General features: G+C 58.7%; 100 protein-coding genes and 9 pseudogenes (2 of these 109 cut by a window edge). 48 read left to right on the top strand and 61 right to left on the bottom strand.

What is annotated here, in order from left to right:
* Positions 1-221, bottom strand: partial view of a winged helix-turn-helix domain-containing protein gene (locus BLU74_RS11700; protein ID WP_049934367.1) — the 5' portion only. The gene continues 172 nt to the left of window position 1, outside the view; 221 of the gene's 393 nt are visible here — the first part of the coding sequence; the start codon lies at positions 219-221; its stop codon lies beyond the left edge, outside the window.
* Between the two features lie 113 nt (positions 222-334).
* Between BLU74_RS11700 and BLU74_RS11695 the strand changes: the two genes are divergently transcribed.
* Positions 335-1,003 (top strand): DUF7509 family protein, encoded by a 669-nt coding sequence (locus BLU74_RS11695; RefSeq protein WP_089767454.1) that lies wholly within the window; start codon positions 335-337, stop codon positions 1,001-1,003.
* 159 nt (positions 1,004-1,162) lie between these two features.
* Entirely contained in the window at positions 1,163-1,351 is a 189-nt protein-coding gene (locus BLU74_RS11690) for a hypothetical protein (protein ID WP_089767453.1), read from the top strand.
* 115 nt (positions 1,352-1,466) lie between these two features.
* Here BLU74_RS11690 and BLU74_RS11685 read toward each other — a convergent pair whose 3' ends face one another.
* The 5 genes from BLU74_RS11685 to uraD form a co-directional block, all read right to left on the bottom strand.
* Entirely contained in the window at positions 1,467-1,886 is a 420-nt protein-coding gene (locus tag BLU74_RS11685; protein ID WP_089767452.1) for a DUF3830 family protein, read from the bottom strand.
* A gap of 70 nt (positions 1,887-1,956) precedes the next feature.
* Positions 1,957-3,261 (bottom strand): Zn-dependent hydrolase, encoded by a 1,305-nt coding sequence (locus BLU74_RS11680; RefSeq protein WP_089767451.1) that lies wholly within the window; start codon positions 3,259-3,261, stop codon positions 1,957-1,959.
* A 141-nt stretch (positions 3,262-3,402) separates the two neighbouring features.
* The gene (gene uraH, locus BLU74_RS11675; RefSeq protein WP_089767450.1) at positions 3,403-3,753 is read right to left on the bottom strand and encodes a hydroxyisourate hydrolase; all 351 of its coding nucleotides are present in this window, start codon (positions 3,751-3,753) and stop codon (positions 3,403-3,405) included.
* Positions 3,750-4,712, bottom strand: coding sequence for a factor-independent urate hydroxylase (gene pucL / locus BLU74_RS11670; RefSeq protein WP_245705786.1), 963 nt, complete (start codon positions 4,710-4,712; stop codon positions 3,750-3,752). Before pucL ends, uraH begins: the two co-directional genes overlap by 4 nt.
* Before the next feature lie 166 nt (positions 4,713-4,878).
* Positions 4,879-5,379, bottom strand: a complete 501-nt coding sequence (uraD, locus tag BLU74_RS11665) for a 2-oxo-4-hydroxy-4-carboxy-5-ureidoimidazoline decarboxylase (protein ID WP_089767481.1) — start codon at positions 5,377-5,379, stop codon at positions 4,879-4,881.
* A gap of 335 nt (positions 5,380-5,714) precedes the next feature.
* On the opposite strand from uraD, the gene BLU74_RS11660 reads away from it, so the two are divergent.
* The 4 genes from BLU74_RS11660 to BLU74_RS11650 all read left to right on the top strand — a co-directional run bounded on the left by BLU74_RS11660 (position 5,715) and on the right by BLU74_RS11650 (position 10,245).
* The gene (locus BLU74_RS11660) at positions 5,715-7,133 is read left to right on the top strand and encodes a uracil-xanthine permease family protein (protein ID WP_089767449.1); all 1,419 of its coding nucleotides are present in this window, start codon (positions 5,715-5,717) and stop codon (positions 7,131-7,133) included.
* 135 nt (positions 7,134-7,268) lie between these two features.
* Positions 7,269-7,412, top strand: a complete 144-nt coding sequence (locus tag BLU74_RS18965; protein ID WP_175454629.1) for a hypothetical protein — start codon at positions 7,269-7,271, stop codon at positions 7,410-7,412.
* Positions 7,409-8,782 (top strand): dihydroorotase, encoded by a 1,374-nt coding sequence (locus BLU74_RS11655; RefSeq protein WP_089767448.1) that lies wholly within the window; start codon positions 7,409-7,411, stop codon positions 8,780-8,782. Before BLU74_RS18965 ends, BLU74_RS11655 begins: the two co-directional genes overlap by 4 nt.
* A gap of 128 nt (positions 8,783-8,910) precedes the next feature.
* On the top strand, positions 8,911-10,245 hold the full coding sequence (locus BLU74_RS11650; RefSeq protein WP_089767447.1) for a 5'-deoxyadenosine deaminase: 1,335 nt from the start codon (positions 8,911-8,913) through the stop codon (positions 10,243-10,245).
* Positions 10,246-10,287: 42 nt separating this feature from the next.
* Here BLU74_RS11650 and BLU74_RS11645 read toward each other — a convergent pair whose 3' ends face one another.
* Positions 10,288-11,700: an amidohydrolase gene (locus BLU74_RS11645; protein ID WP_089767446.1), complete on the bottom strand. Its 1,413-nt coding sequence runs from the start codon at positions 11,698-11,700 to the stop codon at positions 10,288-10,290.
* A gap of 320 nt (positions 11,701-12,020) precedes the next feature.
* Between BLU74_RS11645 and BLU74_RS11640 the strand changes: the two genes are divergently transcribed.
* From BLU74_RS11640 to BLU74_RS11600, 9 genes are all read left to right on the top strand, one after another.
* The gene (locus BLU74_RS11640; protein WP_089767445.1) at positions 12,021-13,670 is read left to right on the top strand and encodes an ABC transporter ATP-binding protein; all 1,650 of its coding nucleotides are present in this window, start codon (positions 12,021-12,023) and stop codon (positions 13,668-13,670) included.
* A complete protein-coding gene (locus BLU74_RS11635) occupies positions 13,670-14,776 on the top strand; it encodes an ABC transporter permease (RefSeq protein ID WP_089767444.1) in 1,107 nt (368 codons plus the stop codon). The genes BLU74_RS11640 and BLU74_RS11635 overlap by 1 nt, the downstream gene beginning before the upstream one ends.
* A complete protein-coding gene (locus BLU74_RS11630; RefSeq protein ID WP_089767443.1) occupies positions 14,776-15,774 on the top strand; it encodes an ABC transporter permease in 999 nt (332 codons plus the stop codon). Before BLU74_RS11635 ends, BLU74_RS11630 begins: the two co-directional genes overlap by 1 nt.
* A 262-nt stretch (positions 15,775-16,036) precedes the next feature.
* Positions 16,037-17,185: a BMP family ABC transporter substrate-binding protein gene (locus BLU74_RS11625; protein WP_394327872.1), complete on the top strand. Its 1,149-nt coding sequence runs from the start codon at positions 16,037-16,039 to the stop codon at positions 17,183-17,185.
* A gap of 123 nt (positions 17,186-17,308) precedes the next feature.
* Complete coding sequence (locus BLU74_RS11620) at positions 17,309-17,704, top strand: RidA family protein (protein ID WP_089767480.1); 396 nt, start codon at positions 17,309-17,311, stop codon at positions 17,702-17,704.
* A 56-nt stretch (positions 17,705-17,760) separates the two neighbouring features.
* Positions 17,761-19,128: an aromatic ring-hydroxylating oxygenase subunit alpha gene (locus BLU74_RS11615; protein WP_089767441.1), complete on the top strand. Its 1,368-nt coding sequence runs from the start codon at positions 17,761-17,763 to the stop codon at positions 19,126-19,128.
* Entirely contained in the window at positions 19,125-19,682 is a 558-nt protein-coding gene (locus tag BLU74_RS18960) for an aromatic-ring-hydroxylating dioxygenase subunit beta (protein ID WP_175454628.1), read from the top strand. The genes BLU74_RS11615 and BLU74_RS18960 overlap by 4 nt, the downstream gene beginning before the upstream one ends.
* 2 nt (positions 19,683-19,684) lie before the next feature.
* Positions 19,685-20,188, top strand: coding sequence for a hypothetical protein (locus BLU74_RS11605; RefSeq protein WP_089767439.1), 504 nt, complete (start codon positions 19,685-19,687; stop codon positions 20,186-20,188).
* A 2-nt stretch (positions 20,189-20,190) separates the two neighbouring features.
* A complete protein-coding gene (locus BLU74_RS11600; protein WP_089767438.1) occupies positions 20,191-21,441 on the top strand; it encodes a 5'-deoxyadenosine deaminase in 1,251 nt (416 codons plus the stop codon).
* Positions 21,442-21,523: 82 nt separating this feature from the next.
* Here BLU74_RS11600 and BLU74_RS11595 read toward each other — a convergent pair whose 3' ends face one another.
* From BLU74_RS11595 to BLU74_RS11580, 4 genes are all read right to left on the bottom strand, one after another.
* Positions 21,524-21,952: a cupin domain-containing protein gene (locus BLU74_RS11595; protein WP_089767437.1), complete on the bottom strand. Its 429-nt coding sequence runs from the start codon at positions 21,950-21,952 to the stop codon at positions 21,524-21,526.
* Positions 21,953-22,031: 79 nt separating this feature from the next.
* On the bottom strand, positions 22,032-23,726 hold the full coding sequence (locus BLU74_RS11590) for an adenine deaminase C-terminal domain-containing protein (RefSeq protein WP_089767436.1): 1,695 nt from the start codon (positions 23,724-23,726) through the stop codon (positions 22,032-22,034).
* A complete protein-coding gene (locus BLU74_RS11585) occupies positions 23,719-26,178 on the bottom strand; it encodes a xanthine dehydrogenase family protein molybdopterin-binding subunit (RefSeq protein ID WP_089767435.1) in 2,460 nt (819 codons plus the stop codon). The genes BLU74_RS11590 and BLU74_RS11585 overlap by 8 nt, the downstream gene beginning before the upstream one ends.
* Complete coding sequence (locus tag BLU74_RS11580) at positions 26,175-26,717, bottom strand: (2Fe-2S)-binding protein (protein ID WP_089767434.1); 543 nt, start codon at positions 26,715-26,717, stop codon at positions 26,175-26,177. Before BLU74_RS11580 ends, BLU74_RS11585 begins: the two co-directional genes overlap by 4 nt.
* Positions 26,718-27,134: 417 nt before the next feature.
* On the opposite strand from BLU74_RS11580, the gene BLU74_RS11575 reads away from it, so the two are divergent.
* From BLU74_RS11575 to BLU74_RS11565, 3 genes are all read left to right on the top strand, one after another.
* Positions 27,135-28,148 (top strand): DUF8073 domain-containing protein, encoded by a 1,014-nt coding sequence (locus BLU74_RS11575; protein ID WP_089767433.1) that lies wholly within the window; start codon positions 27,135-27,137, stop codon positions 28,146-28,148.
* A 125-nt stretch (positions 28,149-28,273) separates the two neighbouring features.
* Entirely contained in the window at positions 28,274-29,143 is an 870-nt protein-coding gene (locus tag BLU74_RS11570; RefSeq protein ID WP_089767432.1) for an FAD binding domain-containing protein, read from the top strand.
* 254 nt (positions 29,144-29,397) lie between these two features.
* Entirely contained in the window at positions 29,398-31,548 is a 2,151-nt protein-coding gene (locus tag BLU74_RS11565; RefSeq protein WP_089767431.1) for a type B DNA-directed DNA polymerase, read from the top strand.
* 616 nt (positions 31,549-32,164) lie between these two features.
* On the opposite strand, the gene BLU74_RS11560 is transcribed toward BLU74_RS11565, so the two are convergent.
* Positions 32,165-33,454 carry an orc1/cdc6 family replication initiation protein gene (locus tag BLU74_RS11560; RefSeq protein ID WP_175454632.1) on the bottom strand — a complete coding sequence of 430 codons (1,290 nt, stop codon included), beginning with the start codon at positions 33,452-33,454 and terminating at the stop codon, positions 32,165-32,167.
* Between the two features lie 666 nt (positions 33,455-34,120).
* On the opposite strand from BLU74_RS11560, the gene BLU74_RS11555 reads away from it, so the two are divergent.
* Together BLU74_RS11555 and BLU74_RS11550 are read left to right on the top strand one after the other, a co-directional pair.
* A complete protein-coding gene (locus tag BLU74_RS11555) occupies positions 34,121-35,350 on the top strand; it encodes an RNA-guided endonuclease InsQ/TnpB family protein (RefSeq protein ID WP_089767429.1) in 1,230 nt (409 codons plus the stop codon).
* Between the two features lie 526 nt (positions 35,351-35,876).
* Positions 35,877-37,196, top strand: a pseudogene (locus BLU74_RS11550) (RNA-guided endonuclease InsQ/TnpB family protein).
* 110 nt (positions 37,197-37,306) lie between these two features.
* Here the strand turns inward: BLU74_RS11550 and BLU74_RS11545 are convergent.
* Together BLU74_RS11545 and BLU74_RS19335 are read right to left on the bottom strand one after the other, a co-directional pair.
* On the bottom strand, positions 37,307-37,630 hold the full coding sequence (locus BLU74_RS11545) for a DUF6788 family protein (RefSeq protein ID WP_089767428.1): 324 nt from the start codon (positions 37,628-37,630) through the stop codon (positions 37,307-37,309).
* A 590-nt stretch (positions 37,631-38,220) separates the two neighbouring features.
* Positions 38,221-38,481, bottom strand: a pseudogene (locus BLU74_RS19335) (RNA-guided endonuclease TnpB family protein); the annotation flags it as partial.
* 40 nt (positions 38,482-38,521) lie between these two features.
* Between BLU74_RS19335 and BLU74_RS11535 the strand changes: the two are divergent.
* Entirely contained in the window at positions 38,522-39,142 is a 621-nt protein-coding gene (locus BLU74_RS11535) for a hypothetical protein (RefSeq protein WP_139175749.1), read from the top strand.
* A gap of 391 nt (positions 39,143-39,533) precedes the next feature.
* Here the strand turns inward: BLU74_RS11535 and BLU74_RS11530 are convergent, their stop codons facing one another.
* On the bottom strand, positions 39,534-40,409 hold the full coding sequence (locus tag BLU74_RS11530; protein WP_089767426.1) for a DUF8172 family protein: 876 nt from the start codon (positions 40,407-40,409) through the stop codon (positions 39,534-39,536).
* Between the two features lie 176 nt (positions 40,410-40,585).
* Here BLU74_RS11530 and BLU74_RS18510 point away from each other — a divergent pair, with 176 nt between their 5' ends.
* Complete coding sequence (locus BLU74_RS18510; RefSeq protein WP_139175747.1) at positions 40,586-40,915, top strand: hypothetical protein; 330 nt, start codon at positions 40,586-40,588, stop codon at positions 40,913-40,915.
* 50 nt (positions 40,916-40,965) lie between these two features.
* Here BLU74_RS18510 and BLU74_RS11520 read toward each other — a convergent pair whose 3' ends face one another.
* The 3 genes from BLU74_RS11520 to BLU74_RS11510 form a co-directional block, all read right to left on the bottom strand.
* On the bottom strand, positions 40,966-41,373 hold the full coding sequence (locus tag BLU74_RS11520; protein WP_089767424.1) for a MarR family transcriptional regulator: 408 nt from the start codon (positions 41,371-41,373) through the stop codon (positions 40,966-40,968).
* Between the two features lie 147 nt (positions 41,374-41,520).
* Positions 41,521-42,837 carry an RNA-guided endonuclease InsQ/TnpB family protein gene (locus BLU74_RS11515; RefSeq protein ID WP_089767423.1) on the bottom strand — a complete coding sequence of 439 codons (1,317 nt, stop codon included), beginning with the start codon at positions 42,835-42,837 and terminating at the stop codon, positions 41,521-41,523.
* Positions 42,838-42,999: 162 nt separating this feature from the next.
* Positions 43,000-43,800, bottom strand: a complete 801-nt coding sequence (locus BLU74_RS11510) for a DUF8170 family protein (protein ID WP_089767422.1) — start codon at positions 43,798-43,800, stop codon at positions 43,000-43,002.
* Positions 43,801-43,915: 115 nt separating this feature from the next.
* Here BLU74_RS11510 and BLU74_RS11505 point away from each other — a divergent pair, with 115 nt between their 5' ends.
* Both BLU74_RS11505 and BLU74_RS11500 read left to right on the top strand, forming a co-directional pair.
* Entirely contained in the window at positions 43,916-44,404 is a 489-nt protein-coding gene (locus tag BLU74_RS11505; RefSeq protein WP_089767421.1) for a winged helix-turn-helix domain-containing protein, read from the top strand.
* A gap of 437 nt (positions 44,405-44,841) precedes the next feature.
* Positions 44,842-46,503: a transcriptional regulator gene (locus BLU74_RS11500; RefSeq protein WP_089767420.1), complete on the top strand. Its 1,662-nt coding sequence runs from the start codon at positions 44,842-44,844 to the stop codon at positions 46,501-46,503.
* A gap of 54 nt (positions 46,504-46,557) precedes the next feature.
* On the opposite strand, the pseudogene BLU74_RS19590 reads toward BLU74_RS11500, so the two are convergent.
* Positions 46,558-46,683 (bottom strand): annotated as a pseudogene (locus BLU74_RS19590) (hypothetical protein); the annotation flags it as partial.
* A 238-nt stretch (positions 46,684-46,921) separates the two neighbouring features.
* Positions 46,922-47,206, bottom strand: coding sequence for a hypothetical protein (locus BLU74_RS18500; protein ID WP_139175745.1), 285 nt, complete (start codon positions 47,204-47,206; stop codon positions 46,922-46,924).
* Between the two features lie 86 nt (positions 47,207-47,292).
* Between BLU74_RS18500 and BLU74_RS19330 the strand changes: the two are divergent.
* Positions 47,293-47,530, top strand: a pseudogene (locus BLU74_RS19330) (IS6 family transposase); the annotation flags it as partial.
* A 26-nt stretch (positions 47,531-47,556) separates the two neighbouring features.
* Here BLU74_RS19330 and lpdA read toward each other — a convergent pair.
* Genes lpdA through gcvT form a run of 5 tightly spaced genes read right to left on the bottom strand, consistent with a single transcriptional unit; the run spans position 47,557 to position 53,304 of the window.
* Positions 47,557-48,966, bottom strand: a complete 1,410-nt coding sequence (gene lpdA, locus BLU74_RS11495; RefSeq protein WP_089767419.1) for a dihydrolipoyl dehydrogenase — start codon at positions 48,964-48,966, stop codon at positions 47,557-47,559.
* The gene (gcvPB, locus tag BLU74_RS11490) at positions 48,959-50,404 is read right to left on the bottom strand and encodes an aminomethyl-transferring glycine dehydrogenase subunit GcvPB (protein ID WP_089767418.1); all 1,446 of its coding nucleotides are present in this window, start codon (positions 50,402-50,404) and stop codon (positions 48,959-48,961) included. The genes lpdA and gcvPB overlap by 8 nt, the downstream gene beginning before the upstream one ends.
* Positions 50,401-51,768 (bottom strand): aminomethyl-transferring glycine dehydrogenase subunit GcvPA, encoded by a 1,368-nt coding sequence (gene gcvPA / locus BLU74_RS11485; RefSeq protein ID WP_089767417.1) that lies wholly within the window; start codon positions 51,766-51,768, stop codon positions 50,401-50,403. The genes gcvPB and gcvPA overlap by 4 nt, the downstream gene beginning before the upstream one ends.
* 5 nt (positions 51,769-51,773) lie before the next feature.
* Positions 51,774-52,148: a glycine cleavage system protein GcvH gene (gene gcvH, locus BLU74_RS11480; protein ID WP_089767416.1), complete on the bottom strand. Its 375-nt coding sequence runs from the start codon at positions 52,146-52,148 to the stop codon at positions 51,774-51,776.
* A 58-nt stretch (positions 52,149-52,206) separates the two neighbouring features.
* The gene (gene gcvT, locus BLU74_RS11475) at positions 52,207-53,304 is read right to left on the bottom strand and encodes a glycine cleavage system aminomethyltransferase GcvT (RefSeq protein WP_089767479.1); all 1,098 of its coding nucleotides are present in this window, start codon (positions 53,302-53,304) and stop codon (positions 52,207-52,209) included.
* Between the two features lie 465 nt (positions 53,305-53,769).
* Here gcvT and BLU74_RS11470 point away from each other — a divergent pair, with 465 nt between their 5' ends.
* Positions 53,770-54,516, top strand: coding sequence for an IclR family transcriptional regulator (locus BLU74_RS11470; protein ID WP_089767415.1), 747 nt, complete (start codon positions 53,770-53,772; stop codon positions 54,514-54,516).
* Positions 54,517-54,591: 75 nt separating this feature from the next.
* On the opposite strand, the gene BLU74_RS11465 is transcribed toward BLU74_RS11470, so the two are convergent.
* A complete protein-coding gene (locus BLU74_RS11465) occupies positions 54,592-55,275 on the bottom strand; it encodes a trimeric intracellular cation channel family protein (RefSeq protein WP_245705785.1) in 684 nt (227 codons plus the stop codon).
* A 171-nt stretch (positions 55,276-55,446) separates the two neighbouring features.
* Positions 55,447-55,680 (bottom strand): helix-turn-helix domain-containing protein, encoded by a 234-nt coding sequence (locus tag BLU74_RS11460; RefSeq protein WP_175454627.1) that lies wholly within the window; start codon positions 55,678-55,680, stop codon positions 55,447-55,449.
* Between the two features lie 658 nt (positions 55,681-56,338).
* Here BLU74_RS11460 and BLU74_RS11455 point away from each other — a divergent pair.
* Positions 56,339-57,136, top strand: a complete 798-nt coding sequence (locus BLU74_RS11455) for an IclR family transcriptional regulator (RefSeq protein ID WP_089767477.1) — start codon at positions 56,339-56,341, stop codon at positions 57,134-57,136.
* A 40-nt stretch (positions 57,137-57,176) separates the two neighbouring features.
* On the opposite strand, the gene BLU74_RS11450 is transcribed toward BLU74_RS11455, so the two are convergent.
* Both BLU74_RS11450 and BLU74_RS11445 read right to left on the bottom strand, forming a co-directional pair.
* Positions 57,177-58,367: an ABC transporter ATP-binding protein gene (locus BLU74_RS11450; RefSeq protein WP_089767413.1), complete on the bottom strand. Its 1,191-nt coding sequence runs from the start codon at positions 58,365-58,367 to the stop codon at positions 57,177-57,179.
* Positions 58,364-59,506: an ABC transporter ATP-binding protein gene (locus tag BLU74_RS11445; RefSeq protein WP_089767412.1), complete on the bottom strand. Its 1,143-nt coding sequence runs from the start codon at positions 59,504-59,506 to the stop codon at positions 58,364-58,366. The genes BLU74_RS11450 and BLU74_RS11445 overlap by 4 nt, the downstream gene beginning before the upstream one ends.
* 197 nt (positions 59,507-59,703) lie before the next feature.
* Between BLU74_RS11445 and BLU74_RS11440 the strand changes: the two genes are divergently transcribed.
* Positions 59,704-61,077, top strand: a complete 1,374-nt coding sequence (locus tag BLU74_RS11440) for a substrate-binding domain-containing protein (RefSeq protein ID WP_089767411.1) — start codon at positions 59,704-59,706, stop codon at positions 61,075-61,077.
* Between the two features lie 39 nt (positions 61,078-61,116).
* Positions 61,117-61,989, top strand: a complete 873-nt coding sequence (locus BLU74_RS11435; protein ID WP_089767410.1) for an ABC transporter permease — start codon at positions 61,117-61,119, stop codon at positions 61,987-61,989.
* Positions 61,990-62,041: 52 nt separating this feature from the next.
* Here the strand turns inward: BLU74_RS11435 and BLU74_RS11430 are convergent, their stop codons facing one another.
* From BLU74_RS11430 to BLU74_RS11410, 5 genes are all read right to left on the bottom strand, one after another.
* Positions 62,042-63,796 carry a TCP-1/cpn60 chaperonin family protein gene (locus BLU74_RS11430; RefSeq protein WP_089767409.1) on the bottom strand — a complete coding sequence of 585 codons (1,755 nt, stop codon included), beginning with the start codon at positions 63,794-63,796 and terminating at the stop codon, positions 62,042-62,044.
* A gap of 370 nt (positions 63,797-64,166) precedes the next feature.
* Positions 64,167-66,248, bottom strand: coding sequence for a hydantoinase/oxoprolinase family protein (locus BLU74_RS11425; RefSeq protein WP_089767408.1), 2,082 nt, complete (start codon positions 66,246-66,248; stop codon positions 64,167-64,169).
* A gap of 122 nt (positions 66,249-66,370) precedes the next feature.
* Positions 66,371-67,234 (bottom strand): ABC transporter permease, encoded by an 864-nt coding sequence (locus tag BLU74_RS11420; protein WP_089767407.1) that lies wholly within the window; start codon positions 67,232-67,234, stop codon positions 66,371-66,373.
* Positions 67,235-67,403: 169 nt separating this feature from the next.
* The gene (locus BLU74_RS11415; protein ID WP_089767406.1) at positions 67,404-68,576 is read right to left on the bottom strand and encodes a metal-dependent hydrolase family protein; all 1,173 of its coding nucleotides are present in this window, start codon (positions 68,574-68,576) and stop codon (positions 67,404-67,406) included.
* Between the two features lie 290 nt (positions 68,577-68,866).
* Positions 68,867-70,648, bottom strand: a complete 1,782-nt coding sequence (locus tag BLU74_RS11410) for a hydantoinase B/oxoprolinase family protein (RefSeq protein ID WP_089767405.1) — start codon at positions 70,646-70,648, stop codon at positions 68,867-68,869.
* A gap of 827 nt (positions 70,649-71,475) precedes the next feature.
* On the opposite strand from BLU74_RS11410, the gene BLU74_RS11405 reads away from it, so the two are divergent.
* The 4 genes and pseudogenes from BLU74_RS11405 (at position 71,476) to rdfA (ending at position 73,227) form a co-directional block, all read left to right on the top strand.
* Complete coding sequence (locus BLU74_RS11405) at positions 71,476-71,919, top strand: NAD(P)/FAD-dependent oxidoreductase (RefSeq protein ID WP_217635365.1); 444 nt, start codon at positions 71,476-71,478, stop codon at positions 71,917-71,919.
* A 10-nt stretch (positions 71,920-71,929) separates the two neighbouring features.
* Positions 71,930-72,358, top strand: a pseudogene (locus BLU74_RS11400) (IS630 family transposase); the annotation flags it as partial.
* A 40-nt stretch (positions 72,359-72,398) separates the two neighbouring features.
* A pseudogene (locus BLU74_RS18495) lies at positions 72,399-72,485 on the top strand (IS6 family transposase); the annotation flags it as partial.
* A gap of 121 nt (positions 72,486-72,606) precedes the next feature.
* The gene (gene rdfA, locus BLU74_RS18490; protein WP_139175743.1) at positions 72,607-73,227 is read left to right on the top strand and encodes a rod-determining factor RdfA; all 621 of its coding nucleotides are present in this window, start codon (positions 72,607-72,609) and stop codon (positions 73,225-73,227) included.
* Between the two features lie 197 nt (positions 73,228-73,424).
* On the opposite strand, the pseudogene BLU74_RS18485 reads toward rdfA, so the two are convergent.
* The 4 genes and pseudogenes from BLU74_RS18485 to BLU74_RS18955 form a co-directional block, all read right to left on the bottom strand.
* Positions 73,425-73,602, bottom strand: a pseudogene (locus tag BLU74_RS18485) (IS5/IS1182 family transposase); the annotation flags it as partial.
* Positions 73,602-73,859, bottom strand: a pseudogene (locus BLU74_RS11395) (PadR family transcriptional regulator); the annotation flags it as partial. The pseudogenes BLU74_RS18485 and BLU74_RS11395, both read right to left, overlap by 1 nt.
* An 84-nt stretch (positions 73,860-73,943) precedes the next feature.
* Positions 73,944-74,762 carry a hypothetical protein gene (locus tag BLU74_RS11390; RefSeq protein WP_089767404.1) on the bottom strand — a complete coding sequence of 273 codons (819 nt, stop codon included), beginning with the start codon at positions 74,760-74,762 and terminating at the stop codon, positions 73,944-73,946.
* Between the two features lie 323 nt (positions 74,763-75,085).
* Positions 75,086-75,229, bottom strand: coding sequence for a hypothetical protein (locus BLU74_RS18955; RefSeq protein WP_175454626.1), 144 nt, complete (start codon positions 75,227-75,229; stop codon positions 75,086-75,088).
* 38 nt (positions 75,230-75,267) lie between these two features.
* On the opposite strand from BLU74_RS18955, the gene BLU74_RS11385 reads away from it, so the two are divergent.
* Positions 75,268-76,584 (top strand): RNA-guided endonuclease InsQ/TnpB family protein, encoded by a 1,317-nt coding sequence (locus BLU74_RS11385; RefSeq protein WP_175454625.1) that lies wholly within the window; start codon positions 75,268-75,270, stop codon positions 76,582-76,584.
* 63 nt (positions 76,585-76,647) lie between these two features.
* On the opposite strand, the gene BLU74_RS11380 is transcribed toward BLU74_RS11385, so the two are convergent.
* The 3 genes from BLU74_RS11380 to BLU74_RS11370 all read right to left on the bottom strand — a co-directional run bounded on the left by BLU74_RS11380 (position 76,648) and on the right by BLU74_RS11370 (position 78,970).
* Positions 76,648-77,478 carry a type IV toxin-antitoxin system AbiEi family antitoxin domain-containing protein gene (locus BLU74_RS11380; protein WP_089767403.1) on the bottom strand — a complete coding sequence of 277 codons (831 nt, stop codon included), beginning with the start codon at positions 77,476-77,478 and terminating at the stop codon, positions 76,648-76,650.
* 124 nt (positions 77,479-77,602) lie between these two features.
* Positions 77,603-78,535, bottom strand: a complete 933-nt coding sequence (locus BLU74_RS11375; protein WP_089767402.1) for an ArdC-like ssDNA-binding domain-containing protein — start codon at positions 78,533-78,535, stop codon at positions 77,603-77,605.
* Between the two features lie 87 nt (positions 78,536-78,622).
* Positions 78,623-78,970: a DUF8013 domain-containing protein gene (locus BLU74_RS11370; RefSeq protein ID WP_089767401.1), complete on the bottom strand. Its 348-nt coding sequence runs from the start codon at positions 78,968-78,970 to the stop codon at positions 78,623-78,625.
* Positions 78,971-79,753: 783 nt separating this feature from the next.
* Here BLU74_RS11370 and BLU74_RS11360 point away from each other — a divergent pair.
* Positions 79,754-80,473 carry a hypothetical protein gene (locus BLU74_RS11360; protein WP_139175741.1) on the top strand — a complete coding sequence of 240 codons (720 nt, stop codon included), beginning with the start codon at positions 79,754-79,756 and terminating at the stop codon, positions 80,471-80,473.
* Between the two features lie 316 nt (positions 80,474-80,789).
* Here BLU74_RS11360 and BLU74_RS11355 read toward each other — a convergent pair whose 3' ends face one another.
* Entirely contained in the window at positions 80,790-81,251 is a 462-nt protein-coding gene (locus BLU74_RS11355; protein WP_089767399.1) for a DUF3592 domain-containing protein, read from the bottom strand.
* Between the two features lie 1,718 nt (positions 81,252-82,969).
* On the opposite strand from BLU74_RS11355, the gene BLU74_RS11350 reads away from it, so the two are divergent.
* The gene (locus tag BLU74_RS11350) at positions 82,970-83,614 is read left to right on the top strand and encodes a response regulator (protein ID WP_089767398.1); all 645 of its coding nucleotides are present in this window, start codon (positions 82,970-82,972) and stop codon (positions 83,612-83,614) included.
* Between the two features lie 70 nt (positions 83,615-83,684).
* On the opposite strand, the gene BLU74_RS11345 is transcribed toward BLU74_RS11350, so the two are convergent.
* A complete protein-coding gene (locus BLU74_RS11345; RefSeq protein ID WP_089767397.1) occupies positions 83,685-84,413 on the bottom strand; it encodes a DUF6498-containing protein in 729 nt (242 codons plus the stop codon).
* 141 nt (positions 84,414-84,554) lie between these two features.
* On the opposite strand from BLU74_RS11345, the gene BLU74_RS11340 reads away from it, so the two are divergent.
* Positions 84,555-86,390 carry a DUF2339 domain-containing protein gene (locus tag BLU74_RS11340; protein ID WP_089767396.1) on the top strand — a complete coding sequence of 612 codons (1,836 nt, stop codon included), beginning with the start codon at positions 84,555-84,557 and terminating at the stop codon, positions 86,388-86,390.
* 1,216 nt (positions 86,391-87,606) lie between these two features.
* On the opposite strand, the gene BLU74_RS11330 is transcribed toward BLU74_RS11340, so the two are convergent.
* The gene (locus BLU74_RS11330; protein ID WP_089767394.1) at positions 87,607-88,008 is read right to left on the bottom strand and encodes a DUF5684 domain-containing protein; all 402 of its coding nucleotides are present in this window, start codon (positions 88,006-88,008) and stop codon (positions 87,607-87,609) included.
* 767 nt (positions 88,009-88,775) lie between these two features.
* Here BLU74_RS11330 and BLU74_RS11320 point away from each other — a divergent pair.
* Complete coding sequence (locus BLU74_RS11320) at positions 88,776-89,090, top strand: hypothetical protein (protein WP_089767392.1); 315 nt, start codon at positions 88,776-88,778, stop codon at positions 89,088-89,090.
* Positions 89,091-89,170: 80 nt separating this feature from the next.
* Here BLU74_RS11320 and BLU74_RS11315 read toward each other — a convergent pair whose 3' ends face one another.
* Together BLU74_RS11315 and BLU74_RS11310 are read right to left on the bottom strand one after the other, a co-directional pair.
* Positions 89,171-89,500: a hypothetical protein gene (locus BLU74_RS11315; RefSeq protein WP_139175739.1), complete on the bottom strand. Its 330-nt coding sequence runs from the start codon at positions 89,498-89,500 to the stop codon at positions 89,171-89,173.
* 73 nt (positions 89,501-89,573) lie between these two features.
* Positions 89,574-89,867: a DUF8011 family protein gene (locus BLU74_RS11310; protein ID WP_089767390.1), complete on the bottom strand. Its 294-nt coding sequence runs from the start codon at positions 89,865-89,867 to the stop codon at positions 89,574-89,576.
* A 305-nt stretch (positions 89,868-90,172) separates the two neighbouring features.
* Between BLU74_RS11310 and BLU74_RS11305 the strand changes: the two genes are divergently transcribed.
* A complete protein-coding gene (locus BLU74_RS11305) occupies positions 90,173-90,934 on the top strand; it encodes a DUF7847 domain-containing protein (RefSeq protein ID WP_245705784.1) in 762 nt (253 codons plus the stop codon).
* An 879-nt stretch (positions 90,935-91,813) separates the two neighbouring features.
* Here the strand turns inward: BLU74_RS11305 and BLU74_RS11300 are convergent.
* From BLU74_RS11300 to BLU74_RS11275, 7 genes are all read right to left on the bottom strand, one after another.
* Positions 91,814-92,719: a DUF7847 domain-containing protein gene (locus BLU74_RS11300; protein ID WP_245705783.1), complete on the bottom strand. Its 906-nt coding sequence runs from the start codon at positions 92,717-92,719 to the stop codon at positions 91,814-91,816.
* A complete protein-coding gene (locus BLU74_RS11295; RefSeq protein ID WP_089767389.1) occupies positions 92,716-93,168 on the bottom strand; it encodes an ArsR/SmtB family transcription factor in 453 nt (150 codons plus the stop codon). Before BLU74_RS11295 ends, BLU74_RS11300 begins: the two co-directional genes overlap by 4 nt.
* Before the next feature lie 86 nt (positions 93,169-93,254).
* Complete coding sequence (locus tag BLU74_RS11290; RefSeq protein ID WP_089767388.1) at positions 93,255-94,064, bottom strand: DUF7847 domain-containing protein; 810 nt, start codon at positions 94,062-94,064, stop codon at positions 93,255-93,257.
* A 168-nt stretch (positions 94,065-94,232) separates the two neighbouring features.
* The gene (locus BLU74_RS19495) at positions 94,233-94,355 is read right to left on the bottom strand and encodes a hypothetical protein (protein ID WP_281241846.1); all 123 of its coding nucleotides are present in this window, start codon (positions 94,353-94,355) and stop codon (positions 94,233-94,235) included.
* 77 nt (positions 94,356-94,432) lie between these two features.
* Positions 94,433-94,606, bottom strand: a complete 174-nt coding sequence (locus BLU74_RS18950; RefSeq protein WP_175454624.1) for a DUF7987 family protein — start codon at positions 94,604-94,606, stop codon at positions 94,433-94,435.
* Between the two features lie 362 nt (positions 94,607-94,968).
* Positions 94,969-95,232, bottom strand: a complete 264-nt coding sequence (locus tag BLU74_RS11280; protein ID WP_089767386.1) for a hypothetical protein — start codon at positions 95,230-95,232, stop codon at positions 94,969-94,971.
* Between the two features lie 474 nt (positions 95,233-95,706).
* Positions 95,707-96,300, bottom strand: a complete 594-nt coding sequence (locus tag BLU74_RS11275) for a hypothetical protein (RefSeq protein WP_089767385.1) — start codon at positions 96,298-96,300, stop codon at positions 95,707-95,709.
* Between the two features lie 958 nt (positions 96,301-97,258).
* Between BLU74_RS11275 and BLU74_RS11265 the strand changes: the two genes are divergently transcribed.
* The gene (locus tag BLU74_RS11265) at positions 97,259-97,510 is read left to right on the top strand and encodes a hypothetical protein (RefSeq protein ID WP_089767473.1); all 252 of its coding nucleotides are present in this window, start codon (positions 97,259-97,261) and stop codon (positions 97,508-97,510) included.
* Positions 97,511-97,623: 113 nt separating this feature from the next.
* On the opposite strand, the gene BLU74_RS11260 is transcribed toward BLU74_RS11265, so the two are convergent.
* On the bottom strand, positions 97,624-97,893 hold the full coding sequence (locus BLU74_RS11260) for a hypothetical protein (protein WP_245705782.1): 270 nt from the start codon (positions 97,891-97,893) through the stop codon (positions 97,624-97,626).
* Between the two features lie 379 nt (positions 97,894-98,272).
* Here BLU74_RS11260 and BLU74_RS11255 point away from each other — a divergent pair, with 379 nt between their 5' ends.
* On the top strand, positions 98,273-99,238 hold the full coding sequence (locus tag BLU74_RS11255) for a CPBP family intramembrane glutamic endopeptidase (protein ID WP_139175736.1): 966 nt from the start codon (positions 98,273-98,275) through the stop codon (positions 99,236-99,238).
* A gap of 339 nt (positions 99,239-99,577) precedes the next feature.
* Here BLU74_RS11255 and BLU74_RS11250 read toward each other — a convergent pair whose 3' ends face one another.
* Positions 99,578-100,501: a glycosyltransferase gene (locus tag BLU74_RS11250; protein ID WP_089767381.1), complete on the bottom strand. Its 924-nt coding sequence runs from the start codon at positions 100,499-100,501 to the stop codon at positions 99,578-99,580.
* A gap of 42 nt (positions 100,502-100,543) precedes the next feature.
* On the opposite strand from BLU74_RS11250, the gene BLU74_RS19325 reads away from it, so the two are divergent.
* Both BLU74_RS19325 and BLU74_RS11240 read left to right on the top strand, forming a co-directional pair.
* Positions 100,544-100,783, top strand: coding sequence for an ArsR/SmtB family transcription factor (locus BLU74_RS19325; RefSeq protein ID WP_245705781.1), 240 nt, complete (start codon positions 100,544-100,546; stop codon positions 100,781-100,783).
* Between the two features lie 184 nt (positions 100,784-100,967).
* Complete coding sequence (locus BLU74_RS11240; RefSeq protein WP_089767380.1) at positions 100,968-101,285, top strand: DUF7521 family protein; 318 nt, start codon at positions 100,968-100,970, stop codon at positions 101,283-101,285.
* A 44-nt stretch (positions 101,286-101,329) separates the two neighbouring features.
* Here BLU74_RS11240 and BLU74_RS11235 read toward each other — a convergent pair whose 3' ends face one another.
* The gene (locus BLU74_RS11235) at positions 101,330-102,238 is read right to left on the bottom strand and encodes a CPBP family intramembrane glutamic endopeptidase (protein WP_089767379.1); all 909 of its coding nucleotides are present in this window, start codon (positions 102,236-102,238) and stop codon (positions 101,330-101,332) included.
* A gap of 413 nt (positions 102,239-102,651) precedes the next feature.
* On the opposite strand from BLU74_RS11235, the gene BLU74_RS11230 reads away from it, so the two are divergent.
* Positions 102,652-103,911, top strand: coding sequence for a DUF6498-containing protein (locus BLU74_RS11230; protein ID WP_089767378.1), 1,260 nt, complete (start codon positions 102,652-102,654; stop codon positions 103,909-103,911).
* Between the two features lie 130 nt (positions 103,912-104,041).
* Here the strand turns inward: BLU74_RS11230 and BLU74_RS18945 are convergent, their stop codons facing one another.
* Positions 104,042-104,215, bottom strand: coding sequence for a hypothetical protein (locus BLU74_RS18945; protein WP_175454623.1), 174 nt, complete (start codon positions 104,213-104,215; stop codon positions 104,042-104,044).
* Positions 104,216-104,422: 207 nt separating this feature from the next.
* Here BLU74_RS18945 and BLU74_RS11225 point away from each other — a divergent pair, with 207 nt between their 5' ends.
* Positions 104,423-104,629, top strand: coding sequence for a hypothetical protein (locus tag BLU74_RS11225; protein ID WP_089767377.1), 207 nt, complete (start codon positions 104,423-104,425; stop codon positions 104,627-104,629).
* 152 nt (positions 104,630-104,781) lie between these two features.
* On the opposite strand, the gene BLU74_RS11220 is transcribed toward BLU74_RS11225, so the two are convergent.
* Positions 104,782-105,339 carry a hypothetical protein gene (locus BLU74_RS11220; RefSeq protein ID WP_089767376.1) on the bottom strand — a complete coding sequence of 186 codons (558 nt, stop codon included), beginning with the start codon at positions 105,337-105,339 and terminating at the stop codon, positions 104,782-104,784.
* A gap of 240 nt (positions 105,340-105,579) precedes the next feature.
* On the opposite strand from BLU74_RS11220, the gene BLU74_RS11215 reads away from it, so the two are divergent.
* Positions 105,580-106,821, top strand: coding sequence for an RNA-guided endonuclease InsQ/TnpB family protein (locus tag BLU74_RS11215; RefSeq protein WP_089767375.1), 1,242 nt, complete (start codon positions 105,580-105,582; stop codon positions 106,819-106,821).
* Here the strand turns inward: BLU74_RS11215 and BLU74_RS11210 are convergent.
* Together BLU74_RS11210 and BLU74_RS11205 are read right to left on the bottom strand one after the other, a co-directional pair.
* Positions 106,793-109,168 (bottom strand): response regulator, encoded by a 2,376-nt coding sequence (locus BLU74_RS11210; RefSeq protein ID WP_089767374.1) that lies wholly within the window; start codon positions 109,166-109,168, stop codon positions 106,793-106,795. The genes BLU74_RS11215 and BLU74_RS11210 overlap by 29 nt on opposite strands.
* Positions 109,169-109,171: 3 nt before the next feature.
* Positions 109,172-113,644, bottom strand: coding sequence for a PAS domain S-box protein (locus tag BLU74_RS11205; RefSeq protein ID WP_089767373.1), 4,473 nt, complete (start codon positions 113,642-113,644; stop codon positions 109,172-109,174).
* A 430-nt stretch (positions 113,645-114,074) separates the two neighbouring features.
* Between BLU74_RS11205 and BLU74_RS19585 the strand changes: the two genes are divergently transcribed.
* Both BLU74_RS19585 and BLU74_RS19490 read left to right on the top strand, forming a co-directional pair.
* The gene (locus BLU74_RS19585) at positions 114,075-114,476 is read left to right on the top strand and encodes a DUF8048 family protein (protein ID WP_089767472.1); all 402 of its coding nucleotides are present in this window, start codon (positions 114,075-114,077) and stop codon (positions 114,474-114,476) included.
* Between the two features lie 132 nt (positions 114,477-114,608).
* Positions 114,609-114,779, top strand: a pseudogene (locus BLU74_RS19490) (type II toxin-antitoxin system PemK/MazF family toxin); the annotation flags it as partial.
* A gap of 275 nt (positions 114,780-115,054) precedes the next feature.
* Here BLU74_RS19490 and BLU74_RS11190 read toward each other — a convergent pair.
* Positions 115,055-115,343, bottom strand: partial view of a transposase gene (locus BLU74_RS11190; protein WP_089767372.1) — the end only. 1,295 nt of this gene lie beyond the right edge of the window; only the last 289 of its 1,584 coding nucleotides appear in the window; its start codon lies beyond the right edge, outside the window; it ends in the stop codon at positions 115,055-115,057.

Raw genomic sequence — 115,343 nt, 5'->3', positions numbered from 1 at the left:
TGGTAGTGGAAATTGTGGGATTCGACATCGACCGCGGCCTTGAGATCGGCAGCACTCAGTTCCTCGTTGGCGACGAGCGTGCGAAGGATCCGAAACCGCGTCGGGTGGCCGATCGCCTGTTGCATCGCGAGGTACTCCTCGAGCGTCAGTCCGCTCTCTTCGGGAAGCGGCGGGTCCGGCTGACGAACCTCCTCTGTTGGCTGGCGATCGGTTTCGGACATTTAGGGGGTGCCTCGAGTCCTACGTTGGGACACCACGTACTTAGTCGTTCTCGACTAGAATATTACTGAAAACACCGAGATTTATATATTACCGTTCCGAATCGACGAGTCGAATGCGGCAACGGATTATCGACAATCTCCCCCGTGCCGCCGGTGATTCGGAAGCGCTCGCCCCAGTCCGGCGGGAACAGTTTCTCGTCTATCTGATGGGCCCATACCGAACGTTCGATGTCGACGCGTTGCTGCCGACGGACGCCGATGTGGAAACCGATGCCCCATCATTTGCGACGTGGGACGAGAGCAGCGGCGAGTACGCCGAAGACGAGGTCTTGCGGCTCCTGCAGGAGACGCGGGACTGCCTCCGCGACCGCGGGTTTAATGCCTTTCTCGCAATCGACGTCGGGATTCCGCTCGACGAGATGGATGCCGCCACACAGAGTATCGCCTTTGCGCAAGCGAGTAATGTAACGATCTTCATCGCTCCACAGGTCGGCGACAACCTCGGTGTCGGGATCGAGATCGGGAGCGTCCTCGATGATATTCTGTCGACAGCTGGAATGCAGGGGCCGGCGGCCGATGCAACGCCACCAACGCGTACGCGACGGGTTATGGTCGCAACCGAACCATCGGTTCGAAGTGCGATGCTTGGCGCCGTCCACGCGCGCTGGGACGCCAGTGTCCGGACGTTCACCGATGCCGCGGACTGCTGTGGGCTCTGCGCACAGTTCTGTACCCACATTCAGAACGAGGAGCTCTATGGCTCGCTCGACCGTCTGGACTGATCGGACTCGCGGCCACCCCGGGACGACCTCTTCGGCAGAGCTGCTGCGAGAGTCACCCGAGAGCGATACTCATTGTACCTCGGAACCTGTCCGAAAGCTCGTGAATGATATCGATGGGGATGAAGCATCGGTGAGCGCGTAGCTCCAGCACGTTGAGCAATGTCCGAAGAGAAAACGCGGATCGAGTTCGACGCTCCGACGTCTCTCGTCGACCGCGTCGATACCGTCGCTGAGGTCCTCGATATTCCACGAACCCAGCTTCTCATCGACGCTCTAGAGAACAAACTCGACGAGCTCGCAGCCGAGGAAACGTTCCGCCGGCGGTACCGTTGCGACCGAGCGCGATAGCTACATTCGACGCTTCTACGTGGTCGCTCGTGACTGACCGACAGATCGGCGTCAAGGTGGAACCGAGGGCCACTGACCTGAACTTCAGAGTGAGTCCGACGCCGACCGGGATCGTTCAGTCGGCGAGTCTGAGCGTCGCGTCCAGCACCCCTTCCCGGAGGGTACGTTCCTCGATTTCGACGAGTCGCTCGCGGGGCGTCTCGAGCGTGGCGAAGTGGTTGCCGGCGAGTTCACCGGCCGGGCTCTTGAAACACGTCGGCCCACAGGGAACAAGGACCTCCTGTTCGTTGCGGTACCCCGGATACAGCAACAGGTCACCGTACGACGGATAGACGGTGTGGTTCTCCCGCGGGAGTTCCGGGAGATCGATCTCGTCGATGTTGATCCAGGTGGCGTGGCCGCTCCATCTGACGTGCATCAGTTCGGTATGGAGGGGGGTGAATTCTCTCACAGCGGCGACCGACGCGGGGGCGGCGTCCGGGAGGAACGACGCCGAGAGCACCTCGTCGTCGACGACGAGTTCGAGGTCGCTCACCGCTCACCTCCCGTTCGGCGGTCGATCTGCGGGTCGATTCGGCGCTGCTTATTCGGGTACTGAAGTGGATTCATTGCGTGTGTTCGTGTTTCGTTCGTCTGTTCGCGTCGCCGGCGCCGTCGGTCGCCAGCGTGTACAACGCCGTCGTGAGAACGTCGGTCGCGACGGCGCAGTCGATCCAGTAGGTCCGTTCGAGCGGGTTATGCGAGTGACCGCCCTCCGAGGGGGCGAACAACAGGCCCGCGTCGGTGACGGTCGCGACCTGCATCGTGTCGTGGCCCGCCCCGGAGTGGACGTCTGCGGTCTCCACTCCCAGCGTGCTTCCGGCCCCGTGGACCGCATCCCGGCAGACCGAAGCCATCTCCACCGGCTGGATCTCGTAGGGACGGGCGAGGGTGGTCTCCACCCCGCGGTCCGCTTCGAGCGCGTCAAGCGTTTCGGCCGCCCGGTCGACGAGCCGTTGGATCACTGCCCCGTCGACATCCCGAACGTCCACGCTGAACTCGACTGTCCCCGGAATCACGTTGACGACCCCCGGGTCGACAGAGAGCTCGCCGACAGTCGCAACTGCGGTTCCGTCCGCCCCCGCTTCAGCCTGCGCCGCTCGCTCCATTTCTAAAACGAACTCGCTGGCGGCCGCGAGTGCGTCGGTCCGCTCGGACATCTTCGTCGAGCCGGAGTGCTCGGCCGTCCCCTCGATCGTTCCGCGGAGCCTGCTGGTCCCGGTGATCGTCGTCACGACGCCGAGGGGAACACCCATCTGTTCGAGCCGCTCGCTCTGTTCGACGTGGAGTTCCAGCCACGCGTGCAGGTCGCTCGCGTCGAATCGGCTGTCGCCGTGGAAACCGATGGTACGCAACACCTCCCCGAGCGTCTGGGTCCCGTCTGAGAGTTCGAGTGCCGCCTCGACGTCAAGCTGGCCGGCCGCCACCGACGATCCGAGGACGCCATCGGCGAACCGCGTCCCCTCCTCGCCGGTGAAGCTGACGACCTGGATCGCGCGCGGCGGGCTCACGTCGGCGTCCTGCATCGCGCGGACCGCTTCGAGACCCGCATAGACGCCGAGCGGGCCGTCGAAGATCCCGCCCTCGGGAACGGAGTCAAGGTGGCTTCCGACACCCACGGGAGCGGCGTCGGGATCACATCCCTCGGGGGCCCACGTCCCGACGATGTTCCCGACGGCGTCGACGTCGACCGAGAGGTCGGCGAAGATCATCCGCTCGACGAGGTGCTCGCGGGCGCGCTGATTTGGCTTCGTACCCGGTAGCACCGTCCGCCCCTGCCCGTCCTCGGTCGGCACCGCGCCGAACTGTGCGTTGCGTTCGATGTCGCGCCGGAGCCGCTCGCAGTCGACGGGGAACCGCCGCCCGTTCATCGGTGAACCTCGGAGACGGACTGTAGCCCTGCAGTCCGGTCCATTTCGATTCGTCCGTTTCCCTGTGGTGGGACTGCGGGCCGCCCATCTCCACCTAGCGTGTGAGCGTCGTCCGCCAGGCTGACCGTTCGAAGCACCCGTTCAACTCCCGCGGTAGGTCGTGTACCCGCCGGGCGACAGCAGCAACGGAACGTGGTAGTGCTCGTCGGGGTCATCGATGACGAAGCGGACCGGGACCGACTCCAGGAACGTCGACTCCGACCCGCGCTCCCGGTAGTACGCGCCGACCTCGAAGACCAGTTCGTACGGCCCGGCGGCCATCTCGTCCTCGTCGAGCAGCGGGTCGTCGAGCCGCCCGTCGTCGTTTGTCGTTCCCCGAGCGATCGTCTCCGGTTCGCCCTCCGACGGGAGCCGTTCGAGTGTCACCGTGACACCTTCGGCGGGCCCCTCACGGCTCGTGTCGAGGACGTGTGTCGTCAGCGCCGCGCTCATTCGACATCCTCCCCTTTGAGATCGTTTCGATCCATCGAGAACTGCTGGAAGCCAGTGGGCCGGGGGGGTTCGCGCAGGACCTTCGCATCGCCCTCTAGGTCGTCGCGAACCTTCAGCCAGGTCCGGTTGTTGGCCTCGAAGCTAACCGATTCGAGCTGCGGGAACCGCTCCAGCGTCCGCTCGCCGATCCGGTAGATCAGGTCCTGGATCGAGTTCACGTCGAACCAGTCGAAGACCACCTGGGCGATGTCGCGCACCTGTTCGGCCGGAACGTACCGTTCGGGGTCCTCTCCCAGCGCGTCTTCGGAATCGGCATAGGTCCAGAAGATGTCCAGCGCGACGTAGAGCGTCCGGTTCTCGCGTTCGGGCAGCGTCGTGTACTCGTCTTGGACGTAGCCGACGAACGAGTTGTCCTTCACCTTCACGAGTTCGATTCCGGTCACGCCGCTCGTGTGCTCCTTGATCACGGGGTCGTCGTCGCCGCGGTCGAGAGCGACCTCGCCGAAGCCAGACTCCGAGTCGGCGACGCGGAACACCAACTTGCTGGACTCGAACCCGTCCTCGCCCGGCACCGGGCGCTCTTCGAAGGGGAGTTCCTCGGCCGAAACGCGGATCGAATCCATCTGGGAGTACTGCTCTAAGAACCGCGCGCCGACAAAATAGAGGAACCCTTCGAGGGTGGCCCCGTCGTACTCGCCGAGCTGGTGGTGGATGAAGTTCTTCATCGTGTCCGTCGGCACCACCATACTGTTGTCGCCCTCGCTGAACGACGGCAGGAAGGCCTCGCCCTCAACTTGGACGCGCACTTCGGCGCCGAAGATGGTGTTGTCACGCCCCGTGAACTGTGATTCGGGGATCGTCCGCACCCCCTCCAGGGGCGTCCCGAACGTGCGGTAGACCGCGACCTGTTCCTTACCGTAGTTCATCGTCCGCCCGTCGGTCTCCGATACGTCCGTCATCGGGGACGACCCCTCCGACGGCGGTGGAATTCAGTATGTTTCATCGTCACTCTTACTCCGATAGACTGAATAAAATATCTTATCATCGGCTCAAAATGTGGACGAACGTCTGACTACACTTCGAAAGTCGAAACACGTGTGTTTTGACTTTCTACTCGGTGGACAGCTACGATACCAGTTCCTCCAGCCTGAGTCGGGCGATCTCGTGGACCTGGTCCAGTGCGGTCCGGAACTCCTCGGCCTCGCTGTTCTCGATGCGCCGTTCCATCGCCGCCTGGATCGCGTCCGGAGACGCGCCCCGCACCGCCATTATGAACGGAAACCCGAAGCGTTCGCGGTAGGTCTCGTTCAGACGCTGGAAGGCCTCATACTGTTCTCGGGACAGTTCATCGAGCCCCGCGGACGCCTGCTCTTCCTCGGACGCGTCGGTCATCTCCGTCCCCTCGGCAAGATCGGGATGCGCCCGCAGCAGGTCGAGCTTTCGTTCCCGCGACGCGTCCTCGACGGCCCGTGACATACGGTCGTGGAGGTCCTCAATTGACGCGAACGGCCGGTCGGATCGGGCCCGCTCGGCCACCCACGGCGAGGACTCGTATATGCCACCCAAAATCGCCACGAACTTCTCTCCATCCGCGTTGTTCAACTCTTCGAGGGTGAGGCTGTCCATCTCGTCGGCGTGGTCCGGATAGCCGACACTTAACGGCTCGCATCGCATATACTGTCTGACGAACCGTGCCCTGGAGTTCACGCTGGGCACGGGTACGAGGAGAACGTGACCGTCCGCAAGCGGTTGCTCGGACCCACCCTTCGAAAGCGTGTGTAGCGTGTGTGTCAATGTGGCAAACGAGAAGATTGATGTATGACTCTAAAAATAAGAAAATAATAGTCTTCCGGGTTGATATTCCATTATTGATTTCTAATTCCCCGGATCGAAAAACGAAAAAGAGAATATTATGTATATAAAGAAAGATATTAAATAACTGAATTCTGCCACGTCTGGCTATGGCTCAACCGGAGGCTAGCGAGACCAGTTCGGTCGTGCTGTACGACATCGAGGACAGACCGCCGCTCGGGGAGGCGATCCCACTCGGCATCCAACACGTGTTAGCGATGTTCTTGGGCAACGTCGCCCCACCGCTGATCCTCGCCGGAGCAGTCGGCTCAGTAACCGGAGAAACGACGTTCCTGGTCCAGATGGCGCTGATGGTCGCCGGGGTCGCGACGCTCGTACAGGCATTCCCACTTGGACCTGTCGGCGCGCGGCTGCCGATCGTGATGGGGACGAGCTTCGCGTTCCTGGGGCCGCTGATCGGCATCGGTAATCAGTTCGGGATCGCAGCAGTGTTCGGGGCCGCGCTCGTGGCCGCTCCGGTGGAGATGGTGATGGGCCTCTCGCTGGATCGCTTCCGCGAGTACTTCCCGCCGCTCGTCACCGGGATCGTCGTGATGCTGATCGGACTCACGCTCATTCCCACCGGGATGAACTACGCGGCCGGCGCCTCCGCGGGCCCGTCGGCAGCCGGGTACGGTTCGTTCACGAACCTCGGTCTCGCCGGTCTCGTGTTGATCGTCACTGTCGGACTGAATCAGTTCTTCGAGGGCTTTCTGCGGATCATCAGCGTCTTCGTCGGAATCGTCGTCGGCTACCTCGCCGCGTTCGCACTCGGCGTCGTGGACCTGTCGGCGGTCGCCTCGGCCGGCTGGGTGACCGTTCCCGTCCCGCTGAAGTACGGGCTCGCCTTCGAGCCGAGCGCGATTCTCACCGTGGCGTTTCTTTACCTCATAACCGGGATGGAGACCATCGGCGATATCTCCGGGACCGTCTCCGCGACGGGCCGGGACGCCACCCAGACGGAGATGCGCGGCGGGCTCATCGCCGACGGCGTGATGAGCGCGTTCGGCGCCGTGTTCAACGCGCTCCCCAACACGTCGTTCTCCCAGAACGTCGGACTGGTCAACTTTACCGGCGTCGCCAGCCGGTACGTCGCCGGGATCGGCGGCGCGTTCCTCGTCATCCTAGGGTTGATTCCGAAGGTCGGCGCAGTCGTCTCGGCGATGCCGGACGCGGTGCTGGGCGGCGGCGCGCTGGTCCTGTTCGCGATGATCTTCTCCTCGGGCGCGCGGATCGTCGCCCAGAACGTCACGCTGGATCACCGCAACTCGACGATCCTCGCCCTCTCGATGGCGCTCGGCCTCGGCGTCGCGTTTCGCCCCGAGGTACTCCAACAGTTCCCGGCAGAGGTCCAGACACTGTTCGGCTCCGCACTCGTGACCGGCGGATTCACCGCGCTCCTGCTTAACATCGCGATCCCCGGCGGCGGCGTCGGCACCGGTCCCACCGAGTACACCGACGGCCTCGCACCCGAGACGCCCACCAACCTCGAAGAGGACCTGCCGGAGTCGGCCTCCGCGGACGACTGACCGGTTAGCTCCGGCTTCGGATCCCCGATCTGATCGTCCGCTGCATTCTGCGGTCTGTCAACGAGCACACGCCACACGGCGACACAAGTGTGTCTGCTCGAAAGTATAAGTCCGCTGGAGGCGATCACCCAGGGTATGCGCTCCTCGCTCCGCACCGCAGTCGACGCTCGTCTTCAGGAACCGAGTCCCGATACGTTCCCGGCAGCAGCCCATTACCCGCCGGCGACTGCCGGCCAGCGGACCGCGACGGCGTCCCGCACCAGGGCCCTCCGCCGATGACTATCGACACGCTCGTCGCCAGCGGAACGGTCGTGACTGTCGATGCGGTGTTCGAGGCAGCCGTCGCGATCGACGACGGGACAATCGTGGGTGTCGGCGACGAGACGGCACTGCCGGCCGCGGACCGTCGAATCGACGCCGACGGGAACCTCGTCCTCCCTGGCGTCGTCGACCCACACACCCACATTGCGGGCTACAACTCCATCGACTCCTACGAGAGCGGGACCGCGGCGGCCGCGGCCGGCGGCGTCACGACCCTTCTCACGTTCGCGTGGCAGGGCTGGGACGACGGCGAGTGGACAGACGGCACGCTCAGGGAAGCCGTCGAGCGCCACCGACGCGACGCTGCCCCGCTGATCGATTGTGGCGTCCACCCCGTCATCACCCAGGAGTCGCGGACTGTCCTCGAAGAGCTCCCGGGCCTCGTCGAGGGCGGCATCACCTCGTTCAAGATGTTTACGACCGACGACATCCGCCTGTCGAACGGTTTCATCGGCGAAGTCTTCCGCGAACTCGGGGATCTCGGCGCCGTCGGAATGGTTCACACCGAGGACTACTCGGTGTGTGAACGCCGCGGCGAGGCAGTCCGTGCGGCCCCCGACGGGGCATCAACCGCAGCGTACCCCCGATCGCGGCCCGACTACGCCGAGGCGATGGCCGCGGACTCGATCGCCCGGCTCGCCGTCACGGCCGACGCGAAGTACTACGGCGTTCATACGACCTCCGAGGCGGCCGCCGACGCGATCGCGGCCGTCCGGACCGACGGCTCGAACGTCAGAGCCGAGACGTGTACCCACTACACCGTGTTCGACGAGTCACTCTACGAACGCTGCGGCAACGCCGCGATTATGTCGCCCCCGTTACGGACGCCGAGCGACGTCGACGCGCTGTTCGAGGAACTGCGCGACGGCGTGCTCTCGGTGGTTTCGACTGACCACGTCCCGCTCCCCGAGTCGCGAAAGACGGACGGCCCGTGGTGGGAGAGCGCCTTCGGCGTCAACAGCCTGCAAGTCAGCCTCCCCGTGTTCCACGACGAGGCGGTGCGAAACCGCGGCCTCTCGTACCCGGCGCTGGTCCGACTTCTGTGTACCGCTCCCGCACGGACGTTCGGCCTCCCGAGGAAGGGTCGAATCGAGCCCGGCGCCGACGCCGACCTCATCGTGTTCGACCCCGAAGAGACCCATACCATCTCCGCCGATCGGCTGCATTCGAACGCGGACTACTCGATCTACGACGGCCGCGAGGTCACCGGACGGGTGAAGCGGACGTTCGTCCGTGGCGAACTCATCGCTGCCGACGACGACATCGTGGGAGACCCGGGTCACGGACGGTTCCTCGACCGTTCAATCCCGGACTGGGACGAACAGTGACCGTGCTTATGCCCCACTGATAGACGCCACGGTTGCACTGTCGCGTGAGCGTCGAAACTTGCGCCGTGTGTCCGCACATATGGCGGCGCAAGTATTTTCCTCCGGTAGCCGCCCACCTCCTTGGGGATATGCTACTCAAAGGGACCGTCGTCGCGGACTCGCGCACCGTCATCGAAGACGGTGCCGTGGTCGTCGACGGCTCACGAATCGCGGCCGTCGGTCGCCGGGCCGATCTCGCGGAGCAGTACCCGGACCGACGGACGGACGCCTACGATCTGCTGCTCCCGGGGTTCGTTGGCGGTCACGTCCACTCGGTCCAGAGTCTCGGGCGAGGGATCGCCGACGACACCGAACTGCTGGACTGGCTGTTCGACTACGTCCTCCCGATGGAGGCCAGCCTCTCCGCCGAGGAGATGGCGGTTGCAGCCAAACTCGGCTATCTGGAACTGATCGAGAGCGGGACGACCACCTGCATCGACCACCTGTCGGTCGCCCACGCCGACCGCGCATTCGAGGCCGCCGGGGAACTCGGTATCCGCGGCGTTCTCGGGAAAGTGCTGATGGATCAGCGGTCGCCCGAGGGTCTCGAAGAGGAAGCCGACGCGGCGCTCGCGGAGTCCGAGCGGCTGATCGACGCCTATCACGGCGCGTTCGACGACCGCATCCGCTACGCGGTCACCCCGCGCTTCGCCGTCTCCTGTACGGAGGCGTGCCTCCGCGGGGCCCGCGACCTGGCCGACGCGCACGACGGCGTCCGGATCCACACCCACGCCAGCGAAAACCGCGGCGAGATCGAGACAGTCGAGGGCGATACCGGACTGCGGAACATCCACTGGCTCGACGAGGTAGGCCTCACGGGCGAGGACGTCGTGCTCGCCCACTGCGTGTGGACCGACAAGAGCGAGCGCGAGGTGCTCGCCGAGACCGGCACGCACGTCACGCACTGCCCCTCGTCGAATATGAAGCTCGCGAGCGGGGTTGCACCGATCGAGGACTACCTGGAACGGGGCATCAACGTGGCGCTCGGCAACGACGGCGCGCCGTGCAACAACACCTTGGACCCGCTCACGGAGATGAAGCAGGCGAGCCTCCTGCAGAAAGTCGAGCGGCTGGACCCGACCGCCACGCCGGCCCGAACCATCTTCGAGATGGCGACGGTGAACGGCGCGACGGCAGCCGGCTTCGAGAAAGTGGGGGCGCTTCGGAAGGGCTGGCGCGCTGACATCATCGGGCTGGACACGGACCTCACCCGGGCCGTGCCGCTCCACGACGTGTTCTCGCATCTGGTCTACTCGGCGCACGGCGACGACGTCCGGTTCACGATGGTCGACGGGAACGTGCTGCAGCAGGAGGGGGAAGTGAGGGTCGTCGACGCCGACCGGATCCGGCGCCGCGGCGCGGAGATCGCGTCGGGGATGGACCTCGACGCCGAGCGCGAAGCCGCGGCATCCCGGAAGCCCTGATCGGCCGGCCGCCGCGGCGCGGACGCCCCGTCAGGCCGCCGGCTACTCGTATCCGGTCCGCTCGACGATCTCCGTCGCCGCGGCGGTCGCTCTCGACAGGAGGTCGTCGGGGTCGATATCGAACGACCTGATCTCGCGGTCCGCCATCACGACGGATCCATCACAGACGACGGTGTCGACCTCGAGGCCCTGTGCGGCGTGGACGAGCGCGAACACCGGGTCCGGGCAGGGCGTCAAGTGGGGGTGGTCCAGATCGACGACCGCCAGATCAGCCCGCTTGCCCGGTTCGAGCGATCCCAGTTCGTCGCCGCGGCCGATGGCGCGCGCCGCATCGATAGTGAGCATATCGAACGCCTGTTGGGCCGGGACGACCCCGGGATCGCGGTGGTAGCCTTTGTGACCGCCCGCCATCGCGCGGACGTCGCCGAGCGGATTGACGGTGTCGCTCAGGATCGAGTTGTCGGTCCCGAGTCCGACGGTGACGCCGGCGTCGAGCATCTCTACGGCCGGCGCGTAGCCCGTCGCGAGGCGCATATTCGCCATATAGTTGTGTGCTACTGACGTGCCGCTGCGGGCGAGGAGCCGGACGTCACTCGCCTCGATTTGAACGCAGTGGCCTAGGAGTGCCCGTTCACCGAGGTAGTCCACGTTCCTGAGGTACTCGATGCTGGAGATGTCGCGGCTCTCTTCGGCCTCAGCCTCGGCGACGTGGACCGTCGTCATCACGTCGTACTCCTCGGCGAGTTCGTACGCCCGCCGGAACCCCTCGTTCGTGGTCGTCTCGACGACGACAGGCGCCGGCCAGACCGCCTGCCGCCCGTCGGCGCTCCCGTCGTACGCCTCGATCAGCGATGCCACCTCGTCGACGACGGCCTCCGTCTCCTCGACGAAGATGTCGAGAGGCGGGTGATCCACGTCGGGTTCGCGCGCCTGGATGTCCTCGACGAGTTCCTGAAACTCCGGGACGGCAGCCCGATCCACCATCCCAGCACCGTAGACGTTCCGGATCCCCGAGCGGTCGTAGACGTCCAGTTTCGGCTCGATCGTCGACCAGTCGTCCCACAGCACCTCGGTGTCGTTTTCGACGAACGTCGTCACGCCGGCCCGGATGGCCTCGACGCAGTACAGCGTCGCCGCGAGGGCGTGGTCCTCGGGCGCCATCGCCAGCGTCCCCGGCCGCTTCACGTTGTAGAGCCAGTCCAGCAGGCCGCGATCCTCGGCGAACGATCCGCGGAGCAGAATGTCCGAGACGTGCGTGTGCGGGTTCACGAGCCCAGGGATGATCGCCCCGCCTTCAGCGTCGATCACGTGGTCGGCGTCGGCGGCGACGAACTCCGCGGCCGGCCCGACGGCCGCGATCGTCTGCCCCTCGACGGCGACCGCGCCGTCCTCGATCATCGTTCGCTCGGGGTCCTGCGTGACGACGCGTCCGTTCGTGACCAGCAGGTCAGTCATCACTCCACTCCAAGGATCGCGTATCGGTTTCCATATCCCGGACTCCGGGACCACGGAAAAAAGCGTTCGCCCGACAACGATCGCCGGACTGTGTTCGGCGCGTGGGGCCTGCGGTGGCGATCGCCACACGTGTGGCGCCCGTGTGGCGCTCGCTGTGGGACGACCCCGAGCCGCGTCTTGATCAGACGGAAGGAGCCGCGACCGGTTTCATTTGACGAACGGAGTAGGGAATCAGAATACGGTATCGGAATGTCCGTTAATATCGCCAACGAGACAGAGCTTATATGGAATAAGCGCGATCAGCCGTACAATCACAGACTATGAGCGAGGATGCGTTCGTCCGGTTGGCGGACATCACGAAGACGTTCCCGGGGGTGGTCGCGAACGACGAGATCTCGATGTCCATCCGGAAGGGCGAGATCCACGGGCTCCTTGGCGAGAACGGCGCCGGCAAGAGCACGCTGATGAAGATCCTCTACGGGTTGTATTCGTCCGACGGCGGAGACGTCTGGATCGACGGCGAGCGAGCTGCGATCGAATCCCCGCAGGACGCGATCGACGCCGGCATCGGAATGGTGCATCAACACTTCAAGCTCATTCCGCGGCTTTCGGTCGCCAAGAACGTCGTCCTCGGGATGCGCGAACCGGCGAGCGCGTTCAGAGCCGACGGTGACGACGACGGCTTCGTCTCGTCGCTGACGACGAACCGACTTGTGCAAGGCCTCGCCGCCCGGTTCACACTGGGACTGGACGTACCGGAGGCGCGGATACAGTCGCTGGCCGACGACTATGGGTTCGACATCGACGTGACCGCGCCCGTCTGGCAGCTCGATGTGGGCGAGCGCCAGCGCGTGGAGATACTCAAAGCGCTCTACCGCGACGTCGACCTCCTAATCCTCGACGAGCCGACCGCCGTCCTGACGCCCACGGAGGCCGAGCGCCTCTTCGAGACGCTCCGCAAACTCAGCGATCAGGGGCTCTCGATCATCATTATCACCCACAAGCTCAAAGAAGTCAAGTCGATCACCGACCGTGTGACGGTCCTCCGCGACGGCAGTCGGATCGACACCGTTGAGACCGCTGACGTCAGTCGCGCCGACCTCGCCAGGATGATGGTCGGACGTGACGTCCTCTTCCAGATCGACAAGGACGAAGTGACGGCCGGCGAGCCGGTCCTGAAGGCGTTGGACCTCCGCACAGACGACGACCGCGGGATCGAGGCCCTTTCGGGCGTCGACCTGACGGTGCACGCGGGGGAAATCGTCGGCATCGCCGGCGTCAGCGGCAACGGTCAGATTGAACTCGCAGAATCGCTTGTCGGGATCCGTCCCGTGACCGACGGAACGATCCGGATCGACGGCGGGGATCTGACCGGCGCTCCGCCCCGGGCGTTCATCGAGCACGGCGTCTCCTTCGTCCCGGAGGACAGACACAAACACGGCTGCGCCGAGTCCCTCTCGGTGATGCACAACGCCATTCTGAAAGGCTACACGGACGAGGCGTTCGGCGACGGACTCCGCCTCGACTACGACGCATCGGCCGACTATGCGGAGACGCTCGTCGAAAACTTCGACGTGCGCGGCGTCAGCGACGTCGCGAAGATGCAGGCCGGCGAGCTGTCCGGCGGCAACCTCCAGAAACTGATCCTGGCGCGCGAGATGGACCGTGACCCGAAGCTCCTCGTTGCCAACCAGCCCACGAGAGGTGTCGACGTGGGCGCGATCGAGTACATCCGCGAGGGGCTCATCGAACAGCGGGATCAGGGGACGGGCATCCTCCTGCTCTCGGAGAACTTAGACGAGATCTTCGATCTGAGCGATCGGATCCTCGTGATGTACGAGGGCGAGTTCGTCTACGAAGTGACGCCCGAGGCGGCCGATCGGCGTCGGATCGGCCTCGAGATGAACGGCGGCGAGGCGGGCGGGGCGGAGCCGCAGGTGGCCGTCGACGGCGGTCGGAGTGAGTCCTGATGCAAGTCGACGTCGACCTGGAAGCCCGGACGGAGGTCCCCCGGTGGATGGCGTACGGGACGCCGGTTTTCACCGTGCTGGCGGCGCTCTCGGTGAGCGCCGTGGCGCTGGCAGCGCTGGACGTGGACCCGATCGCCGCCTACGAGATTATGTTCGTCCAGACGCTCACCACGGAGTTCGGACTCACCGAAACGATCGCGAAGGGCGTACCGCTGATCTTCACGGGGCTGGCGGTGTACCTCCCCCTGAAAGCGCAACTCTGGAATATCGGTGCGGAGGGGCAGTTGTTCATCGGCGCGGTCGCCGGGACTTGGATCGGCCTGAACGTCTCACTGCCAATCTTTGCACTGCTGCCGCTGATGTTCGTCGGGGCGGGGGTCGCGGGGGCGCTCTGGGTCGCGATTCCCGCCTGGCTCCGCGCGAAGTGGGGAATTAACGAGATAATCACCACGCTGCTCTTCACGTTCGTCGCCGCCGATCTGAAGAACTACGTCGTCCGGGGGCCGATGCAGGCGCCCGGGGCGAACTTCCCACAGACCGCCCAACTTCCGGCCGCCGGCCAACTCCCCGTCATCCCCGGAATCGGCTTTCCGTCCGGAATCGTGATCGCCGTCGTCTTCGTCGCGCTGACGTACCTGCTCGTGAACCACACCAGACTGGGGTACGAGATCACGTTCATCGGCGCCAACGACCGCGCCGCCGAGCAGGCCGGGATGAGCACGTACCGGATCTACCTGTTCGTGCTGATGGTCGGCGGCGCCTTCGCGGGCTTCGCCGGGATCAGCGAAATCTCCGGCGTCCAGACCCGACTGCGGGCCTTTTTCGCACCGGGATACGGCTTCACGGCGATCCCGATCGCCCTCCTCGGTCGCAACGGCGCCTTCCGGGTGCTCTTGGCGGCGCTCTTCTTCGCCGTGATCTTCGTCGGCGGATCGAGCCTCCAGACGCTCCTGAGCGTACCGGCTGCAATCGTCGATATCATCCAGGCGCTCATCATCCTGTTTCTGATCACGGCGGAGTTCTTCAAACGCTACCGCGTGAGCCTCTCGCTCGAACGCGATCCCGGTGCCGAGCCGCGCGGCAAGCGCCCCGAGGGTGAGATCTGATGCCGGGCGCCGGCTTCTTCGCAGGCCTCGCGAACGCGACCGTCAACGCGAGCACCGTCCTCATCCTCGCCGGGCTGGGCGAGCTGATCAGTGAGCGCGCTGGCGTTCTCAACCTCGGCGTGGAGGGGATGATGCTTGTCGGAGCACTGACCGGCTTCATCACGACCGTCATCACGGGGAACTACTGGCTCGGCCTTGGCGTCGCGATCCTCGCGGGCGGGGCGATGTCGCTCATCCACGCGTTCCTCTGCATCTCGCTCAACTCCGATCAGGCCGTGAGCGGGATTATGCTGACGCTCCTCGGTACCGGCCTCACGACGTTCTTCGGCAACAGCTACTCCGGCAACTCCGTCTCGGGGTTCCCCGAGCGGACGCTGCCGATCGTCGGCGATCTCCTCGTCGAGATCCCGATCCTGGGGCCGGCGCTGTTCCAGAGCACCGTCACCGACTACGCCGCGCTGCTTCTCGTCCCGGTCGTCTGGCTGTTCCTCTACCGGACGAACATCGGGCTCGAACTCATCTCGGTTGGCGAGGACCCCGAGACGGCGGACACGATGGGGGTAGATGTGTTCAAGATGCGGTACCTCGCGGTCATCATCGGCGGGGCGCTGGCCGGCGCCGCGGGCGCGCACCTGTCGCTGGCGTTCAATCAGATCTGGTCGGCCTCGATGACCGCCGGCCGCGGGTGGATCGCCGTCGCGCTGGTCATCTTCGCGCGGTGGCGCCCCGAGCGGATCCTGCTCGGTGCGTACCTGTTCGGGCTGTTCAACGCTCTGCAGCTCTACTCACAGGCGCTGGACTTCAGCCTCGGCGCCGGCACCCCGCTGGCGGGGGTTCTCAATCCAGTCATCGACTTCGTGATGAACCCCACGATTATGTCGACGTACCCGTACCTGGCGACGCTGTTGGTGCTCGTGATCACCGTCATCCGGGCCGAGAACCGCGAGCTCGCCCAGCCCTCCGCGCTCGTTCAGTCCTACAGCCGCGAGACCGACTGAGACCCGCCGGTCGGTCCGCGGCCGTGAACCCGCCCTGAGTGTCCAGGTACCGAGCGAACATACCGACGCTGTCTCGCTCCGTTTAGCCGCTTCCATCATCGACACACGGCACGTTTCGTGTGCCACACTGCCACCCGAGACCGGAAAAACGGCCTTATTGAGAATATTTATAATCCTGTGTCGTAACGTGGTGATGTACTAATCTGATCGATTAACACGATACATTTGTGGCATAAATAGCTAAATAATTGCAGATATTGGTATATTAATGAGCAAGCAGATACTGACACGACGAGACGCACTGAAAGCCGCCGGCGGAACGGCCGGCATCCTCGGTCTCGCGGGGTGTTCAGGCGGTTCCAGCGAAGGATCGAGCGACTCCACCGAGACGAGCGGCTCGACCGAGACGGCTGGGTCGACCGCAACGACATCGAGCTCCGGCGAGGAGGTCAACGCGGCCTTCATCTACCAGGCCGAGGTCGGCGACGTCGGGTGGGACCGTGCCCACGAGGACGCCAGACAGATCGTCACCGAGGAGTACGACTGGCTGAACACGGAGTTCTCGGAGGCGGTGGCGCCCGGCGACGTCCAACGGGTGATCGAACAGTACATCTCCAGCGGGATGGACGTCATCTTCGGGACGACGTTCGGCTATATGGACCCGATGGCGAATATGGCCCCGGACTACCCCGATACTATCTTCGAGCACTGTTCGGGTTTCCGGACCGAGGAGAATATGGGGCGCTACTACGGGCGGCTCTACCAGGCGCGGTACCTCTGTGGGGTCGCTGCCGGACTGCTAACCGAATCGAACCAACTCGGCTACGTCGCCGCGTTTCCGATTCCGGAACTCATCCGGCAGATCAACGCCTTCGTCGAGGGCGCGCGTAGCGTCAATCCCGATGTGACGGCCGAGATCAGATGGACCAACGCGTGGGTGGACCCGCCGGCGGTGACGCAGGCGGTGAACGCACTCACGAGCAACGGGGCGGACGTGATCAACAACCACCAGACGACGACCGCAGCGACCCAGACCGCCGCCGAGAACGAGGCCTGGGCGTTCACCTACACCACCTCGATGGCTGAGGCCGGCGGCGACTACTACGGGAACTCAGCGGTCTTCAACTGGGAGGAGTTCTACGGGCCGACCTTGGAGGCCATCCACGAGGGAGCCTGGGGGTCCGACGCCTACTGGGACGGCCTCGACGCCGGCGTGGTCGGCCTCGGCGACTGGGGGCCGCAGATCCCCGACGACGTGATCAGCGAGGTCGAGACGGTCCAGGAGGAACTCGTGAGCGGCGACCGAACCGTCTGGCAGGACACCCAGTTCGAAGGCGAGTCCGACAGCTTCCTCTTCAGCGAGATGCAGAGCTACGTCGAGGGGATCAACGGCGAGGTCCCGAGTTCGTAACCTCGGCGCGCCATCGTTTGCCACACCGGTGTGGCCGCTGCCACAACCGTGTGGCCATTGCGGCAGGATCGATGCGGACCGTTGGCCGACGGGCTTTAGATGGGTTCCGTACGCAGCAAAACCGTGAAGCGAACCATCGACACGCCCGACAACGCCGATGTCCTTGGCCCGTACAGCCACGGAACGACCGACGGCTCCGTACTTTATACGGCCGGACAGATCCCGATCACCCCGTCGGGCGAGGTGCTCGCCGACGATCCGATCGGCGTCCAGACCGAACAGTCGCTCTCGAACGTCGAACGGATCCTCGCGGCGGCCGGTCTGTCGACCGAACACGTCCTCAAGACGACCGTCTATATGACCGACATCAACGACTTCGACGGGATGAACGAGGTGTACTGGTCGTTCTTCGAGTCGGAGCCTCCGGCGCGGACGGCGCTGGAGGTGCAGCGGCTCGCCGACGGTGCGGACATCGAGATCGAAGCGGTCGCCACAGTTCCCGACGCGGCGTCCAAGTGACCTTCCGGCTAGACCCACAAATTATTATTCCAGACGGGTATAGACGAGTAGCGTCAATGAGTAAGCCGAGAAATTTTGACGAATCAGATAATATCTCTGAAATAATCGAACAGACAGGGGCAGAAATCGAGACCGGACGATATCCGCTCGCCATCACGAACAACCGCGACCTCTACGAACTCGAACGCCGGCGGATCTTCGGCCGGGCGTGGATCTATCTGGGACACGTCTCGGAGTTCGCGGAACCGGGCGATTACGCGCGGCGGTACATCGGCGAGGACCCGTTTATTGTGACCCGCGACGAGACGGGAGACCTGCACGCCTTCCTCGACAGCTGTATGCACCGCGGCGCGCAGTTCTGCACGGCCGAGAACGGCAACACCTCCCACTTCAGGTGTCCGTACCACGGGTGGACCTACAAGAACGACGGCTCCCTCCAGGGAATGCCACATATGGCGGAAGCCTACCAGGATCTCGACGAGGAGGAGATCTCCTTAGAAGAGGCAGAACTCGACACGTACCAAGGGCTCGTCTTCGGACGGATCGCCGAAGAGGGGCCGGACCTCGAAGCGTATCTCGGCGATTTCACGTGGTATCTCGACGTCCTCTTCGGGACGACCGAGGCGGGAATGACCGTCGTGGGCGAACCGCACCGCTGGGAGTCCGACCACGACTGGAAGATCTCCGCGGACAACTTCTCGGGGGACTCATATCACGTGCTCACGACCCACCAAGCCGGCTTGGAGACCGAAAACCTCGCTCGGGGGCCGTGGGAGGAACTCGACGACTTCCCGGCGGCGTCGTATCTCGCGTGTACCGACCGCCACTCGATGGGCTACTACCTCTCCGCGGACGCGGACACGTATATGGGCTACCCCGATGAGATCGCCGATCACCTCGACGACGATCTGACGGCCGAACAGCGGGAACTGTTCGGCCGCTCGGTGTTTCACTTCGGCACGGTCTTCCCGAATATGTCGATCATCCACGGCATCCAGTCCGGCGGGTGGGGCGGGCCGTGGGCCTGCATCCGGAAGTGGAACCCTCGCGGTCCGGGGACGACCGAGACGACCAGTTGGTGGCTCATCCCGAGGGAATTCGCCGACGACGAGTCGTTCCTCGAGGACTCCCACCGCGGCTGGGAGAGCCTGAGTCCCGGCGGCGCGTTCGAGTCCGACGACCTCACCATCTGGGAGGGCATCTCCGAAAGCAGCGGAGCGGTGACGCACGAACTACGGGACACCCACGGAAATATGCAGCAGGGGATCGGTGCAATGACCGACGAGGTGGAGCCAATCGACGACCCGCTGCACGGCCCCGCCGAGGTGACCTCGAAGGGACTGTACTTCGACGAGCGCAACTCCCGGACGATGCTGCGGTCGTGGTACGAACTGATGCGCGAGGACGGGGAGGGGTCGGCGTGAGCTCACCGCGGCCTGCGACGGCGACAACCGTTGACGCCGAGACCCAGCACCGCGTCGAGCAGTTCCTCTACCGCGAGGCGGAACTGCTCGACACCTTCGCGCTGGAAGAGTGGCTCGAACTGCTCGACGAAGACGTCCGGCTGGAAGTTCCCGTCCGATCCGCTCGCCACCCGGGCTCCGAACGGCCGGAGTTCAGCGAGGAGACGAACTACCTCAGGGAGGACTACGAGATGATCCGCGAACGGGTCGGCCGGCTGGCGAAGGAGTACGCCTGGTCGGAGAACCCCCGTTCGCGGATCAGACACGTCATCGGCAACGTCCGGGTGCTGGAGACCGACGGCGACGAACTGACCGTCGCCAACAACCAACACGTGTTCAGGAGCTACGGCGACACGCCGGATCACGATCTGCTCTCCGCGCAGCGACACACGACGCTCCGCAGAGAGGGACCTACCGGCGCCGACGGCGAGTGGGAGTATACGATCGGCCACCGGACCGTCTACCTCGATCACGCCGTGTTGAACACAAAGAACCTGACGCTCCCCCTGCTCTGACGATGTCCGAGGAGCACACCGTCGGCGACACGCGGCGAACTGCCGAACGGCGACTCGTGGCGGGTGAGGAGTCGGTCGTGATCAGGAAACTCGTCTCGAAGGGCGAGCGCCTAGAGATCGACGACGGCGAGCGAAGCGTCAAACTCGACGCGCTCCTGCTGGAGGGGCTCTCCTGGCAGCGCGATCGGGACGCGATCGACGATCGCATCGACTCGGACACGGGAATCGCTACAGACCCGGCTGCCGAGGCCGTTGAGGACCCCGACCCGGCGGATCCCGACGACGCGATCTCCGTCTCCAGCGAGTACGCACACGTGCTCGTCGCGGACGTCGCGACCCCCGCGGGCGATGCTCTCGTCGTCACGGCGCCAGGGCGGGGGAGTACGACTGTCCTCGGCGTCCGATCGCTCCGCGACCTCGCGGTCGTCGAGGACACCTTCGCGTTCTCGGAGTGGTTCAGGACTCCCTTCGGGCCGGAGGATACCCCGGTCGAGGGGCCGCTGTAACGATGCTACTTTCCGGGACTGTCGTCGCCGACCACCAGACCGTGATCGACGACGGTGCAGTGGTGGTCGTCGACGACGAGATCGCGGCCGTCGGCCCCGCGGCCGACCTCCGCGAGGCGTACCCCGACCACGAACACCGGGCCTTCGACCTCCTCACCCCGGGATTCGTCCAGACGCACGTCCACTCCGTGCAGAGTCCGGGACGCGGCCTCGCGGACGACACCGACCTCTTCGAGTGGCTCGAGGACCACATCCTCCCGATCGAGGCGGGTCTGACCGGCGACGAACTGGCGTTGGCGTCGACGCTCAGCTACGTCGAACTCCTCGCCAACGGCACGACCTGTTGTATCGACCACCTGACGGTCGACCACGCCGACCGGGCCTTCGAGGCGGCGGCGAGGACGGGGATCCGCGGGGTGCTCGGGAAGGCGCTGATGGACCGCAACGCGCCCGACGGACTGCAGGAGCCCACCGAGACTGCGCTGTCGGAGACGCGCTCGCTCATCGAGCGATATCACCGTTCGAACGGCGATCGCCTCCGGTACGCCGTGACGCCGCGGTTCACGCCGACCTGCTCTGCGGCCTGCCTCCGCGGGGCCCGCGAGATCGCCGACGACTACGAGGCTGTGCGGATCCACACGCACGCCAGCGAACACGACTCCGTCGTCGAGGACGTGACCGCCGAGCGCGGAATGGGCGACGTCGAGTGGCTCCACGAGGTGGGGCTCACGGGCGAGGACGTCGTGCTCGCGCACGTGATCTTGACGAGCGAGCGCGAGCGCGACCTCCTCGCGGAGACGGGCACGCACGTCGCCCACTGCCCCTCCTCGAATATGAAGGTGGGCGCGGGCATCGCGCCCGTCGTCGACTACCTCGATCGGGGGATTAACGTCGCGCTCGGCAACGACGGCGCGCCGGTCAACAACACGCTGGATCCGCTCGCCGAGATGCGGCAGGCCGCGCTGCTCCAAAAAGTCGCCAACGAGGACCCGCGAGTGCTGCCCGCGGAGACGGCGTTCCGGATGGCGACCCGGAACGGGGCGGCTGCGGCAGGATTCGAGAACGTGGGCGCGCTACGGGAAGGTTGGCGCGCCGACGTCGTTGGAATCCGAACGGACACGAGTCGCGGCGTCCCGCTCCACGACGTCTACTCGTATCTGATCTACGCGGCTACCGGCGAGGACGTGCGGTTCACGATGGTCGACGGCGAGATCGTAGTCGAAGACGGGGCCGTGACCAGTGTGGACACCTAGACGGTCTATCGGCGGGCCCGCGAGGCGTTCGAGGGGCGCTCGTGGGGCGCGTGAGTCGTAGCCGGTTCCGCCCTCCGCGCGATCAGTCATCGTCGTGATCCGCCGTCCCGACGACGGGCTCGGTCTCGAACGTCGACTCGACCGGCGCGGTCCCGAAGACGCCGACGAGCTCGCCCGTCTGGGTTCCGTTGTTCCGAACTCGGTGTTCGGTCTCGGCCGGGAGCACAGTCAGCGACCCTGCCGAGACGGTAGTCGTCTCCTCGCCGACGGTCGCTTCGACACGGCCCGTGAGCACGAACAGGAGTTCGGCGGCGGCGTCGCTGTGTGTCCCGATTCGATTCCCCGGCTCGGTCTCGTTGTAGACGACGGTGAACTCGGTCGCCGCCGCGGTTGTCCCGCCGGGACGATCGGGACTGAAGGGAAAGCCCGCCAGCCAGCGCGTCGCGGGTTCGCCCCCGTCGACGGCGTCCAGATCCAACTCGTCGAACCGCACCGTCTTCGGTTCCTCCATACGCGGCGCTCGACGCACAGCCGCATAGGTGTTCGGTGCCTCTAGAGATTCCGACGCCCGAGATCGCTTGACCTGCGGGTCACTCGGCCACGACGTCGACGTACGACGCACTCTCAACGTCGACAAGCCCCTCGTTCGTCAGCCGCAGTGCGGGGATGACCTCCAGCGAGAGGTAGGTCACCTCCAGGAGGCCACCGGGGACCGTCAGCCCGATTTCCGTTGCCGCCTCGGCGACGGCCTCGAACGACCGGGCCGTCTCCGCGAGTGGTTCGTCCGAGAGCAGTCCCGCCTTCGGCAGCGGAAGCGTGGTGGTCGCCTCGCGTTCGGGATCGAAGACGGCGATGCCGCCGCCGATCTCACGGAGATGATTCGCGACCGCGGCCATCGACTCGTGTGTGGTGCCGGCCACGATCAGGTTGTGGGCGTCGTGGGCGACGGTCGTGCCGACCGCGCCGCGGTCGAGCCCGAGGTTGTGGACGAATCCGCGGCCGACGGTACCGGGCCCGCCGTGACGTTCGATCACCGCCATCGGCAGGATGTCCGCCTCAGTTTCGCCGACCAGGACGCCTTCGGCACCGTCGGGCGCATCGGCCGTCTCGATTTGCACCGAGGCGATCCGCTCCTCAGTCCGGAAGCTGCCGACGGCGGATTCGACGCGAACGTCCACGGGACCCGGCCCCGGGTGTTCGATCGCCAACTCGGCGGGCGTCACGGGATCGAACGAGACCGTGTCGGTGGGGACTGCGGAGTCGGTCGGCGGCGAGTCTGCCACCGGATCGACGACGCCGTCGACGATCACGTGATCGACCGACCAAGACTCCAGCTCCGAGAGCAGCACCAGGTCCGCCGGAGCGCCAGGTTCGATCCGGCCGAAAGGAAGGTCGTATGCCTCGGCCGTGTTGATCGTCGCCATCTGGACCGCGGTGACCGGATCGACGCCCAGTTCCATCGCCCGCACGACGGCCTCGTTGATCCCGCCGCGTTCGAGCACGTCGACGGGATTGCGATCGTCGGTGCACAGCGAGAGGCGGCGCGGATCAACCTCGTCGACGAGATCGACCAAGTCCGCGAGGTTCCGGCTCGTCGACCCCTCGCGCAGGTAGACGCGGAACCCGGTTTCGGCCTTCGCTCTCGCTTCGTCGAGCGCGACGCTCTCGTGGTCCGTGTCGAGATACCGAGCGAGTTCCTGGAGGTCCTCACCGGTCACGTCCGGCACGTGCCCGTCAACCGTCAGATCCCGGTCGTGCGCCGCCTCGATCTTCGCGTGGACCGAGTCCTCGCCGGCCAGCACGGCGCGTAAGTCCATTATCTCGCCGAGCGCGACGGTCCGTTCGCGATCGAGCAAGTCCGCGACGGCAGCGGGGTTCACGCTCCCACCGGCGTCCTGCAGTTCCGTCGCCGGAACCGACGAAGGAACGGTCAGTCGCGGTTTCAGCGGCGTCGCGTCCGCGTCGTTGTCGAAATCGCGGACGCCGGCGGGTCCCAGCACGTTCGCGATCTCGTGGGGATCGTGTACAACACTCGTCACACCGTGGGGCACGACCGCCGCCCCGTACGCCGGGAACGGGACCATCGAGAGTTCGACGTGCGTGTGGGCGTCGATCAGTCCGGGCGTCACGTACTCGGCTTCGAGCACCCGGTCAGCCGGGCGCTCTGCGAGCGCCACGATCTCGCCGTCGTCGACGGCCACCGCGCCCTCCGCGGCGACGCCGGTGGCGACATCGACGACCGTCCCCCTGACGAGGAGATCGACCGCGTCGGTTGAGTCAGACATCGTCGGCGCTCTCGCGTCGCTGATCCAGCGCGGATTTGACTTTCTCGGGCGTGATCGGCAGATCGGTGATCCGGACGTCGACGGCACGGCGGATCGCGTTGCTCAGCGCCGGCGGGACGGCGTTCGTCGGAACCTCGGCGACGGACTTCGCGCCGAAAGGGCCCGTCGGCTCGTGGGTCTCGACGAGGATCGGCGTCAGCGGCGGCTGGTCTGCCGTCCGCGGCATCCCGTAGTCGCGGAAGCCCGCGACGTTCGGTCGGCCTTCCTCGTCGAAAGTGAGCTCGCCACCGGCCGCGAGCTCGTAGCCCATATGCATCGCGCCCGTGATCTGCCCCCTCGCGAGGTCCGGGTTGATCGCGGCGCCGCAGTCGACCGCACAGACGAGTTCGTGTACCTCGAACTCGCCGGTCCGCTCGTCCACCGTCACGTCGGCAAACTGCGCGGCGAACGGCGGCGGCGACTCGTCGGTGCTGTAGCTCGCCTCCCCCATCACCTGTTCGCGGGCGTCGTCGCCGTAGATCGACGCGTACCCGAGCTCCTCCAGTGTGACCGAAGACCCGCTCGATTCGGCGTGTACCGCCCTATCGTGGGCGACAAGGTCGTCGACCGGTTCATCGAGCAGCCGCGCGACGACGGCGAACAGCTGGTCGCGGGCCTCCGTCGCGGCCTTCCGTACGGCTTGTCCGGTCACGTACGTCGTCGAGGAAGCGTACGCGCCGTAGTCGAACGGCGAGACGTCCGTGTCCGACGGCTGCACGAGGATGTCTTCGGGGCGGGCCCCGAGCACCTCGGCGGCAATCTGAGCCATCACGGTATCGGCGCCGGTGCCGAGGTCAACGGCGCCCGTCTGGAGGATGAACGAGCCGTCCTCGTTCATCTTGATGTGCGCGGCACCGAGTTCGTCGCCCGGAATGCCGCTGCCCTGGGTGGCGAGCGCGACGCCGCAGGCCCGGTGGCGGTGGTCTTCCGGCGGCTGGTCGACGTCGTCCCACCCGATCGCCGCCTTGCCGCGCTCGATGCACTCGTCGATGCCGCACGAGCGGATCCGCCGACCGTGACCGTCGCCCGATTTGAGAATCGCCGATGCGGTCTCGACGTCGCCCTCCCCGATCAGGTTCCGCCGCCGGAACGCGATCGGATCCATTCCGATCTCTCTGGCGATTTCCGCAATGTGCGTCTCAACGGCGAAGTGGCCCTGCGGCGCGCCGTACCCTCGCATCGCGCCCGCGACGGGGAGGTTCGTGTGGACGGCCGTGGCGTCCAGCCTGAGGTTCGGCGTGCCCGCGTACAGCGGGAGCGGCTTCTTACCGACCGAGACGGCCGCAGTCATCCCGTGCGGGCCGTAAGCGCCGGAGTTGGTTGTAACCGACATATCGATCGCCTGGAGGTCGCCGTCGTCGGTCACGACGCTCCGGATCCGCCCCCTAGATGGTCGCCGAAAGCGCATCGCGTGGAACTCCTCGGCGCGGGTCGCTTCCAGTTTGACCGGCCGATCGGCGGCGATCGCAAGCGCCAGCGCGATCGGTTCGATCACCATCGACTGCTTGGAGCCGAACCCGGCCCCGATTTGGGGTTTGGTCACGCGGACGTCGCGGATCGGGACGTCGAAGAGGTGCGCCAACTGTCGGCGCACGTGATAGGGGACCTGGGTACTCGAGACGAGGTGGTACCGGTCGTCCTCGTCGCGGCGCGCGATAGTAGTATGCGGTTCGGGCACGCAGTGGGACTGATACGGGGTCTCCCACGTCGTTTCGACGACGGACCGGTCATCGCGCTCGGCCGCCACCGCGAAAGCCGCTTCGACGTCTCCAATCTCCCCCGCGAGGTGAGCCTCGACGTTTCGATCGTAATCCGCGCCCGACTGGACGTTTTCCACCGCGTCGGGGTCGTGAATCCGCGGCGCATCTTCGCTCACTGCCGCGTCGGGATCGAACACGGCCGGGCGCTCCTCGTACGTGACGTCGATCGCCCGGGCGGCGGCGCGCGCGGTGTCAGTATCCTTGGCAGCGACGGCGGCGATCGGGTCCCCGACGTACCGGACACGCCGTCGGAGCACGCGCAGATCCCACGGCGATGGTTCCGGATACGACTGGCCCGCCGAGGTGTAGGGTCCGTCCGGCATCCCCGCCGAGTCCGGCGTGAGGACGGCGTACACCCCCTCTATCGCCTCCGCGTCGCTCGTGTCGATATCGGTGACGACTCCGTGGGCGATGTCGGATCGGCGGACGGCAGCCTCGGCGAGGTCCGGGAACTGCCCTCCGTAGTCGGCAGTGTACTTCGCCTCGCCGGTGACGATCTTCCGCGCGTCGCGTTTCTCTGCGGCGGTCGACACCGCGTCGCGGCCGGCCGCGCTCGATACGTCGTCCGGCGTATCGCCATCTGCCGAGCCGGGCTCGGTACTCGACGTTGACTTGGCGTTCTGATCCCCGCTTGGACCGTCCGGGCGACTCATTCCTGGACCCCTTCGTAATCACAGGCGGTACACTGTTTCCTTTGCCGGCCACCGTCGGTCGCCGCATCGGAACGGTCGCCGGCAGCCAGTCGGTCCGCCGCGTCGGCCACTGCGGACACGATATTTTCGTACCCGGTGCACCGACAGAGATTCCCCGAGAGTGCCTCCCGGACCTCGGCCTTCTCGGGGTCGGGGTTCTCAGCGAGCAGTGCCTTCGTCCGCATAATCATTCCCGGGGTGCAGAAGCCACACTGGAGCGCCGCGTTGTCGACGAACGCCGCCTGAATCGGATGAAGGTCCGCTTGAGTCCCCAGATCCTCGATCGTCTCCACCGCGCTTTCGTCCGCTCTCGCGGCCGGCCGGATGCACGATTTCACCGCGTCCCCATCGACGAGGACGGTGCAGAACCCACAGTCGCCGGTTTCACAGCCGCGCTTCGTACCGGTGTATCCGGCCCGCCGGAGGATGTCCAACAACGAATCGGATCGGGAGGCGTCAAGCGTGATCTTCTCGCCGTTCAGCGTGAGTCGAATCTTCATCTCACACGCTCCTGCGCACGGTTGGACGGCCGCAGCGACCGGTTCGTTTCATACACGCAGTGCTACGTGCACGTTTTTTAACCTTTCTATCAAAATTACTGGAATATGCTTCATAGACACCATTACAAGTGCCCGAATAGCTAATTAAGAGACTTATCGGAGAAGGAGCTAAAAATCAGGTTTGAAGAAGTGTTCGGGGTGATGGCATACCTGTGGCACATCTCTCATTCGTTCCGGAATCGAGGGGAGTAGTTAACCTCCCCGCCACTGCGAGGAATCTTACCCCTCTATTGGCTGTTCGTTCATATATATACCAAATAATCCTGTATTACTCAATCTAAATTCGATAATCAAAAACGATCGAGAGGAAGATTTATTAAATTGTGCCCGTGATCAATTTTCGGTAAGAGCACTACTATGCGAGTCAGTACCGCTTTCAAAGAGTTATCAGAGGTTCTCGGACGACTGGAATCGTCCGACACTGTCATCCAACACGCTGGGATCGATCAGGACCTATCGGATTCCGAGACATCTGTCACTGCCGATCTGGTCGTCGATGTTCCGATTCTGTCCGAGGCGGACGACAACGTCGTCTCAATCGAACTCGCCGACGCGACCGTCCAAGACGGCAGCGTCGCCGTCGAGTTGTCCGTCGCGGTCTCGGGCGAGTCGGCCGGACCGGCGCCGACTGCGGAGCCCCGGGCGGCCGACGCTGACGAACGCCCGTCCACGTCCGCTGCCGTCCCCGTGTACAAGGATCCGGAGGCCCTGGAGGCTGTCTACGAGCGGTACGACACCTTCCCGGAGATGACCGACGCGCTCAGCGTCGACGTGACTTCCGAGACCGTGCGACGACATATGGTCAAGCACGACATTCACGACCCGGCGGACGACACGCCGCAGTCGTACGCCGACGCAGTGGCTCGCGGCGGCGAGTCGGCCAGCGGCGATGTGGACGGGGCGGAAGCCCCGACCGTATCGACGCAGTCGAAGGAGTCGACTTCGACCGCGGCCGACGCCGATGCGGAGGGGACCTCCAGCCCGGAGGCGGAGTCGGACGGCGAGTCGGCCGCACAGAGCGCCGTCACCGACGGCGGAAGCACGACGGCGGACACCGACGCGGAGGATCGGCCACGGATGCATCGACCGGTCGGCGAGGTCGTCGCCGAGGCCTCCCCCGGGCAGGAAAGTGGGGTGTCGAACGCGGTCGTGGAGTTCCCCAAGCGGTTGACGGTCGCCGATCTCACCGAGGCCATCAACCAATCTCGGACGATACACGAGGTGGCAGAACAGGTCGATCTGTCCCAGTCGACGGTCAGGCAGTTGCTCCAGTCCTCGGGCCTCATTCACTTCGTGTCCAGTCCGCTGGCAGCCGATCAGCTCACGGCCTCGCCCGACGAGGTACTCCGCCGACTCAACGGGGCCCAGTGATTGCCCATCCCCATTTCCGTGGTGCGAAACGATAGCCTCGAACGGCGGTACGCCGCCGGCGTCGGTGTCTCGCCGGAATCCAAACCTGGTCCGCAGACAGCACCAGCGGTCGGGGGCGATCGCTGATGGCGACCGAGTCCTTCGAGTACGTCCGTCCCACATCCATCGACCGCGCGCTCGAACTGCTGGGGGCACATCCGGATGCAGCGGTATTGGCCGCCGGACAGAGTCTCCTCCCGGCGCTTCGGCAGGATGACAGCGGTCCGGCCGCAGTCATCGACATCGGGGCTCTCGAAGCGATGCGCGGGGTCGAGTGCGCCGATGGCGCCGCGGACGTCGGTGCCCTGACGACGTATGCGACCGTCCACGAGCACCCCGAACTCGGGGAGCACGTGGGAGCGCTTACTGATGCCGTCGGCAAGTCCGCCGACACCCAGGTCCGCAACGCAGCGACCATCGGCGGCAATCTCGTGACCCAGTATCCCGTCTCGGACCTCTCGGCCGCGGCGGTCGCCAGCGACGCGACGCTGGTCGCGCGCAGCCGAGACGGCAAGCGACACATCGACGCCGAAACGGCGCTTACATCGCCGCGAGCGGGTCTCGCTGGCGACGAACTGCTCACTCGGATCACGGTTCCACTCCACGAGCGAAGCATCGGGAGCGTCTACTGCAAACGGCCGAGTCCTACCTCGCGTTACACGCTCGTCGGCGTCGCTGCGCACGTCGCCGTCGAAGACCGGACGGTCGTGACCGCTCGAATCGCTGCGACGGGCGTCTACGACCGCGTCGTACGGCTCGAAGCCGTCGAATCCGCTCTTGTCGGTGGAGATATACACGATGTCGTCGTGAGCGACCTCGCATCGCGAGCGGGTTCCGACCTCGATCCATCAAGGTTGGTGGAGGATACCGAGGCATCGGCCTCGTATCGGGCGGATCTCGTCAAGATACAAACGAACCAGGCTCTCGATCAGTCACTTAAGCAAGCCACTGAATAAAAACGGCCTTCACAGCATACCCGCGGCTGCCGTTAGCGTTACTGCTACGTCTTAACCAACACGTGGTGCGAACCTCCGAGTGTGTTGGTTAACATCGACTGACGGATTCCGGAAATCGTTCCGGAAGCGGACGACGACGGACAACAAGCTAGAATATGGCGTTGAGGACGCTTTTCGAGCCCGTTTGCTGAAGCCCGGAAGTGACACGCCGTCGCTTATCGGATTCGGATGCCCACTGGGTTGGTGAATAACAAATGTCGTTCACCATCGACTTCCTGGACGACGGCCGCGTCCTAGAGTGGGAGGCAACTGCCGACGGCGCCATCGCAACCGAGCGTCATAACTATACCCCACGCTTCTACGTCGCCCCTCGCGACCCAGAGATCGACCTCGATCTCACGACCCTCCAGTCAGTGTACGACCAGCACCCGGACGTCGTCGCGACCGAGACGGTTGCGCGACGACCGGGCTTTCGACGGGACGAGGAGACAGTCCTCGCCGTCGACGTCGCCCACATCGACCGCGTCACTCCACTCGCTCGGCAGGCGCGTCAACTGTCGGACTATCCAGTCGGGGATCTCGCCTGCTTCAACGTCGACTTTTCGCGAGAGTTTCGGTACTGTCTGGAGACCGGCGCCGATCCGACGCCGGCGAGCGAGCTGTCGACGCTCCGGCTCAGCGTCCCGGTGACCGAAACGAGCAACGACGTCTATGGGGAGCTGTCCGTCGCCGGCGACACCGTCACCGGCTCGCCGACGGATATCCTGACCGCCGTCCAAGAGGCGCTCGACGCACACGATCCGGACGTCCTGGTCTGTTCGACGAGCGAGATCGTCCCGACGTTGTACGAGATGGCGACGGCTGCCGGCGTCGAAGACTTCTCGCTAAGTCGGTGGCCGAATGTCGACTACCAGCAGCTTGCGATCCGGTCGACGTACTCCAGCTACGGTCGCGTCGGTCACTCGCCGGCACGGTACAACGTGCCCGGAAGGGCGATCATCGACGAATCGAACACGTTCTTTTACGGAGAGACGAACCTCGACGGCGTCCTCGACCTCGTGTCGCGCTCGAACAAGCCCGTCCAGGAGCTCGCGTGGGCGTCGATCGGGAACGTGCTCACGGCGATCCAGATCTGCGAGGCCCACGACCGCGGCGTCCTCGTCCCGTGGAACTCCTGGCGCCACGAGTTCTACAAGCCGATGGGGACGCTCCACGACGCCGACCGCGGTGGCTTCATCTTCGCGCCCGAGGTCGGCCTCCACGAGAACGTCCACGAACTCGACTTTTCCTCGTTGTATCCGAACATCATCTGTACCCGGAACGTCTCGCCGGACGTAATCCGGTGTGACTGCCACAGCGACCGCGAGGATGTCCCCGGGCTCGGGTACTCGATCTGCGACGAGCGAGGCTACCTCGTCGACGTCCTCCAGCCGATCATCGACGCTCGCGACGAGATCAAGGCGGCCATCCGTCGCGAGAAGGATCGAGACGACCCCGACGAGGACCGGCTTGCGGAACTCGAAGGGCGGTCGGGCGCGCTGAAATGGATCCTCCTCGCCTGCTTCGGGTATCAGGGATTCAGCAACGCGAAGTTCGGCCGCATCGAGTGTCACGAGGCAATCAACGCGTTCGCTCGCGAGATTCTGCTGACGGCGAAACAGCGACTGGAAGCTGGCGGCTGGCGCGTCGTCCACGGCATCGTCGACTCCATCTGGGTGACGCCGGACCCCGACCTTGACGACGAAGACCGCGAGGACCTCAAGACGCTCGCGACGGCAATCACGGAAGAGGTCGAAATCCGGCTCGAACACGAAGCCCACTACGACTGGGTAGCGTTCGTGCCGCAACGCGAGAGCGACGCCGGCGCGTTGACGAAGTACTTCGGGAAGGTCGCCGGCGACGACGAGTTCAAGATACGTGGTATCGAAGCTCGGCAGCGCTCGACCCCATCGTTCATCGAGGACGTCCAGCGGGACTGTCTCGAACGGCTCGACGTGACTCGATCTCCCGACGCCGTACTCGACCGTCTTCAGGATGCGATCGAGCGCCTCCACGCTGGAACGGGGCCGGTCGAGCAGCTCGTCAAACGGAATCGTGTCTCCAAGCCACTGGAAGGATATACACAAAACACGCAGAACGTGGCGGCGCTGAAGCGGGCTCGCGACCAGGACCTCGCCATCCACCCGGGACAGGACATCGAGTACGTGGTCGTCGACGACGAGAAGAGTTCTCGAGAGCGGGTCGCGTTGGCTCACGAAGAGACGGAGTCGTACGATGCGTCGTACTACGAGACGCAACTCGTCAGAGCTGTCGAGAGTGTTTTGTCACCGCTTGGGTGGGATCGCACGGAGATACAACAAGAACTCGCAGGGGCACGTGAGCCAGAGCTAACCGATTTTCAGTGACCGGGCCACGAATGGTTCAATAGAGAATCACGGTCGCACTCCCTCCCCCCGTCATCGATGTGTAAACCATGAGAGGAGGGAGGGGGTGACGAGAACAGAATGGCGAAAACCGGCGGTGAGACCATTAACACGAAGGAGAGCGTCTCAGCGACGCAATCTATATTCTCGTAAGCGATGCATATTGTCTGACGAAGTTTTATATACAGTACGTTACAATCGCAACCGTACTACATTTAGATGTGAAGGTTAGGAGAAGGGACGCTTCGACTAACCGAACAGGGATGCCCATATCACGCTTCTCGACCTCCTACACGATCTCCCTTGTTTTCAACCGTCTCGTGGCGTCAAGCCCGACTTTCGTGATTTATTCTACGTGAGTTCCCCCTTCCACCCCTGCTGTTTACACATCGATGACGGGGGGTGGGGGTCACGAGACTCCGTGTCTTGATCTCTTTTCCAGTGGGTTAGAAGGATCTGATGCGGAAGTGGCTGCTCCGCGTTCGCTGACTCACCGCCACCAGTTCAGGACTCTCTCGACCTCTCCTTCGCTACAATCTCGACTTTACACATCGAAGACGGGGGGTGTGTATTCTCCACCGGGTGCTCGCCAGGATTCTTACTCCTTGTGAAATTCTTTCAGCTGAGCATTCACGACTGAATTGAGGAGTTCTTCCTGCTGGGCTATTCCTTCTAGGCGTGTATCATCGACGATTCGAGTCATCATCGCTTCAGGATCACCCGTGAATGTGAACTCCATATACATCCCGCCGCCTCGTCCGCGGCTTTTCCGGGATGTTGAAATCAACCCGTATGTCGAGAGTTCTTTGACATATTTGACGTACGTTTCACGAGTCATCTGGTCCGCATCGAGTTCGTTCGTGACCCACTGATAAACTTTGAATCCAACCGGGCTTGGGACGGAACTACCCGTCCGACTCGAGTGATACGCAACGGCTGCGGTTGCGTACAGTGAAATCTTCTTTTGTGTCGTAAGCCCCTCAACGAGCTTCAGCGACCGGTCTTTGTCTATCTCCTCCTGGGATTCTCGGATATGGTCTTCTGTGACCACTTCATCTCTCCGTTCGTCTGCAAGGTCACCAGCACCGCGGAACAGGTCGATCGCCTTCCGTGCGTCACCGTGACTTTGTGCAGCGAACGCCGCCACGAGCGGAATCACGTCGTCCTCGAGAGCATCTTGACGGAACGCATCGCGTCGATTTTCGAGAATTTCGCGCAGCTGGTTTGCGTCGTAGTCAGGGAAGTAGACGTCACGTGGATTGAATGAACTCTCGGCACGTCCGTCGATGTCTTCCATAAATTTTGGATCGTTCGTCAGCGCTGCGACGGACACGCGGCCTTCGATTTCGTTCGTGTTGCTTGCACGCGATAGCTGATAGAGAAGCTTCGAGTATGCGGGTTCGTCGTTTTCGCGCCGGCCGACCAAGAGATCGATTTCGTCGAGAATGAAGATGACCGAATCGTAGTGCTCGTTGATGAGTTCGTACAGACGTCGGTACTTGCGCTTCGTCGAGACGCCGGTCTCTGGAACACCGACTTCCGTCCCAACGTCCTGGGCGACAGTTTGGACGAGTTCGTAGACGGCCTGATCGAGCGTATTGATTGGCTGGCAGTTGATATCGACAACGCCGAAACGTTCGCCTTTGGATTGACAGAGCTCGATGATCTGTTGCGTGACGGCCCCGATGATGAGTGATTTACCTGTCCCTGCGGGACCGTACAGCAGCATATTCGGCGGCCGATTTCCTTGGAGAGTCGGCTTCAGAAACGAGACGACGGACTCGAGTTGGTCGTCACGGCCGACGATTCGCTCCTCATCGATAATGGTGTCAGGCTCGACGAGGTCCCGGTTGACGAACACCGATGCCTCCCCCTCATCATCGAGCATATCACGGATCGACCGCTGAGGGCTCTCTTCAGTCGATTCCTGATTTTGGCTTGCGTCTCCGGCAGCATCCTCACGGGCGGATTCTAACTGCTGTCCATCCGATGTAGAACTAGTTCCTTCATCAAGGGTGGATTGATCCGCCCCTTCTTGATCACTACCGGCCATATGTCTGCTGTACGCCGGAGCATTAAAAAGATTAACCCCCGTCGATGTTTATTCGCCCGTTGTATCCAATATTTCCCGTGAATTCAGCTGTTTCACGGCTCGTCAGTAAGAACCACCACCGAAGTACATCTGGTGGAAGACCCCCCGTCATCGATGTGTAACGCAAAATCGGCGGCCCTCATATGAATTTGCGTATCTGTGATTGCACTTAGTTGTTCCACCCCCCATTATCGAAGTGCAAGCCGCACGTCTGACACCCCCCGTCATCGAAGTGTAAACGCAGGGTCGACTGTCCCCCCGTCATCGAAGTGAAAATCGGTTCAGTTTCCGGCTCTCTTGATGTTCACCGTTTAAATTTCATAGAGATTGCGAGGCGAATACCGCGACCCTTGAGGTCGGGGAGGAAGCTGATACTCGATGACACAAACAACACGCGATAGAAAGGCTGACTCCTCAGCCCGAACAAATACGTTCAAATATATTTACACATACTGATGAAGTATGGAGGTCGTCCGCAACATCCAGCTAAAACTTGACGTCCCCGAGGACGACCACAGCGTTCTCGATAAGACGTTCGAGCAATTCCGCTATGCGGCCCAACACGTCGCTGACGCTGGCTGGAGCGACGACCCCACGGCGATCGAGGACACGAAGAACACACTCCACGACCAAACCTACACAGCGGTTCGGGAGCAGACCAGTCTGCAAGCCAGTCTCGTTCAAAGCGCCCGCAACATCGCCGCCGACGCCCTCGGCACCTGCAAAGACCGCATCCTCGACGACGGCAAAAAGGCAAGCAAGCCCGAGTTCCGAGGCAGTGTCGTCGTGTACAACGGGCGCACCATCACCTACCACGACGATCACGTGACCCTCGCCACTGTAGGCGACCGCGTGACCGCCGAGTTCGTCACGCCCGAAGACGACGAGGGCACGCCGATTGCGGAGTATTGGACGGACGAATGGAAGAAGAAGGAAGCTACACTACACAAGCGTGACGGCAAGTACTACCTTCACATCGCAGTCGAGAAAGACGTCGAACCTGCTGATTCTAGCGACGATTCGACCGAGAACGGAGTGGTTCTCGGTGTCGATTTGAATGTAGACGGATACCTCGCCGTCACCAGCACGGGAGCCTTCCTCGGTAACGCAGACTACCTCAACCACCGCCGCGACGAGTACGAGCGTCGGCGCGGGAACCTGCAACAGACAGGAACTCGTTCCGCGCATCTCACCATCAAGAGCATTGGCTCACGGTTCGCTCGGTGGAGCGCGGACTACCTTCACCGCGTGTCGAAGGCTATCGTCCGTGAAGCCGTGGAGAACGATTGTACGGCGATTGCGTTCGAGAATTTGGAACACATACGGACGCGTATCTCGAACGCCTCGAAGTTCCAGCAGTGGGCGTTCCGCGAACTCCACCGCCACGTCGAATACAAAGCCGAAGAACACGGAATCGACGTGGACGATGTTGCTCCAGCGTACACGTCACAGCGATGCAGTCACGGCGAGTGTGGCTTCACCCACGAGGATAACCGCGATGGTGACGAGTTCGAGTGCTTGAACTGTGGAAAGGAACTCCACGCGGATTATAACGCCGCTCGGAACATCGGGTGGCGTCTTGTCCGGCACTGGCTCAAGTCTGGTGCTGGACGGGCCACCAGTCAACTGGCCCTCAAGTCAGGGACGTTGAAAGCGAACGGCGACCACACGCCTTCCGCCCTGCGCGGATAGAGCGGGAGTCCACTGACAAGCCTCGGGGCTTGACCCCGAGGCGGTTGACCTCTTACACGGAGTCCGGTACGTCCGTGTCATCCCACGGATTGTAGGCCATATTCAATATACAAAACCAGCCGAATAACTCTCTATCGTCGGAATACGGCACATTTACACTTTGCACACGGGGTGTGTGATGAGAACCTATCAGTGGATACACTCGTGATCAGGGGTGCGGTCTGTCTCAAATAGAAAAACCATGCTTCAACTGTGGAACCCTGTTCGACTATTCGTGCGTAAAAACGGCTCTATCGACTATTAACGGCTTAATCTAATCTCAAATTCTTTCTTTCTCCTCACTACTTTCATCTAATTGCGAGAGGGATGTCCCGTTCTCGAGGAAGAACGGAGCGACCAATGGGAGCGAGTAGCGCAGTAGTCCGCGGGGGAGTCGATAACACCTCAACCCAATACGGGCAATATCGATCCAACTCCTGTACGAGCCCAACGTTCATAAAGAAATAATTTAATATGTGAAATGGAGATGGAGGTCATTCGCACCGTCAAGGTCAAGCTTGATGTGCCTGAGCAGCGACGGGACGCCCTCCATCAAACCGCTGATCAGTTCCGCTACTGTGCTAACCAGACCAGTGAATGGGCGTGGCGAGACTCCTCAAACGAATACTGCGTCACCAGCAAAGAGAAAGCCGAAGACGCTCTCTACGACCGTCTTCGAGAGGAAACCGACCTAACGGCCAATCTCGTCCAGAAGGGGATTCGGCGTGCTGTCGAGGCAGTAAAAAGCGGTGTCAAAGCGTGGAAGCGCGGCGATCGTACCAGTCAACCACACTTCGACTCGTGAAGCGTCGTCTACGACAAGCGAAGTGCAACCTTCTACCGCGACCACGTGTCCCTCTCAACCGTTGATGGACGCGTCGAATGTGAATACGTCCTCCCCGACGACACGGATGGAACGCCGATTGGTGACTACCTGCTGAACGAGGACTTCGAGTTCCGCATGTCCACGCTTCAGTACGACCGTTTTGAAGACGTGTTCTACCTCCACGCCCGTATGAAACGCACCATAGCAGATAGCGAAGAAGAGCGTTCAAGTTCGGACACGCACAGCGAGAACCTGACGGTTCTCGGCGTGGACTTGAACGTTGACGGGTACTTCGTCGTCACAAGCACTGGCACGTTTATTGAATCAGCGGACTACCTCAACCATCGTCGGCGTGAGTTTGAGAAGACACGGGGAAGCCTCCAAGATACAGGCACCCGCTCGGCGCACCTGACCATCCAGCAGATGAGCGACCGCGAACACCGTTGGATACAGGAGGTACTCCACTCTGCTGCGAACGACATCCTCCGCGAAGCCCGTCGGGTGGACGCGACCCACGTCGCGTTCGAGAACCTGACGGGTATTCGCGACCGAATGGCGGACGCCAGGCGATTCCACGCGTGGGCGTTCCGCCAACTCTACGAGTACGTCGAGTACAAAAGCGAAGCTGAAGGTGTGGCTGTCGAACAAGTGAGTCCTGCGTACACGAGTCAGCGGTGTTCGAAGTGCGGATGTACGCTGGAGGAGAACCGGCCGTCGAAACATAAATTCTGCTGTCAAAAGTGCGGGTACGAACTCAACGCCGACTACAACGCGAGCAAGAACATCGCTCGCAAGCTTGCTAAGCGTCTCCACTCGGAGCAGACGTCTCCGAGTGGAGGAGCCACCTATCAACTGGCTCTAACGTCGGGGATGCTGAACCTGAACGGCGATTTCCAGGCCTCCGACCGTGTGTCGGCAGAAGGGGAGTCCACCGACAAACCCCTCCCTCAACGAGCGAGGTCGTCAGACCAAGCGAAGTAGGGTAGGGTAGTTGATTCTGGACGAGGGGTGCGTTTACCCCCCTTTTCAAGTGCGCCAAAATCAAATAGCACACGGGGTGTGGGAACTCTATAAACGGACGAATTGCCCTCTCATTCGTCCGGATTGACTGGCCCCTTATACTTGGACGTGACTTTGTCTCCCTCTCGCCACTGCCAGTAGTAGTAGCGGTTGTCGTTAATCTCCTTGATCGTGATCGTGGCCTTCGCCGGGACGTCGTCCGGCAAATCGTCGGGGCGTTCTTCGATTTCGCTTTCATCTGCGTCCTCTTCGAGACGTGCCTCGCGAGCTTTGTGCTCAGCTAGCTCTTCAGCGTAGCGGGCAACGTACTGGAGCTGTTCAGAAGAGGACTCGTTGAGCGTATTGACGAGGTCTGTCGGGAGTTCTGCCGGTGGAGTCGGGGGTTCGTATGACATCGGTTGATCCCGTGTTAACCAACACAGTATGCTATTCCATAGATTTGTTGGTTAAGATAGTGTCGTCGGTTTCTACGCCTGTAGTCTGTAACACCACTCGAAACTCTGACCAAACTGACTACGGGCCGTAACGGCGACATTTAAGACTTGAATATGCTCGTACAGGCTGGCTTGGTCCACGATGTCGCCCGAAATCCACTCAAAGCCTAGATCGAACAGATCTTGCTCGAACTAAAGGGAGAAACGGAGTAACCACTCCGATTGAGGATCCCAACCAAAACCTGACGAACAGATACTACTGCGGGCCGTCGACGGGATATCGGCCGGAAGATTGTCGGGCCGTTCATCGGTCTAGTCGTCATCCGATTCCTCTATGAGTCAGGCCCTGCGAGCTTGGTACTCTGCAAATTCTTTGTCGTAATGTGTAACGTGCTGGTACTGCTCTAGCGAGTAGCGGTTGGGTGTGTTGACGCTATCTGCTGGGGTTCTGCCGCGGAATTGGTGGCTCGTAAGACTTGACCTCCTCCTCAGCGTTCACGCGGAGGAATCCCACCACGGGATTCCAGGCCGAGCGTAGCGGCCTGTTGGTTTCAAGACGCATACGGTCCACGCGTCTCCTGCTGGGTTTCAGCATCTGCGTGGCTGTCTTGTGGCCCGGTCAAAGAGGCCCCATCCGTAGCCGAGTCATCGTCAACGGCCTTCTGCCCGGAATTCCGATCGCTTCGGCGGTGACTCTCTCCACTACGGTAGCGGTCTGCAATGTTTATCGCCCCGTTCACATCGGCTTGGTACTCACCAACCCAACAGCCGTCGTTCGAGCATCTGAACGTCGCCTGTCGTGGCCGGGAGCCCAGTCACACGTCGTGACTGACGGTTCTCGGTTAGATACCAATGACCGAGAATACCGACTCAAACGAATCTCAGAAGCCAGGGAGTGCAAACAGCGGGTGTTCCAACCACACCGAACAGCGATCATCCACTGGATGCCAGGGTAGTGGTGCTTCCCCGTCGTGCGATGCGTGTGACACCACCCAGTACGACAAACTCCACGAAATCTCCCTTGGTGAACGGGCGTATGATGTGTGTGGAGATTGCCTCCAGCTCCTCGTTGACGACGCCGAGGAGTACCACTGGTGGGATCGCCTGACTGAAGCGCACTACAATCGCGCTGCCCAGTTTCTCCGCTCCCTTGATGCAGTCTGGTGTGTCAAAGATCAGGCCTACGCTGGCGGGGAACTGTGGGTCCACACGCCCTATTGTGACGCTGCCGTCGTCAGAGATGTGTGTGACCACTTTGGCTTTCAGATTCGCTGGTTTAGCGTTGTCTACCCCGTTGACGATGGCTTCGAGTGCGTCTCAGAGCATGGGCCCTGTATCGAGACCAACCTCACGTTTACAGCCCACCGTTCGGATCCACTCCCGCTTGAATACGACATTCAGAACGACGTGGCATACCACGAGATCGAGTGGCTCGATGAGTATCGGCGCCTGTTCACGTCGCCTCCCGAGTAGTTCGGACTCGCAGATCGAATTGCCTCTCCAAAATACGGTTGCACAACCGTCCCACTATTTGACGACTCGATCTGTGCGCCAAGAGTCTGTATTCCACTCTACCCGATATGATTATGAATACATCGGAGAGATGAGAATCTATGAGAGTGGACGGTACTACGGGTTATCGACTGTTTGCGGGATCGGTCCTGCACGGTTGACGAGTTAGCCGATGCAATGATAAACGCAAATCGTGCGAGACTTTATCCGTCGGCAGAGCCAAGATTTGCCTGACCAATGAGTCTGGACGACGCGGTTGAGGAGGCTCTCGCAACATACGGGATGTCGCGGAGCGAAGAGGCCGAAGAAACCGGCCGCACGGTCGCGACGCTCCAAGACTAGCCCACGCCGCTTACTCGAGAGTCCGAATTTTCTCTGCGAACTCCGCCTTCGATAGCCCAGGGGTTTCCATTAGCTCGGGGTTGTCGGTGCGCTCAACCGCCTCTTCGACGAATTCGATCCAGAGCTCCTCGTGCGCTGTTGCGTAGACTGTTTTCGCTTCTGCGGGATACATATCCAGCTCGTATGCCGTCAGGTCGATCTGGACCTCGTGTTTCCGCTCAAGCGTTGTCGCTCCGAAATCAGAGAGATGTTTGAGGAGCACATTCTTCCGACGAACCGTCAAGAGACGCTTTGACTCGTTAATATATTCGTTCACCCACTCCCGCCAGTCGTATGTCTCTGAGTCGATTTCCACGGAGGTCTCTGGCATCGAGAAATCGGGAGCGATCCGACGGAGGTAGAACTGAACCAGGGCAACAGCAGTCCGATGGTTCGCATTTGGAAGCGCGTGTTTGAGAATGAGATTTGAGGCGAGACGGCCTGCAACATCAGTCGCGTTACCCTCCCACGACACCCGGTTGAGCGCATCTGGGAGTGCATCGATGTCGATGCTCTTGTACGCTTCAACGGGAACTCCTTCTTCTTCCTCGTTCTGGGCTATGAGCGCTTGATAGATCTCGAGGAGCCGGGCAACGATGGTACCGTTATCAGCACCCATCTCAGAGAGTGCTTCGCCAAGATCGAAGTCGAGATCGCCGACGTCCCCACCACTGACGCGGGAGGTATAGATACCGAAGAACTCGCTGTCAAGATCGTACTTGCGAACCTTCACCGCCACGTCATCGTCGTACTCGACAATCCTGGCAACGATTTCTGATGGAGCCTCGTGGACAAAATCAAGAGAGAACTGATTGTCGCCCGGATGGTGATAATAGACGTGACCCATCTACCTGATTCGCTGTACTTGGAGGAGCATCTTAATTCACGCTACCTTTCGGACCGCCCTGGCATCAGCATTCCATCGAATCGAGTCTCTCCCAGTCGACGTTGATTCGGAGATGATACTCACTGTCGTAGCTTCCCTGTTCGGATCGCATTGAGTCGAGGAGCGGACACCCGCTCGTGAATGACTTGAGGGGCGTCTCACGCGCCGAGAGGTCAATGCCGAGCTGGTCGGCGATAGACGATCCGCTTGGTCGCAGCGCCGTTGTCGGGTCGCTGGAGGCACTTAACGACCGTCGCCCACGAATAGTCTCGATCCTCCGCGACGACTATCGCCTGTACGAGTTCTCGGATACCACCACAGAGTTCGAGATGGTCGGTACAGTCAACCGTCGTGTTTTCCACATCTGCGACGTTCACCGCGGTGTCCTTGATGAGCCTCGACTCGTAGCCGAAGAATTTGATCTTGAGCGGAGCGGCTACGTCCGTGAAGTCGGTCAGTCAGGCTAACCTCCGGGAATAACGGCAGACTATCGCTCCCTATTCTCTGACAACCACTCCTAATCTGGACGGGGCGCGTTCTCGTACTTGACCATCTTCTCGGGCTTATCGGCGATGGTGTCGTAGATCTGCTGAAGTGTCTCCTCCGCGGCGAGCAGATTGTGCGTCTCCAAGAACTCGCGGCCGTCTTCGGTGAGGCCGTAGAACTTCCAGGGATACCCCTGCCGGCGCTGGTCGTCGTCCAAAGCAACTTCCGTGACGATGCCGGCGTCGATCAGCTTCTGGATGTGCTTGTAGACGGTCGCATCGCTCACACTGGGATTGAGCTCCTCGAGTTCGTACATCGATGGGAGCTGTTGGGGGTGAGCGAGAATATCGCTGATAAGCGAAAACCGTGTCTGCTGTGTAATGAAGTGGATGACTTCCCGTGGTGTGGTGTCGTCACCAACACCCGAACCAGCCTCCATACCGATGTATTCGACCGGGCGTAGTAAAGTAGTTTACCCGAGAGTAAACTACCGGGCCGACTCACGATGATGAGTGTACCGCCAAGCGAGTAGGACAGGTTGACATCCTCCTCCGCGTGAACGCGGAGGAATCCCGAGGTTGGGATATTAGGGTTTGGAGTCTCCCACCTCTCGTTGCGGTTGGAATCCGCAGGAGAGGTCGTACAGGGAGACTCCGGGCTGTGCCAACCAGCCGGTACTCCTATCCCCGGACAACTGCCCGGTAGACTCGGAGTTACTTTCTTCGTTGATGTCCAGACGGATGTTTTCCGCCCCGTTCACGTCCGCGTTGAACGCCGCATCACACGACTCGCAGACGTACAACCCGCGTTCGACACGCTGACTGTCGTCTTCTCTTCCACAAACGCAACACGTTTTACTCGTGTCACGTTCGGACACTTCTATGACCTCGATGCCCTCAACTTTCGCTTTGTACTCGAGGATCGACGTGAAGCGGTCGAACGCCCACCCGTGTAGGTCGAGGTTGCCGTGCCGACCCCAGTTCTTCGACTTGCCGTTCTCGTCCTCGCGGACGCCTTCCAAGTCCCCGATATTGATGCGACCCACACTACGCTCGATACATTTCTCCACGATGTGTTTGGCGAGACTGTGGAAGAAGTGGGTGCGGCGTTCCGACCATTTGTGATGAAGTCGCGTGGCCCTGTCGCCACTGCTGTCGTCACAGTTGGCGATTTCTTTCGGGAAGTAGTACCCGTCCTGTTTCAGGCGGTTGCCGGGATAGAGGTCGGCGTCTTCGGTGCTGTAGGCGACAGCGGCGAAGTTGCTGATACCGAGATCAATGCCCGCAGTCTCGGTTCCGGGAGCATCGGGAGTCTCGATTTCGTCCTTGCAGACGAGGTGTAACTCCCATCGCTCCTTTGTTTGGTCGTAGACAGCACGAACCTGTTGCAGGTTCTCAACCTCGACGCCGGGGCGTGTCTCGTATTCGACAAGGATGTACTCCCACGCTTTCGGATGTTCTTTGTGGCTCGCTCCCTTGGAGAGGCGGACACGGTTGTTCTTAGTGTCGTGTCGGATGCCGTTCTGTTTCCACGTCACCGTACTGCGTGGGTGTTCTTCGTGGACGCGACGACCCTGTTGGTCGTAGTAGTTTTGTTTGCGGTAGCCGGGCGGATTGTCCCGTTCGTCATCACTGGAGTACCACGAGTTGAAGGCTTCAGCGAGTTCCTCCAGAACCCGCTGACTGGACTGACTGTGCAGTCCCTTGTACTTGTCGTGACCTTTCAACTCGTTTTTTAACTCCTCGTGGTCGGGAATCTCCCCGGTCTCCTCCCAGACTTCTCGGGAGTGGTAGTTGGCGACGTTCCAGAGTTTGCTGGCACTCCACCCGTGTCGGTCAAGCGAGCCCTCTACCTGACTGTAATTGAGGATTTTCGCTCGATGGGTTCGGTGGACTTCCAGCATTCTGAACGCCTGTATAATTGCTTATAATCGCTTCTCTTGTAAAGAATGGGATTGAGAATGGTGGAATATCCAGTCCTGTCGAAGTCAGTAGAACGTGTCACGGAGTGACGGCGCGTATCCACGGCCTGATGGCCGTGGTATTGCGCCAATTCAGCGTATAATTCACTGGCCCTCACGCTCTTCCCACTCCGGACGTGGTGTCGGGGACGGGAGTTCGTCAACCACAGTTCGAAGTTCGTCCTCTGTCGTCCACGGGAAGCACCGTTCGTGGAGTTCGAATTTACGGAATTTGTTGAGATGGACCCAACTGTACGTTGCCGGCTCTTCGCCCTCATCTGCGCGGTCGTCGATCACATCCCACACCTCCTGTTCGTCGATGTCGAGACCGTTCTCTTGGGCGCGATCAACGAGCGACTCGACGTTTGCTTGGACTTCATCCGCCGACAAATCGTCTGTGAACGCTATCTCAAGGGCGGCCTGAACGACGTGCTGTGTCGAGTCAAGGTTCTCGTCAGTCACCCACGCGTAATCACGTGGGAACACGTACGACTTGTCGAAATACGGTGGGTCATCGGTCTCGCCCAATTCAGGCGACTCCCCACCACTCTCCTTCTCGAAGACACCGACGATGTAGTCGCTGTACGTCGCGAGCAACGAAAACATAATATCGAACGTATTAAGCCGGTCAGTCGGAAGTTCGAGGAGATCACCCATAATGAACGGATAGGCACCGAGCTGCTTCGTGAGTTCGTTTTGGACAGCGCGAAGCCGGCGGATATAGGGGTCGCGATAGCTCCCCAAGATGAAATACGATGTCCGCTGACTCCAGAGATACGGCAATTCACGCTGGGTGAACCGCCAGATTTCCCGTTTCTCTGCAGGCTCAAGTTCGATGCCCCCGACGGCCTCGTGAACAACGGTCATAATCTCCCCAGCGTCCGGCGGCGGGCTTGGGCCGGTCATGAGCTGCCGATTCAAACTACACCATCTTATCCTTTCTGAACCACTTTGGTTTTTTCTGAGTTAACCAACTTGGATAACCCGAACCGTTATTGCGTCGCTTCTCGTACCAGCACGTATGAGCGAAACCGACACTGGTGCGGCCGATGCAGGGCCGTTCGCGGAACAGCAGCGGCTGTTCAAGCTGCTGTCCCAGGATACGCGCCATCTCATCATCCAAGAGCTGCTGGGCCACCCCGCCCATCTAATGTCGCTCGCCGAACTCGAGTATATGACCGGGAAGAGTCAGGCAGCCATCAAAGACCAGTTAGAGACGTTGATCGACGCCGGGCTCCTCGCACGCTACACGTACGATCCAAGCGAGGGGAAACGTGATCTCCCCGCCCAGTTCTACGGATTCACGGAGCGGGGCGTCGAAGTCCTCCACGACTACAAGTATCTCCGTGGGCTTCCGGTCGCACGCGCCCTCTACGAAAATACGCGCAAGACCGAGAAAATCGAGCGCCACGAATCGGCCCCTCGCCCGGAGCTTCCCGACGCTGTTGCGGAAGCCCTCGAGTTCGACGAGCCCGATCTCGACGCCGTCGATGGTGGCACAAACCCATAGTTCGTCGTTGAACAGCACCGTTCTCGACGCTGCAGAGAAGGTACGCCGACTTCGTGCTTGGTCAGCGTATCCGAGGCGGAACCTCCAGCTTCAGGGAGTGGACGAAGCGAACGAGTAGGCCACAGAGGAAGCTTGGCGAAGCGAATGCCAGCGCTGTGAGGGAGTAGGGTGGGGGAAGCTTACAGCCCACCGTTCGGATCCACTTATGCTTGAATACGACATTCAGAATGACGTGACGTACCACGAAATCGAGTGGCTTGATGAGGATCGGCGCCTGTTCACGTCGCCTCTCGAGTAGTTCGACTCGCAGATCGAATTGTCTCTCCGAAATACGTTTGTACAAACGCCTCACCATTTGACGACCCACACTGAGCGTCCGGTATCTGTATTCCATCCTCACCGATATATTTATAAATACATCGGTGAAATTGGAATATATGAGAGAAGCGGAGCTACGGGTAATCGACTGTTTGCGGGATCAGTCCTACTCTGTTGGCGAATTAGCCGATGCCATCGATAAAAGTCAGAGCTGGACGTCGGAGGTCGTTGGCGACCTCGAAAACGCCCATCTTGTAGACCGAACTGACGGCGTCCAACTGGCCCCCACATACGAAGCATCACTGCTTGCCGAGCTCCTCGACCGCTACGCACTCGAGAACGTGCTGATAGGGACGAAAGAGGACATTTTGGGTGCGCTGCTCGACGGTCCGAAGACGATTTCGGAGTTACAAACACAGGGGTTCGCCAAGTCCACGCTCTACAAGCATTTGAACGAGATCCAGGAGACGGGTGCGATCGCACACACGGACGACGGGTATGCTATCACCGATGACACGCTTCGGTCGTTCCTCGAAGCGAGAACCCGAACGACACCGTTCGAAACCGAATATCGCGCGAACAGCGACCGACTGGTCGCAACGAGCAAGGACACCGTCGATGGGACGCCGACTGCGTTCTCGGCGTTCACTCGCTACGGTGTTGACTATCACCCAGCGAAGACCTACGTCTATCACGGTGATCGGTCGCTGGGACTCGAAGCGGTTCTGATCCATGCGGTGACCGTCGCTGAGACCAAGAAACAGATGGCGATGGCTGGCGTGTTCTATCTGACGCACCGCGCGAGCCTTGACGCCAGCGACTTGTGGCGGCTCGCACACAGGTGGGAGTGTATCGAGAAATGGGCAGATCTCTTTGCATACATCGATCAGCGGGAGGTCCACCACGATGAGCTCTTTCTCCCGTGGGAGGAATTCATCGATCTCGCGAACGATTATGGGGTCTATCCGCGCGGCCAACATCCGGAAGATAGCCTTCGACGGGGGCTCGAAGAGCTTGGCGACCACCTGGAGACGCCTGTCGACGTGTATCTTCTCGGAGGCGGCAACCTCATTCTGCGTGGGTTGAAAGATTCGACGAAAGACGTCGACATCGTCGTTGAGGACGGACAGACGTTCTTTGCAATCGCCGAAGCGCTTCAGGACCTGGGATACGAGGAGCGTAGTGACTTGGAAGCGGCATACAACCAGCTTGATCCCAGTATTGTGCTGGAGAAGGAAGGGTTTCCGCGCTGGGATATTTTCGTGGAGGCGGTCGCCGGCCAGCTCCAGTTGACGCCGGCGATGATCGAGCGGTGCGACCAATCATTCGAGTACGGCAATCTTCACGTACATCTGCTCTCGCTGACCGACATCTTCGTGTTCAAATCGATTACGGAACGCGAAGGCGATCTCGAAGATGCCGCACTGATCGCCAGACAAGCCGGCCTCGACTGGGAGAGCATCTTCCGAGAGATCAAGACCCAGGAAGATCGCACTGGCCAATTCTTCTCGTTTGCTGTGCTCGATACGCTCGATGTCCTCGACGAGCGACACAATATTGTCGCGCCAATCACGGACCGGCTCGTCTCGTACTGTCTCGAGAACGCGTTGCTCGTCTCGCTGGAGAGCCCGAAAACGATCGAAGACCTCCGAAAAGAGCTGGACTTCCCCGATCACCGAATTTATAATAAACTCCGGAAGCTCGAAGAAGAGGGACAGATCACCGTCGATCGTAGCGGTCGGCTCAATACGTACCAGCAAGCTGAATCAACTGACCGTTGACGGCGTTCGCGTACACAGAGAACGATTAACCAACATAAGCTGTTCGGAGCGGATTTATTCTATCCCTGAAATAGATGATTCAATAATATTTTTCATCCCTCGTTTGATCCGACCCCTGGCTGCAGTTGTCGAGATATCTAAAGCCTCTGCGACCCCCTCAAGGGTGATTTCGCTAGGTTTTTCGAAATAACCCTATTATATGCACATATAAGTGCCTCCCGCTGTTTATCTGTCATTCCACACTCAGGTTCCTCAGTACCCTCGGATAACTGATGTACTTTACGTACCTCAAATCGGAATGACTGATCGTTGGCGTATTCCCAAACAGATTGAAGTGATTTTTTGTCCGGTAGCTGCCATCGTTCGATCCACCCACCGTGGTGATGGCGCGCGGTGAGTGCAAACCCGTTGTGTTCAGTCACTTCGGACCCCAGAAGTAGCGTTTAGGGGAGAATTCAATACCGTAGACAGGCCACTCCTCATAGTGAGATACTCGCTGAGCATATTTAACAGTATGATCGGTCGCTAGTTCGCGCTCAAGGACCTCACACTGGTCAGTCTCCATAATGAAAAACGATTTGTCACTAACTGGGTCAGTGCTTACTTCTTGTAGAACGCGGATAGTTATATCTGGTAGTGATCCGATAACACCTGCCAGCGCCATCTCTGGATGTGAAAAGTACACTTTTGCGATGATTGGCATACTTGTGGAAGTACAACTACCGTCTCAACCTTCAAAAGTTGAACCGATGAGAACTAACGCTTTTGCAGAAATATTCCTTCGGGAACCGCAGGAAACACTACGTCGACGACGCTGTGTTTCTCGTTGCTGAGCCGATTCCGCTGAAAGAGGCCAGCCACCGATACGGTCCCGATTTCAGATACGAACACCACGGAAACCGCAATAGCATCGAACATATCTTTCGTGAAATTAAGAACTGATTCGTTTACAAACCATTTTTCCCACATCGATCCAGAAACAGCTGATGACTGGCTCAGATTCTTCGTATGGAATCCGCTTATCTGAAACACTACCCACCGGGCAGGAGTGCTTCAGCGGTTGAGTGTGTGGATTGCGAGGGCTTGGTCGTTAGCTGCAGACTCCTGGATTGCCTCTGAGAGCGTCGGGTGAGGGTGTATAACTTCGGCAAGCTCCTCAGTGGACAGACCCTTTTCGACAGCGAGAGTAATTTCGGAGATTAATTCGGAAGCCTCCGGCCCGACGATTTGCCCGCCGAGCACGACGCCGTCGTCACTGCTCACAAGACGGACGAATCCGTCAGTATGCCCTGTCGTGAGCGCCCGACCGCTGGCGCGCATCGGGAATTCCCCGGTCGATACGGTGTGTTCGGTCTCTTCGGCCTCTGCTTCGGTCATACCGACGGTCGCGATTTGCGGCGAGGTGAAGGCGACAGCGGGGACAGCCCGGTCGCCGGACGGAGGATCTCGACCGGCAATCTCGGTAGCGGCGATCTCGCCCTCCTTCGAGCCGGCGTGTGCGAGCATCGGTTCGCCCGCCACGTCACCGACAGCGAACACGTGATCGACGTCCGTGCGCCCGTATCGGTCCGTCGGAACGAACCCGTCCTCGTTGGGTTCGAGGCCGATTCGGTAGAGATCCATCGTCTCGGTCACCGGTGTCCGACCCACAGCGACGAGCACTCCATCAGCCTCGTACGCTCGCCTCTCGCCGCTCTCAGCGTCTTCGGTGCTGACCGAAACACCCCGGTCAGTAGAGCGACACTCCGCGGCGAGTTCGCCGTAGTTCGTCTCGATCCCGAGCGCTGAAGCGGCCGACGAAACTGGGGCGACCAGGTCCGACGGGAACGCGGGCATCATCGAATCGAGGGCCTCCACGACGGTTATGTCGACGCCGAGTTTCGCGAACAGCATCGAGAGTTCTATTCCGATGTACCCCGCCCCGACGACCACGAGGCTGTCCGGCAGTTCGTCGAATTGGAGCGCTTCCTTGGCATCGTGCACGCCCGATCGATGAAACTCGAAGCCGGGGAGTTCGATCGGACGGCTTCCCGTCGCTAACACGGCATACTCGAAAGTGAGTCGCTCCGAATTGTCGTCGGACCGCTCGACACGAACCGTGTGCTCGTCCTCGAACGTCGCTCGTCCGTCCACGAGCGAGACGCGGTTGGCCTTGCAGAGTTTCTCGACGCTCCGGTTCATATTTCCGACGACATCGTCCTTCCATTCGACCATCTGCTGGAAATCGACGTCGACCTCGGCCGTGATCCCCATCTCAGACCACGTCCGAGCGTTGTGAGCGACGTTCGCCGCCGAGATCAGCGCTTTCGAGGGGATACAGCCGCGGTTGAGACAGGTCCCGCCGAGGGCGTCCATCTCGACGAGTGTCACGTCGAGGTCGTACTGTGCCGCTCGAATCGCGGCGACGTACCCCGCCGGACCCCCGCCCACGACGAGGACGTCCGTGTCGAACTGCTCACTCATCGTGTCCCTCCACGTCTCGCCAGGAGAGCTGGGGGTTCCGGGCAGCACTCGCCTGATCGATTCGCGCCGCAGCGGTCGTCGTGGGCGCCTCTGAGAGCTCTTCGGACGTCTTTCGGTCCGTCTCGGTAAACGCCGCCGCAAGCACGTCGAGCTGTTCCTTGCTCAACGCTTCCGTGGGCTCGGTCATCAGTGCCTCATCGACGATTTCCGGCCATTTAGTCGTCGGGGGATGCACCCCCTCGTCGAGCATTCCTTTCGCGAACTCCGCCGCGTCGACGTCACCGGCACTGGCGACGAATTCGTGGTGGAACGGTCCGTACGGGATGTCGAGATCGACCTGGGAGGCGAGATAGTTCGCGTTCAGGACGGCCATCGCCGAGGTGTCTTTCAGACCGCCGTCGCCGAGCCGAGAGATGTACGCGTAGGTCTTCAGGAGCACCAGCCAGTTGCCGTGGAAGCCGTGAACCTTCCCGATACTCTCTTCGGGCTCGTAGAACTCGAAGGACCCGTCTTCGGCCTCGCGGACGTGCGGGTCGGGGAGGAACTCCGTGAGTTCCTCGACGACGCCGATCGGTCCGGCGCCCGGGCCGCCGCCGCCGTGCGGCGACGCGAACGTCTTGTGGACGTTGTAATGCATAATGTCGAAGCCCATATCGCCGGGTCGGGCCCGTCCAAGCAGCGCGTTGAGGTTCGCCCCGTCGTAGTAGAGCAGCCCGCCCGCGTCGTGCACCACGTCGGCGATGTCGGCGATGTTGCGTTCGAAGAGCCCGAGCGTGTTCGGATTCGTGAGCATCAGTGCCGCCGTCGAATCGCCCACGGCCTCTTCGAGCGCTTCGAGTGGTACCCGCCCGTCATCGTTGCTCGGAAGTTCCACGACGTCGTAGCCGGCCATCGCCGCGCTCGCGAAGTTCGTGCCGTGCGCCGACGCGGGCACGATCACTTCCCGCCGCTTTTCGTCCTCGTCGTTCGACCGGTGATAGGCGCGCGCCACGAGCAGGCCGGTGAACTCCCCTGCCGCCCCGGCGGGCGGTTGCAGAGTCACTGTCTCCATTCCCCCGATCTCCGCCAGATACTCCTGGAGTCCGTGGAGCACCGCGAGAGTCCCTTGGGCGTACTCGTCGGGGCGGTCGGGATGGATCGCGCCGTCGTCCAGCCCGGCGACGTCCTCGGTGAACTTCGGGTTGTACTTCATCGTACAGCTTCCCAGCGGATAGGGGCCGTGTTCGACCGAGTAGTTCATCTGCGAGAGCCGGGTGTAGTGGCTCGCGACCTCAGGTTCGGCCGGTTCGGGGAGAGTCAGTTCCTCGCGGACCAGCTCGTCGGGGAGGTCGACGTCATCGTGGGAGACTGTCCCCGTTCGCTTCTCGGACAGGAGCGGTTCGTTGACCGGTTCGCCGCTGTCGGTTTCCCGCTCCCAGGTGGCCTGTCGGTAGTTCATTCGAGCACCTCCCGGACGGCCGCGACCAGGTCGTCCACCTCGTCGTTGTTGGTTTCTGTCACGCAGACTTGGATCTCGAAGTCGCCCGCCTCGTGGACGAGGAAGCCTCGATCCGCCAGTTCGGAGACCACGTCGGCGGCGGGACGCTCCGTGCGCGCGACAAACTCACGGAAGTGGTGACGGTCGTCGACCGGAGCCGAGACACCGTTGACATCGTCGAGTCGAGCAGCGGCTTCCGACGCCGTCGTCACACAGTCCTCTGCGAGATCCGCCAGTCCCGACGCACCGAGCGTGGCGATGTGAATCGCCGTTCGGAGCGCAACCCACGCCTGATTCGTACAGATGTTCGAGGTGGCTCGCTCCTTTCGGATGTGCTGTTCTCTGGTCTGCAGCGTTAGCGTGTAGGCACGCCGTCCGTTGGCGGTTTCACTCGCCCCCACCAGCCGTCCGGGGACCTGTCGGAGATACGCCTGCTTGACGGCGAACAGACCCAGTCCCATCCCGTGGCTGGCTGAGAGACCGAGGACGCTTGCATCACCGATGACGATGTCCGCACCAACTGTGGCCGGTTCCTTCAGGAGCGCCAACGCGACGGGATCTGATCCGAGACAGAAGGCCGCGTCGTGGTCGTCCGCGAGGGACGCGACCTCCGGCAACCGCTCTTCGATCGCGCCGCGGGTCGTCGGTGACTCGGCGTACACCATCACGACGTCTTCGTCGATCAGGTCCGAAAGAGCGTCGAGGTCGGTGTTCCCCTCGTCGAGCGGGTACGTCTCCGTCGTCAACTCCGCACCGTCGGCGTAGTTTTCCAACACGCTGTGTCGCTCCGAGCGGATGGTTTCGGGCACTAGTATGCGCGATCCGCTGGTCTCTCGGACGCGCGCGGAGAGCAGGGCCGCCTCGCCGAGTGCGGTCGCGACGTCGTACATTGAGCAATTGGCGACCGGGAGCCCCGTCAGCTCGACGATCATCGACTGGAACTCGAAAAGCGCCTGGAGGAATCCCTGCGTGGTCTCCGGTTGGTACTGCGTGTAAGAGGTCAGAAACTCCGACCGCAGCGAGAGGTAGTCGACGACCGACGGCACGTAGTGGTCGTAGTGGCCGCGACCGAGGAACTCGGTCCCATCGGCGTTCTGTCCGAGCAGATTTTCGATGTCGCGTCTGACCTCGAACTCCGATTTCGCCTCGATATCGAAGTCGCCGTCGAACGTGACCGCCTCCGGGACGTCGAACAGTTCTTCGACGCTGTCGGCGCCGATCGCCGAGAGCATCGTATCCACCTCTTGTGGCGTCTGGGGGGCGAAGGGACTCGATTCGTTCAGTTCGTCTGACTGGTCCGTCTCGTCGTGTTGTATTCGTTGCATTGTCGTTATTCGATCTGCTCGCGATATTCGTCCGCGTCTAGCGCGTCGTCCGGTACCGCTCCGTCGATCTCGAAGAGCCAGCCCTCGCCGTACGGATCGGTGTTGAGCAGTTCCGGCCGGTCGACAACGGCGTCGTTGGTCGCGGTCACCGTCCCCGAGACTGGGGAGTAGATGTCCGAGACCGCTTTGATGCTCTCGACGACGGCGCAGGCCGCATCGCGGTCGAGGGCCTCGCCCACGTCCGGTAGTTCGACGAAGACGACATCACCGAGTTCGTCCTGTGCGAAGTCGGTGATCCCGACCCGCAGGACGTCCTCTCTGTCGTCGATCCATTCGTGTGAGTCGGTGTACTGTAAGTCGTCGGGTGTCTCGTACGTCATCGGTTCTTGGGTTTGCTGTGTGCGTCGTTCGTCATCGTCGCTGTCGGTTCAGTGTGTGTCACTCGCCACACGACTCGAGGAACGGCGTGTCGACGACGGTCGCGTCGACGGACCGGTTGCGGACCGACACGGCGATTTCGGTGCCGGGATCGGCGTACTCGGCGTCGACGTATCCGAGGGCGATCGGGATTCCGAGCGTGGGACTCATCGTCCCGCTCGTCACCCGACCGATAGGGGCGCCGTCGGAGAGCATATCGTATCCGTGGCGGGCAATCGCTCGCTCCTCGAGGCGCAGTCCGACGATCCGTTCGTCGACCCCGTCGTCTCGGACTTGTTCCAGGGCCGACCGGCCGACGAAGTCTCCGTCGTCGAAATCGACGACGAATCCGATACCGGCCTCGAAGGGGTCGTGCGGTTCGCCCTCCGGGTCGAAGTCCTGTCCGGAGAGCAACAGTCCAGCTTCGAGTCGGAGCGTGTCCCTGGCTCCGAGCCCACAGCGCTGAACGTCGTCGAACAGCCGATCGATCTCTTCGGCATCGCTTCCGGAAAACAGGATCTCGACGCCGTCCTCACCGGTGTATCCCGTGCGGGCCACGAGACACTCGACGTCGCCGAGCGATGTCTCCGTCACGGTGAACGGATCCAACTCTTCGATCCGTTTATCTGCCGCTTCGGCAACCCGGTCTACGGCTTCGGGCCCCTGTACCGCGATCATTCCGGTCTCCGTCGTTCGGTTCTCGAGGGAGACGTCGAGGTCCCAGCCGTCGGCGTACTCGCGCAGTTGATCATCCAGCTCCTCGTCGTGTCCGGCGTTCGGAACGACGACGTACTCGCTGGCCTCCGGGTGATCGTATACGACGATGTCGTCGAGTATGATGCCGTCAGCCTGGAGAAAACACGAGTATAGTGCCTCGCCTGGATCGAGACTTCGTATGTCACTCGGGGTGAGCTGCTGCAACAACGTCTGTGCTTCGCCCCCGTCGACAGCGATCTGTCCCATATGACTCACGTCGAACAGCCCGACGTCGTCTCGAACGGCCCGGTGTTCCTCCTGGATGGAGTCGAACGAGACCGGCATCTCCCACCCGCCGAAGTCAGTGAAGTCTGCTCCCGCCCGAGAGTGAGATTCATACAGCGGTGTTCGTTTGGATGACACAACCTTCATTATACAACTGCAAGTATTTATGCGTTTTTTACTCAGATAATTACCTGAACGTTTTATTCTGTTTCGCACTATTTCGCTATGTGTGAATGCCAGTCGCAGAGAGATAGCCCCCGCCTGCGCCAGTATCGAACGACTAGGTTCGGCGACTGCACCAGATACGCGCTTTCAGCGCGTTTGGAGGTATATTTGACTCAGATAGCGGTTCGAGCGCCCCCCGGTCGTTTGCCTCCGGTTCGTTGCTCCCGAGACGGATTTCGCTTCTGCGAAATCGAGAATGCGTACATTCCGGTCTAATTCCCGAGTAGCAATCCAATCGGGAATTTATCGAACGGCTGGCGATGAGAATACAATTCTCTGGTACGTGGAGGCCCACCGTTTCCCGGAATCAGGCTCCGAAGCGCGGTTAAAATTCGCCTCTCGTGAATATTTATAAATCCTCCTCGCAAACACTCGACTATGCCCGAACACGGACGCGAACTGACGACGACAGCCACCTCGCTCCGGATCGTCGACGTGATCAATCAACTGGAGGGAGCCCGGATGAGTGAGATCGCCGCAGAACTGGATCTGGCCAACAGCACAGTTCACGCGCACCTGACGACGCTTGCCAACCGAGAACTCGTTATGAAGGAGGGGAACGAATTCCATCTGGGGATCAAGTTCTTCCACCTCGGCGAGCAAGCCAGACACCGGAAGCCGGAGTACGAGATCGTACGACGGCACGCCCACGAACTGAGCAATCGACTCAACGAAGAGGTCGCGTTCGCAATCACCGAGCACGGTCGGTCGGTCATCATCTTCGACGAGAACAACGACCCCGCGAAGGAGGGCTTCCAAGTGGGACGGTACTTCCATATGCACAACTCTGCGAGCGGCAAGGCGATGCTCGCGGAGTGGTCCCGCGAGCGCGTCGATGAGGTACTGGATCGGTGGGGCCTCCCAGCGGAGACTGAGAACACGATCCAAAGTACAGAGGAACTCTACGAGGAACTGGAGCGGACCCGCGACCGGGGGTACTCGCTCAACCGCCAGGAGGCCCTCGAAGGACTGATGGCGGTCGGAATGGCTATCACGAACCCTGACGGGAGTGTGCTGGGCTCGCTCGACGTGTCGGGACCGCCGTATCGCCTCTCCGAGGAGCAGATCGTCCCGGAGTTGAGCGAGACAGTCACTCAGATCGAACGAGAAATCGAGTCCCGGTGAACGCCCGACGGCGCATCCATACTGTTCTTTCGTGACCTTTCGACGGTTGTCCCTCCCGTTAGTGATACAGAATCATCAATCGCCGTCGAATCTGAGCAGTAGTTCCTCCAGTGATTGGGCAGTCGGGAGTTCCCAGCCGCGGTTGACCGCGGCCAATCGCGTCCCGACGGTAACTGCCGCACAGAGTGCCGCAGCGATGCCGTCAGTTGTAAGCGCAGTCGTAACGACCCAGTAGGTGCAACTGCCCAGCACCGCACAACTGGCGTAGAAGTCTGTCACGAGAATAAACGGAGATCGATCCAACAGAAGATCCGCGAACGCCCCACCGCCGGCTGCGTTGATCGTGGCGATCGCGACCACTCCGAAACTCGAGAGACCGGCCTGCGTCGACACGATCGCGCCCGCGGTCGCGAAGGCACCAAGTCCGACGGCGTCTGCGAGCATCGTCACCGGATGATCGTCCGGGGAGTTGAGGACGATGTTCAATCCGACCGCGAGAACCACGCCAAGTATTCCGAGGCTTATCTCGCCGAGTGAGCTCAACGACAGCGGAACTCGGTTGACGAGAACGTCGCGGGTCGTCCCGCCAACAAAGGCAGTCGCGAGACCGACGACGGCTACTCCAAACAGGTCAAACTGTTCGCGTATCGCCTTTACGGACCCGACGAAGGCGAACGCGACCAGTCCGATCGTGTTCATCCCCGCAAACGGGTCCGTCAGGACGCTCTTCACGATTTCTTGCACTGATGGGTATTGCATCGATACTGACTCTATTCAACGCTACGGTTGGCTCATCGACTATTCCAATCGTGGACGCATCGACCGTCCGGCGGGAAACCAGAGCGGTCCGGAGCCTGATCGCGCGACGTCTCGATCGAGTGAATGGAGACGCACACCCCGTGAGCCGCACCCGTGGACGTCACAAACTCGTTATTCGACGACCGGTTCGATCGCCGTATCGACATCCGAAAGGTCAATGAGCTTTTTTACGCCCCTCCGAAGGCGACCGCTTGCAGCAGACGTCGATATGTCGAGTTCCTCGGCGATCTCTTGGAGCGTCATCTCGCGTGGTTTGTCAAAGTACCCGTTTGAATAGGCGATAGCCAGTAGTTCCTGCTGTTTTTTGATGAGTCCGCTATTCTCGCCATTCACGTAGTTAGACACCTGATGAATTTTGCGAATCTCGAACATAAACGACTGTTCGTCCGCGAAGTCCCAGAGTTTCCCGAGGAGACTCGTGATCGGGAAGCTGCCATCGTTCGATCCAGCCCTCGCTCTGTCGGAAGGCGTTCAACGCAAATCCGTTTTCCTCCGTGACGGTAGACCCATGTAACAATGTATCGGGGGTGAATTCGATACGGTAGACGGGTTGATCTTCGTAACTCGGTACTTTCTGGGCGGTCGCTACTGGAGTCCGAATTGCTAGCGTCCGGGGCCTTGTAGGTGTTTGGAATAATAAAACAATATCTGGGTCAGAAGATCAGATGCCTCACAAAGAGCAGCTAAAATTACAAACATAGATTTGTAATAGCTGCTCCTCCCAGCGCGAATCATATCGGTCATATCCACTATCTGCCGCTTCATTCTGGTACGATCAACGGAGAGGCCCTGTGTTTTACTATGATCGATACTATTCGAAGGTATTTGTTTGGTATAAGCACACAAACTGTCCACACAGAGAAGGCATCTTAGCTAAAAAATAGGGACGGGAAACGATATTATGGACGAATACAAGAATAAGTTCAGTAGACTGGATATTTCCACCCCTGGTGCCTGATTAAATAAATAGTTTTAAACTTCTTCGTGTGGTATGCGTTTGCAAATGACGAAACCATCCTCACCACGGACGATGAAAACCGTTGCGACCAGCTGGGAGATAATTCACACGCTGGAAAAGCTGCAGGGAGCGGGCGTTACAGAGTTAGCGAACCACCTCGATATGCCAAAAGGAACGGTCTACACCCACCTTGCTACGCTGGTGGAGCAAAAGTACGTGGTCAAACAGGACGAAAAATACCATCTAGGACTTCACTTTCTGAGTCTCGGGGAGTTCGTGAAACGAAACAACGTCCTCTTCAAAGCAGGGCGATCCGAAGTCGAGCGGTTGGCTGAAGAAACCGACGAATACGTTCATCTGGTCACCGAGGAACACGGAGAACTCATTTACCTGCACGAGGTTCGTGGGCAGAATGCTGTGGGTAAAGAGTATTTCGAAAAAAAACTGGAGCAAACGGGGTATTTACACAGTTCGGCGTACGGAAAGGCTATGCTAGCATATCTTCCGGAGGCTCGTGTAGAAGAGATCATTGAGAAATCGGGACTCCCACAGCGAACTGAAAAAACAATAACTTCCAGAAACAAGCTCTTCGACGAATTAGAAACGATCCGAGAACAGGGGTACGCACAGAACGATGAAGAGGAAATATTTGGTACTCGGGCGGTGGGCGCTCCAATTTTGGATGAAAACGAGACTGTAATCGGAGCCATAAGTCTCACTAAACCGACGAGCAGGCTGCAAGGGGACGAATTTCACGAGAGAGTCCCTGCTCTCGTCACCAGCGCTGCGAACGTCATCGAAGTCAACATTCAGACGATGAAAAACGAACAGATCAACTACTAAAAAGCATAGATCTGCTACTTTTGAATGCTGTCGTACGCCATTAACTACCCAGTATGTCCTTCTCCAGATCGATTCCCTCTACCACGCTCGTCTGCTCGAGGAGGATCGTGTGTTCCGGCTTCCAACTCACTCGTACATCTCCCTCCGGAACGGTGGACAACTCCCACGACTTCAGACGAAGTTCCTTGCTGGCATCGTCCCTTCGTACATCCAACAACACCTGCGTACTCGACCCAGGGTTCCAAATCACGTCTTGTACCGCGCATTCGAGCGTATTTTCGTGTTCATCGGAGAGTTCCAGATGCTGCGGTCGAACCAAAAAAGACATTTCAGATTCAATAACCTCACTGATGGGCGAATGGAGATTATCAGGTGAGGCTGTGAACGAGCCGAGTTCGGTATTGATGGTTACGCTGCTGTCGGTGGTTTCCTTCTCAAGCGTTCCGGTGAACGTATTCGAATCCCCCACAAACGCCGAGACGAAAGCGGTATTCGGTGAATTATAGATCTCCGCAACCGAACCGGATTGTTCCACCTGCCCGTCGTTCATTACGATAATTTGATCAGCGAGCCTCATCGCCTGCGTCTGGTCGTGTGTGACATATATAAAGGTCGTATCGAACTCTCTGTGGATGCGAAGTAATTCCCGTTCCATTCGCTTTTGTAGTTTGTAATCCATATCTCCCAGCGGCTCGTCCAACAGCAGTAGTTTGGGCTCGAGGACGAGACTCCGTGCAAGCGCTACCCGCTGTTTTTGACCCGCTGAGAGTTCCTCCGGATCGCGATCAGCGAGTTCCTCCAACTGCATCATCTCCAAGAGGCGTTCCGTCCGTCGGCGTTTCTCTTGGTCGTCGAGGCCCATTTGCTCCAGGCCGTACACGATGTTCTCTGCGACAGTAAGGTGCGGAAAGAGCTGGAAATCTTGGAAGACGAGGCCGATGTCCCGAGTATGTGTGGGCTGGTCGGTGATGTCAGTCCCGTCGAGACTTATTGTCCCAGACGTCACGTCGAGGTTGCCGACGAGTGAGTGAAGCGTCGTCGATTTCCCACAGCCGCTCGGGCCGATAATGACACAAAAGTCGCCGGCGTCGACAGTGAAGTCGATACCATCGACTGCGAGTGTCCCGTCGGGGTATATTTTGGTGAGTCCGGAAACGTCGAGCATGGTTCCTCTGGACTCGGTTTGTTCTGGTTGTTCGGACTGGGTCGACAGGTCGCTTGTTTCGTTCATTGTTCTGCCTCTAACAGATCACTGACTTGCATCTCTCCGGTGACGCTTATCTCTTCGAAGAACTGGGCCGCGTCTGGATCGAAGCCAATCTTCGTCTCCTTCTTATCGCCTATCTTGTCCGGTTTGCCGGGCTTTACGACTTGTAGTTCGTCTCTGTGTCCGGATGCCGAGACCGAATACTCGGTGATCTCTCCAGTGTACGTCTTTCCTTCGAGGACGACGTCCACCTCGTTTCGATATCTCGCAGCGCCGTCTCCGATACCGATATCTTCCGGTCGAATTAGTACGACCCCCTCGGAATCCATCGCTGGCTGGTCTCCGTCGTTCGAGACGCCGAGTTCGCCAACTGGCGTTTCGACCCGTATTTCTGAATCGGCCCTCTGTACCACGTTGCCCGTCAGAAGATTGGAATCCCCCACAAATCGGCCGACAAACGCGTTCGCTGGATTCGTGTACACTTCCTCGGGCGTCCCGATCTGTTCTATGACACCGTCGTTCATCACGATCAGTCTGTCCGCGAGTTTCAGTGCCTGATCCTGGTTGTGCGTCACGTATAAAAACGTGCTCTCCAGCTCTTTGTGCAGTCTCCGCATTTCGATCTCCATCCGTTTCTGGAGTTTGTAGTCCAGATCCGCTAGTGGATCGTCAAACAACGTGATATCACAGTCGCGAACGAGTTGACGGGCCAACTCGACGCGCTGTTGTTGCCCGCCACTTAGCTCGTCTGGATAACTCGACTTGGTGTGCGAAATCGCGAGTAGGTCGAGCATTTCGTCGATTTGGTCTCCGATCTGGTCTTCCGATGGCGGTTCTGCCTTCTGTTTGAGACCGAAGGCGATGTTCTCCTCGACGGTTTTGTGTGGGAACAGGGTTTCCTCGAACTCCTGAAACACGAGACCGATATTTCGGTTTCTGGCGGGTGTGGCTTCAGCATTCTTCCCACGGAGATGTATCTCTCCCGAATCCGGATCTGTAACCCCGGCGATGCATTTCAACAAGGTGCTCTTTCCACAGCCGCTGGGCCCGATTACTACGCAGAACTCCCCGTCGTTAATCGAGAGATCGATGCGATCCAAGACGAGTTCGTCGGCGAACTGCTTACGCAACGAATCTATGCTGATCACTGATTGATCCGCCATAGCCTCACGTTCGTTGTTCCAATATATAATAGTCCCTCATTAGTATAATACAAAATATGATTTCGAAGAGGGTGGTAAACCTATCCCAACCAGGCCTCACCTGTCCTCGGTTTATATTTTCTCTATGAGTACAAGGGTATCATATGAAATCATCCGGTGCATTTATATGCCTCGAATGAAATGTGTTAGGGGAAGCCATGCGAGAAGCACTCAGCAGGCGAAACTTTGTCAAGTACAGTAGCGCGGCTGCAGCCACAGCTGGACTGAGCGGTTGTTTTGGTGGCGATGGCCAGGACAGTACCGACAGTGAGGGTGATCAAGGGGGGACCAGTAGTAGCGGCTCATCACTCCAATGGATTGGCCCCGCCTACGGGGTCAGAGACGGTCAGGGTGAAAAGTACACAGAGGTGACCGGGAACGAAATAGAATTGACCACGGCTACCGGAGCGACTGTTCAGCAACAGGTCCTGAGTGGAGGGCGGGAATCGATGGACGTGTTCTCGTTGGACACCTCGACCGCATCGGCTCTTACTGTGGATAACGATGCCAGCCACGAGTTAGACACGGCCGATCTGGATAACTGGTCGGAAAGCGCCATCTCGGATCTCTTTTTGAACCCCAGCGAGCGGATTCCGCAGTTGGAAGAACAGACGGAGACGATCGATCAGGAGGTGTGGGAGAGCAAGTCAGAGGGCACCCTTCGGCTCCCGCCGTACGCGTATAACTTCGACGCGATTGGCTACAACCCGAAGTATGTCGACGACGTATCGAAGTGGAGCGCATTGTTCGACGACCAATACGAGGGTGAGGTGCTCGTCAACGGTGCTGCCCCCATCCAGATTCCGCAGACGATGATGCACCTCCTCGACAACGATCAGATCGACGGATCAGTCGGCAAGCTAAACAACCCCACGGAGGACCAACTCGACACGGTTATCGATTATCTGGTCGAACAGAAGTCGAACGGACAGTTCAGATCGACGTGGACCGCCTACGGTAACTCGGTCAATTTGATGGCCGGCGAGGAGGCAGTCCTCGGTGACCTTTGGCAGCCGGCAGCCCTCGACGTCCGCCGTTCTGGTACGCCGTGTGAGTACGCGACGATGAGCGAAGGGACACAGGGCTATCGGTTCTGGTACGTTGGGATGGCACCGCTCAAACCGGGGGCGTCCGATCGGAATAATCTCGAGGGCGTCCACTCTCTGTACAACGATGTCCACCTCGGCGCGTGGTTCCCAGGATACATACAAAACTGGGGATACTCAGTCCCGCACTACCCGAACAAGGAACTGGTTCGTGACGGGTCCGACAGCAGCGGAGAGGGGATGGGTCCCGAATACTATGACTGGGCCTACGAAGGCAAACGGACCTACGAATCGATCGATGACCCGGCGCTGTTCGACCCCCAATCGTACGACTGGTCATCTGAAGAGGGCACGCCCGCATCCGACGGTCAAAAGAGGGACTGCGGTTCGATCGAGGAGCGAATCGACCGTATCGGGTTCTTCCAGATCTGGCCCGATAATGCGGAATATATGCTGGACCGCTGGCGGGACTTCCAGAGTGCGTAAGAAGCGATATCAACAAACAGAGACCACCTACTGGATACTATGAAAAAGATATCACGTGATTCCATATCGATCCACGAATCGTACCTCCTGGCTGGGCCCTCGGTGCTCTGGTTCGGCGTATTCCTCCTTATCCCGCTCGGAGTCATCAGTTACTACAGTTTCCTCACCTACAGTTCGTTCTCGATAGAGCATACCTTCACGCTTAAGCCCTGGATCAGCGTCATCACGTCTGATACGATCCGTCAAGTACTCGTCGAGACGCTATTCACCGGAGCGGTTGTGACGCTCATCACTCTCGTCTTCGGGTATCCGCTGGCGTACTACCTTCGGTTCCATACCAGTCAGAATGGCGGAATCATTCTGTTACTGTTCCTCATCATCCCGTTTTGGACGTCGGGGGTTATTCGAACCCTGGGGTGGATTCCGGTTCTCGGAAAGGAGGGCGTGATCAATCAGCTGCTATTACTGGCAGGTTTAATCGACCAACCGCTCTCTTGGCTACTCTTCTCACCTGTCTCCCAGATTCTGGGATACTTACAGAACTACGTGGTTTTTATGGCTGCTCCGATCTACATCGCTCTCACACAGGTGGATGAGGGATTACTGGATGCTTCGGAAACGCTGCGAGGCAGTCCGATAGCGACGTTCAAAAACGTGACTTGGCCACTCAGCCTCCCGGGCGTCGTGATCGGAGCGATCTTCGTGTTTGTCCTTTCGATCGGCAATTTCGCTGTTCCGCAGTTCCTCAGTGGCGGGAGCAGCACGGTTTCTACGCTAATTTATACGACAGTGAACCAAGGACTCGACTATCCCGCCGCATCTGCGCTCTCGCTTATGCTGCTGATCGTCATATTCGGGATCGTCTATCTCTCTCTTCGCAGAGTGGATATTACAGAACTTGCCCGTGGCTAGCGGTTCAGTACTTCTTCGAATTCCCGTCAGAACAGACTCGATTCCTTCGGGATCATTCCCAGACAGTCGGGGAACCGGTTTCTTCGACGTGTTCCTGATGTTGCTCCGCCGGCTCCTGGTAGATTGCGTCGCCCGTATCCACCGTGTTCCCCTCGAACGTGGCATCTATGGCATCATCGACACGAAGTACTAACGCCGCTAGGTCGGTACCACTCCTGTAGACGTTCTTTTTCGTCGGAATCGTATCGACGACCCCGGCTTCAAGCGTATCGGTGATGTCCCCCTCGGGAAGAACGACGCCGACGTTCGAGTCCGTTCGATTCGCTCTTCGGAGATCTGCGACAGTGGCAAGCGGATCCATCCCGGCGTTGGCGACGAGCGACTCTACTAGACTTTCGAGAGCTGAGGCGTACTCGTTCATCGCGAGCTGGCTTTTCGAGTCGTGCGTCTTTGCCTCACGTTTAATTCGGCGTGCGATCGCCATTTCTGTGGCTCCGCCGCCTGGAACGACGCCTTCCGAAGGCCCGTCTCTCGTCGATTGTGCGGCCGCCAGCACCGCTTTTCGGACTTGGCGCGGCACTTGCGATTCGAGCGGTCCGAACGTCCCACACAAGAGCATCGTGACTGAATCGGGATCGGTACAACCCTCGAAAATGACGATGCGCCTGTGCTTTCGACGGTGCTTTCGCTGTTCGATTTCCCGCTCCACGACGGTGTCGCAGCGGCCGAGATGTTTCGAGTCGACGTCGTGGTTGGCTTTCACGACATTCGCTCCAGTCGACAAAGACAGTCGCTGTAGATTGCGAGGATGGACGCGCCGAATCGCCATAATCCCGTGATCAGCCAACAACTGCTGATAGTGACTGTTTATCCCCATCTGCGTGACTACGACGTCGGTACCGGCCTGGACAATCTGATCGACGAGGTCCCGTCGCTGGTTTGCTGCCATTCGTTCGAAGGTGCCGATCGTTTCCGGCGACTCCAGTTCGACCTCGAAGTCGTCCACGATGTCCGGATCCTGTAACCCACCCTGATCGTGTCCCCCCAGCAACAGTACACTCGCATCATCGACACGTCGAGGCATATCCTGACGAACCACAGTATTCCGGTCCAGGACGGTCCCTTCGATCAACCGACTGTCGCGTATCGATCCGTGTCTCACCGTCGTGACGTCGAACGTTCGCTCGTTCGGCTCACCGATCTCTTCGGCGGCAGCAGCAGCGAGATCCGCGATCTCGTCCCGCATCTTTCCGAAATCGTTCCCCGTGAGTGCTGTCCGGGCCGCGTCAGCGGCAGTACCTCCCTGGTTCCCTTCAGGGGTGATGCAGGACGAACGAAGCGTATCCTCTGCGACTTTCAGACTTGATTTGAAGCCACTGACGATTTCTTGGGGGTGCACTCCCTGTTCCAGTAGATCGATGGAATTCGTGAGCAGCGCGTTCGCAAAGAGGACCTTCGAGCTGACGCCGTCAAAGATGTCCTTCCCATCGATGTCTGTATCACCCGGTCGGTACGGTCCGATAGAGCGCTCTAGTAGCTCACCGACCGGATGTTGTATCGAAAGCGACTGCAGGAGGTGTGCACCATCCCCGGTTACAGCGTAGTCGTCGACTTCCAATTCCGTGTCGCCGCCGGTCCCCGTCGAAGGTGTATCGAGCAGCAGTACGTCCATAGACTGTGGGCCGACTGTCGATCTGAACACCCCCGATATCGCGTCGATGGCCGTGATATTCGCGTGGGGGAACGTGATCGAGTGTTCGGCATCGTCGGGACGGCCTCCTGACTGGACTGTGGGGTTCGACTCCATCTACACGAGTGGTACCCCTCGGTACAGAGGAATAAATCTTTGGCTGGCCAAACGGACGATGGGTCCTCCGCCGAAGCAAAAGAGCGTCAGGAATCCCGGACCGCACAGATTTCGTGGGCGCCACATTCAGGACAACGCGGAAGATCGATCATCTCTCCGTCTCGCTCGCGACGATCACAGATCCAATACAAGCCCTGAAATGGCGGGATAATCGTGCCACAGTCTTCACACCGGAATGTGTACCCTGATTCGTCTTCGGGATATCGGGGCATACGAACGGTCTGAGTGTCACCGGGTTATCCCAATCTTGGCAGCAGGCACGGTCTCACAACGACGGACGAGGGCCTCGGTCCCAGAGGCAACGCGCACCTCAACGGGTTATCCGGAGCGCTCCGCTCGGGAGGACTTCGGCCTCCCACTCCGGATTGATGACTACAGTGCTGTCGAATTCGTCGACGATGGCAGGCCCCTCGATTCGGTTACCCGCTCGAAGGTCCTCACGGTCGTATCTCGGTGTTTCGTACTCTTCGGGTTCGAGCGACGTTCCGAAGGAGACCGGATGGGACTTCGTCTCGGCGTGAGATGGATCTTCGGATCCGCTTTCGATCTCGACGGGGTCGTACTCCACGCTGTTGGCCGACGCCGCGACACGGAGGTTCAAGACTTCGACGGGGTCGTTCTCGAAGTAGTGCCCGTACTCTTGTTTGTGCTTCTCCTCGAACTGGTCTCGGATCCGCGACCGCCAGTCGCCGTCGGTTCCCGTGTATTCGATGTTGAGCTCGTACCCCTGTCCTTCGTACAGGCAGTCGATTGACTTCCGGAAGATCGCGTCCTCTTCGACGTCGATTCCGTCAGAGCGTAGCTGCTCGGCACCGCGCTGGGTCAACGATTCGATACGGTCTTCGAGTTCATCCCCGTCGACGTTCTCTAGACGCTTGCTCAGCGTAACCTGGTTGTCGTACTGAATGTCGCCTGTCATAAGTCCCCGTGCGGAGCCGATCCCGGGCGACGGTGGAATCAGCACCTTGGAGATATCGAGTTCTTCGGCGAGGTCGACCGTGTGCATCGGCCCTGCACCACCGAATCCGACGAGCGAGTATTCGCGAGGGTCATACCCTCGTTGCATCGTCTGCTCGCGAACCGACTGGTACATATTGCTGTTTGCGACGTCGAGTACGGAAAGTGCTGCTTTCTCGACGGTACTGAATCTCTCTTGATCGACTGCATCGACGAGTTTGTCTTGAATCGCCTGCTCGGAGAGGTTGGGATCGATGTCGAGTTCGCCCCCGAGGAACGTTTCCGGATCAATGCGTCCGAGCACGACCTGGGCGTCGGCAATCGTCGGTTCGTCGTTCCCCCGCCCGTAACACGCGGGACCGGGGTTTGCACCGGCGCTCTTCGGTCCGACGTTGAAGCCCTGTGCCCCATCGAACCAGGCGATAGAGCCACCACCACTACCGATGGCCTCGATGTCCAGCATCGGGGTGATGGCCGGATACTCGCCGATTTCGCTATCACGCGGATCGCGCTCCAGGAGGCGTCCGGGCAAGACGGAAATATCCGCACTCGTGCCGCCCATATCGAACGTGATGATTTTCTCCTCGTCGCTCGATTTGCCGGTGTACTGTCCGGAAAGCACACCCGCTGCGGGCCCCGAGAGGAGCGTCGTCACCGGCCGCTGACTGGCCTCTCTGATACTCGCTACTCCGCCGTTGGACTGCATGATGAGTACGTCTGCGCCCTCGAACCCGTAGTCGTCGAGTCGCTCCTGTAACCGGTCCAGGTAACTCGACATCACCGGAGCAATACGCGCGTTGATGGCTGTCGTCGAGAAGCGCTCGTATTCGCGGAACTGAGCCACGACCTCGTTGGATGTCGAGACGAAGACGTCCGGGAATTCCTCTTGGATGATCTCCTTCGTACGGTCTTCGTGTGCCGTATTCAGGTACGAGTGGAGGTAGCAGACGGCGATGGATTCGACGCCCTCGTCGACCAGTTCCGCGGCCGCTTCACGAACCTCCGACTCGTCTAGCGGCTCGACGACTTTCCCCGGCGGATAGATCCGTTCGTTGACCGTCTTGCGGTAGCGACGGTCCACGAGCGGGTCCGATTGATGTTTGATCTCGTGCTGTACCGAGAACGTGTGGGACTTCCGGTGCCGTCCGATATGGATCGTGTCTCGGAACCCCTCCGTGGTTATCATACCGGTTTTCGCACCCTCGTGCTCTATCACAGCGTTCGTCCCCACCGTGGTCCCGTGCAGGACGCTGTCGACCTTCTCGGGGGCGATACCAGCACGTTCACATACCTCGAGGACCCCGTCCGCCGTAGATTTCGAGGGGTCATCAGTCGTGGGGAGTTTGTATGTATGCTCTTCAGTGCCGTCGACGAGGATGATGTCGGTGTTCGTTCCACCGACGTCTGCGCCAATGCGAATAGTACTCTCTGTCATAGTGTCTCAATATGTTCGACAGTCTATGCCACAGGTACCTACATAATAAATTTTTCGGATGTCGTGTCGAGCGGATCAATTATGGACGGCACTGACGGGATTACGCTGATCCGCAGAGGCGATCAATTACGACCGCCATAGAAGATTAAGAGGCTCGCTCCGATGAGCAACAGCGTCGACATAACGGTCGTGAAACTGCCGAGTGCGAACAGTTCCGGGGTCGCTCTCTTCGAAGCCGCGATACTGAAGATCTGGATGGGCATCGTGTTTGACTGTCCGACGACGAGGAGACTCCGGGTGGCCTCGTTATACGAAAGCGTGAACGCGAAGACGGCCGCTCCGAGTACAGTAGGCCCGATCTGCGGAAGGATCACCTCCCGGAACACCGTCCAGTTCGACGCCCCCATCACCCGAGCCGCCTGCTCGTTACGGGCTAGATGCGGCGGGATACCCGCAAGGAGTACGATGACGGCGAACGGGAGCGCCCAGACCACGTGAACCGGAATCGCTAGCCACAGACTCTTGTCCAACCCCAGTAATTCGTTGAAGAACAAAGTCGCGCCGACCCCGTACGTGATACCGGGTGTGATGATTCCCAACAGAAGCACGTAGAGAATTGTCTTCCGTCCCCTGAACTCGTAGCGGTACGCGAGCGCCGTTGCAGTACTCAGTACGGTCGTTAGCACAGTCACTACGAGCGCCACTTTGAGCGATCGCACGATCGCGGCCATCACTGCCTCGTTTGCGAACAGTTCGGCGTACCACGAGGTCGTGACAGCGACAAACGGGAAAGTCAGACCTCCTTCGTTGAACGAGAAGGCGATGAGCGAGATGATAGGAGTGTAGATATACACGGCAATCAGTATCGCGTAGGCGATGAGAACAGCACGTAACGACGTCACTGACGAAAATTTTCCGTAGCCGTACCGTAGGGCCCCACCTATGGACCAATCACTGACTGTCTCTGTGTAGGATGCACTCGCCATCTTGTGATGACAAGGCACATCAAGGTTAATAAATCTATGGCTCAAGCCAACGGTGCTATCGGAAAATCAGTTTCGGCGACCACCCGCTTCCGCCGAATTGTCCGATCCAAGTTACCGGGACGATACGGACGTACGTGGCGATACCGAGTCCGAGAGAGGCTCGGTTTCCCTATTCCGTCACCACGTCTCCGTCTGCGACGACCACCGAGGGCGAGCCGGTGACGTCGATATCCTCGAACGGGTCGTCGGAGAAGCCGACGATGTCCGCCGGAGTCCCCTCCTCTAGGACGCCCAATTCGGGGCGGTCGATCTCTTCTGCAGGTGTACTCGTTGCGGCGGTGAGTGCCTGCTTTTCAGTCATCCCACCGTCCACCAGACATCGCAGTTCGTGGTGCAGTGCCGGGTGCGGAATGTTGGGCGATCCGGCGTCACTTCCCGCCAGAATACGAACGTCGCTTTCGATCGCTTCCTCGAAGACCTCCCAGTGACGTTCCGACACCCGCTGTGCGTTCTCGTAGGCGTACTGTGGAATGTCTCCCTCCCCTTCGGCCACGGTCTTGTAGATGTAGAGCGTCGGTTCGTACGCGATATCCTTCTCTACCATCCGCTCCAGGCTCTCGCTCGTCATCAGGTTTCCGTGTTCGAGGGTGTCTACGCCCGCCTCGATGGAGTTTTCGATCCCCTCGGTCCCGACGGCGTGAACGGCCACGGGGATATCGAACCGGTGGGCTTCCTCGACGGCAGCGATGACCTCCTCGCGGGAGAGTTCCGACATCCCGGGATCCTCCCCCACGGCCTGCCCGTACACGCCACCGGTTGCACTGATTTTGATCACGCGCGCACCCTTGTCGCGCTGCTTTCGAACGCTGGAGCGTACGGCGTCGACTCCGTCGCTTTCCATCCCCCAGAACGGATCGTGACCGCCGCTGATAATGATCGTCTGGCCGCTCGCGTAGATCCTCGGCCCCGTGATGTCTCCACGACGGGAGGCGTCGGCGACGCTGATGGCGATGTCGTGTGTGCTTCCGATATCTCTGACGGTCGTCACGCCGCCTTCGACCTGTTCGCGGGCCATCGCGACGGCGTGGATCGTCTGTTCCTGTTCGGACTGTCGCCTGAGGGTTTCGACCGGATCGCCAGTACCGTCCCACACGAGGTGGACGTGGAGGTCGATCAGTCCGGGCGTGAGAAGTTCGACCTCTTTGACGGTCTCAGCAGATCCGGGCTTGTCGTCGTACACTCCTTCGATGGTGTCGTCTTCGACAGCGACCCACTTTTCCTGTTGTCGTCCACGCTTTGCGTCCCATACATCTCCGTGTAGTAACAGTTCGTATTCGCTCATTATTCTGCTCCCTCAATTGTCATCTCACTAGCACTGGCTGTTCCGCATACGCAGCTATACACTGGCATACCCTATCACATACCTCGACTAATTATATTAATTTTTCGCTGAAGTCGGCGAGGTACATCCGACCTCAGATTTCGTGGAAGCCGTCAACGGCTACAGCTCTCGGCGATAGGAAAACCGAGTCGCTTGTGGATCACGATTTCACTCGTTGGTCGCTGGAGACTTTCATTACCCTATCGGACGCAGAAACGAATTCGACAAAGCCCTCGGAATGACTCTGATCCTCAGCTATTTCGCAGGCGTTGCGTCGCTTCAGTGTCTACCCCGCCGTCTTCGATGACGACACCGTATTCCTCACGGGCAGTCTCTTTGGTGATGTATCCGTCACGGTAGTCATCGTAGACCTTCTGCTCCGGCCGATCGTGCGGATCGCCGTAACCGCCGCCGCTGATGCTCTTGATCGAGAATTTGTCTCCGGACTCGAACTTGTATCCCGACACCTTCGACGGTAGCGTGATTTCTTCTCCGTCGGGTTTGATGTGTTTGAGTTCTCCGGACGGCGCTCTCTTGCCGCCGTCGTACCCCCACGATCCGTACTTGTTTCCGTCTCCTTCGATAGTGATCGTCGAGTCACTCAGGAACTTCACCATTCGCTCGTGACCGTGACCGCCGCGATGTTCGCCGGCGCCCGCCGTTTCCTCGCGGAGGCGGTAATGCTCGATTCGGAGCGGGTGTGAGAGCTCTATGTCTTCGACTGGCCGATTTTGGGTGTTGTGTACCAGTGCGTCGACTGCATCGAGTCCGTCGGATTCGGGACGTCCACCGTATGCGCTCTCGTTGACCTCGATGTATACCCAGTATTCGTCGTTTTCGTCCACGCCGGAGTAACTGATGAAGTAACAGTGCGGCCCCGACCCGGCGGAGGTCTTCTCCGGAATCGCGTTGCTGAACGCTTTCAGGATGAGGTCGCCTAAGAGGTCCACCTGATTGATTCGCGCGAACGCTGACCGGGGCATACTCGGGTTGAACAGACTCCCCTCTCTCGCCTCCACGTTTATCGGTTCGAACGTTCCCGAGTTCTGGGGGATGTACTCGTCGTGAGTGGCGGTATCAGTCAGAATCGCTCGAACGATGAAGTACGATGCTGGTTCGGCTGATCCTCTGAACGGAACGTTGTATCCGGTCATCACCTCATCGTTGGATCCGCTGAGATCTATCGTGAGGTCACCGCCGTCGACCGTGAGCTCTACATCCACCTTCAGACGTTCGTCACGGTTTCGACCGTCGTCGTCGAGGTACCCCGTCTCGTGGTACGTCCCGTCGGGAACCTTCTCAATTTCTTTCCGCATCAAGGATTCGCCGTAGTGCATCAGGTCCTCGCTGGCTTGGAGGATCTGGTCGTAGCCCTCATCTTCCACCAGACCGAGGAACCGCTCTTTGCCGACCTCACACGAGGAAATCTGTGCCTGAAGGTCACCTAAAACCACGCGCGGTGTCCGTACGTTCTCCTCGATCAGATTCCAGATTTCGTCGACTCGCTCCCCTTGGTCGTAGACCTTTGTCGCCTTGAATAACGTCCCCTCCGCGTAGACGTCCTCAAGATCGACGGCCAGACCGGGTGTCGCCGCACCGATATCGAGGTGATGTGCGTTCGTGGCCGTCCACGCAATGTGTTCTCCTTCGTAGAATACCGGCGTGATGACCGCAATGTCGGGCGAATGGGCCGCACCGTAATGCGGATGATTGTGAATGAATACGTCGCCCTCGTTGATGACCTCGTCGGGGTTCTGCCCGCGCTCCTCGAAGGTTTCGAACATTCCCTCGACGGACGCGATGAGCGTTCCCACCTGCATCGGGGTGAAATCACCTTCTGCGATCTGTTTCCCTTCGGCGGTCAGGATACCAGATCCAATGTCCTCGCTTTCGCGAATGATCGACGAGTACGCTGATCGAATCAGTTTGTGTCCCATTTCTTGGGCGATCGTATCGAGCTCACCACCGATGACCTGTAGAGTCACCGGGTCAATTTTTCGCTCCTGAATTACTTCTTCGGCATCCATTGTCATACAGGAGGTTGTTACTTCCTAACCTTACTTAAATTTATGGTGTGATACAAATGCATTGTTCGCTGTATTTGGTAACATCTAATTACTTTGACTACTAACCCCGGACCCACAGAGCAAATACGAGCAGTTGAATCCGTTCATAATACAAAGACAGTAAGATTCGATTGCTTTCACTCCAGTCCGTCGAATCGGCAACTCCCCTTTTCGGCACTTTTGCCCTCGTGTGTCTGTTGATCCGAATCCTTCGCAGTTCAGTCGAGGTAGTCTTTCACTTGTCTACGTTTGGAATAGTCGAACAGTATGTCCGACGGTCCGAATCGCGGGACCATTGAGAGAGACGACTGATTTTCTCGGCTTCCGTCTCGACTCAGTACGATTTGACAGAATTGATATTACAATCCTAAAATTGTAATTGCAGTGGCGGCACAGGACTGAAACGGATTTATCCTCTTCATCTTCGCAACTCCCTCACGTGGGAATTAAATAGAGTTTGTAATATGGAAACACGGTTCGAGGCGGGTTCAAATTCATTAACCCCATCGGAGTACCAATTCGGCCACTATTAGTATCGAAGCGTTTGCGAGTCTTCCCTTACTCGATTACGCGATGTCGTATGACGGACGTAGCCTCTGTGGCAAACGCTTTTTTTCCGCGACTGATTTATAAATCCGCTCAGTATTGAGAGTGATGGTAGTTACAAATAAAATCAATAATAATTAATGTATGACATTCAATGCACTCGATGGCCGCTCCCCGGTTAGCGATGACGATTTCGCAGAGATGACACCGGTTCTTACAGACAAACTACTCGACGGAATGTATCCCCAATGAGCGATAGCGACTTTCCATCCAGCGTAGGTACCGTCATCATCGGGTCCGGGATCGTCGGCAGTTCTCTCACCGGAGAGTTAGCCGAACGCGGATGCGATGACATTTTCTTGATCGACAAGGGCCCATTGTCGGATCCCGGTGGCTCGACGGGCCACGCCTCGAATTTCATCTTATCAGTCGAACACAGCAAGGATATGACGCAGATTACCTCCGTGAGTCGAGACATCTACCGCGACTTCGGGGCCTTCACGAACTCCGGGGGGATCGAGGTTGCCCGGACCGAAGAGGGGATGAAGGAACTGAAGCGGCGGGTCGGCTCCGCGAAGGCCTTCGGCGAGGAGGCGGAACTCCTCACGCCTGATGAGGTCGAAGAACTCGTCACCTACGTCAACACCGACTCATCAAGGGCGGCTTCCACAGCAAGGGGGTGGCACGTGTGATCCCCTCCGCGCCGGCGAACCACGCGGCACGCGGCCCTCCGTCGAACTCTCAAGGCAATATGACTGGACGTGTCTGTTGGGCGCGATTACCGAGGCCGGTGATCGCTTCTTCTCCCGATTCGAAGAGTACTTCACGGCCGAACACGCAAAAAAAATTTCATTTTAGAATTATGTAAAGAATTCGAAGATGAGTTGATCATCGTGTTGGACGGAGCCCCGTATTTTCAGGCCTCGGCCGTCACGGACCTGGCGGCCCGTGACGACCTTGCCTTCGTGACGTTACCCCCCGTATTCACCAGAGTTGAATCCGGTCGAAGCATACTGGAGACAGCTGCAAAAGGCTCTTATCAACCGCTTCTTTGACTCGCTCGGCAAGTTAACAACAGCGATCGATACCGCTCTCGACCAACTTTCTATCCCAGAAGTATACATTATTTGACTAATACTATAATTTATAAGATAATTAATAAAAATTCTGTTTCTCAAACTGTTTCAGCACCGCCGAAGCAGAGACTGCCGATGACTGGATCAGATCGTTCAGTTTCATATGGAATCAGCTTATCTGAACACTACCCCATCTAATTATGATTTAATTTGTATATGAAAGTCTCTAACCACTCACCGACAAAGCAGCCCTCGGTTACTGTATTGCGTTGCTAATTTAGTGCAGAAACTATTATATCAGATATGCCAGATACGCCTGACTCAACGCGATCTAAAGTTGGCGGACTCATTGATCAGTATGATATGTCGGATGTTGGTCAAGAATTGGAGGATCGGTGGCTGGGAAACGAACACGACACTCAGAGCCTCCGGACTCTGGCTGACTGGTTCAATAAACGTCTGCTCCGAACAAAACTGGAAGAGAATGGAATGACACTATTAGATGGTGAAGTATCCAATATTTATCGACTACTTTCGTCAGACAACGTGACTGCTGGGTCCCGTGTCGAAGCGGAAGCGACATTAGAGGACAACGGTATCGATCCGGAACAACTCAAACGTGAATTCGTCTCACACCAAGCAATTCACACGTATTTGACCAAATTCAGAGGAGTCTCTAAGGAGAAATCACCACTTGATCCTCGTGAACAGGCGCAGAATACGATTCAAAAACTCAGAAATCGGTTAATAGCGGTAATTGAAAATACTCTCGAACAGCATCGAGATCAACAGCGGATCACGCTCGGGGAGTTTAACATATTACTCGATATCCAGATTCTGTGTGAAGAATGCGGAGCCAGTTATTCGATTATGGAATTGTTCGATCGGGGTGGCTGTAACTGTGAACCAGATGAGGAGATGTAGCTGATACTGTCACCAATCTCGCTCGACAATGAAAGTAAAGATGACTATCAGAAGAAACAGCAGTGGGATGCTGCTAGTCCCCTGATCTGGTGATTTCACCGCTGCGGAACTACCGCTGAGTGTACGGATGCGAATGGGAGACAATTCAGCCTCGGCCCTGTCGTTGATGTTTCACAGAGGGTGTCATAGAACTCTTCTCACACCGTGATGATCGTGCTCCCCGGATTGTCTCCGCGTTCGTAGTTGGTGATAGCGACGACGAGACGAAGGCACAGGGCAAACGAGACGAAGGCACAGGGCAAGAAACACCTGCGCTCGTGCGTGGACGCGGCCTCGGGCGTGCGTTCGCCCGAGGCCGCAGTCCTTCACTGATTCCAGGGGTAACCCTGTCGGCGCTGGTCGTCGTCCAGGGCGACCTCCTTCACGATGCCCTCACCGATCAGCTTCTGGATGTGCTTGTAGACAGTGGCGTCACTCACGCTGGGGTTGAGCTCCTCGAGTTCGTACATCGAAGGAAGCTGCTCGGGGTGCTGGAGGATGTTGTTGATCAGGGTAAACCGCGTCTGCTGAGTGACGAAATGGATGAGTTCCCGTGGTGCCGTGTTCTCACCGTTCCCAAGGCCACCGTCCATATTGGTGTGTTCAATCGGTACGCCAAAGTAGTTTACCACAGAGTAAACTACCACGCAGAAGCGACTGAGAAGCAAGACAGGAGCTTACGCCTGTGGTGGCAGCTGCCCATCTGGACGTGGGACCTGCCCCTGTTTGATTTCGTGATCGACGCGACGCATATGTTTGCAGCCCCCGTCTGGAGCGCGCTGCTGCCAATCGGGACAGGTACAGGATTGCCCGATAATATCGACTTCGTATCGATTTCCGGACGCCGCTTCGACTTCGTAGCGACCACCCTTGGCGAGTAGGGAGACGGTCATCGCTTCCTCGACAGCGCGTTTCGTTCGTGGCTCGAGATCATCGGCCGAGGTGGAGCCATTCGATACGAGCATTCGGTCGCGGACGTCTCCTGCCTGTCCGCCGTCTGGAGCGACAGCGTCGTCAGTCTCCTGAATCCGGTTTTCCAAGAGTGCTTCCGAAAGGTTCCCCTCCGGCCAGAGAAAGTGGACTTCTCGTCGCTCTCGATGGTCGTAGGAGCCACAGGCAGCGGCATTCCCTTCCCAGACTCGCCATGCCCCCAGCGCGGCCATAACAGTGAGGATGACCCGGGGAATAGGTGTTTGGTCCTCAGGGTAGAACACTCGAAAGCGCGTACAGTCGTCCTGTGGCGGTACTGTGTCCCACCACTCGACGTCGGACTCCCAACTGTCGTACATCGCTTGATCTCGACCGTATCCGACCGTCACTCCATCGACCTGCGGGACCTCCTCGGGGATCGCGTTGGCATCGCCTTCGAGGAGTCGGAGTACAGCGTACCGGAAATACTCGTGTGTAGGGGAGTTCGTGGTTTGGGCGATCTGGTCGTATTGCTCTGCGACTCGCTCCGCTTCTGCCAGAACGGCTCTGAGATGTCGCTCTGTCATAATTCGGTGAGGCTGGAATGCGCCTCCACCCCTCGGCGGGCGCTCAAAAACTTAACCAACGCACCAGCCAGATATCCCGAATTGTTGGTTAATCTCAGAGCTCCGAATGCGACACTCATCGGTCATCGACACCGTCATCGGCCGTTGCCTACGGCGATCCCTATTGGGAGATCACCGTGTCCAACTGTTCCCAGACCATTTCGAACGCCGGCGGATCACCGGTCAGATCCGGCAGCGTGGTCTCCCACTGGTGGCGGATCGTTTCTTGTTGTTCGTCCGGGAGTCCGTCGTTCAGATCAACGGTGAGCCCATCAATCCACGCGCTACGACTCGTTTGGATGTTCTACCGCTTCCAACCCCGCTTCGATAATCTCCCGATAGGCTTCTTCGAGACTCTTGTTTTCCTGTTCGGCGTAGTCTTTCACTCGCCCGTTCAGCGTGTGGGTGATGTTGATATTCGGTCGCATCGCTCGTGTCCAAAAGACATTTAGACGAAAAAGCATAAATGTCTATTGTCGTGAGGCGAACCAACACGTTCGCGGTGCGCCCGCTCTCCGATCAGGACGAGCAACTGCTCCGCGAGTTGTTGGATGCCTCAGCCAGCCTGTGGAACGAACTCACCTACGAGCGCCGTCAGCAGTTCTTCGACGGCGAGTCGGTGTGGGATACCGCCGACTACCGGAAACAGTACGTCGGCGTCCTCGGCTCCGCCACCGCCCAACAGGTCATTCGCAAAAACAGCGAAGCGTGGCGGTCGTTCTTCGCTGCCCAAGAGGACGGCGAGGACACCGCCCCGCCCGGCTACTGGGGCAACGAGGATGAGGGGCGAGAGTTGCGGACGTACATCCGCAACGACCAGTACACCCTCGAAACCGGCGAGCGGTCGCGGCTGGAAATCCCGGTTGGCCAAGACCTCAAAGAGGAGTACGGGCTTGGCTACCACGACCGACTTCGCCTCGAAGTCGCTGGCGACCCGAAGTGGGAGGGCGAACAGGGTCGGTTGGAACTCTACTCCGACGAGGTGGACGACACGTTCCGGGCCTTTCAACCCGTCACTGTCCCCGATTCTCGACGGGATTCACCACTAGCCGATGAATCGGCTGCGCTGGACGTGGGTGCGAACAATCTCGTCGCCTGTACGACTACGACCGGCCAGCAGTTCCTCTACGAGGGACGCGACCTGTTCGCCCGCTTCCGTAAAACCACCGAGGAGATTGCCCGCTTGCAGTCCAAACTCCGCGAGGGGCGGTACAGTAGCCGACGGATTCGACGCCTCTACCGCAAGCGAACACGACGACGCGACCACGCACAGGACACGCTCGTACGTGACTTGATGGAACGACTGTACGACGAGGGCGTTGCCACCGTGTACGTGGGCGACCTCACGGACGTGCTGTCGGCACACTGGTCGGCAGAGGTGAACGAAAAAATGCACCAGTTCTGGGCGTATCGCTCGTTTATCGACCGACTGGCGACGACAGCCAAGGAGTACGGCATCACGGTTGAAGTCGAGTCAGAAGCCTACACAACAGCGGAGTGCCCGGTGTGTGGCGAGCGCGACGATACAGTCCGGAACGGCGACGTGTTTCGGTGTTCGTGTGGCTATGAGAGACATGCCGACCTTGGGGCTTCGCGAACATTCTTAGAAAGACATGCTGGCGTGAATCTGGAAGTCGGGTCGATGGCACGGCCCGTACGCCTCACGTGGGACGACCACAACTGGTCGGAGTTATCACGCTCTCCCGAGAGGGCAAGTCCCAACGAGGAGCGTACAAACCGGAGTACCGGTGACGGGAAACTTGCCTCCGTGGGGACGGCATAGCTACCATCCTACCGGAGGAATCCTACGGCTTCAGCCGTGGGAGGATGTCAATGATCATCGCGATCAGGACTCCGTCGGCTCCAGCATGGCTGGCTCGACGTTGATTCGGAGGCGATACGTACTGTCGGTCGATCCGGTGTCGGGCCGCGTGGGGTCCAACAGGGAGTACCCACTCGTGAACGACGCGACGAGTTCTTCGCGGGCGGGGAGGTCGATGCCGAGCTGGTCGGCGAGGTAGATGATTCGCTTGGTCGCCGCGCCGTTGTCGAGGCGTTCGAGGTACTCGCCGACCGTGTCCCAGTCGCAACCCCGTTCGTCGGCGGTGCGCATCGCGGTCGCAAGTTTCCGAAGACCACCACAGAACTCGGGGTGGTCCGCACAGTCGACCAGCGTCTTCTCCAGGTCGCTGACCTGAACGGTCGTACCCTCGATGGATGTCGGCTCACAGCCGAAGAATTTCCGCTCGGTGACTGTCGTGACGCGGTACGGGGCGCCGTGGATCTCCCGGCTTTGCGCTCGGGTCGGCGTGACGACATACACCGTCCGGGGGACCTGTTCGGTCAGCCCGTGGTGGCTGAGGGCGCTGTAGTAGCCGATGTACATCGGCTCGGCGACGTGGGCGGCGATGAGGTACTCGTGGGTCGTGTACACGGCCTCCTCGCCGGCAGTGAGTGGAATGATGAGATACGTGCCCGGGAAGAGCCGGTCGAGCCAGCCCTTCTCGGTGAGCCGGGAGGCGATCTCGCGGGCGGTGTTTGGGGGGACCTCCAGCGTCGTCTCGATGTCGTCGACGGAGATGATTTGGTGACCCGCGCCAGCGAGTCGTGCAAGGAGTCGACTTTCTCGAGTCGAGAGACCCTGGCGTATATTTTGCGTTTGTTCTATGGAACCCATACCTGCGTTTCTTACATAAAGTATAGACACGGGCCTGCTTTAGCCTTGCGACTGCCGCGGACGGCGGAGATGAGCAGACTTAACCAACAGGATCGGGGTGTGGAACCGTGCGTTGGTTAAGAATTCAAGCGCCGTCTTCGAGCACGTCGATGAGCTCTTCTGCTGTGGAACTGATCCGGTCGAGACGGTCGCGAACGATCTCGGGATCGTCCGACTCCCACGCAGCGAGGTAGAACGCTGACCCGCTCGTGTCGAGCCCGCAGTAGCGCCCGACGACGTACGCAACGGCTTCGGCCTCGACTTCGCGTTTCGCCCGCTCGGTGTCGTCGTCGACGTCGAAGTGGAGCAGGGCGTGTGCGTACTCGTGAATTAGTGTCCGCGCAAGGTCGGCCTCATTCTCCCGATCACGTACCTCGACGAGCGGCTGGACGTCGACGAGACTCAGCTGCTCGCAGATGCCCTTCGCCTCGCCGTGGGTCCACTCCTCTTTGGGAACGATTCGCACTGTCACGCCGAGGTCGTCAGCGGCGGCAGTCAACTGTTCGACGAGGTCACCGGCGTCGCCGGTTGCTTCCGTGTCTAGGTCGGGAAGCGGCTCGCCCTCGGTCTGGGAGACGTCGAACACCGGCGCGGGCTTGAATCCGACGAGGCCCTCGGACCACTCCTCGGACGGCGTCTCGTCGTACTCACAGTCGCTGTCCTCATGGTAGCTCGGCGAGTTCTCGCACTCCGGGCACTGGTTGGTGATGATCGGCGCCCAGATCCAGATGGCCGATTCGCCCTCTTGGACGTGCCTGTCGAACTCCTCCTGCCACGTTCGGTAGCCCGCCACCCGAGTCGCCTCGGGACATTGGCGCTTGATCAGCAGCGTGTTCCGATACGAGTAGTCGTGGAAGCGACTCTGGACGTCCAGCCACTTCTGGAACTCTGCGCTGGCCTGCGCGTCGTCGACGCCGGCGACGAGGTCGTCGATCCACTGTTCGATCGTACTGTTCATCTCGTCGGATCGCGTGTCGGTCTGGTCGAAGGAGACCGACGAGTCACTAGTCGTAGCCATTGTGTTCACCGAATCAAGTTCACGGCAACTGCGTCTGCTCAGACCGCGCCGCACCCCTCAGGGGCGTTCAAAAAACCGCTCTGTCGGTCAGCGGAGCTCGTGGCGTTCGTCCGCGAAGCCGACCGTGACGAGGTACTCGAGGAACTCGTCGAACCGGTCGACGTCGCTAGGCGTGTCGGTCGCAAGGTGACGTGCCCACTCGATGGCCCACTGGAAGGCGGGATCCGTGCCGCCCTTGCCATGAATGTACCACCATCGGGCCGCTTTCAACACGACCAGCGGATTCGTCGGCGGCTGCTCACCGGCGAGCCCACGGGTGATGGACTCGATTTCGTCGGGGACGTCGGCGGGATCGATCTCCGCTGATTGGGTGTTTGCGATATCGACCGGGATGTCGTCGATCGAGACGTTGTCGGGACGCTGTTGTTGACTCACTGGAAGTCACCTCTGAGAGCTTTCGAAGGAGCCCTCGCCCTCTCTGGGGGACACGAAAAACAGGTCGCGAAGTTACGCCGGCGGGAGGTAGACGCTCTGCTCGCCGGCGAGATTATTGAACTAGATGGCTCTGTTGACATCCTTAGTGCCTGATAGGATCGGAGTGCGAGATACAGAGCGTCTATTCAGCAGTCAGTCATCGCTGGACCACGTCAGACCAGTATGAGCTAACTATTACGCTCGACCCACGCACAGAATTCTTCGAAATCCTTCGCGCCGGCCTGCTCGGCGATGCTCCGCAACGTCCCATATCGACCTCGTTATGCAGCGGGACCGGAACAGTGCGCGCGTCCGAATCGTGGTCTGCGGGCGGTTCCCAGCGGAGAATCGCGTGGTCCCTGTTCGTTCGGTCCCATCATCACACATAGTGATCCGATCACTAGTCGCTTGCTGATGTTGGGGGACACGGTTGTGGTAGTTTCAGAGGTAATAAAATGCTTTGTGGGGCTACCCAGCACCTCTACTGATCAATAGGTGAGTCGCCTGAATAGCACGCTGAAATGACGGTCAGTATCTTCGGGAAATCCCTACGTCTCCGCTGCGAGCACTCCCACGACCACGCACAGCGTCGATAAGATCCCCATTTCAGTTTCCGATGGGTTGACAGAGATACCCTACTGATTTCTGCGGACGTATATGAAGCGTCGGACTGCCGGTGTCTTGATCGGTGTGCTTGCAGTGGTGTGTTTCGGTCTTGTCCTCTCTGCTGTGTATCCGTTCACGATGACGGAACCACACGCAGCGAACGCTCCGAGCGGGCGATTCACCGTTAGTGAGACAGACGCGTTCAGCGCGACGGGGAGTCTCGTCGTGGACGGACAGGTGAGACTGGCATTCGACGGTGTCGTTACTGCTGATGGCGCCTGGTACCAGCGGGTTGTCGATGGCGGCGTTGTGTCAGCGGCATACCAGCCCGACGCAACTGGCCCGGTCTACCGTAAGCGAACGATTGCGGGGAGTGACAACGTCGAGCAGCAACGAGAACTGATTGCCGAGGATGAGAACCGCGTACTCCTCGGTGAAGGCCAAGACGGTACCAACGCGACAGTCATCGTCAAAGAGAACGGCACCGGTGTCACGCAACCGGTGTCAGGCACGGCATCGGTATTCGTCAACAGTTTAGTCGTCGCCGGATACGAGGCCGAAGAGACTGATTCGTCGGACGAGACTGTCTATGTGCCACGGTCAGGCTGGTACAACGGTCGAGAGCCGTACCGAATTACAGATGCCTCGGGTGAGGTACGGACTGACGCGAACACGCACGTCGTCACATCGGCGAACGTCTCCTGGGACACGACAGAACCTGCGGGAACGTACGCGGAGTACCTGCTGGTCCGGTCGTTCAGCGATGAACCGACGACGTACCGGATCACGTTTGAGTTTGAATCAGGCGACGCCGCCCTTGAGAAACCACCGTGGGTAAGATCGAATCGGTCGCACTAACAGGGTGCCATAGAAGACTTGTCAGGGGATTATTTCACGACTTCACAGCCGAATCAACCCCAGGACTCTGCCTGCGAATGACAGCTGACATTTCTAACAGATTACGTTGATGTTCATAATAACTTGCTGAATACAGAGCGCGCATCAGCCATCGTAAGGTGTGGGAGTCAGTGCCGCTCAAATGGGTCGATACGTGCCACTCATATGTGAGCCCGACCTCAAGATGTGATAACGTTGTTCCGAATCACATTTGAGACGTAGAGCAGAGATTCAGTATCCGAGTGGATGGGTGTCACCTCAACAGAGCAGTTCGCAATTAAGAAGCCGCGGATTTGTAGACTGGTAATCCGACAAAGGCCAAGCCTAAAACGCCGATTATAGCGGGCAGAGGGTTAGTCATAACTGGCAGCGGGTTACTCGTCTTTTTAAGATACGATTTCGAGGGCGAGCCTCGCACAACATAGGCCGCGGTTGTCTCCCCGACAGTATACTGGTCGATTCTGTTTTCGGCGGCAGTCCTTGTGTTGGACGTTTTTGTTCCTATCCCCGGTCTGATGTTCTCAGAAGTGTACTGGGTTCCGTTGTATGTGTAGCTGTACGTTACGTGGGGTGTGTACCTACCTCCGTTGTCTGAGGAATAGGTGATATCTTTGCTCTCTACGGTGGCTTCAATCTGTACTCCGGATGAGAGGCTTTGCTGTTGGGAGTATGCCATATATCCAGCAGCTCCGAGCAGTATAACCCCCAGTGTTATACTTATCAGAGACAGCTTTGACATATCTGTGATTATTTAGGGATACTAAATACCGGTTTCGGTGGTTTCTCACTGCACAATGCACTAATCCACGGGGAGGTTGGGCCACCAGCGACAGCGGCGGGAAGTCGTCTGTCTCCTTCACCCGCTCCCGGGCTGGTTCAATATCCAGATCGTCATACAGCTTCACAGAGTGATATATACAACCTCTATATTCACCAGACAGCTCCTGACAGATTTTGAGTAGGTGACGGTCCGATATAGTACAGCGTTCGTCTGTACTGAGCGATCACTCTCTCCCGTAGATCGGGCTCAACTCGCGCCACATTCGCGCTGTGCATTCAGCAACGTCGTTTCGACCTACTCACTGGATGTCAGTAGCGGCGTGACTGATGCAGAGGATGTAGTCAGGAAGATGACTTCGTTTCTTTCGTCTACTGTCTGGTGTACCCTCTGCTAATATATAAGTGAACTTACTAATTTAGTCTGCCGAGGACTGATAGGTATCAGGTCGTGGCTTTCTTATCAAGAGACTTCGCGAGATTATGTATGGTCGGGATAGGGACGCTTATTATTGGACTTACAGTCGTTGTTGCAATGACGCTGACTCTCGGCTTGCTCATTCGCTTGCTGAGAGGTGCCGGTGGCCCTTGAGCCGTCGGTTCGTTCTACTGACCAAATCTCTCTATCGTTTTTGTTAAAAGGGTTCCATAGGAGACAGGCGCGCTGTATCCAGCAACGCCTCTGGGATCTCTTCAGTTTCTGTTATAAGCCGCGTGCGACACACAGAGGGTGAGTTCAACAATCAAACTGATTCCGGCTCACCGGGGGGCGGTAAATACAACCGCTAGATGACTGGTGGAGTTGATCAAACATTTTGGGGTACGCTCTTGTGTAGCATATTGTTGATGGACTGACGTCTTGCGATTTGTGGTTGCGTGAATTGAATCTTGAGTCCACAGTAGAGAAGCTCAGAAGCTCGATCACCGTTCCCGCTCAGCTAGTGACAGCTGCATCAACAATCTCCCACAAAAGAGCGTTGGGTATCTGAGGTAGGTCAGTTGCCTTGAAGTGAACCGGTGTATCACGGGGTTCGGCCGGTTTCTCCGGTTAACGTACGCAGCGCTGGTCAAAGGCAGTGTCTCGGGTATATTGACCGAAGTTGAAGTCAATTTGGACTGACAATCCGGCAGTTATTCTGCCGAAGACAGTCAACGGGGGTGGCGCTCGGCGGGAAACAGCGAAAGTAATCAGTATCAGAGGATGTAGGCAGCAAAGAGCCTACGTTATTTCTCCCGCGAATACTTGAGTCGGCCGATAAAACGTATCCACGTATTGATTAATCGTTTGAGGCTAGTGCTGAACTACGAACTGCCAACGATTTTAAACCGACTGTAGTATGTTATTGTTGATGCTGGGACTCAGCTTGACCGGTTACCCGCCTGTTTGGCCCCTCCGAACTGGAGCGAGCGATCTCGTCGGAATAGTCCTAACCGTTATTCTTGTACTATTTGTGAATATCATTATTTACTTGATAAAAAAAGCACGATGAACGGTGTCATAATCCGATCCTAACAAACGTATTCCACATTCTCGATCGGTCAGTATGATTCCTACATTGCGTCGTTCTTGTTTGGCGTGGAAGATCTCGGACGGTAGTCGGCGAGGCGTTTCCATCATCTCTCCGCTGGACAGTAATCGAAAAGTGACCTGAACACGTTTGATACTGGTGCCCTGGTAGTATGAACCTCCGCGTCCCAGACGATACCCTTCGGACGTTCGTCGGTGCAGTAGGCGTGTTCGCTGCTCTCGTGGTGTTCACTGAACATACGGTCCGATCGTTAGCACCCGTTCTGATCCTCTCTGCCGGAATGTTGACGTACAGCGCGATGGACGAGGCGTACGACCTCCCAAGCGGAACAAACTGGCTGGTCTACGGTCTTGGACTGGTGGCTGTGGGGGTGTTCCTGATGCTCAGCTACACGGCTTGGATCGGAGGCGTGGCACTGCTCGCTGGCTTCTGGTTTGTCTTCGACGGCGCGGTCACGATCCGGTACGGGTCCGCCCGGACGCCACACGAGTTCGTCTCGGGAGCGGAATCCGAGGCAATGCTCCGGATGCAGATTCTGCACACGGTGCACCGGGCGCTTCGCGAAAGCGACCAGCCGCATACCCCTGGGGAGCTCGCGGAAGCCTGTGACCTGACAGAGTCGCGGGTCAGATCCGCCCTCGAGTACTTAGAACAGCGAGGCCAGGTCAGCAGGACTGAGGGGGAGTACAGGGCGGTACCGCAGACTTGGGGCCGACTGACACCTGTCGTGCGGTTCGGCGCTTGGTTACCACACCGTATACTCCGTCCAGTTCGTCAGGTGCGCAACCACCGATAGTTACGTGCTGTGTGCGAGCGGAGTGTGAGGCTGAGCATCCGGATGCCAGCGATAAGGCAGCCCCGGATCATCAACTGAAACTGATTTCAAGATCGTCTGTCTGTGGATCCAAGCACCCGATCCACGCCCGAATTGCTCCGATTGGAATCAAATAGAGCAATAAGACGGGCCAGGCATCCAGATTGACATCCGTTGTGAATGCGATACCCGCAAGTGCGAGAGTGACAGGAGCGATCACATACATAAATATCAGGTACAACTCGATAACCGGTGTAAACGCGAACTCCATCGCGTCTGCCGGTGACTTGTCTTGATACGACCTGTCGGTGACAAAGTACCGCCAGATCCGCGTCAGTTGAAACAAAACGATGCCGGCGATCGCGAGCCCCAGCGACAGGGGAGGGTTCGAAGCCAGCCCAGCTCTGGACGCCACCGGGAGCAGTACTGCCCCGATGAACACACCGCTACCGACCGTTTTGCCCGCGACGAATTTGAGATTCCGCCAGTACACCGGTGGGAGCAGACCAATCGGCTGTAGTGGAGTCGGTTCCGTGTCCCACGCGTCTCCATCGAGATCCGCGACGGGCTGTGGCGTGAACAACGCAACCGAAAAGAACAGGAGATTGATGATCGCCACCTCAATGAGGTAGATGAGTGCGATTTCAACGAGGCTCCACCGAAATACAACCACTCCGATGATGAGCCCAAGATTCAGGACGATTCCCGAGACGAAGTCACGGGACTCTCTGAGTACCCCAGGTACCCTTTCAACAACCCATTTCGGGCTGTGCCTCCTCATATACTCATCTGCTCGTTTGGTCGTTGTTTATGCCGTTCGACGGTTATTGACCATCTTCAGTTGATGAATGTTCAACTACTATCCGAAATATGGATTGTACCTAACTATGTCTTTTTGATGAATTAGCTCGATGGCCGGTATATGACCGACGATGACGACCTCAGAGCGGAGGTTCGAGAGCTCCGTTCGGAGGTCGATGCCCTCCAGCATCGTCTCGGCCGCCTCGAATCGATACTGGACGGCGACACGCTGCCCGAAGAGCAGCGCACACAGGAAGGTGAGTCCGACCGAACGCACACTCGGGAGCAACAGGGTAGTGATCCCGCGCCGTCGTCAACCCCGTCCCAGGAGACACGTAGGAGCGATCACGCTTCCGCAGACGCGAGTTCCGACGCGGGCAATGTACGCGAGACGGACGACGACCGCCAGAACTGGGAGCGGGACATCGGAACCAAGTGGCTGGGTCGTGTCGGTAGCGTCGCGCTCGTCCTCGGGATCGTCTTCTTCATTCGGGTGGCGATCGAAGCCGGCATCCTTGGGCCGCTCGGCCGCGTCGTCGCGGGTACCGTCGCTGGAACCGCATTACTCGCCGGGGGACGGTACGCCGCACGCCGCCGAGGATACCGGCGGTGGGGACGGATCACCGCCGGGACCGGGCTCGCGATCGCCTTTTTCAGCGTCTACGCGGCCTACGGGTTCCAGTCGTACCGGACTGCGATCGGGACCCCGCTGTGGGCCGTTCTCGTAGCACTAACCATCCTCATCGGAACCACCGTCGTCGTATCCGTGTTTGACGGCGATCCGCTGGTGGCCGGCGAGGCGTTCCTGCTGGGCTATGCGACGGCGTACCTCGGACTTGACGCCGGGAGCTTCGTCGTGACACCCGCGTACGCACTCCTGCTTACCCTCGGGCTGGTCGTCATCGCGACGATCCGCCCGTGGAGTCGGCACGTGACCGCCAGCGTCCCCCTGACGTATGGACTCGTCATCGCGTGGGTGGCCGACTTCGACCCCGGCTGGGGGGTTGTGGCCGGCGTCACCGTCGCCGTCTTCGCCAGCTACGTCGCCGGGAGCGTCGTACTTAGACGGAGCAGCCGGACTGACGCGTGGCACCGCCGTCTGCTACAGGCGCTGACGCCGCTCAACGCTGGGGTCGCCGCGGCGCTGTTGGAGTGGACCGCTCGAGAATGGCGTCCGGAGCTGCCGGTTGAGGGAGTCGCCGTCGCGGTGATTGCGCTCGCACTCGGCGGGGTCTACGCGACGACAAGTCACCAGTCCGTCTCTCGGGACGATGTTGCGGGAGCGGCTGCCGTCGTGTTCCTGGGTGTGAGCGTGGTGCTGGCACTTGAGACGTTCGCTGCCACTGTCGGATTACTCGCGATCACTTGCGGTGCGGTCGCAGTCACACGGTATGGTGATGGTGACGCACCTCGGTGGGGCGCACACCTCGTCGCAGTCGGGACCGTGGGCAAACTTCTCGCCATCGACGCGAGAGCGTTGTCCGGACTCTCCCTCGCGGACCCGCTTGCAACCGCGACCGGGCGACCGGCCGCCTTCCTCCTTGTGATCGCGGTGTTCTACGGGCTCGCGCGGTGGTTCCGAGGTGATGTGCTCACGCTTCCACGCCGGGACGACAGCATCCGACTGGCTGTTCCGTATCTCCTGACGGCGACTGCGCTCACCGTCGTCGGGCTCGGACTCGAACTGTCCGGCTTCGGCCTGTCGGTCGCGTGGGCGACGTTCGGCGCAGTGCTCTTCGGGGCTGGACTCCGGACGGAGACGCGTCTGTTCCGACTTCAGGGTGTTACCGTGTTCGGCGTGACGACGGCGAAAGTATTCCTGTTCGACACCCAGGGGCTCGATACGATCGCCCGAACGATCTCGTTTCTCGTCCTCGGGAGTCTCCTCCTGGCGGCCTCGTACGCGTACGCCCGCTGGCAGGGGGATCGTCCGCTCGATCGGTTCACCGAGACCTGATACGGACCGTTGTAGTCAATTACCGGTCATCGCCGACCCTGGACGATATCTCGATGCAGGATCTCCTCGACTGGCGCCGCGAAGAGATAGAGTGCCCGGATCGCGACCGCCACAGTATCGTTCTATGTGAACCCAGTCACTCCGAAATGGGTCGACGCGCGGTGACAGCGCCTGCAATATACCCCGCGATGTGACCGAAAACCCACCCGAAGGCCGAAGCGATACACACTCCTGCTCTACCGGGAAAAACGAAGACCACGAACCTGGATGCTGGTCAGGCTGCCATCGTCGCCACCGATGGGACCGACACGAGGATCGCGATGACGCCGCCGAGGACCCCGCGCGGAGCCCGACTCCACCCGGACTCACCGTGCGGGTAGCGGCGATCGAGCCCGCGGTCGTGGCGCCGATGATCATCACCGCACCGCCGACGGTCGCTTCGGAGTTCGGGAACTGATTTATCACAACGCCGGCAGGGACCGACGCGGCCGCTCCGAGGATCGTGATCAGCCACAGCTGCGGAACGCTGCGGTTTCGGAGGGCGGAGGGCATACGGTGTATGACCATCCTCACGAGAACTGTTTATAACCTCTGGAGGATGAAGTTCCAAGTTGAACCAGCGCGCAGAGCCACTTCGTGTACTGACGCTGAATCCCGAAGCTGACTCGTGCTGAGGTGAAGTTCCTGTCATTGACACTCATCACGGTCAGCGTGGTACAAGGCCAGCCGCCCACATCTCAGTAAACCGGATCGGTTCATTTGATCACTCATCGTGCAGCAACGTCAGCCATAGTTCCTGACATACCGAGGAGCATCAACCCGAAGCCAGCAATCCCAGCGGGGACTGATGCCTGAAGGAGCAGCGACCCAGTGAATGCTCCGACGCCGGCAACGATGCCCGCTCGTTTCCGTGCTGAACGGCTGTTGCGAGAGGGCGAAAGATACTGCTGCTTGTGTGCCAAAACGAGCGACGTAACGACGCCGTAGAGCGGAACAAGCGACATTGTGATCAGGTGATCAGTTGTGGCGAACAAGGCGACGGGGAGGGCAACGACGAGTCCGACGCCTAATGAGATACTGTACCGGAGGGCGGGGCGCATACATTGAGCAACAGATCTTACAGATAAGTACACTACGGAATTCTACCCCGTCCCGACAGCGGGGTCACCGAGACCTCTGTGGAACCAATTTTCGATGTGTAATATGCCACCGAACACTAAACAGCACCCTCAGCTGAATGTGCAGTGTCTTGATACTGATAGTCACCGAATCCGAGAAGCGGATAGAAAACGAACGAAATAAACGTGAGTCCGAGGCCGAACAGGATGCCCCTATTGAACTTGCCAGCAACGTCTATGCTGATCTTCACTGTGGCGAGGAAGTTAATCACCGGAATGAAAAACAGAACAAACCACCACCAAGCGTTTCCGCTTATTCTGACCAAGACGTAGAGATTGTATATCGGGATGATTCCGGCCCATCCCGGTTCACCGGCCTTCTCAAACGTTTTCCAGAACCCGGCGAAAATCACGGCAGTAAGCGCCAACGTAACGAACAGTTCGACATTTCCACCACCACCACTCTGTAACGGAACGGATATCGCCATTACTGATGCCATCACTCAGAATATACACTCCTGCGACTAAGAAGTTCAGGTGAAAGTCAAATGATTGTTTCATTCTCAAACTCCGCTTTCGGCTGAATACATTTTCTATCTGACCAACATATTAATCTGAGTTCCCACAATTCTGTCTATATGAGCGTTGATGCTGAGTCCCCGCGCCTATCGGTTCCCGTTCTGGGTATGCAGCGTCTGACGCAAGCACAATTTGGCGGAGTGATTGCGCTGCTTGTTGGAGCCAGTCAAATGATGATCTCGCTGGTCGCCATAGACGGAGTGATGACGTTTCTGATTGGATCGGGAGGGGGACTGCTTGTTTCGATCGGGATCAATCTCGTACGAAGTAGGCCTGCATTCTATAATGGGTGGAAAGAAGACGGTGAGTATGGACGGGTCGGGTTGTTGATCCTTACATTGCTCACGGGATGTGTAGTTATCGCTACCGGAGTGTTACTTCTCGGGTAAATATAGTACCCGTGCTTTTTACTGAGCAAGAGTGGCAACGTGTGTTGCATATGCGCTCTGCATTCAGCGGCAGGACCACGATATGCCGGAATTATGTCAGTAGCGGCGTCCAAGACGCGTCGCGCGGGACTGTAGCACCGAAGTGAGTATATTCTAGTAAATAGTACCTTCATCTAACGAATATCAACCCGCTGAACTGATTCTCACCGCGCCAGCAACCGGGATGTAGCATCGCAGTCGGTGAAACAACGATGTGACCCTACAGCATCTTATTATGTGTTCGGATCACCCATTGGGGAGTGCTCCAGTCGATCCACGACGTCCCGGACTGGGGACTCGGCACCCTCATTGGTGTCGCGTGGGCGGTCGTCCTCGTCGCGGCTATCTACGAGTACCGTACTGGCTCCCGCTCCCGGCGTCGCTTCTACCAGACGATCTGTGTAGGGGTCTTCTGGGTTGCCTACGGCCTCCTGCAGATCTCGACTGCCCTCGCCGGAGCTGCGGAGGTCGCCGTCGTCGCGCTCGCCGTTGGGTGCGTTCCGATCGGTATCGTCGCCGCTATACGATGGCGACGGAGCGACGATCCGGATGGGCGCGGGGACGCGACCGGGTGACGGGTCAACTATTGGACGCACCCCACGCTCGTTGTGATACCGACTGACCGCGGCACGTAGCGAGCGAGTGCCCACCCGTCTCAGCCTGTCGAGATGCGCTCGCGCTGTCTGTACAGGTAGTACGAGAGGAGCGGGACCGAGAGCGCGAACGCCGCCGGAAGGACGACGCCGGCGAGGTGTACGATCCCGACCAGTGGCCAGGCGATGCTGGGGGACCACTCCGGCGCCCGCCTGAGGGCCCGGACGTCTCCGAGCAAACAGACGAGGACGATCACCCCGACGAGTATCCCACCCCAAAACGAGATGACCCCCAGAATGAACGACGCGACACCGACTCCGACGTTCAGGTCGGCTTCCGACGCTGATGCCGCAATGAACGTCCGGGACGCAGCCCCGGAGAGAAGCGACAATACCGGCACCACCGGAAAGAGAACGACACCGAACCACCACGATGATCTCGACATTACGTTATGATATCCATTGTCAGACGATGTACTCGGGTGCGAAAGCCACCCCGCCGATCAGGCTCAGCATCAGGACGATCGCGGCGATCCGTAGCCCACCCGCCGTCCGTCGCCGTCCCGCAGGCAACGCTTCGGCGACGCCGGAAAGCGCGAACCCGACCGCCATTGTCAGCGACCCGATCAACGTGGTCCCACCGACCACGTATCCGTAGCCGGCGAGGCCGGAGAGGCCGACCGCCCCGCTGAACATCACGAGCGTCTGTGGTCGCCCGGACGGCTCACGGAACAGGGCATTCCGTATTCTGGAGATCACGTACGACCCCGCGTGCCGTGGGGTTGAGATACTACCGGAGACTCACACGCCGATATCAGTCTTCCCTAGAGGCCTCGCGTGGGTGGTCTCTCGGCCGTGATACTCTGGAGCGGCCCTCCGGGGGAGCTGAAGGAGCACAGCGAACGCTGCCAAGTCTGACTCTGAGCGACCCTCGTTCGACATCAACGCGGCAGTTCAGCGGATGTTAACCGAACGGGAACCGAAGCCGCACCGAAGGGTAAAATCCGGTTTGAATCATCCAGCGTACCTATATTTCCACCCGTGTAAGACGGAACTGAGACGAAATGTCCCTCCAGATACGATCGTCGCTGACCGGCGGTATCGGTCGGTGTCTCAACCGAAACGGCCTGCTGTTAGCGCTGGCGTACGTGTTCGTCGGTGCGGCCTGGCAGGTCCTGTTGTACAGTGCAGTTGTGGCGGCAGTTGGGCAGTCCGCCGCCCAGGGCGGCGCATCCGCGCTCCCAACTGTCGATCTCCCGCTTGTCGTGTCGGCCGGCGGAGCGGTGGTCGCGTTGGTGCTGTTGCAGTATCTCACGATCGTCGCGATCCGGACGTTCGTCGGCGGCCACACACGGACGATTCCGGCGGAGTTCTACACCCGCAATATCCCGTACGTGCTCGTCAACTCGATCATCGGTTCGCTCGCGTTCGGCCTCGCCATCTTCGTCGGCTCGATCCTGTTCGTTGTGCCGGGGATCATTGCTTACGTTGCGTTCATTTTCACGCTGCTCTACATCGCGGCCGAAGACCAGAGCTTCATCGCAGCGTTCCGCAGTAGCTGGAACGTGACACGGGGGAACTGGCTCCGACTGTTCGGCCTGCTGGTGGTCGTCTTCCTCGGCATCACCATCGTTCCGGGCGTGTTGTCGGCGCTCACGAGTGCCGTCTTCACCACGACGCTGGGGCCGGCGCTCGCGACGCTCGCATCCGGGACGCTCACGCTGCCGTTCTCGCTGCTTCTGCTCGGCATCCTCGCCGAGGCGTTCACGCAGCTCCGGACCGCGCAGGAACGATCCGAGCCCCGAACTGGCGCATCGGCCGCGTGACCTCCCGGGCTGCGACACGTCGGTAGACGACGCCGAGTACACACTGTTGCACGAAGAACGGAATTCTGATCAGGGATCACCGGACGCCTGTGGCCGCCCCGGCGTCCTATCGCCGTCCTCTTCCCTCCGATGCTGCTGGCACTCAAATCGGAGCTATGTCGGGCTGTTGAGCCCAGTAGTGGGTACCCCACGGCGTTTCCTGTCACTTGGATTTTCGATCCCGGCAGTGAGATCCTCGTTTGTTGGTGCATCTGAGGGGTTACGGAAAATCGAGGAGAAAGCCTCGCCCTTCAGGGCGGGATGAATCCGATAACTCCGCCACAACCGCCGGTATTAAGCCCCCTAACAGCGTATTCGTGGGCAAGCACAACGGGCAAAAACTGGCGGTTGGATTGGGGTCCGCCCGGACGACGAAGGCCACCACACCGTTCCCGCAAGGGCGTCTCCGAGGCCGTGGCGACACGGCAGGCAAAAAACGACCCTCGCTCGATTGTGCCTGCCCACGGTGGCACGAAGGGCAGGCAGGCCGATGGCACGGCCCGTGCCCGGACGCGGGGAAACCTGCGACCGTGGGCATCCCCGCCGTCTCTCCGAGACGAACGGGATACACGGTGCAAGCGGATACCGCGTCCGAACGGACGCCGAATACGCCACACCCCTCGCGGGGCCGACGTATCGCGCACGAACCCGGTATCGCCTCGCCGGACCCCGTTCGGCAGGCGAGAAGTTGCCAACGGGGACGTGGGACCGGCTCGCTGTCCCACGTTGGAATCCTCGCCCTTCAACGCGGGGAGGATGTCAACGGTCATCGTTGACCCGTACGTGCGGTGCCGGCAATTTGTCACAACGATCCGTATGAGTCCTCAGCACAGGCTCTGTTCACGACACGATGCCTTGGATGTACGTGTGTGCGTACGCGCTTGCCCAAACGACCGAAAGCAATTCACCGGCACTCGATGAGATCGCATCCAAGATGGGTGATACAAGAGTCGGGCCCATACCTAATTCGGGTAGAACTGTTGGCAGATAGATGCTGATCGCACTTCCAACCGCGATCACGGCAATGAGCACGAACTTTCCACGGTAGTTCGTCGTGATACGCCAGCTAACCATTAGTGATTCGATGGGGCCGTACTGCCCGATGACACAGGCTTCCGGTGCGAACCAAAACTTGAAGAGGAAAAAGAGAAACGGCACGGCGAAGACGACCCCACCGACCGCCGCCACAATGGGAAAACCAAGTATTTCGACTGGATTGCCCAAAGTGAATCCGACCACAACGAAGAGTGGCAGAGATACGAGTGACGGAATCACCATCACGGAAAACACGACGACCAGGACGACACCAACTACCGCTGGCGTTCGAGCGATGCTTCGATGTAGCCCCTCGCGTATCGTGACGGGAGTATCGGTCAGTTCTCCGGCCACGATCGTTCCCACGTAGGCACGAATCGAGATGATGAACGCGAACGTAACCACACCTTCGACGACACCCACTGCGGGCGTCGGGAGTACGGCGATGGCATCCGCTTCGAGGAGCCGCCTCGTGAGGATGATCACACCAGCGAAGGCGACGATCGATGGATAGGATCGAAACAGGCGAACAGACCACACGAGCGCGTCAAGGACGGTCCGATTCGTGGTCGTGGTCTCGATGTTTCGACATTCGAGACAGCCACACCCGTTGGTGTCATCTCGGGCCCTGATCGTCGGGGCCACGTCGGACGTCAACGTGCCGTCGACGGTGGCAGTGTTTTGGGTTGCTGCATCGGTGTGTTCGCTCATTCGCCAGTGACGAACTCCGAGATGGATTCGCCGGCGGCAAGGAGGATCGATGGCGGGCCGAGCAGCGACGCGAAGGACTTGAACGCGCGTTTGAGGCTCGGCCGGTCGTCCTCGGTGCCGAGGAAGAGCAGCGTCGGGTCTTCAGAGACGACGAACACGTTCATCTCACGTCCCTTCTCCGAATAGCACGTGTCGGTGACTTCGATCACGCCGGCCGACTTGAGGTTCGTCAGATGATAGTGTACGTTCTGGATACTCTGGTCGAGTTGCTCAGCGATCCGTGCCGGCGTCGCCGGCGTCTCGTTGAGCAGATGGAAGATCTCGTAGGCCGTCTCGGAGGACAACGCTTCGATCACGTCTCGTGTTTCGTCGTCATCGAGACTCAGGACGGCAGGGTTATCGCTTCGTTCGACAGCGGCGTCCGTTCGTGTGGGCAGAAGTCGTGGCATACTTACAGTGGAGGGCTTGGTGTATGTCGGTAGTAATTCCGGTCAGTAGGTGTTCGAAGCCGTCGTTTGTAGTTGTTGGTGTGTGGTTATTCCGCATCCGCGGGGAGCGGTGCGTCACTGATCAACCGCAGGTAGTACGCCGTATATACCGTATAGAAGTATGCGAAGCCGACCGCTGACAGACCGATCCCGATCGGGAGCAGGACCGTGGTCGGAATCCCGAGGTCAACCGGTAATACCTCAGCAGGCGCGGCGTCAGTCACCGTCAACTGGACGAGATACTCGGGAACCAAGAAGAGGTTGACCAGAAGGGTCCACACGAGCGAGAAGCCAACAACGCTTGTGAGGTTCGAGCGGACGATCGCGACACTTCTCCGGAACGAATCAGTAACGCTCTGTTCCTCAATAACGATCGCGGCGTCGTAGAACTGTACGAACATAATGACGACGAGGAGCGACACCAGCCAGACGACTAAGGAGACGACGCCTCCGACGAAGGCGGCCATCTCGTTGATCGCAGCGAGCGCCATTGATCCGATACCGAAGACGAGGCCAACGATCCCGACCCCGACGGCAGTTCCGAGGATGATCAGTAGGAACGCCACTGTAGCGGATAGCAGTCGGACGTAATGTGTCCGCGCCGTGGTGACGAACTGGTGAATCGAGGTGTCCGTTCCTTCGATCGCAGCGCGGGCCGTTTCGATGAACCCACCGAGAACGAACGGGAACGCGATTAGCCATCCGAGCGAGGCGCCTGCTGACACTAGTGGTGAGTCAACGACCTGATCGAGGTACTGCAGTTGGCCTCCGGCCCCAACGAGGAGGCCGGCAACGAGCAGGATCGGATTCGCTCGGAGAGCGGCGGATCCATCTTTAAACGCGGAAACCAGGACCATCGTATCTCTGATTTACTGGTGTCTCATATTAGATCAACTGGAGTATCAAAACCATATTTAACTATTTTCAGAGGCTCTATCTGCAATTCTTATAATGAGACGTGGTTGCTCCGTCGCTGAGTGTGCCTCCCGCAGCGAGCCTACCCTGTGTGTCGCTCTTGTTCCTGGCTACGGTTCGTCGCCGAGGCCGAACCAGTAGAAGAATACTGTCATCGACACCCCCATAGCTAACGCTTCGACGATGAGCGAATCGCGACGAAGGACACCGACGAGCAACAAGAACCCTGCCACGAATCCACCAGTGAGGACAGCGTATTCGGCCCGTGAGAGACCGTCTATCCAATGGGTAATCAGTCGCCGGAGATGCGTCATCGTCCGGACGTCCTCGACCGTAGTTCTGTGATGAGTACCGGGACAACAACACCGACCCCGACAAGGATCAACCAGGAGACCCACGTAGCGATGCTCCCTAATGAAACGTACCAGGCAAGTACCGCGACCACGACGAACGGGAGGGTGATCTTGGTGTCTGTGGAGACCATATCTACCGATCAGCTTAGTTGGGCATAAATGACACTGAGTTGTTCTATGATACTCGGGGATCTCCCGGACTGGAGGGTGTTTGTTGCGTTCGCTGTACCTCCGCGAAACGCCGCCCGAACTCTGGATTCGCCGGCACCAAATACCGCACCGATGACGCGGTTCTCACCCACGACCGCCTGTTCCGACAACCGCTCTGGCGCGTCGAGGCGTGGATTCCTCCTCGCGACCAGTCTGCAATTGGTTTCAAACGCGACTCTTTCTATGATATGCCCATCGCACGTAGCGAGCCAGCAACCTGCTTCGTATGTAGTAGATGTACACCCTCGGCAGATCGGAACACCCCGTGCTGTTTGAAGACCGCTCAGAGTGTGGAAAGAACCGTTCCAAAAACGCTGAGGCAAGCAAGACCGATCATCAATAGGAGCCATCCGACAGAGATATTGAATTCTTCGTGGTCGTCCCGAAGTGACCTGTAGATCGCGCCGGAGACCATTCCACCTCCGCCGACGGTCAAAAGCAGTATAGGGATGCTGTACTCACCAGCAGCGATCGATACTACTGCTGGAACGAACAGACATAGTCCGATGACCGCAATCGCGCTGTTGTACATATACAACCGGTTCATATCGGCCACCACCGCTTTTCACACAAATACCTACGGTGATGGCTGGCACACACAACGCTTCCAGAACGCATAGCAGGTGATACTAAAACCACGGAGTATGTCCGATATCGGCGGTGGGATCTCAGAACAGTATATAAAATCCATTCAGTCAGCTATCGTTTCAATCCCATTTGCAGTCGTGGCGGCACCATTATTGGGAGATGATAGCGCGGCTTGGTATTTTCTTGGCGTTTCCGTTCTCTTCGTCCTGTACTGGTTCTTTTTATTGGTCCGGGTTTGAAACCGATAACACTGCATAAGACTGGCATCATAGACTCTATTGAAATATTCAGTCGCTAATGGTTTTCCGGGTCCGCTGATTATCCGGTTCGAACGTGGCAGTCGTAATATCGGGGCCGGGGGCAGTTTGATTCGGTCAGTACAGGGAACTCACGTATTACCCGGTACACGGGGAAAGGATCGAAGCGGGGTTCGTTAGAGCAAGCCACGGAGCCCAACCATCATTACGATGATCGCCAGCATAAACACAGTCTGGAGCAGGCCCCACTGTTGGGCTTTGCCGAACAAGGCATTGATTCGCTCACCGTCAGGACTGTCTTTGTTGAGTTCAACCGCCATCTTCGTCGTGACGATATGGAGTGGACCGAATCCGACGATCAGCATCAGCACACCGATTCCGAGGGACCCCCATAGCCAAATCGTGGGGTTCGCCCAGTATCCCAATACCGAAGCGAGTCCGATTCCAGAACCGATGACACCGATACTGAGCGGTTCAGCTAAGGTGATCATCTTCGGGACCAGTTGGTGATTAACAGCGCTTGCAGCGTCATCGGGAGCCGCATCAAGAGATGGGCCGAGAACAAACTTAAAAAAGAAATCAAGGCCGAACCAGAATGCTCCGAGCGCCACGTGGGTGTAGAACATCAGTGATGTGATCCCCGATAGATACGCAAGAATCGGGACCCCGATGGTAATGAGAACGGCGGCAATCGTGAATTGCCGATCGGCTAAGTTGACGATAAGCCCGAGTTCTTCTCGGTGTGATGTCGGCGTATTCGTAGTCGCCATAGACCATCCAGTTTGCCCCATCCAGATAATTCCGATGATTAGTTATCATTTCCAGCTGATTCTTCTTTCAAAACAACGTTGTTCGATTCGCACGCAGAGTTTCACGACTGATTCGTTTTTGAACTCGTGAGATAAACACCGTGGCAACTCTTCTATGACACCCTATGAGGCCTCCTCAGTAAACAGTCACAAGCTGAAAATCTACGCGCCTGTGACCACTCAATATTCCCGAGACTCGAACGTCTGATTTGATCAGCAATACACCAGTGATCTCCTGGAAAAACAAATCGGCACAGAACCGGATTACTCACGAGGTCGGACGACAGCAACCATGTGAGATGTATGCTGACTTTCGTGTTCCTTCGCTCGGCCGTAGGCGTCGTGCTTGTGTAATTCCTCCCTGAGGTCACAGTTATCGCATTTCACTTGATACCTCATACGCTAAAATTATCTTGACGATTAATATCTGTGTGGTAAATTACCACACATTACGTACAGACGTGAATGTCCACGGCTAAAATTGCGCGAAAACCCCAGTGAGTATGTATAGCGTCTCTTTGAGCCTTGATCGACTTTTTCACCCTTCTACGTCTATACGAAGACAAGATGACGCAGCAGACACTCTATCCCGTGTCGATAGGCTTACTCGATCTTGGATTCGCCGGACTACTGTTCTTCATCGCTCCAGTGCTGGGCGTATTGATGGGAGCTATCGGCGTCCTGGTCGTGGGGACGTGTCTTGTTCAGCATTTGGGCCTCTCTCATACAGAGTCCACATCAAGGGTAGCAGGTGACGTTTAGACAGGGAATATCCGAAGGGCTGTTCGCTGAATCACGGTGGAATATCCACTGCCAAGGATGGTTCAGTACAGGGAACTCACGTCTCGATCAGTACAAGCAGTACGCTCATCGCGCTACACAAGCCAATTATAAATTGATGGACAACACAGTATCAGATATGGCTGACTCCGATAACCTGTCCGAAGCAGAAATTCGCCATACTGTGAGAGAGGAGGTGTCAAAAGCTGGATGGTCAGTTATCTCAACTGTCTTTTGGACGATACTGGCAGCGTTCGCGGTTCTCGTGGGGCTCCAAGCAATTCAAATAGCACTCTACGCAAGCGGCCTGGGGGCTTTAGCCTATGCTGCGGTCGGTATACTCATCACGGGTGCAAGCGTCTATCTCCTTTACTTGCTTCATTGGGACTAAAATGTATAACAAGAGACACGCAGCCGAACAGTGTATATCTTAACTAGCAGCCCTCGTCTGAGTTGTGTCCAGAACTGTCTGGTCAGTGGAGAGAACCCACTAATCGCCCGGTACTAAGCAATCACAGACCAAATCCCAGCCATAACTGCGATTAGAGTCAGCATTACCGTAGACCACACTATTCGGCCGTCAGGAATTGAATCAGACGAATCGGATGAGAGAACGGCTTCATATACTGCACTGAATACCATCCCAGTTCCGCCAATTGACAGGAGTATTGGAACGAGGGACACTTCCCCGGAAATTACACTGTTCAGACCTCTGAATCCGAGAATACCACCGCAAACAGTCATTGAGCCGTGATAGAGGAGGGCTTTGCTCATACTTACAGACTGATCAGACCAGTACAAATATGTTTTCTCCCTCACAGTCGGTATTCAATCCGCACGCCTACTCTCACAACTGATTCGGCTGTGAAATCGTGAAAGAAACACTGTAACAACTTTTTTATGATAGCTTTTTGGGCATTATCTCGTCACGCTCGTCGGAAATGGGAGAATACGTCTGTAACAGCGAGACAGGGGTAGACCCCTCTATGCTTCGCAGTTGTACGCCAGTTCATCCAAATTAGATGTACTGTATAGACACTCTGTACTCCGCACGGTCTCCGAAAACGTTCAGCAACTGAGGACCTGTCTCCGACACGCCGACAACCTGTTTGCTTGGAGTATCTTTTTTCAGTTATAACGAGTAGGGGGAAATGTGCGATCGACGACCCGAGAGGACGGAGCAGAAACCACAGAGCGACGGACGGTCGTTGAGCAGGTCCTGTATGGGGAAGCGGACCCGCGACTTCGGGCAACTTGGCGGGTTCTATCCTCATTGGCGGTGTTCGTCGGACTCGTTGTACTCGGGGAGACGATTCTCAGTGCCACCGAAGTTCCACCTGTCATTACAGAGCTAAAACTCCCATATCTCGCCGCAGTTGCTGGTGCCGTCGTGGTGGCAGTCAGACTGGGTGATCGGTCCGCGTCGGGCGTTGGGGTCGGTGTCAACGTCGCCTGGTTGCGTGACCTCGCTGCCGGCGTTGGAATGGGAGTGATATTCCAGTGTGCTGTCACTGTGATCTGGGCCGGAACGGGCGGGCTCACAGTCACGGACACGACGGTCAGAGGCGTTTCGACGGGACCTTCGTCACTCGCTCTCGTCGCTAGCGTAAGCCTGTTCGGGGTATTGGTTACTGCAGTATGGGAGGAGTTCGTTTTCCGGAGCTTACTGATCCGAAATGCCGCAGAGGGACTTGCTGCACGGAGCGTCTCACCGACAGGCGCATTGGGGGGTGCAATTGTACTAAGTGCGCTCGCATTCGGACTTCCTCACGCGTTCGGTGTCGCAGCCGAGTACACGAATCCGGCGTTTGGCGCACTACAGGCAGTTATCTCCGTGTCGTACTTTGTGGCAGCATATGCGGCTACGGGAAGCCTTGCGCTCCCGATCGGGATCCACTTCGCGTCGAACGCTTGGGTTATACTGGTCGTCGGAAGGGTTAGCAGTCCGTACCCGAAGCTCTTCGCGGTCGAGCGAACGGTAGCCGGGACTATCGATACACTATTGATTTTGCTTCCAGGGGTTCTCCTCATTGTACTTGTGCTGTGGTACGCACATCTCACCGGACGCACGGGGCTGTCGGTCAACGGCACCTACCGGCGCATCGTCGAGAGTTCTTGACCGCTCTCGGACGTTCATACTGCACGCAAGTCGGGTCTCGTCTATGGCTTGCACCCCTGAATCGAGTCTCCTGCGCCGAACTACTGACAGAGTCTTCCTTCATCTGTCGGAAGTGCATCCAGCGAGACGTGCGACCCACCACCCGTTGGACTCAATAACCGGCATCGTCCCTCTGTATCGATCACTCCGTGATCAATGGAAATCAGTTAGATAGCGGAGGTTCTGCTGTATACAGGGCGCGTATGCTGTACTCTATCGATGAGAAGGCGCCCATCGAACAGCTAGGGAATCAAGTGACGTTGGCTGGCACAACTGTATATCAAACTGACCTAGAGAACACTACTCGGTCAGTATCTCAACGGCATACTTCGAGTGCCAACGGTACCGTCGCCCGCCCCAAACAAATGTGTCCCGGGTGAAAGCATACAGCCCCAGAGGGACAGCGGCTACAAGTGCTGGCACCGTCAGCAGTAGTGACCCCCGTCGAACCCCGAAGCTAGCGCTACCACCGGCTATCAGCAGTGTTAGTCCCACCGCCAGGGGTGGGAAGAGAACACAGCCGATGAGAACCGCAACCAACACACCAAAGGAGAGTTTCGCCGCTACTGGATCATACGTTGCGAAAATCTTATTAAACCGGATGTGTCGTTCGAGTGTTTGCCGAAGACTTCCCCCCATCGGGATCCTCCGTACGCGCCGAACTGCAGTCACATCGGTGTGGTCGCCGAGGAGACCATCGTCGCTGACCGTCTGACGGAGTTTCGAGAGGAATCGTGCCTCGTCAATATCACCTCGATCAAATATGACAGCTCCACCCCAGGCGTGGTCACCTATGTATGTTCCGAGCGTGCCACCAAGAAAATAAATCGGCTCTAATAGGACTGCAAGCGGATCTTGACCGATGAATACCGGTAGCTCCGTTGTCGGGCCGTGTTCGGCGTAATCCTCGCGGAGGTGGTCAAGCCAGTCCGGAGGGTGATGAAAGTCATCGTCGGTCCAGACAAGCCGGTCGTGGCTGGCGGCCTCTATCCCAGCAGCGATAGCATTTGCTTTCCCAGAACACCCGACAGGGTCGCCGGCAGCAATCAACTGGACGTTCTCCGGGAGCGAGTTTCGGCCTGCAACCGGGTCGTCCTCGCTGTCGTGGATGATGAGGAGTTCGTCTTCGGGCCCCAACTGTGCGGCGACCTCATCGCAGGCGTCAGTCCAGGATACTGTCGGGAGGAGTACGCTTGTCGGTGAGCGTGTCTGTCTGTTCGACATCCGTACTCGAAATGTGAGAGCGGATATGGATGGTAGTTTCTTATGACTTCTCTGACTGAAGCCAGACAGAAAGCACAGAACGGCACAACCTATATTGGCGAAACAACAGATGGATCACTCAAATTGTCCGACGTGCGTGATCCCGAAGCGCTCGCAGATTTGCTCGGAGATGAGTGTGCACGCACGATTCTCGTCGAGGCGAAGAAGGAGCCTCGCTCGGCGGCAGAGCTCAGCAATCGCGCCGGGGTTTCGGAACCGACGGTCTACCGGCGACTCGAATGACTCCGCGAGTACGACCTGGTCACTGAGGACATCCAGCCAGTCACCGACGGGAAGAACTACAAGCTCTACCGGACGGAACTCGACGGCATCGAACTCGATCTCAGCGAGGACGGCTTCGAGATTACGGTCTCACGTCGGGGACGGATGGCCGACCGCTTCACACAGTTCGTAGAGGGAACCTGATATGCTCGATGTAACACTCCAGTCGGTCGATCTCGACACGCTCCGAACCGTTCGTCAGCTCAGCGAGGTCATTATTATCCTCTTCGGGCTGGCGATCAGTTATATCGCCTACACGGCATACCGACAGAATCAGAGCCGTCCAATGCTGTACATCGCGGTCGGATTCGTTCTGGTGCTGTTCGTACCGGGCGCTGTAGCGGTTGTCCTGTTTCTGTTGCTGGACGTGCCCGGCCCCATCGTCAACGGTGTCAACCAGTTCTTCGAACTCGCTGGTCTGGGACTGATTCTCTACGGCTTGTGGACCCCGCGGCGAGACTGATCCCACCCGTCGAACCTCGAACGCGACGCGGTTCGGTCGCTCCGTCAGTCAGACGGTTCGGTCGCACGTCGGCCGTTTGAGGCGTTACCGGGCGCGGGTCCGTCGGCCGACCGTGTTGCTGTCCAGCGCGGCCGGACGGCTTCCCTGTGTGAGAGTGTTTCGGGACCGTAGCGGATGACGAACAGGATAGCGAGGATCCCGAATACACCGACCAGAATCGCAGCGTAGGGGACCGGCACCGCTGCCGCCCCGCCGACGGCCCGTCCGGGGACGTTCACCGCGGCGTTAATCGTTCCGTGAAGCAGCACGGCACCGAGAACACTCCCGTCGGACGCGTTGTAGTACCACGTGAGAATGACCGCGAAACTGACCACGCTGACGGCGTATAGAAGCGGTGAGAGCTGGTACACGCCGTAGACAAACATCGGGACGTGCCAGAGTGCCCAGACGCCACCGACGAGAACACTCGCGGTGAGCGCACTGAACCGCCGCTGGAGGTGTGGGAGCGCGAACCCCCGCCACCCGAACTCCTCGTTCCCGCCGGTAAACAGCGTCGCCAGCACTAGATTAAATAGCAACCACGGGGCAAGCTGCCCGAGGGAACCGCTGTCGGGAAGCCCCACGAGTGAGAACACGACGACAGCGACTCCGAGGGCACCGACCACCGGGACCGCGATTGCGACTCCGTACCAGCGGAGTGGTCGTCGCCACTCGAAAGTCGTCACGAGCCAAGCCCGGACTGATTCACCACGGAGGCGCGTCACGACCGCTCCCGCGGCGCCGGGGCCGAAGGCTCCGAGTGCTATCCCGAGGATCCCCAGCCCCGACCGCGGGGTAGTTATCGAAAACGTGCTCATCCACACCGTCCAGGAGAGTCCGATCGCTAGTGCGGAGAACATCACGACCGGATGTTCGTTGCTGAGTCGTGCGAGCAGCGAGCGGTTCGATTGCATCACACCCGGGTAAACGGGTGGGATCCCCATCAGGGTCGTCGCCCAGCTTCATTCGCTGAAGTCACCGTCCCTTCTTATGATGCCTATCCATTGAACGTTGCCGAATCGAGACATCTGCTCACAGGAACGATTTGACAGTACAGAACCTCAACGAACGTACCAGCCAAATGCCGAGACTACGACGAACGGGATGGTGGGCCTCGTGTCTGCGGAAACCATTATTCGTGAATCCCCTGAAATGAGTATGGTTGTTGCTAGCCCGGGTCGTTGTACTCGGCGCCCCCGGGCAAGAAGGCCTCACCGCGTCCGTCGTGCTCTCCCCGAAGATGCCTTCCGCCGCCTCCGACTCGCTGGCATCCGTCGACGGCGTCGCATTCGGGTGCGTTTACAACCGTCCAGTGTGAAACCGCGGTATGGTCCCCGGGCTGGTCGGCGAATCTCCGGAGTGGTTACCCCGTTTTGAGGTGTTCGGTGTCCTCGCGGCGAACGCGGTTCCTCTTGTCGGCGTGGGTGCATTAGGCTGGCAGCCCACGACCCTGATTCTCCTGTACTGGGTGGAGTTTTCGGTGGTGTTGCTAGCAGCAGTGGCTCGAGCCACGTTCGCCGGACGACCGTCCGAACTCGACGACGATCCGCTGGTTCTCGGTGCGTTGGCCCGCCGGTCGCTACACGTGACCGTGCCCCGAACCGATATCGGGATTCGGATTTCCAGCGTCCCCGTACTCCTGATCGCCACCCCACTTCTGGCGCTCCTGTGGTTCGCGGTCAGCGGAGTGACCGTCGGCGTGGTCGGTGTCGCCGAGCCCGAACAGCCGGAGTGGCTCCTCGGATTAGCTGTCCTCACGATCGTCGTCGCTGAGGCGGGGCGGACCGGGTTCGAGTATTTTTATCAACGGGCATACCGCGAGCACAGCGCCCAGACCGCACTTCAGGGCGTTCTGTTCCGTGGTGGGGCACTATTCCTCGTCGGGATCTGTGTGGTTGTCGTCGCCGCCCCCGCTGACGCAAGCGCGTCAAGTACGATTCGCAATCCCGGCACGGTCGGGGTTCCGCTGCTCCTCGGGATCGTCGGACTGAAGACCGCGCTCGATCTCGTAGATCAGTACGCCGACCGGCTCGAAGCGTACGACGAGGCGACCAACGTCTCGCTCGGCGTCGCGTACGACCCCCCGACCGATCGAGAGGTGGACGACAACGTCTCGGAGGACGCAGCGTGCGTCCGTCCGACGTTGCTCGGGCGGCTGTTCGGCGGGATCACCGGCCTCGTTCGGCACCCGAATGCGGCGGTCGTGGGCGTGTTCATCGGGCTGATCGCACTGCTGTTTGCCACCGGCCGGGTGTGGTCCGTCGCTGTCCCACTCGCCGCCGCTGCCGTGATGGTTCCCTTCGGGTTGAGTTCCGCCGATCACTGGCTCCGGTACGCCGGCGTCGAGTACCGCGTCGACGGCGACGCGATCGTCGCATACGACCGCCTGTTCCGACAACCGCTCTGGCGCGTCGAGCCGTGGGACGAACGGAGCCTGCGCGTCGAGCACGACTGGCTCGACGGCCGACTCGGGACCGAAACCGTCGTCGTGGAGCTGGACGACGACACCCTCCGACTCCCGCATTTGGAGGATCCCGAGACCGTGCTTGCGATGTTCGATCGTCGGCCCGACCGGCCGGCGGGGTGAACGCTTAGCATCGTCGCCGAACGCCCCTACAGCCAGCGGGCCGTGTTCGTATCCTCATTCGGTTCGGGGAGTGAAACGCGCCGTCAGAGGTTCTACTGTGGTGGATATCCCTCGGTGTCAGGAGGTTGGGCTACGCCGCGCGTTTCAGTATCTGTGGGACTACAACGACCTCAATAGCGGCGAGAGCGAGTGCGAACAGACGCGCTACCCCAGTAAATACGGTAAACCCGACCACCGCGACGATCACAGCGTTGATGAGCGGGATTCCGTAGTGAAACACGGGTCGTTCGAGTATGGAGGGCATCGTACTATGCTACGATCTACCGGATATAACGGTTTATATCGAGTCTGACGGGGCGTTTGATTCTGAAGACGGCCTCATCAGGTCTCCGTGACGACGGTTCGACCGCTATACCGTCGTTTGGCCTCCTTACAAAACCGTAGCGACTCCGAATAGCCAAGACAACAACTTTTATTGGACGAAATGGGTGATTAACATATCGATATCGGTATGATCGATGATATTTTTGCGTTTGTTTTTGACATCGTGCTCGAGTTTGTCCCCACGGTCGTCTGGAAACTTCTGTTGTTTGTGATCGGGATCGTGATGACGGCGGTCGGTGTGACTCTGCTTGATAACTCACCACAGACAGGGAGCGCACTGATTGTCGTCGGGGTGGTCTTGCTGGTCGGTTTACTCGTTTCGTTGGTGCGGTAGTGGCTCAGCACCGGGACAGATAGCAGGCGTTTCCATCGACTGATTCGGAATATTCGTAGCTGAACCGCACTCACTCGGGGTGGGAGGGAACGGTTCGCCCCTATACTGACGACGCCCTCCAGATCCCGCACAGCAGTTGTCACAGATTCCGGTCAACTCAACCAGTAACGTGCCATCCCAGCGAGGCGAGACCACACACTGGACCACAGTGAGACCAACGCCGGGGCGCCGGGGAGGTTGTCGTCGCGGACAGTCAGATACCGGATCGTAACGACTCCAGTACATAGGAGTGCCGCGAACTCAACCGACCCGAACACTAGTTCCTCGAACGTCTCACCCCCGTACGCCTGTATGATCGGGACGACGAAGTATACGATCTGGGCACCACCAGCTAACAGCACCAATCTTGACGGCCTCCAAGCCGCGTCGCTCGCTCGCACGCATCGTCGGTCCAGCGCTAGTCCCGCAACGTAAATCGGTGTATAGAGATGGGCCATCCCGAGGAAAACGAGAGTCAGCCCTCCGGGAACCAACGGAATGAATTTCGGGAGGCCGAACGCTGTCGTTGCGGTGCCGGCGAGGCCAAACAGGAGCGCGCCGGCCAGTACTCCGACTGTTATGACGGGGTGGACGGCAAGCACGGTGGCCCACCGCCACGATGCGTTCACCCCGTCGTTGGTCGATATGTGTGGTCCCTCAGCTCCCGGCATAATTCATCCGACGCACAAGTCTATTGCTTTGACCGATTTTTATATAAACACCATAGTAAAAATATCGGAAGGCACAATCCGGATTTCATCAGTGCAGAATGAACTCAATCGGGCACAATCAGGTCTCGAAGCGGTTTATCGGCTGTCAAGGCGAATACCCCGGGGCTTGACCCCGGGGATGAAGTCGACAACCCGTAACACAAACGATTAAATGAACACATTGTTAATCAACAGACTGCGATGGAATACAGTCACCGCTACCACGCCTACCCGACACAAGAGGTAGCGGAGCGACTGGAACACCATCTGAATGTTCATCGCCAACTCTACAACCACGTCCGCTGGGAGTACGAGAACAGCTCAGAGGACGACAAACCATCCGAGTACGACCAGAACAACAAACTCCCCGAGTGGAAGCGCAAATGGCCGGTGTTCGGTGAACTACACTCAAAAGCCGCACAAGCCACCGTCGCACGCTTCTACCGCAACCTCTCTAACCTTCGCAAAAAGAAAGAGAAAGGATACAACGTTGGTCGGCTCAAGCGACAATCACCTCCCGAGTATCGGAGCGTGACGTACAACCAGTCTGGTTTCGACCTCGATGAAAAGAGGGATCGCGACAGGTTTGCATACGTCCGCTTCAGCAAGATTGGGTTGGTGAAAATCCGTTATCACCGCCAGATTCCCGACCACGCCACAATCAAAGAAGTCACGTTCAAGAAAGAGACAACAGGCGAGTGGTTCGTCTCCTTCGGCCTCGAAACGGACGACGCCACCCTCCCCGAGAAGTCCGACGTAGACTCGCTTGACGCGAGCAACAGCGTCGGGATCGACCTCGGCATCCAGAACTACATCCACACGTCTGACGGGAAGACTGTGGACTGGCTCGACCTCGAAGACGAATACGAGCGTCTCCGCCGCGAGCAACGGAAGTTGTCGCGGAAAGAGAAGGGGTCAAACAACTACGAGAAGCAACGCCGGGAAGTGGCGAAGGTAAAGCGTCACATTCGGCGGAAGGTGCTGGACTACCAGCACAAGATCACGACGTGGCTTGTCCGCGAGTACGACGCCGTGTTCGTTGAGGACTTGAACGTGAAGGGAATGCTCGAACAATCGCACAACGCTCGGAACAAGCAGGATGCGGCATGGCGACAGTTCATCACGCTGCTCGAATACAAAGCCGACCTGTATGGCTGTCACGTTGTGCAGGTCGAAGCGGCAGGAACGACGAAAGAGTGCGCTCGGTGTGGCGTGGAGACAGCGAAACCCATCTGGGTCAGAGAACACTCTTGCCCGGCGTGCGGATTTGAGACGGACAGAGATGCGAACGCAGCGATGAACGTGTTGCAGAGAGGCTTTGCTGAGTTAGGGCTGGGATGGCCCGAATCTACGCCTGTGGAGACTGCGCTCCCTACGGATACCGATGATTTTCGAGAGGTGTCTGCAAAGCGCGTCATCGAAGCAGGAAGCCTCGGGGCTTGACCCCGAGGCAATTCACCGCAACTCCTTGATCGGTCAGTTTCTCGCAAAAGCTGCTGTTCCGCACCGGGACTTTACAGTAGATACCATTTCGAGAGTCGCTCAAAATGACCGTCTCTGGATCGAAACCAGCAGCTTCGAACGCCTCGGGGGTCACGTTTTCACCGGTCACTCGCGCGAACAGGAGGTGATCTGGACTCTCAGTCACTACATTCAACACTTCGAGATCCGTCTCCATATCCGAAACAAGAGTTGCAAGGCCAGTATCGTCCTCGAACTGAATTTCGAGAATTGTGCCCCCACCAGATAGAAGCGCCGCCTTTTGCCGGAGTGCTGATATCCCGTGACCTATTATTTGACCGAGCTCTGTGAGGGCTGTCACCTCTTCTTCAGCGAAGGCGTTTGGTAGTTTGGAGTGGACTTCTAATACGCCAAGGATCGAAGCCTCGCTCTGTAGTGGTACAGCCACAATCGAGTTGGTGCCATTTTTCAGTGCGTCTTGTTCCCACTCCGTTTCGGAGCGAGCGGTCATTAAGTCGCTCTCCACGACCGAACGTTCAATCCTGTATGCCCGTTCAGTAGGTGGCAATGTAGAGTTACTCCGCTGGGTATTGTCATCTGCTGGAGTGTCGTTCGCCCCCACTTTTTGATATTGGAGCGAATCCGTTTTGGCTCTGACCTCGATCGTATTCGTATTAATATCTTTTTTACCGATCCACGCCCCGCTAATCAGATCCAGATGAGCTAAAGCATTACAGACCTCTTGCTCCAGTTCTTCTCGTGTATTTGCACTGATAACCGTGGCACTTATCGACCGTATCAGTGTATTGATTCGATCCAGTCGTGTCAGCCGTTCGTTTTGCTCGTTTAACCGCTGGTCGCGTTGCCGAAGGGCCGCCTCTTGTGCTGTTCGTTCGAATGCGCTTGCTGCGTTCGCTGCTAACGTCTTTGCCAATTTGTTCTTTCTTGAGGAGATCTCTGGCGTCGTGGTCATCCCCACCAACAGAACCCCCTCTGATTCTAGTGAGTAGAGTCGCCACGACGAGAACTCCTCTGCCAACCACTGGCTCGACCGAGTATCTACTACGTCTTCGTCGTCAGGAGCCAACTGTTCCGTTCGAGTCACATAGGTCGTCCAGACTGGTGTGTCTCCTTCAGAGATAGTGGGAAGGTCAATTTCAGTAACATCTTCCGTGGATGCGTGTGCTAGTGGGACCAAGCGTCCCGTGTTCTCTTCTCGTGTATATATCGCGGCAAACTCGAATCCGAGTTCCCCGACTGCGGCAGTTGTCACGGTCTCGCCGATGCTACGTTCCGAGTCCGCTGTCATTAGATCGCGGGAAACCGCATGCAGATCCTCAAGCTGTTGTTCATACGCGTACCTCTCTGTAATATTGTGGTAGTGTTCAATCCGCCCGCCTGCATAAAGACCAGTTTGAATCGGTCCGCTCCAGTACTCCAACCACTGCTGCTCTTTCGAAGCCGTCTCAGGGATACGGACGATGGCTTCGACTTCGGAATTCATGTTCTCTAGAGAATGAGTTACGAGGTCAGACAGTGTTTGCTCACCTGAGGGATATTCCTGGTACGATTCAGAAGCAATTCGACTGTAGTCAGACCCTTGGATATCGTCTCTATCAACTCCAAGTAATTCTTCGGTAGTTTCGTTTGCCCACACCACTTGTCCATCACGGTCAATTACAACGATCCCTTCCTCTGATGTGTCCAGGACGTCTTCAGTGAGGGACTGGTACTGCTGTTGTTCCCTGCGCTCTGCTGCTGTTCGTTGCAGGCGCTCAATAGCCACTCGAAAATCCCTGTCTGGCAGGTTCTGGAGGTACCGTTCGACTTTATCCTCGAGGTCTGTGATTTGGTCCGTGAGTGCCTGGTATTTCGGGCTCGTTTCGAGGGTATCTGCGTCCATGACGGCTTCCAAGGTCGATTGGCGTTCTATCAGCGAGAACAGCTCTTGCAGATCCTCGTTGTACTCGGCACGAGTGAGCATCTGGGAGATAACGTCTTCGAGGTCGTCAGCTTCAACGGGCTTTTCGAGATACGCATCGAATCCCATTTTGACGATATCGAAGTCCGGTGTCACCGCAGAGACGATAACCACCTGGCAGTTCGACTCATATTGTCTGAGTCGCGTAAGAACCTCTCCGCCGGATAACCCAGGCATCATCCGATCCAGAAGGACGATATCGACAGTCGCATCAAACGCTTCTAAGGCTTCTTCGCCAGAGTACGCGGTTTCGACAACATAGCGGTCTGCGAGCCACTCTGCATACAGCTCAGCCAAACTCTGGTCATCCTCGACGACCAGGATTTTTGTGTTTCCGTTTTGGGTCATAGTTTACGACACGATGCCCGGTTTTTCTGAGTCCTCTCGAGCCGGTTGGGTGGGGACTTCCAGTCTGATCTCACTCCCATCGCCCGAGGTGTCGACTGAAATCGATCCCCCAGCACGAGTCACCAGTGCCCGCACCATCCACAATCCGAGCCCCTGCCCGTGACTTAGCGGTGTTTCTTCGCCAGTTTCGAGGAGATTTTTCTCCATGTCTGGGAGTCCAGGCCCAGTATCGGAGACACAAATCTCTACCCACCGTTCATCGGCTTGCGAGACACTGATCTGTACGGATGGATGCTCAGTATCGTTCGCTGTGATGGCGTTCTCAACGAGCTCAGAAATCGCCTTCTCAAGGTCACTCGGTATTTGTGATTCTATATCGTGGTCGGCTGTGATAGTGATATTCGCATTAGCATGCTCGTCTTCTTTTTTGGCTTGAATATCCTGAGCTATTTGCTGAGCACTCTGGTAGGAAGCGAGAGCGCTCTCGCTCGTGAGTATATTCTGGAGCTCTTGGGTCTTGTTTGCCATTCCTTCCCACTTGTCGAGAATGTCTCGGATCGTCGCAGCGCGCTGTTCACGAGTGTCTGTCTCTGTGTCCGACGCAAGCAGATCGACATACCCTCTCACTTTCGTCAGATCATTTCGGATATTGTGCCGCATAATCCGGTGTAAGACCTGGACGTGTTGCCGACGCTGCTCCTGAGCTGTAATATCTCGTGCCTCGAATACCAGGAAGCTAAGCTCCCCGTGCTGGCTTGAGATCGGCTTGATCGAGAAGTCGAAGCTGGCGAGTCCATCAACGCCTTCTGCTTCCACGTCGAACCGAACGAATGAACCCGAAGATGCTTGAGTAACTGCCTGTCTAATTTGAGTTTGCACTTCAGACGAATGCGCGAACAGAGGGCATTCCCAGAGCGGTGTGCCTCTGCTCTCCTCCACACGTATGCCGCCGAACTCCATGAAGGGGTCGTTTAGCTCAAGGATTTCACCACTCTGGGTCATCAGACCCGTCAATTGGAACGTTTGATTGAATACGGATTCGAATTTTTTCGTTTGTTCTCTTATATTACTGATGTCACGTATATATAACAGAAACCCACCAATTGCTTCATCGTCAAAGAGATTCCGTCCACGTGCCTCTACGGTAATCCACTCGTCATCCGCATCCATTGCTTGGAACTCTAGCTGAACGCTTGAATCGGAATCCTCCACGGCGGCGAAAAACGCTTCCATTACACGTTCCCGATCCTCTGGATGGATATAATCAAAGACACTCTCTTGATTTAGCTGAGTTGGATCATATCCAAGAACCTGTTCAGCAGAGCCACTAAGATAGGTGAAACACCCGTCGCGATCTAAGATAGACACGACGTCGACTGATTCCTCAACGAACCGCTCTGTTCTACGCCGCTGTTGACGCTGGTTAGTAAGATCTCTGATGACCATCCCGTATCCCAGGAACACTCCATCTTCAGTTTGAAGGGGAACGTATGAGACTTCTGCAGGGAACGACGATCCATCCTGACGGACTCGCTGTCCTTCGTGAGTACTTTCTCCTGCGAGTGATGCCTGTTTTAATAACCGATCAGCAATCCCACGTTTTTGATCCTGTTCAGGGTGTAACTCTGCTGCTGGCATACCAATTGCAGTTTCTTCGTCATATCCAAAGATGTCGGCTGCTCCATCGTTCCAGCTGTCGATCTGTCCATCGTCATCGAGAAGTACAAAGGCGTATTCTTCGAGACTTTCCGAGAGGATCTCGAATCGCTTCCGCTCCTGTTGAATCTGCCGAATCCGTCGTTTTTGATCCGTTATGTCCGTGGCAATCGCGACAAGTCTCTCTCCAGTTTCGTCATCGGGTATCAGAACAGCATCTGTGTGTATCCATCGCGTTTGTTCGTTGGCATCAATAACTCTGAAATCCGCAGACAAGTCGTTGATATCGCCGACTCGTTCTAGTGAATCACGAACACGGTCCCGATCTTCCGGCGCGACGATCTGTACGAACTCTTCATAGTTGTCCGGATCATGGCCAAGTAAATCGACAAGCGTGTCGTCGAATGATATCTGATCCGTCTCAAGACTCCACTCTGCAATACCAGTGTCCGTTCCAGAAAGAACCAATTCGAGTTTCCGGTTTTGTTCTGCCAGGCTCCGAGTCCGTTGCCTCCGACCTGTTACGTCCTGCTGTATGCCAATAAACTTCGAAAGCGTCCCATCTGCATCAGTGACTGGCGTGACAGACAATCGATTCCAGTATTCACTCCCGTCTTTTCGGTAGTTTTTCAATTCTACCGTTACCGGTTCACCGGCCGCAATCGCCTCTCGAAGCTTCGATATTTCGTCTGGGTCTGTCTCGGGTCCCTGGAGGAAACGTGGATTACGACCTAAGGCGTCGTCCTCCTGGTAGCCAGTAATGTCGGTGAATCCTTTATTTACGTACTCGATCGGGTTGTCTTCTCGCTGTGGGTCGGTGATCATGACCCCAACATTCGAGGAGTCAATCGCTTGCTCCTTGAGTTCGAGTTCGCGCTTCCGTTCTCGTTGTGCAGTCTGATCGCGCACAGTACAAACGAGGGGGCCCTCATCGATGATGGTCAGAGAGAGATCAGCCGGGAATGTGGTCCCGTCCGGTCGGGATCCGGTTACCTTACCCCGCCAGTGGCCCTCCGACTCAAGAACAGGGAAGGCTTCCGACTCAAGACGCTCTACCTCATCTTCGTCATAGAGCATCCGCCAAGAGTCCCCGAGGAGTTGGTCAGTACCATCGAATCCATACATATCCACGTGTGTGTCGTCGATGTAGGTGTATTCTCCATCCTCAAGAATAGCGAAGCCGTCTTTCGCATCCTCGACAGCCTGCTGGAACGTCTCTAACTCGCGACGTCGTCGCTCACGGGGAGTAATATCACGGCTAGAAATGACGAGCGATTCGACTCCAGATTCCCCTGTAACCGGACGGATTGTGCCCGTCATGAACCGACTGTCACCGTCCTGATCCGGATGTTCAGCCTGGAAACTAACATACTCGCCAGCAGCCGCTCGTTCGATCCAGTTTTTTAGATCTTCTTGTAGGTCCGAGGAATGCGACCACCAGTCTCCTTCCCAGAACGGTTCCCCCAAGATATCGGATTTGTCGTTCGAAACGTAGTTTAGCGCTGTTTCATTGACCTCAATCGTCTCACCATCAGTTTCTAATAACGCCACCAGCATTTCGGGGTCTTCGAACACCGACTCGAAACGCCGCTCATTCTCCCGAAGTTCCGCTTGACGCCGATATTTTTCAGACACGTCACGGACAACACAGACGATTCGATCGTCTTCCAAGCGTGTCAGCGATAGTTCGGTCGGGAATTCTCTCTTGCCTTCTGGAGATGCAGTTACAGTGCCTCTCCACTCTCCATCAGATCGGAGCGCTGAAAGCGCCTCATCCTCTATGCGCTCGATTTCAACGGCATCAGTATACAAATCACGCCAAGTCTGCCCCAGTAACTCATCTTGGTCCTCGAACCCGTACATTTCGGCATGCGTTTGATCAACGTACGTGTACTCCTCGTTCTCCAAAATAGCAATCCCATCACTCGCGTTCTCGATGGCCGACTTAAACGACTCTAGGCGACGCTGGCGTTCCCGCTGTTCCGTCACATCTCTCGCCACGGTATGCATATAGGCCGCCCCATCGCGCTTGATCCGACGGTTCGAGAACTCGACATCGATTTTACTGTCGTCGCTCCGAAGCAGTTTTGCGTCAGTGGTTGCTGGTTCGCCGGCTAAAATTTGGTCGTGGTAATCCTGATAGGCATGTAAGTCGACCTCTTCGTGAAGATCGGGAATACGCATCGAGAGGAGTTCCTCTCGCTCATAGCCAGTTAACTGGCAAGCAGCCTGATTCACTTGGACGAAATTCGCATCTGAATCACTAATGAAAATGGCATCGTTGGAGCCTTCAAACAACGTGTGTGTCCAATCACGCTCAGCCTGTAACTCCTCGAGGTGTCGGATTTGTGAAATTGCAGGTTCGAGATTCGAGGCGACGATTTTCGCCAGTTCTGCGTCTTTCTGAGTAAAGGCATTGAGTTCAGTAGCTCCGACACTCAAGACGCCGAAATCTGAAATTGGCACAATAATTTCGCTCCGAATCGGGGTGTCTGAATTATACGTGCCATCGGCCTCGTGGACATCGTCGAACACTTCCGGACGGTTCTGTCTGTACACACGTCCGGCGAGAGAGTCAGGTGGAAGGATAGGTGCATCGCCGATCACCTCTTGTGCCTCAGTTGATTCGGCGATTGGGCAGAGTTCGTTTTCCTGCTCATCGTACTCCCAGATCGCCGAAAGAGGCGCATCAAAATTGAGATCCAACATTCGGACAGCAACGACAGAGATGTCCTCGATAGAACCAGCTTGATTCAGTTCCGAAGACAATTCGAGAAGTCCCGCGGGGGTATGTTCCGTGTACGCGTCTCCATCGCTCATACATCCGATGTTGTTGTTCCGCTCTATTATGTTTTCGCTTAGAGAACCATTTCATATCGGCCCTAATAGAATTAGATCGATAAATATAGGGTACAGCTATTCAGCCTTGAGAATCAATCGTGGTAACAAGATGTCGACGGAAGCAGTTGAGGTACTCGGGCGGAAATACAGCGTAGATATACTGCGGGCGGCAAGGGAGCCGCGATCAGTTAGCTGGCTGAGTCAAGAGCTAGATATCCCGATTGCCACCTGTTATAGACGTGTGAAGGAACTCTCTGAGAATATGTATTTAGAAGAGGTCACTGCGGACGAGAGCAGGGACAGAACACAGTACTGTCGAACGGCGGATAGTATTGAACTCAACCTTGCATCTGACGTATTACTTAGCGGCTCTCGATCTCGGGAAACTCAAGAAGTACCAAGAGATACAATACCGTTAGATTCCGTTACGCTTGATGAGTTCTCCCAAACGATTGATGCTGTCGAAGACTACTTCGGGAGTTTGATCGACGATGTTGCTGTTCATGCATCCATTTCACGCCGGCAGCTTGTGGCGGTGCTGGCACGCGCCCAGCTCTCGGGTGGTCAACTCGACACCGAGGGACTGAGCGATAACGGCGACATCGTCCACCAGTCGAACGATGAGACACTGTTTTGGCTTGACGGTGATTTCTGGACGGAGCTGGGCGGGCTCCACTACTTGAGCCCAGACGAGGGACGAGCAGCCAGAGAAGTTCATCGCCGACTCATCGAAGCGGTCGCCGGAGATGTCGCCGACTACAATCGCGAGCGCGATCCGTTTATTCTCATCACGGAAACTCCTGGGTGTTGATATCGTTTTATTTGCTCCGTTCAATATTCAGTGTATATTGTAAGCTTCGGCCGCTACCGACCGTAGTATGTCGGACAGAACAAGTCCTCGGTTAGGTATCATCGTTCTCACTTCTTGACGGGTTGATTGGCGTTACTTGTGGAAGCGTCGGACTCACTGGTTGAGAAAGATCACTTCGTGCGGCTTGACCAAATTCGAGTCGTGTCTGTCGAGAACCGAATCCATTCGGTGGCTGGCAGTCTCGACGACTCGACAATGGGTGAGATCGACGACGCGCTCAAGTTAAGCCACGGGATCGACTGATCGAGAGGTCCTGTGCAAAGAAATCAGTGTCAGACCCGTATGCATTGAGACGATCAGTCTCATCTTCTCTCGGTCACCGGAAGTTCACAGTTTCGGAGGATGGGCCAGTTTCAGGTCGAATTAGCATCAATTCGTTGGTTCTTCTCGCCGACCAGTCCTGATTTGGATCACTACCGTTCGCATCTACCGGACGAACGTGCGAAATTACGCAGATTCTGCCGCTCCTGGTTAGGGTTGTCACTCCCAAAAGGCGGACTCAGTGGGGTATCAGCCGGTTAGTCGTGTGGAATCAACGACGAGGCAACGAGTTCAACACACTCACCCGCAGTCAACACGGGTGCGTAGTCCATCTCACCGTCGACGCCTGCTTTCAGCAGGAAGTCGGTGAGCCGCCAGATATTGTACAAGAGGACCGCGAACACGAAGTAGAACAAGCGAACGCGGTAGTCTTTCGAGGAGGTCTTCGCGAGAAAGTCACCTTTGATCGATTTGTACTCGCTCTCGATTTGCCACCGGTGACTATACCGTCTACAGAACGTCTCGGCCTCACCGGGTCCCACTCGG

The sequence above is a fragment of the Halobellus clavatus genome, assembly GCF_900107195.1.
Classification (GTDB): domain Archaea; phylum Halobacteriota; class Halobacteria; order Halobacteriales; family Haloferacaceae; genus Haloquadratum; species Haloquadratum clavatum.
This window is presented reverse-complemented; position numbering and strand designations above follow the sequence as displayed.

What these genes read in the sequence shown, in the direction of transcription:
- BLU74_RS11690 (WP_089767453.1), top strand. Translation starts at nt 1,163, where the DNA reads ATGTCCGAAGAGAAAACGCGGATCGAGTTCGACGCTCCGACGTCTCTC.
- BLU74_RS11600 (WP_089767438.1), top strand. Translation starts at nt 20,191, where the DNA reads ATGCTACTTTCCGGGACTGTCGTCGCCGACCACCAGACCGTGATCGAC.
- BLU74_RS11445 (WP_089767412.1), bottom strand. Translation starts at nt 59,506, where the DNA reads ATGGCGGATCAATCAGTGATCAGCATAGATTCGTTGCGTAAGCAGTTC.
- BLU74_RS11205 (WP_089767373.1), bottom strand. Translation starts at nt 113,644, where the DNA reads ATGAGCGATGGAGACGCGTACACGGAACATACCCCCGCGGGACTTCTC.
- BLU74_RS11275 (WP_089767385.1), bottom strand. Translation starts at nt 96,300, where the DNA reads ATGGCGACTACGAATACGCCGACATCACACCGAGAAGAACTCGGGCTT.
- BLU74_RS18945 (WP_175454623.1), bottom strand. Translation starts at nt 104,215, where the DNA reads ATGCCCTCCATACTCGAACGACCCGTGTTTCACTACGGAATCCCGCTC.
- BLU74_RS11590 (WP_089767436.1), bottom strand. Translation starts at nt 23,726, where the DNA reads ATGTCTGACTCAACCGACGCGGTCGATCTCCTCGTCAGGGGGACGGTC.
- BLU74_RS11380 (WP_089767403.1), bottom strand. Translation starts at nt 77,478, where the DNA reads ATGGGTTCCATAGAACAAACGCAAAATATACGCCAGGGTCTCTCGACT.
- BLU74_RS18955 (WP_175454626.1), bottom strand. Translation starts at nt 75,229, where the DNA reads ATGCGACCGAATATCAACATCACCCACACGCTGAACGGGCGAGTGAAA.
- BLU74_RS11470 (WP_089767415.1), top strand. Translation starts at nt 53,770, where the DNA reads ATGCCCGAACACGGACGCGAACTGACGACGACAGCCACCTCGCTCCGG.
- BLU74_RS11305 (WP_245705784.1), top strand. Translation starts at nt 90,173, where the DNA reads ATGTCCCTCCAGATACGATCGTCGCTGACCGGCGGTATCGGTCGGTGT.
- BLU74_RS11680 (WP_089767451.1), bottom strand. Translation starts at nt 3,261, where the DNA reads ATGAACGGGCGGCGGTTCCCCGTCGACTGCGAGCGGCTCCGGCGCGAC.
- BLU74_RS11220 (WP_089767376.1), bottom strand. Translation starts at nt 105,339, where the DNA reads ATGCCGGGAGCTGAGGGACCACACATATCGACCAACGACGGGGTGAAC.
- BLU74_RS11405 (WP_217635365.1), top strand. Translation starts at nt 71,476, where the DNA reads ATGAGCGATAGCGACTTTCCATCCAGCGTAGGTACCGTCATCATCGGG.
- BLU74_RS11420 (WP_089767407.1), bottom strand. Translation starts at nt 67,234, where the DNA reads ATGGCGAGTGCATCCTACACAGAGACAGTCAGTGATTGGTCCATAGGT.
- BLU74_RS11630 (WP_089767443.1), top strand. Translation starts at nt 14,776, where the DNA reads ATGCCGGGCGCCGGCTTCTTCGCAGGCCTCGCGAACGCGACCGTCAAC.
- BLU74_RS11595 (WP_089767437.1), bottom strand. Translation starts at nt 21,952, where the DNA reads ATGGAGGAACCGAAGACGGTGCGGTTCGACGAGTTGGATCTGGACGCC.
- BLU74_RS11510 (WP_089767422.1), bottom strand. Translation starts at nt 43,800, where the DNA reads ATGACCGGCCCAAGCCCGCCGCCGGACGCTGGGGAGATTATGACCGTT.
- BLU74_RS11240 (WP_089767380.1), top strand. Translation starts at nt 100,968, where the DNA reads ATGCTCGATGTAACACTCCAGTCGGTCGATCTCGACACGCTCCGAACC.
- BLU74_RS11355 (WP_089767399.1), bottom strand. Translation starts at nt 81,251, where the DNA reads ATGTCAAAGCTGTCTCTGATAAGTATAACACTGGGGGTTATACTGCTC.
- BLU74_RS11450 (WP_089767413.1), bottom strand. Translation starts at nt 58,367, where the DNA reads ATGAACGAAACAAGCGACCTGTCGACCCAGTCCGAACAACCAGAACAA.
- uraH (WP_089767450.1), bottom strand. Translation starts at nt 3,753, where the DNA reads ATGAGCGCGGCGCTGACGACACACGTCCTCGACACGAGCCGTGAGGGG.
- BLU74_RS11560 (WP_175454632.1), bottom strand. Translation starts at nt 33,454, where the DNA reads ATGCTCGATGATGAGGGGGAGGCATCGGTGTTCGTCAACCGGGACCTC.
- BLU74_RS19325 (WP_245705781.1), top strand. Translation starts at nt 100,544, where the DNA reads ATGACTTCTCTGACTGAAGCCAGACAGAAAGCACAGAACGGCACAACC.
- BLU74_RS11410 (WP_089767405.1), bottom strand. Translation starts at nt 70,648, where the DNA reads ATGACAATGGATGCCGAAGAAGTAATTCAGGAGCGAAAAATTGACCCG.
- BLU74_RS11455 (WP_089767477.1), top strand. Translation starts at nt 56,339, where the DNA reads ATGACGAAACCATCCTCACCACGGACGATGAAAACCGTTGCGACCAGC.
- BLU74_RS11500 (WP_089767420.1), top strand. Translation starts at nt 44,842, where the DNA reads ATGAGAGAAGCGGAGCTACGGGTAATCGACTGTTTGCGGGATCAGTCC.
- BLU74_RS11515 (WP_089767423.1), bottom strand. Translation starts at nt 42,837, where the DNA reads ATGCTGGAAGTCCACCGAACCCATCGAGCGAAAATCCTCAATTACAGT.
- BLU74_RS11350 (WP_089767398.1), top strand. Translation starts at nt 82,970, where the DNA reads ATGAACCTCCGCGTCCCAGACGATACCCTTCGGACGTTCGTCGGTGCA.
- BLU74_RS11215 (WP_089767375.1), top strand. Translation starts at nt 105,580, where the DNA reads ATGGAATACAGTCACCGCTACCACGCCTACCCGACACAAGAGGTAGCG.
- BLU74_RS11225 (WP_089767377.1), top strand. Translation starts at nt 104,423, where the DNA reads ATGATCGATGATATTTTTGCGTTTGTTTTTGACATCGTGCTCGAGTTT.
- BLU74_RS11465 (WP_245705785.1), bottom strand. Translation starts at nt 55,275, where the DNA reads ATGCAATACCCATCAGTGCAAGAAATCGTGAAGAGCGTCCTGACGGAC.
- BLU74_RS11440 (WP_089767411.1), top strand. Translation starts at nt 59,704, where the DNA reads ATGCGAGAAGCACTCAGCAGGCGAAACTTTGTCAAGTACAGTAGCGCG.
- BLU74_RS11425 (WP_089767408.1), bottom strand. Translation starts at nt 66,248, where the DNA reads ATGACAGAGAGTACTATTCGCATTGGCGCAGACGTCGGTGGAACGAAC.
- BLU74_RS11575 (WP_089767433.1), top strand. Translation starts at nt 27,135, where the DNA reads ATGCGAGTCAGTACCGCTTTCAAAGAGTTATCAGAGGTTCTCGGACGA.
- BLU74_RS11235 (WP_089767379.1), bottom strand. Translation starts at nt 102,238, where the DNA reads ATGCAATCGAACCGCTCGCTGCTCGCACGACTCAGCAACGAACATCCG.
- BLU74_RS11645 (WP_089767446.1), bottom strand. Translation starts at nt 11,700, where the DNA reads ATGACTGACCTGCTGGTCACGAACGGACGCGTCGTCACGCAGGACCCC.
- uraD (WP_089767481.1), bottom strand. Translation starts at nt 5,379, where the DNA reads ATGGACAGCCTCACCCTCGAAGAGTTGAACAACGCGGATGGAGAGAAG.
- BLU74_RS11650 (WP_089767447.1), top strand. Translation starts at nt 8,911, where the DNA reads ATGCTACTCAAAGGGACCGTCGTCGCGGACTCGCGCACCGTCATCGAA.
- BLU74_RS11635 (WP_089767444.1), top strand. Translation starts at nt 13,670, where the DNA reads ATGCAAGTCGACGTCGACCTGGAAGCCCGGACGGAGGTCCCCCGGTGG.
- pucL (WP_245705786.1), bottom strand. Translation starts at nt 4,712, where the DNA reads ATGACGGACGTATCGGAGACCGACGGGCGGACGATGAACTACGGTAAG.
- BLU74_RS11660 (WP_089767449.1), top strand. Translation starts at nt 5,715, where the DNA reads ATGGCTCAACCGGAGGCTAGCGAGACCAGTTCGGTCGTGCTGTACGAC.
- BLU74_RS11300 (WP_245705783.1), bottom strand. Translation starts at nt 92,719, where the DNA reads ATGAGCGAACACACCGATGCAGCAACCCAAAACACTGCCACCGTCGAC.
- gcvPA (WP_089767417.1), bottom strand. Translation starts at nt 51,768, where the DNA reads ATGCAACGAATACAACACGACGAGACGGACCAGTCAGACGAACTGAAC.
- gcvPB (WP_089767418.1), bottom strand. Translation starts at nt 50,404, where the DNA reads ATGAACTACCGACAGGCCACCTGGGAGCGGGAAACCGACAGCGGCGAA.
- BLU74_RS11385 (WP_175454625.1), top strand. Translation starts at nt 75,268, where the DNA reads ATGTCTATTGTCGTGAGGCGAACCAACACGTTCGCGGTGCGCCCGCTC.
- BLU74_RS11210 (WP_089767374.1), bottom strand. Translation starts at nt 109,168, where the DNA reads ATGACCCAAAACGGAAACACAAAAATCCTGGTCGTCGAGGATGACCAG.
- BLU74_RS18950 (WP_175454624.1), bottom strand. Translation starts at nt 94,606, where the DNA reads ATGGTCTCCACAGACACCAAGATCACCCTCCCGTTCGTCGTGGTCGCG.
- BLU74_RS11230 (WP_089767378.1), top strand. Translation starts at nt 102,652, where the DNA reads ATGGTCCCCGGGCTGGTCGGCGAATCTCCGGAGTGGTTACCCCGTTTT.
- BLU74_RS11295 (WP_089767389.1), bottom strand. Translation starts at nt 93,168, where the DNA reads ATGCCACGACTTCTGCCCACACGAACGGACGCCGCTGTCGAACGAAGC.
- BLU74_RS11390 (WP_089767404.1), bottom strand. Translation starts at nt 74,762, where the DNA reads ATGACAGAGCGACATCTCAGAGCCGTTCTGGCAGAAGCGGAGCGAGTC.
- BLU74_RS11535 (WP_139175749.1), top strand. Translation starts at nt 38,522, where the DNA reads ATGACCGAGAATACCGACTCAAACGAATCTCAGAAGCCAGGGAGTGCA.
- BLU74_RS11260 (WP_245705782.1), bottom strand. Translation starts at nt 97,893, where the DNA reads ATGAGCAAAGCCCTCCTCTATCACGGCTCAATGACTGTTTGCGGTGGT.
- BLU74_RS11570 (WP_089767432.1), top strand. Translation starts at nt 28,274, where the DNA reads ATGGCGACCGAGTCCTTCGAGTACGTCCGTCCCACATCCATCGACCGC.
- BLU74_RS11565 (WP_089767431.1), top strand. Translation starts at nt 29,398, where the DNA reads ATGTCGTTCACCATCGACTTCCTGGACGACGGCCGCGTCCTAGAGTGG.
- BLU74_RS11265 (WP_089767473.1), top strand. Translation starts at nt 97,259, where the DNA reads ATGGCTGACTCCGATAACCTGTCCGAAGCAGAAATTCGCCATACTGTG.
- BLU74_RS11360 (WP_139175741.1), top strand. Translation starts at nt 79,754, where the DNA reads ATGACGGAACCACACGCAGCGAACGCTCCGAGCGGGCGATTCACCGTT.
- BLU74_RS11655 (WP_089767448.1), top strand. Translation starts at nt 7,409, where the DNA reads ATGACTATCGACACGCTCGTCGCCAGCGGAACGGTCGTGACTGTCGAT.
- BLU74_RS11695 (WP_089767454.1), top strand. Translation starts at nt 335, where the DNA reads ATGCGGCAACGGATTATCGACAATCTCCCCCGTGCCGCCGGTGATTCG.
- BLU74_RS11330 (WP_089767394.1), bottom strand. Translation starts at nt 88,008, where the DNA reads ATGGCATCAGTAATGGCGATATCCGTTCCGTTACAGAGTGGTGGTGGT.
- BLU74_RS11605 (WP_089767439.1), top strand. Translation starts at nt 19,685, where the DNA reads ATGTCCGAGGAGCACACCGTCGGCGACACGCGGCGAACTGCCGAACGG.
- gcvH (WP_089767416.1), bottom strand. Translation starts at nt 52,148, where the DNA reads ATGACGTACGAGACACCCGACGACTTACAGTACACCGACTCACACGAA.
- BLU74_RS11505 (WP_089767421.1), top strand. Translation starts at nt 43,916, where the DNA reads ATGAGCGAAACCGACACTGGTGCGGCCGATGCAGGGCCGTTCGCGGAA.
- BLU74_RS11250 (WP_089767381.1), bottom strand. Translation starts at nt 100,501, where the DNA reads ATGTCGAACAGACAGACACGCTCACCGACAAGCGTACTCCTCCCGACA.
- BLU74_RS11555 (WP_089767429.1), top strand. Translation starts at nt 34,121, where the DNA reads ATGGAGGTCGTCCGCAACATCCAGCTAAAACTTGACGTCCCCGAGGAC.
- BLU74_RS11415 (WP_089767406.1), bottom strand. Translation starts at nt 68,576, where the DNA reads ATGAGCGAATACGAACTGTTACTACACGGAGATGTATGGGACGCAAAG.
- BLU74_RS11545 (WP_089767428.1), bottom strand. Translation starts at nt 37,630, where the DNA reads ATGTCATACGAACCCCCGACTCCACCGGCAGAACTCCCGACAGACCTC.
- BLU74_RS11520 (WP_089767424.1), bottom strand. Translation starts at nt 41,373, where the DNA reads ATGGAGGCTGGTTCGGGTGTTGGTGACGACACCACACCACGGGAAGTC.
- BLU74_RS11580 (WP_089767434.1), bottom strand. Translation starts at nt 26,717, where the DNA reads ATGAAGATTCGACTCACGCTGAACGGCGAGAAGATCACGCTTGACGCC.
- lpdA (WP_089767419.1), bottom strand. Translation starts at nt 48,966, where the DNA reads ATGAGTGAGCAGTTCGACACGGACGTCCTCGTCGTGGGCGGGGGTCCG.
- BLU74_RS11530 (WP_089767426.1), bottom strand. Translation starts at nt 40,409, where the DNA reads ATGGGTCACGTCTATTATCACCATCCGGGCGACAATCAGTTCTCTCTT.
- BLU74_RS11430 (WP_089767409.1), bottom strand. Translation starts at nt 63,796, where the DNA reads ATGGAGTCGAACCCCACAGTCCAGTCAGGAGGCCGTCCCGACGATGCC.
- BLU74_RS18500 (WP_139175745.1), bottom strand. Translation starts at nt 47,206, where the DNA reads ATGCCAATCATCGCAAAAGTGTACTTTTCACATCCAGAGATGGCGCTG.
- BLU74_RS18965 (WP_175454629.1), top strand. Translation starts at nt 7,269, where the DNA reads ATGCGCTCCTCGCTCCGCACCGCAGTCGACGCTCGTCTTCAGGAACCG.
- BLU74_RS11585 (WP_089767435.1), bottom strand. Translation starts at nt 26,178, where the DNA reads ATGAGTCGCCCGGACGGTCCAAGCGGGGATCAGAACGCCAAGTCAACG.
- BLU74_RS11345 (WP_089767397.1), bottom strand. Translation starts at nt 84,413, where the DNA reads ATGAGGAGGCACAGCCCGAAATGGGTTGTTGAAAGGGTACCTGGGGTA.
- BLU74_RS11290 (WP_089767388.1), bottom strand. Translation starts at nt 94,064, where the DNA reads ATGGTCCTGGTTTCCGCGTTTAAAGATGGATCCGCCGCTCTCCGAGCG.
- BLU74_RS11435 (WP_089767410.1), top strand. Translation starts at nt 61,117, where the DNA reads ATGAAAAAGATATCACGTGATTCCATATCGATCCACGAATCGTACCTC.
- BLU74_RS11375 (WP_089767402.1), bottom strand. Translation starts at nt 78,535, where the DNA reads ATGGCTACGACTAGTGACTCGTCGGTCTCCTTCGACCAGACCGACACG.
- BLU74_RS11340 (WP_089767396.1), top strand. Translation starts at nt 84,555, where the DNA reads ATGACCGACGATGACGACCTCAGAGCGGAGGTTCGAGAGCTCCGTTCG.
- BLU74_RS11615 (WP_089767441.1), top strand. Translation starts at nt 17,761, where the DNA reads ATGAGTAAGCCGAGAAATTTTGACGAATCAGATAATATCTCTGAAATA.
- BLU74_RS11280 (WP_089767386.1), bottom strand. Translation starts at nt 95,232, where the DNA reads ATGAACCGGTTGTATATGTACAACAGCGCGATTGCGGTCATCGGACTA.
- rdfA (WP_139175743.1), top strand. Translation starts at nt 72,607, where the DNA reads ATGCCAGATACGCCTGACTCAACGCGATCTAAAGTTGGCGGACTCATT.
- BLU74_RS11640 (WP_089767445.1), top strand. Translation starts at nt 12,021, where the DNA reads ATGAGCGAGGATGCGTTCGTCCGGTTGGCGGACATCACGAAGACGTTC.